The organism is Pseudomonas sp. StFLB209 (assembly GCF_000829415.1).
Classification (GTDB): Bacteria; Pseudomonadota; Gammaproteobacteria; order Pseudomonadales; family Pseudomonadaceae; genus Aquipseudomonas.
Map to the genome: position 1 here is coordinate 3055001 of NZ_AP014637.1, position 115343 is coordinate 3170343.

Genomic DNA, 115343 nt, shown 5'->3' on the forward strand with positions numbered 1-115343 from the left:
ATGTCGGCTCATCACATCCTGGGGCTGAAGCCGGTCCCAAGGGTATGGCTGTTCGCCATTTAAAGTGGTACGCGAGCTGGGTTTAGAACGTCGTGAGACAGTTCGGTCCCTATCTGCCGTGGACGTTTGAGATTTGAGAGGGGCTGCTCCTAGTACGAGAGGACCGGAGTGGACGAACCTCTGGTGTTCCGGTTGTCACGCCAGTGGCATTGCCGGGTAGCTATGTTCGGAAAAGATAACCGCTGAAAGCATCTAAGCGGGAAACTTGCCTCAAGATGAGATCTCACTGGGATCTTGAATCCCCTAAAGGGCCGTCGAAGACTACGACGTTGATAGGTGGGGTGTGTAAGCGCTGTGAGGCGTTGAGCTAACCCATACTAATTGCCCGTGAGGCTTGACCATATAACACCCAAGCCATCTGCACAGCAGTGGCGGTGTGTGAAGACGATACAGCCGAAAGCTGATCAACAAACGCCGAAAAATGTTCACATAACCGAATTTGCCAGCGTGTGAAAACGCACTGGCTACCGAATTTCTTGACGACCATAGAGTGTTGGAACCACCTGATCCCATCCCGAACTCAGTAGTGAAACGATACATCGCCGATGGTAGTGTGGGGCTTCCCCATGTGAGAGTAGGTCATCGTCAAGATTCAAACACAGAACCCCTGATCGCTCTGCGATCGGGGGTTTTGCTTTTGCGCGCAGAAAAGTGCTGCGACAGCCCCAGGAGTAGATCAAAACATCCAGGTACAGGCACCGATCTGTAATTCACCGAGTCAAAATCGGCTAGGCAATCAGGATACAGTTTTCGACACGACTGACACCCGGCACTCCCCACGCCGCCTGCTCACAAGCGCTGCGCTCTCGCCAATGGCGAACATGCCCTTCAAGCTTCACCGCTTTACCATCAACGACAACGCGAATCTTGTTCGTATCCAGTTCTGCATTACGCGCCAAGGCCGCTTCGATACGACTCTTCACATCGTCGGCGGTGATCTTGGGTGTTACCACCAACAGGTTATTGATCCCAACGACCCCTGCCAACTTCTGGACGGCATCCTCAGCCGCTTGCCTCTGGTATTGCCAGTCGACTTCACCCTCAAGGGTGACCCACCCTTGCTGAACTTCAATCTGTATCCGGTCGGCAGCCGTGGCCGTATTCCAGCGGACCACATCCACGCAGCGCGAAGCGATACTTTCATCGCTTAGATCCAGGTCGCCGGGAACGCGTACCTCAATCTCTTGGGCAACCGCCTTCACGCCCTTGACGCTTTTCACGGCTCGCTCGGCCGCGATTTTCTCCGCATAGGTTTTGACATGCCCTGTCAGTCTGACAACGCCATTTTCTTCTATGGCAACGCCAATAGCGCCCGCGTCGATATGAGGCTGAAACTCAAGCTCATCGAGAATGGCGCGTCGCAGTGCAAAGTTGTTCATAATCACCCCCGATTATCAGGCTTATGACCCTGGTATGGGGATCCAGGGAAGGCCGTTATTGAAAGCCTGTACCTGGAGAAAAACGTTGAGTTTTGTCACGGCCTTGCGAAGGCGGCTGCACCTGCAGCTGGCTCTGGCCGGACTCCATGACGCAGTAAACAAGGATGCACTGTCGCTGTGCATAGGCATTGAACCCCGTTATCGAAGATCCAGAGTTTGATAAAGCTCCTCTTCCAGGGAAAAGTGCAGCGCCAGCAACGTATCCAGGCGGATGAGCAGTATCTGGATTTCCTTCAGGTCGACGTTCGAAGGCTGAGTTGCCAATTGCTGGTTCATGTGCCGAAGCAGGCCGATCATCCGGAAGAGTTCCCGGTGTGTATGGCTCAAGGCTCCCAGTGGGTCGTCGCCTTTCAGGTAATCGACAAGGCTGGGGTAAAGCTGCTCTTCGTCATCATGCTCATGGGGCAACAGCTCATTGTCGAATTGCTCCAGAAGGCTGCTCAATTCTTTTGTGGCTTGCTCGGCAGGCAGGCTTGAAAAGTTGTAGGCCATGCTGCTGAGCTGCTGAAGTATGTGTTTCATGTTCAGGTGCTCGGCGGCCAGCCGGTCCAGACGCTCATCGGGCAGCCCCCTGGCCCCCTGTCCGCGAGCGGCACCCGGTGCCCGCTGAGCTGGTTTAATGGCTCCGGACACCTCAATAGGGGAAACTGCACCTACTGAGGAGTCTCCATGAGCAAGAAGAACAGAAGCTTTGATCAGCTTTAAGCTGGAAGTCGCCAAGATGGTCAAGGATCAGGGCATGAGTGTCAGCCAGGTCTGTCGTGATCTGAACATCGGCGATACCGCTGTGCGTCGCTGGGTTCAGCAGTACGAATCAGAGCAGTTGGGCAATGCCGGGATTGGCAAGCCGTTGACCGCCGAGCAGCAACGTATCCGTGAGCTTGAGCGGCAAGTGCGCGACCTGAAACTGGACAATGACATCCTAAAAAAGGCTACGGCCTTCTTTGCCCGCGAGTTGAAGTGATCCACAAGGCGGTTCACCAATTACAAGGTAAGGCCTACCCGGTAGCACGTGTGTGCCGGTTATTGCGGATCAGCCGTTCCGGTTACTACGAGGCGGTTCAACGTGGGTTGGAAAAGGTGGTTGCCGACCCGAATGAAATCAAGCTCAAAGCGTTGTTTTACCGTAATGAACGCTGCTTTGGCAGTCGACGGCTAATCAAGGCGTTGCAGGCTGAAGGTGTTCAGATGGGGCTCTTCAAAGTCCGCAGGCTCATGAAGAAACTGGCACTGGTGGCGACTTGGAAACGCAAGTTCACGCATACCACCAACAGCAGACATGACCTGCCAGTCGCACCTAACCTGCTTGATCGGCAGTTCAATCCATCAAGCAGCAACACGGCTTGGGTGGCGGACATCACCTACATACGAACCCGCAGCGGCTGGCTCTACCTGGCCGTGGTCATGGACTTGTACTCACGCAAGATCGTGGGCTGGGCGATGGCGCCTCATATGCGCGCAGAGCTGGTGTGCAGCGCGATGCAACTGGCCATTGCACAACGACAACATGAGCCGGGACTGATTGCTCACTCTGACAGGGGCAGCCAGTACGCGGGCTCTGACTACCAGGCGCTGTTGGCACGTCATGGGATGAAATGCAGCATGAGCCGTAAAGGCAACTGTTGGGACAATGCGGTGATGGAGCGCTTCTTCCTGAACCTGAAAATGGAGCGCGTCTGGCGTAAGGATTACGCCAACCATGGCGAAGCGATAAAGGACATCACCGATTACATCGTACGGTTTTACAACGAAGGCCGACTGCACTCGACACTGGGCTATGTCTCTCCGAACCAGTACGAGCGACAGGCGGCCTGAAATCACCTACTGATGTGTCCGGAAAGATTTGACCAGCACATGATTAATAGTGGGAGTATCGGTTTGTAATTTTGGCTGGAATACCGATTGGAATACTGCGAGAAGTATTCCTGGTCTGCCGATGACCGGCTCGGGCGCCCAGCGTCGGGCGACCCAGGTCCAAGTGCGGTCACTGAGCTAAACAACCACGGGATAACATGCATCACCCCACAATGTGTCCGGGTTATCCAGCATCAGCAGAATGATGACCGGAACCAGCTTGCCGAGCAGGTTGGCGCAGTCACGCAGTTGATCTCGGTTGGCGCTGCTGTTCCAAGTGGCACCGCCATGCATGATCTGGTTGCGCAGGGTGTAGATCCGGTTGAACAGCACCCCTAGCACGGCCGCGGTGTTGCGATTGGCCAGTGCTTGCTGCGCGGTTTTACGACCGTTGGCAAAGCGTTCGGTCCACAGTGGCTCGCTGATCTTGCCGTTCTGGTAATCCCAGAAACTCTGAAACACATAAGGGTTGTCAAGCAAGACGCGAATACTGCCAGAGAACTCGGACCACACCAGATTTTCGATCAGGCTGCTCTTGTCCAAGGCACAGAGTTTTTCGAGAAATGCCTTAAAGGTGGCCTGTTCGGACAGGCGGAACTCTTCATCAATGTCCGTCGCGTATGCCGAGTTGAAGGCGATCCACAGAAAGATAAAGCGTCCATCAATATCATCCGTTTGCTCGGCGCGGTTCAGCCAGCTCAGTGCTCGATGAACACGCAAGGTGAGGTTGGGGTGATGGCCCTCACGTTCTTGGCGGTGTCGGGTCTTGAGTGCTTGATGGTCCATGAGGTGATGATCCTTGAGGGGGCGCGCGGTCCGTAAAGAGGTGATGTGTGTCTGAAAACTTTACAGTTAAATGAGCGACTCGCAGCTGGCGCTGGAAACTATCTGGCCAGGGCCCTCGAACCTGCTCCAATTGTTTACCTGTATGAACAGACAACGTGGACGCAGCCTGTCATTTTGCTTAGGGTATGGCCATTCGACACTAATTGAAAAGCGGCTGGCATGAAGCGTGATGAGTTCCTGGCACAACCCGAAGTCGAGGCTTTCATTGAATGGCTGGCAGCCAACTTGCCGGTACTCACCTTCAAGCTGCGATTCAAGTCCAGCAAGTTTGTGCCCGGCGGTTTAACGGTCGATGTACAGGGGATTGAGCAGGTCCTTGAGCATTACCGCTGGAAGGCAAGCTGGCGCGACAGCCACCAGAGCGCGGTCGACTCTGAAACCTGGATGTAGACACAGGGCTCGCTTAGGCAATTGCGTGAGTGGCTGTCTGCTGGAGTCCGCGCCGGTGATGAGCAACAAGCGCTTCAGGCCTGTTTGCAGATTCTGCGCTGGGGCGGCGTGCGGGGCGCCATTCCATTCTTGCATCGGCTGGCGGTCAGCGGCGAGTTGTCGAGCTACCTGAAGAAGATGGCTGGGCTCATGGCGCTCGATGCCGACAATGACCTGGGTGACCTCAGCAGTGTCGAGCGTTTCGATTCGGGCCTGACCAAGATTCACGCCCTGCTCGACTTGTCCGGTTCGCCGATCTATGACAGCCGTGTGGGCGCCGCGATTGCCATGTTGTATGCGCTGTTCCGCCAGCAGTGGGCAGGGCGTGGCAAACCTCTGCTGAGGTTCCCGTCCGGCGGCGCGCGTGGCGACCAAATCCGCAACCCCGGAGCGTTTGCCAATTGTTTGGCAGCGCCGCAGTTCTCGGCGATCGAGTACGCTGAGTGGGCGCGCTGGCAGGTCCGCTTGGGCTGGATTGTCCGCGCGTTGCTCGGGCGCACAGGCTGGTTTGCCGACCAAGGGGCAATGCCCGCGCGATGCCATGCATTCGAGGCGAGCCTTTTCATGCTCGGCTATGACCTTCGCTGCTTTGGCCTGACACCAGTACTTGAGGCCCAAGCTGTTGGCGAGCAGGGCGAAGTATCGCTGCGCGAGTCTGGCAATAGCGGCTGGGTGCCCACGGGTCATCCTTTTGGCCAGGTGCTTAGTGACTACTTGGCCTTCCGTCACAGCGGTGCGCCATACAATAAAGACGCGTTCGTTGACTGGCTGGTGGCTGAGCCGCGCAATGGAAAAACGCTCTCACGCGCTACTGCACAGAGCTATTGCTTCCCGTTTTCCATTGACGAGTTTGACGTGTTCGGCCGCTCGCTTGCTGCCCTTGAACGCATAGTTGAAGGTGGTGAGGACGGACTGCGGGCAGCCTTGTCTGGCGAAACGCTCGAGCCGTTCACGGTGGGGGACGAGCGCGTCAGTGTCTGCCTAATTGATGTATTGATCACTGGTATTGCCTATGCCCGCGCAGAGAGCGACAAGGAACGTGTCGACTACGTCGTAAACGCTGGCTATGCCGGTACCGAGAACTCCGCAAGAACACTCATGGCCGTAGGGCGCGGCGTAGGCAAGCACTTCGGCCTGCTCGATGTGCAGCACTTGCCAACGCCCTTGTTCGAGCAGTTCTACCAAGGTTGCTCGCTCGACGCCTGAGCCACGCCGGAGGCAATACAACCATGCAAACTCGAAATGGGACTCGGCTGTATTCCGCCTCGGACATCTGCGGCTTCCTGGAATGCCAGCATCTGACAGCGCTGGACCTGCAACACCTGGTCGCGCCGATGGAGAAAGCCCCGGCAAGCGAGCAGAACCGCTTGATCCAGGACAAAGGGCTGGCCCACGAAGCAGCATTTCTTGAACGGCTCAAAAGCAACCATGCCCATATAGTCGACATCGATGAGGGTAATCCGAGCTTCCCTCGGCGGGTGGAGCTGACCATCGAAGCCATGCAGGCTGGTGCGGACATCATCTTTCAGGCCTCGCTTCAGGAAGGCGCCTTTATCGGGCATGCCGACTTCCTGCGCAAAGTGCCTCGGCCGTCGGCGTTGGGTGGCCACAGCTATGAAGTGATCGACACCAAGTTGGCCAAGAGTGCAAAGGCCAAGTTTCTGGTGCAGGTTGCGCTTTATTCGCGGATGCTGATTGCGATTCAGGGCGTACAGCCGCAGTTCATGTACATCGTGCTGGGTGATGTTGCGCGTACCGAGCAGGCCTATCGGGTTGCTGACTACGCGGATTACCTAGAGCAGGTGCTGCAGCGTTTCACTGCGTTCGTGACCATTGACGGACCTCGGGTCACCTACCCGGACCCGTGTGGGCATTGTGGTTTTTGTGAGTGGCGTGATCGTTGCACTGAACAACGTCTGCAGGATGATCATCTTTCGGCAGTCGCTGGTATCAGCCGCTCGCAAATCAAGAAATTGCAGGTTGGCGGTGTGACCACCTTGCAACAGTTGGCGGCCAGTGGCGATGACTTGCGTATCCCCAAGCTGCAAGTGGAGTCACTGAACAAGTTACGCCATCAGGCGCGCCTGCAGTTTCAGGGGCGCTCCAGCGATACCCCGTTGTACGAGCTGTTGCCGGTCATGGGGCAGCGGCGTGGCTTTGGCCGTATGCCTTCTGCAGTCGAGGGTGATCTGTTCTTCGATATGGAAGGTAATCCTCTGGAGGAGGGTGGCCTGGAGTACCTCTTCGGCCTGTATTTAGACGAAGGCGGTGAACAAACCTTCAAAGCTTTTTGGGCGCACAGCCGGGACGAAGAAAAGATCGCGTTCGAGCAGTTCATCGACTGGGTCATCGCGCACCTTGAGCGTTACCCGAATGCGCATGTCTACCACTATGCCAGCTATGAAGAAACTGCCATCAAGCGCCTGATGAGCCAGCACGGTACGCGAGAGGCGCAAGTGGACTGGCTGCTGCGCAGTGGCAAATTGATTGACCTTTACAAGGTGGTGCGTGAAGCGATCCGGGTGTCGGAACCCAGCTACTCGATCAAGAACATCGAACACTTCTACATGGCAAAGCGCGACGGTGATGTTACCAATGCCGGTGCGAGCATCGTGTTCTATGAGCGCTGGAAAGAGACTGGTGAGCCAGCATTGCTCGAGCAGATCGAGCGGTACAACGAAGACGATGTGCTTTCTACGTATCTGTTACGCAACTGGCTTGCAAACATAAGTCCGTTGGGCGTCGAGGCTCTTCGTACCGCATGCTGAGGGCGAGAAAGCCGTAGCAGAGCAGAAGGAGATCGAGGTTCTGCTGGCAAATTATCGTGATCGACTGCTTGCTGGCTTGCCGTCCGAGAAATGCGCACTGAGCGACGAGGATCAGGTCAGGGTACTGACCTTCCAACTGCTCGACTTCTACCGTAGGGCAGAAAAGCCGGTGTGGTGGCAGTTGTTCAGCCGCCAGGACATGACGACCGAAGAGTTGCTGGAGGATATCGAGAGCCTCGCCGGTTTGCAGCGTACAAAAACACCGCCGGAACCGATCAATAATTCGTTCCTGTTCGAATACAGTTTCGAGCCGCAGGAAAGCAAAATGCGTTCGGGATCCCAAGGTGTCATCCCAGAATCGTTGGCCAGTGTGCAACTGGTCAGTCTGGACCATGACGCGTGCCTGGCGACATTCAAGGCCACCGCAAAAAAGGCGCCACCGGACGCCTTTGACATGATTCCCGGCAGGCCAATACCGTCCACGCCGCTGCGCAAGGCACTGTTTCGTTATGCCGATAGCGTCTTGGCTGGTGAGCAACGCTTCCAGGTGGTGGCGGATTTCCTTCATCGACGCGCACCACGGGTTAAAGGCATCGAGCCGGGTGCGCCTCTGCTTGATCCGGACCTGGCAACGACCGATGCCATCAAGCAGGTGGTACGCAACCTCGAGGACAGTGTGCTGTTCATTCAGGGGCCGCCAGGTGCCGGGAAGACCTACACCGGCTCGCATGTGATCGTTGACCTGCTCAAAGCCGGCAAGCGCATCGGGGTAACCTCCAATTCGCACTATGCCATCAACAATCTCTTAGCGGCTGTTGAAGCGCGTGCACAAGTAGAGGGCGTCACATTCAAGGGACTGAAAAAGTCATCGGAAGGCGAGGGCACGGATTTCACTGGCCGTTGCATCCGCTCCATCGAGGACAAAAAGGAGTTCCTCGACAACTGGGGCCCGGCTATCGACCTGAGCGCCGGGACTGCTTGGTTGTTTGCCGATGCGAGCTTCACCGAACAGTTGGATTATCTATTCATTGATGAAGCAGGGCAGCTGAGCGTGGCGAATCTGGTCACCATGGGCATGGCGGCACGTAACATCGTGCTGATGGGTGACCAGATGCAGCTATCGCAACCTGTGCAAGGCGTGCATCCGGGCCGTTCCGGTGACTCTACCCTCGACTACCTGCTGGACGGCACGCCTGCCATCGCGCCCGACCGAGGGGTGTTCCTGGCGCAGACTTGGCGGATGCATCCTCAGGTTTGCTCCTTCATTTCCCTGGCAGTATACGAAGGCCAGCTCACATCGGCGCCGGGTACCGAGCGGCAGTTGTTGCTGCTCGACGGAGAGCGACCAGAAGTACCGGACAGCGGGCTGATGTTCTGCCCTGTGGAACATGATGGCAATGGCCAGAGTTCCGAGGAGGAGGCTGCCTATGTCAAAGCGCTGTACGAGTACTTCTTGCGTCAGCGATATGTGGACAAGAACGGTGATGAATACGTGGTTACCAGTGAAAACATTCTGGTCGTGGCGCCTTACAACCTGCAGGTTCAGCTGTTGAGGCAGGTTCTGCCTGCCGGCGCGCGTGTTGGAACCGTGGACAAATTTCAGGGGCAAGAGGCGGAAATTGTCATCGTATCTATGGCGACGTCGAATGAAGACTACCTGCCAAGGGACATTGGCTTCCTGTACTCGAAAAACCGTTTGAATGTGGCGGTCAGCCGCGCCAAAACGCTGGCTTGCATCGTTGCCAGCCCGGACCTGACGGCCATTCGCTGCCAGACGCCGCAAGACATGAATCTGGTCAACGGCTTGTGTATGGCGACCCGCTATGGAGGGGAGGAAAAGCAGTCGTCCCGGAGTGAAGTGTTTCTATCTATTCGGGAAAACGTGTCATGACTTATCCGCCCGCTTTGCTTGCCGTGATGGAAAAGACTCTCAAGACGACGCGCTTCGGCATCGACGACCTGTTGGCGCTAGAAATAGGAGTCTGGCATGCCGCCGTGCTTTTCGACGACACCGAGCACTTGCGGCTATTTGCTCCTGCAGCGATGAACGAGCGCGACCGCGCCGAAAACACGCCACTGGACATCGCCTACCGGCTCAACCGCTCGATATGGATCGACAGGTTGGAGGCGTTCGGGGCCGAGGGAGACAAGGCGCTTCTGGACTGGAAAGGCCTCAGCAGCTTTCTGACCCCTGTCAACCATGATCGTTTGCCCAGCAAACGCGGCATCATCAAGGCGCTCGCCAATCGATACCGGCAGGGCCGCAGTCTGAATGACCGTGATGCGGCAGGTAATACTCCACTCCATTGGCTGGCCGCGCATGGCCACAGCAAGGCTGCGAACTACTTCGCCAACCACTACCGGACCTTCTGCCTGGACCTGAGCGCGAGGAACAGCGAGGGCCACACCGCCCGAGACGTTGCCAGGCTGGCGGGCCATCACGACATAGCGGCGCAGCTGTTAATCCGGGAAATCGACAACTACCTGGGCGCGGCATATATCTGGCAGCAGATGTGTGCAGACCGCAGCAGTTACAGCCGTAGCTGAACCTCTGTGAGCGGAACATCGACCAAGGGCATTGAGCCCCTCGTCTGAGAGACTCGCGATTTCAATCATGCAATAACCACGGCTTCAGCTCTTTGAGGTTGCTCACTACAATCTGCTGGGCCTCGGGGCTCATGGCCAGGCTGCGCCGGTCAATCTGATAGCGCTGCAGCACATACTTCACCAGCGCCCTGCGGCTGGGCACAATTAACTGCCCCTGGGTCATACCGAAGTCTGTTTCGATGATTGCCTTCTGCGCTTCGTTCAAGCGTCCATCGGGCTCGATGATCACCGGAATCTCGGTGTTCCAGTCTTCATCCAGCTCGCGCGTGTTCGGTGAGGCGTCGAGCAAATCCGGCTGCCCGCGCAAGCGGCTCAGCACGAAGTCGCGGTATTGGCCATTCTTTTCGCAGTAAGCCCGCACATGCCAGCGCATGCCGGTGTAGACCAGCGTGTGAGGGGCGATCAGGCGAACCTCGACGTTGGGGGTGTTGAACGACACGTACTCGGTTTCCAGGCGCAGGCCCTCACGGCAGGCCTTGAGCAAAGGGCGCAGGACCTCCGGGCGGATGGGTCGATCCGGCACCTCCAGCACCTTGGTGTGCGCATAGGCCAGTGCGAGGCCGTCGATGTGCGGGGCCCGCTCATTGTTCTGGTAGAGCAGATGAAGATAGGCGCTGGCGCTGTCGTCGATGAACAGCGGCTTGAACTGCTTGCTCGGTACATACCCTTTGAGCTGCTTGTCATATGTCAAGTTTTTGGGCGCATGCTCGGTGATGTAGGTGTTGATGTCCTTGGACGCCTGCTGACGGCTGATGCCAAAGCTCTGCATCAGGTGCCCCGTGGTCAGCCGGCCTTCCCACCAGGCAACGGTCTCGATCAAACGATAGCGAAGTGCCAGGTCCCAGCGTACCTGCTCAATGGATTGCTTGCGTTTCATACCCTCTCCATGTGCGCGATTAGTTTACCTGTACAAGTCTACATTCTAGACGTGTAGTTTTTCATTACATATCTTCGATTTGTCTTCGGAATACATCGGGGGCAGCAAAGGATATGAGCATGACTATGCCGGAAGTGGTTGCAACAGGGGCCTTGGTGGCGATGGGGATCATCCTGCTGGTGCTGATTCAGCAGGCTTTGAAGCTCGGTGAGCTTGGGAAAAAGGTCGAGCACTGCCAGAGGGACCTGCGCTGGCTACAGATTTGGGAAATGGAAAACCGCGAGCTGCGGTCGGCGTTGCGCGCGGAGCGGGAGTATGTTGCGCAGTTGCAGCGCAAGCTGGTGATTTTGCAGGACCTAGCTTCTGGTGAAGGGTGTTAATGGACGATATGAACAGAATTGAACGGATCAGCGGCTGCCTGCTGGGGGGAGCCGTCGGAGATGCGCTGGGCTCTCCCGCGGAGTTGCTTGAGTGGCCTGTGATCGAGGCCAGGTTCGGGCCGCAGGGCGCCAGTGATTTTGCCCCGGCGTTTGGCATCACCGGTGCGATCAGCGATGCTACCCAGATGATGCTATTCACCGCAGAAGGCTTGCTGAGGGCTTGTGTGCTAGGGAGTTCGCGGCAGGTATGTCATGTCCCCAGCATTATTCATCATGCGCTGCTGCGTTGGCTGACGACCCAGGATTACCCCTCGGTGATACCGGTCGCCACAGATGGCTGGCTGATCAGGCAAATGGAGCTCTGGTCGCGTCGTTCGCCAGACATCACCTGCATGAGTGCGCTCAAGCTCAGTGGATGGTTGGGTATGGTGGCCAAAAACAACAGCAAGGGCTGCGGTGCCTTGGTTCGTGTTGCACCCTGCGCATTCTTCGCCAATGCATTTGACTATGCATCGCAGTCCGGGCGACTGACGCACGGGCACCCGACGGCCTACTTGGCGGCAGGGCTGTTCGCCGACCAGCTTCAGCGTGTTGTAGATCGGCAAGCCAGCCTGGAGCACGCTGTGACGCAAACTTTGGCCCGGTACGGGAAGTACCTGGGATGGAAGATATCTGTGGCCTTGTCGAGCGTGTGCTGTTCTTCTTTTACGAGGGCTATGCACCGACCCCGCATCGCATTGGTAATTTTGTCGATGGCTGGGCTGCCGAGCAGGTGCTGGCGATTGGGCTGTGGTGCGCGCTGACGGCGCCCTCGTTCGAAGAAGGGGTGATCACGGCGGTGAATCACAGTGGTGACAGTGCCAGCACGGGGCTTGTAGTCGGGCACTTGCTGGGGGCGCTGCATGGTGCTGGCGGCATTCCGGCCCGCTGGCTCGAACGCCTGGAACTGCGCCAGGTGATTGCGCAGGTTGCCGAAGACATTGAGCGCGTTCCGCTTGACTACTGTGGGATTGGCGGCGCGTTCGATCAGCAGATCGAGCTGGCTTATCCCGGTAGTTGAATGTGGTTAATGCAACGAGTTTGTACTGGGATCAAGGAGTTTGAGCATGCCCATCAAACCCAGGCCCTTCACTTTTGAATGTGAAGGTTGCGGTTGGACGAAAACAGTGGCGCCGCGCAGTGATGCGTTGGTGCCTGGTGATTGGGTTGATCAGTGCCCGAAATGTGGGGGTGGGGTGCTGAAGATGCGCCCTGCGGGGTGGCTCGAGGGAGCGCTGGCAAAGCTGTTGGCGCGGGAGCGGTTTTGAGCGTTTGGTGTGTGAGGGGGGGCGAGATAGGACCATGTGAGAAGCGCGAGCGACATATGCATGAAAATTTTACACGTAATAGTTGTTAGCAGTTTATGTCGAAGCGTGTGGTGTGTCCGATGATCCGAAATCCGCTGTATTTGTTTACCTGTGTTAATGCACAGCTTGGACGGGATGGTGGCTTTTTGCTTAGGGTACTAGCAGACATCGATCAACTAGGAGTGACCAGCCATGAAGAATATCTTTGCCGTTGTCGGTTTTATCGTGGTCGCCACCAAGGGCTATGAGCTGTACCGCGAGTACAGCGAGATGAAGCGCGAGAAAAAGGCGCGGGAGGCGGCGGCCGGTTCAGTGTGATGCGTGTCGAGTCATGGCAGAAAGCTATCTTTCGGGGTAGGCTGGGAGTGGCTTAGCGCCCGCCGATCACACAAGGAAACGGATCTTGGCTACACAAACCATCGAGCAGTTCTTCACCGGAAAGACCCTCGAAATTCCCGCCTACCAGCGCGACTACGCCTGGACGACCAGCAATATCGATGACCTTTTCGAGGATATCGAAGAGGCCATGGAACTGGATGGAGGCCATTACCTGGGCACATTCATCCTCTCCCAGACGGGCAAGACGGCGCCGGTCAAGGTTGTGGACGGCCAGCAACGCCTGACGACGTTGACTCTGCTGCTCGAGGCGCTGGTAGATGCGGTGGAGGAACCGGCGATCAAGGAGCATTACCGAGGCACTTATATCAAGCATCCGGTGCACGGCCCGAAATTCACGGTACTTGGCGTCAACCAAGCGTTTTTCTCAGCGCTGCTCAACGATCAGCACCCCCAACCGGGGTCCGACGGGCAGCAGCGTCTGCTGGTAGCCCATCAGTGGATTCGTCAGCGGGTGGCAGATATCAGGACCCGCCAGGGGCAGGAAGCCATCAAAAATTGGCTGCTGGCGATCAGCCGCCTTGAGGTGCTGGATTTCACTGAGGTCAACGAAGGAAAGGCCATCCGCATGTTCCAGTCGGTGAATGATCGTGGCGTGCCGCTGGCCAAGATGGATATCGCTAAAAGCCTGTTGATCTACTACTCCAACCGCTTTCTGGACGGCCAGTTGGATGCCTTGGTTTCCGAACGTTTTGGCGAGGCGTTCCGCTGCTTCAGCCGCTTGAAGAAGCTGGCTGCAGAGACGGGTTACCAGATACGTGTGATTAATCGCGACCCTTTCCGTGAAGATGATGTACTGCGCTATCACTACTTCGCCTTTGATGGCGAAAAGCATGACGTGCAAGCGGGTGCGGATCATGGAGCTACTTCGGAGACGGTGCTGGAATCGTTCCTCAAGCCTGCACTAAAAGGCATGCGCAACGACCCTGAGCGCCTGGTGGCTTTCATCGAAGATTACGTATGCGACCTGGAGCGGTTCTTCAAAGGCCTGCTGGCACTGGCTGAGTCTACCCGCAGCAATCGTGAACTGTACTTGCTGCTGGTCGTGCAGGACCTTGCTGCGACTCTCTACCCGCTGCTGGTGCGCTTGCACAATGAACAGATGCTTGATGTTCGCGTGCCGGAGCATCTGGATTACACCTTGCTGCAACTGGTCGAGCTGGCGGATTTGCGCGTATTCAAGTTGCAGGGCACCAACCCGCAGGCGGACATGGCCGCACTGATGCGCGATTTCGGTCGTTTGAGCCCGCTGCAGATTGCCGAGCGCCTGGTGTATTTCTGCCAGCGCTTCATGCCCAGTGCCCGCTTCGAGGCCAAATTGGCCAATGACGACATGTTCAGAAACCCGGGCCTGCCGCGCATTCTTCTCGAGGCCGAAGGTACGGCGAGACGTGCTATGGGCCAGCTTGATCTGGATATCGCCGACCTGGTGCTGATCAACACTGAGGGTCTGACGATCGAGCACATCCTGCCTCAAGAAACCACGTTCGGAGTGCGCATGTATGGCTTCCACAGTACGGAGTCGTACTACGAGCATCTCCACCTGATCGGTAACCTAGCGCCGTTGGAAAAGCGTATCAACAGTGCATGCAGCAATTGTTCTGCTGAGAAGAAGATGAGCGAACCCAAGCTCTACAGGAATTCGCAGTTCAACTTGATCAAGGCATTGGCCGCCGGTGGTGCCAACGCTAGCCCCGCTTACTCGAAGAACGCCGTAGTGGAGCGGAGCCAGGCGCTGGCCAGTTTTGCGGTGAAACGCTGGCCGCTGACGTCGGCTGATCTGGTCGAGGTGTAAACCGCTACGACTGACGAGCACGAACCGTCGCTCCGATTCTGGGCCTTGGCCAATTTGGCATTAGGGGCGGGCGGCGGTCAGGCTGCTCAATGGATCGCTTGTGTGCCTTGGAATGGATGGCAGGTGAACTATGGAGGGGAAAGACAATGCCGATTCGTCCGATGCCTTATAGGTTTGAATGTTCAAAATGTAGCTGGAGCAAGAGGGTTGCCCCCGCCAGCGACGCCTTGCTACCAGGGCAGTGGTACGAATGCTGCCCAAGCTGTGGCGGGCCTCTCTGCAGAAAAGTCTTGAGCGGGCCGATACAGCAGTTGCTCGCCCAATGGTGGGTGTCGATGCGACCCAAGTGAACTTGACAGCCGTGATGGCAAAATGCAACTTTCCGGGCGAATTGGATCCGGCCGAGGACGATTAGGGAACGATATGAGTAAGGCTCAAGATTTCTCCAAGCTTTACGCTCGAGTAGCGAGCGACATTGCCACTGCCCTTGACGATGTCTCCAGACTGGATGTCAGCAATGACAATGGAAATGCGCACCTTGCAAGCGTCAAGGAAAAGCTAGGTGATATGAAGTCGCGCTTTGACGGCGAAATCTCCTACCTGGAAAAACACGCCGAATGGGAAAACTTCACCATTGCGTTCTTCGGTGAAACCAACGCAGGCAAGAGCACCATCATCGAGAGCCTGCGCATCCTTTTCGAAGAGAAGAAGCGCCAGGCCCTGATTGAGCGCAACCAGGCGACCGCCAGCGATATCCAGGCGGTGTTCTCGAGCAAAAGCGACGAACTTATCGAAGAGCTCAGCACCCGCTATGTCAGCTTCTGTGAAGACATTGCCACGCTGGGCGACGACATCGGCGCGCTGGTCAATCAGACCCAGCGTGACCTGCAGAGCACGCGTCAGCAGCTTGAACACACCCAGCAGGATTACGCTTACTGCAAAGAGCGCCTGAACGTTGCGACAAACGATCTGGACAGCACCCGGCAAGCGCTGCAGGGCACTGAAACGCGTCTGGCGGATAACCAGAAAGAACTGGCCCGGAATCAGGGTGAACTGCAGCAAGTTGAACAACAGTTGCAAGGTGTACGTGCAGACTTCCAGCGCAGTCAGCAGCAACTTACGGAGCAAGGGGCTCAGTTGCAGGCCGTTCAGGCGCAATTGGGCGAGTGCCTGAGCCAGAGCGAAGCTGTCCGCACTTCGTTGGAACAGCAGGCAAAATTGAAGCTGGTGATCGGATTGGTAGGTGGTGTGGTGATCGGTGTCATCGCCGGTGCCTTGGGCTACGCGCAGTTGCTGTAAGCCTGGGCATAGATGGCTCTGTAGTTACCTCCCTACCTTAGAATCCGGACCCAACCCATGCGCGAACAACATTCCTTGAGCGAGTTGGTCAGCGACAGGCTGCCAACCCTGCTGAAACAACAGCAACAACTCGAACGCCTGCAGCGTACTGCTGGCCAGGTCGATGGCGAAATTGTCGGCACCGGCCAGGCAGACTTCACCCAGGACAACGTGATCTATCAGTTCCGCCATCAGGGCAAGAGCTTTCAACTGATCGACGTGCCGGGCATCGAGGGTAACGAGTCGAAGTATGAAGCGATGGTTCAAGCCGCCATCGCCAAGGCCCACTTGGTGTTTTATGTGAACGGCACCAACAAGAAACCCGAGGTTGAGACTGCCAAGAAGATCAAGCATTACCTCAATCGTGATGCCAAGGTTTACGCGATCTGTAACCTGCGCGGCAAGGCCGACTCCTATGAGTTCGACCGTGACCGTGAAGCGCTGGAGCGTACTCACAAAGATGCTGTCGAAACCCGTGAGCAAACGCGCGAAGTGCTCGAAGGCATTCTTGGTGCGGAACTCGTCACTGGATGCCAGAGCCTGCAAGGTCTGCTCGGTTTTACTGGTGTGGCGTTCGATGAGCGTGGCCTGAGCAGCATTCATCCGAGCCGTACCGATCTGATCAAATCGCAACGTGCCTACAAGCAGGACTTTGCCAGCCAGCAGGCGATGCGCAACTTCAGCCAGCTGGATCAGTTGCACAAGGTCATTGGTGATGGCTGCGCCAACTTTGAAGTCGATATTGTTGAAAGTAACAAGCGCAAGGTGCTGCGTTTGCTGCAGGACACCGTGAACGACCTGCAGAAGCAGCGGGATGAGCACCAGGTGTTTTGCCTGAAAATCGGCAAGGAAGTCATGGAGTGCCAGGATGTCATTCGCAAAAGCTTCCAAGCCCTCAAGAGCAGCTTCAGCTCACAGCGCAGCAGTGCACTGGATCGTTTTTTCAGTGAGCTGACTTCGGCAGCGCGCACCGCAGTCGAAGAAAACTTCAGCGACAAGGATGATGTGGAACGCGTTATTGAGCGGCACGTCAAGGATGGCCAGCAGCGACTAACTGACAAGTTGCAGGCGACCCAGGAGAAGTTGCTCAGCGACCTGTCCGAGGCTATTGAAAAGGCAGCCAAGCGCTTGCAGGAGAATGCTCAAAGGGTGAGCTTCCAGCAGCGTTTGAGTGAGGCGGCAAATAATTCGCTGTCACTGAGCAACGCCATGGACGCCATCAGCTTCAACTTTTCTGATGTGGGTAGCTTCCTGTTGAGTGTGGGGGGCTATGCCTTGAGTGGATTTGGTATCGGTACGGTATTCCCAGGGATTGGCAACATCGTCGGAGCGATTGTCGGCGGCCTGTTTGGGCTGCTGGCTGCCGGCTTGAGCTACTTCTTCGGGGGCCGTGACAAGAAGATTGCCGAGGCGCAGAAGCAGGTTGCCGAGGCCATTGATACCGAGCGTAAAAAGGTCAAGAAGACCTTCGATAACGATACAGACGAGATGCTGACCAAGGTTGAACAGCAAATTGAGTGTTCGGTCTTGCAGCCGCTGACGGATGAGCGGCGCAAGATGGCCGATGTCACCGCCTTGTTCGATGAAAAGATCACCTCTATTCAGGCACTGAAAAACCAAGTGGAAGCCAAACCCTATGGAACAATTTAAGCAGTTCAACGCCAGCAAGACCGAGGTCATCAAGTCGCTCGACAACCTCCAGAAACTGGTAGGCGCGCTTGAAGCCCTAGGGCTGGACGTCTCCCAAGACATCGAGAAGATCAGGAAGGCCATTGGTGATGTGCAGTCCGATGCGTTGCGCATCGCTTTGCTGGGTGCGTTTTCCGACGGCAAGACCAGCGTAGTCGCGGGCTGGCTTGGCCAGGTCATGAGGGACATGAAGATCGATACCAATGAGTCCTCGGACGCGCTGGCCATCTACCGTCCAGACAACCTTCAGGACCGCTGCGAAATCGTCGACACCCCTGGGCTGTTCGGTGACAAGGAAAAGGCTGCAGATAACGGCGCTTTGGTTCAGTACGGTGATATCACCAAGAATTACATTTCCGAAGCTCATCTGATCTTCTACGTGGTCGACGCCACCAACCCGCTCAAAGAGAGCCACCAGGACATCGTTCGCTGGGTGCTCCGCGATCTGAACAAATTGAGCTCAACCATCTTCGTCATCAACAAGATGGATGAGGTGGCTGATTTGCGCGATGCCGAAGAGTTTGAGCAGCAGAGCGTGATCAAGAAGAACAACCTCCTGGATAAGCTGCAGCGTTTCGTTGATCTCACCGCCGCTGAGCGTGAGGCGATCAACGTAGTGTGCGTTGCCTCGAACCCGAACAGCCGTGGCCTGGAGTTCTGGCTCGAGCAAAAAGACCTGTATGACCAGCGTTCGCGGATCGGCGAACTCAAGCAGGTCACTCAGCAGGTGTTGGACGGCAGCGGCCGTGAAACCTTGATCAAGAAGACCGGCATTGATGTAGTGCGTGATGTATTGAGCAAGAAAATTGCCGGAGCGCAAGACGAGCTCATCAGGCTGAAACTGTTGGCTGATAACCAGCGTCTGGACGCCGTGCGAATTCAGGAAGACATCGCTGAGGGCAAGAAGAATATTCTTACGACTGTCGGCAATTTGTACGAGTCGTTGAACAACCTCGAGACCGATTTGCTAAACAGCATCCGCACACTGCCACGTGACGAGGTGCATGCCTTCCTTGAGACACACATTGGTTTCTCGAACAACGATATTGGCGAAAAATTGCGTTTCCGCATCGATCATCTGTTCAGCACTGCATTCAATCAGTCCTCGAACATCATGAGCGGCATCAGCGCGAAAATCGAACACCAACTGGATAGCTCCTCGGATTTTGCTGACAGTATCACTGCATCGGCACTGACAGCTTCAAGCCGGGCGCTGTCAGCGGTATCGAGGATTCCCGTTGAAAGCATCAAGAGCGGGGTGTTCCTGGCACGCGAGACCCTGAAAAACCTCACTGGCTATGTTTACAAGTTCAAGCCTTGGGAGGCGACCAAGCTGGCCGCCAACATCAGTCGTTGGGCGGGGCCGATCGGTGCCGGCATTCAGGTGCTGACCGATGTCATCAGTGTTGTCCAGCAGCAGCGTGCCGAGGCCGAGCTCAAGCAGTTGCAGAACGATCTGGCCGAAGTGGTGAAAAGCCACTTTGCCGAACCGATGAAATTGCTCCAGGATCGCGACAAGGTGATGGAAATCTTCGCACCGCAGATCAAGGTGTTCGAGACGATTCTGGTTGAGCAGCAAGCCAGCCTCGACACCCTGGGGAACCGTCAGGCCCAACTGGCAGAGCTTGAGACCCACCTCAGTCAGGCGTTCGGCTCGCAGTCTGTGATCGAAGGCGAGTATCGAGTAGTCTGATCCGCCGAGCTTGGCCAGCCACAAGGCTGGCCAAGTTTCTTCAAAGCGTCAGAGCAACCCTTCGTTATCGAGCTTGAAGCGGGCGTAGAAGATAATCGCAACGGCCGGAATCAAAGCCGAGTAACCCGGTTGTACCGCGCTTTTCAAGTTGGTCACCGCAGCCTTGATGCGCTGGGTCGGAATCAGATCAGCCAGCGTCGACATTGCAGATGCGGAAATCAGCGTCAGTTCTTTGCTGGCTTTTGCAGGGGCAGCCTTGCGGTATTCGGGCTTGGGCGCCTCAGGAGTCGAAAAGTAGGAAGTCATAGTAAGGCTTGCCGCCAACGCATCGACTTGCTCGAAATAACCCTTCTCGGACATGGCATCCATCTGCGCCACGATGTCCTTCCTTGCCGCTAGCACATGACCCTCGCCGAATGAAGAGCGGAAGCACTTGCTGATGAGCAGCGCCTCCATTTCGATCACCTGCGCGCAGTCGTGCAGCTCGCTCACCAGGTCGTAGTGCTCGGCCAGCATAAGCAGAACTTGCACATACTTGAGGCCACGTCCTCGTGCCAGGTTGACCAGGCAGTGGCCGCCCAGCAGTTGGAACTCCCTGGCCAGCGGATAAACCGAGTTGTCGATCTCAAGGCTCGCCCAACTGCTGCTGCGTACGTGCTTGACGACCTGATCGCGGATCCGGCCACTGGTCAGTTCGAGCAGGTCATAAAGCAAGTGGTCGGTGACGACAGGGTCGGGCTTCTCGATCGTTGGCTGGGGCTGGTTCAGAGCGGGTATCCCGCCTTTGTAGCCCTGGAAACCTGAAGCGCGCAGAACCTTTTCCAGACCGGGCCAATAGTCGGTATGACCGAAGCCGGGCATTAGCACATCCTCGCAGTGTTCGACTTTTTGCCGGCCCGCGCTGCTTTCCCCCAAGTTTAACAGCAATACGTAGTCATCGCTTGAGCGGGCATTGTAGAGCTTGCCCTTGATGCGCTTGCCGATGGCGAACGCTTCATCCCCCGACAGTTCGGTGGCGGCCGCCATCAACAGCACGTCGCCAATCTCCAGGTTGCCGTCGGTAGGCTTTTTCATCGAGTCGAGCAGGGCACTTACTACCACTCGACCGCCCAGAGAGTGGCCGATCAGATTCACCCGCGATATGTAAGGGTGGTGTTGGAAGAGATAGCGCTCAAGTTGCTGAAGCAGTGTCTTGCCCATCTCCGTGGCACGGTTGCGGCTGGTGTTGAAGTGCACCGCCCGATCCGCCACCGCGGCGACAGTGCCGGCGAGCACGTTGAACCGGGCAAGCGCCGACACACCGCCACTGGTCATTGTGTCGAACTGGCTCCAGTGCCCCGACGGCCAGAAGGCGAAGATGTTGCTGCAGTTGTGCAGGGAGGACGGAATGCACTTGCGCAATGCACAACGGTCTTCCATGTCGTGGCCGGCGGAGTAACCGTGAATGAAGACGTTGGCAACTTCACCGGAGCGCTGGGGGAGGGTATGGAACTTGAATTGAGGGTTCACGACATGAGATTCAAGGCTAGGTGGGAGCCGGATGATGGCAGTTGGCCTTTTTCTTGTAAACGGGTGGGTAGCCGTTGATTTTCCGCGTTTGAATAACTTGTTTTCCGAAGAAAAGTCAGGCGATCTTAGGAACAGTTGAGAGACTTGGTAGCCAGACAGGCCCCCCAAGTGTCTCGCCAGGAGCTCGATGCTGCGCTTGTGAAGCTTCAGTTCTCCGGCGCACTGCGTCAGTTGCAAAGTGAAAAGGGGGGCCTCTGGGCGATGGGGCCAGCAGAAGAGGAGCTTTTCGAAAACATCAATCCTGATGTGCTTGAGCAGATCCTCAATCCCGGAGAGTTCGTGGAAGTGGATGTGGATCAGCTACTGGCTGAGCTGGAGGCCATGATCGTCCGGGCACGGAAGTAAACTGAGCAAGTCCGGCTAGGGACTCTCCGATCAAGTTGCCCATCAGCCGGAAATGGACGGCTTGGGCATGCCGAAAAGCCCGATTTTCAGCCGCTGATTATTGGATAACCAAGGCACAGCCTTGGTTTTCTGCCTCCACGGGCGCACCTCTCCCGCAGCAGGCAATAATTGCCGGCGCACCATCCACAGATTCGACAGAGCAAACAGTGTGGTCAGTTGCGCCGTGTTCTTGGCCAAGCCACGGAAGCGGGTTTTCACATAGCCGAATTGGCGCTTGATCACACGGAATGGATGTTCGACCTTCGCTCGTGCCTGCGCTTTGACATTCTCGATCTTGCGTCTGGCTTTGTAGAGCACGCTGCGTTTACTCAAGTGCTTGTAGGTGCTACGACGAGCCGCAATCTGCCAGATCACCGGCCTTCCTTCATGCTCCGACCGCTTCTCCACGCCGGTATAACCCGCGTCGGCACAGATAACACTTTCTTCGCCATGCAACAGGTGAGCGACCTCCGTTACATCAGCCACATTCGTCGCTGTGCCGTGGACGTGGTGCACCAGCCCCGACTCAGCATCGGCACCGATATGCGCCTTCATGCCGAAGAAATACTGATTACCTTTCTTCGTCTGATGCATTTCAGGATCGCGTTTGCCTTCCTTCTTCTTGGTCGAACTGGGTGCGTGGATGATGGTGGCGTCGACGATGCTGCCTTGACGCAACGACAGGCCCTTGTCTCGCATGTAATTGTTGATGGTTTCCAGAATGCCCGCCGCCAACTGATGCTTCTCCAGCAGGTGCCGGAAATTCATGATCGTCGTGTCTTCGGGTATCGGAGCGCTGAGCGTCAGACGAGCAAACTGGCGCATCGAAGTAATCTCGTACAGCGCCTCTTCCATGGCTGGATCGCTCAACGAGAACCAGTTCTGCAGCAGGTGAATGCGCAGCATGGTTTCCAGTGGATACGGCTTGCGGCCACCGCCAGCCTTTGGGTAGTGAGGCTCGATCAACGCCACTAACCCACTCCACGGAACCACCTGCTCCATCTCGGCCAGGAAACGCTTGCGACGGGTTTGCTTGCGCTTACCGGCGTACTCGAAATCGGAAAAGCTCATTTGACTCATGGGATGGCGGGCTTGTAGAGGGCAATTGGACAGAGTGCTATTTCAGCACAGGTCAGATGAGCTGTGCTGACTTGATCGGAGAATCCCTAGGCACGCTGCCTCCGGATTGGGTGATTCTGTCGTCGACCGCATAACCAGGAGCTTCCGCCCGGTGCCCGATAATCCGACTGCCTACGCCAAATGCTTCGATGCCGTGCTTGCTTACATCGAAGGCCACCTTGAAGGTGACCTCTCGGTCAACACGCTGAGCGAGGTTGCGCATTTCTCGGTTTATCACTTCCACCGGCAATTCACCGCCTATGTGGGCGTGCCGGTTTATGTGCAACTGATGCGCCTGCGGCGGGTGGCGTCCAGTGCGCACTACTCGATGCTGGACGCCTCGCTTGACGCCAGTTTCGACAGCAGCCGAACTGGCAGACCTGGCATGAGGTTTTCGCTGTTCCCCACTTTTCCAGGAGCATAACCATGCTGGTACGTATCGTTGATTTCGCCGAAGTCCGGGTCGCTGCCCTCGAACACCGCGGCTCTCCCGCACAGCTTGACGAAAGCGTGCGCCAATTCATCCAGTGGCGGATGGGAAGCGGGCAGTCGCCGGTATGCGCGAGCCGCACCTTCGGCATTCCATATGGCGATCCTGACACGACGCCAGCGGAAGATTACCGCTTCGACATTTGTGGCGAAATCGAAGAGGCGGTGGCGCCGAACGACTATCGAGGGCGCGAGTTGATTATCCCCGGCGGCCGTTGTGTGGTCGTTAGCCATATCGGCTCGCCCGATCACATTGGTGAGAGCATCAATCCGATCTATCGCGACTGGCTGCCCGACAGTATCGAAGAACTCCGTGATCATCCGTTGTTCTTCCACTACCTGAGCGTCTTTCCTGAAACGCCGCTGGACGAGTGGCACACGGATATCTATATCCCGTTGCAGTAGGGACGGAGTCAGACTCCTTGATCGGTGGTTTTTATACTCAGCGATATGTCAATTATGTGTACAGGTTGATCATCGCGGCGCATGCAATTGCGGGCGCGTTAGCCAGCTGAGATGTGACTAGCGCACTATCGCCAGTTGGGTATGCCTGAATCGTTTACCTGTGGGCACGTCCAGTCTTGGCGCTGGCATCTCACCGACTTATTGTGCGCGGAAATCTGCATCTTCGGTCGCATATGCTAAAGCAGCTATGGGATCGATGATGCCGAAAAGCTATCTGCACCGGTATCATGTAGCTATCTTCGCCCGGGCCCCTGCGGTCGGGTTTTCATTTTTTAATGCGCAATTCATCTGCGTCGAATGTAGGGATATAGTCCATGCCGGAACAAAAGGGTACCGAACAGGCCGCCAGCGTTCTCGCTGAACAGGCACTCAAGCAGGCCCGCACCCGCTTGGCGCCGAGCGAAACAGGGGCAGATCCAGAATCGGAGCCGGCGAAAAAGAAGCGCGGGCGAAAGGCCGCTGCCAGCGCCACCAGCAGCACCCTGCAGGATCTGGAAAAGACCCTGTGGGCCACCGCCGACAAGCTGCGCGCCAACATGGACGCCGCCGAGTACAAGCACATCGTGCTCGGTCTGATCTTCCTCAAGTACATCTCTGACAGCTTCGCCGGCCGCCGTGCAGAGCTGGAGCGCCGCTTTGCCGACCCCACGGATGAGTACTGCCTGAATAGTGACGATCCCGAATACCTGGCTGAGGAACTGGAAGAGCGTGATTACTACAAGGAAGTCAACGTGTTCTGGGTGCCGGAAGCTGCTCGTTGGGAATCGCTCCGGGCCGCCGCCAAGCAGGTCGATATCGGCAAGCGCATCGACGAGGCACTGGCCGCCATCGAAGTGGAAAACCCGTCGCTGAAGAACATCCTCGACAAGCGCTATGCCCGTGTCCAACTGCCGGATGGCAAGCTCGGCGAGTTGGTCGACCTGATCTCGACCATTGGTTTCGGCGGAGATGCCAGTGTCGCCCGTGACCTGCTCGGCCAGGTCTACGAATACTTTCTTGGCCAGTTTGCCAGTGCCGAAGGCAAAAAGGGCGGACAGTTCTACACCCCGGCCAGCATTGTCAAAACCTTGGTGGCCGTGCTCAACCCACATCACGGCAAGGTCTACGACCCGTGCTGTGGCTCCGGCGGAATGTTCGTGCAGTCGGAGAAATTCATCGAGGCTCACGGTGGCAAGCTGGGCGACGTGTCGATCTACGGCCAGGAGTCCAACCCGACCACCTGGCGTCTGGCGGCAATGAACCTGGCTATCCGCGGCATCGATTTCAACCTCGGCAAGGAGCCGGGTGACACCTTTGTGCGCAACCAGCACAGCGACCTACGCGCCGATTTCGTCCTGGCCAACCCACCGTTCAACGTCAGCGACTGGTGGCATAAGAGCCTCGACGGCGATCCGCGCTGGGTCTACGGCACGCCGCCGCAGGGCAATGCCAACTACGCCTGGCTGCAGCACATGCTGTTCCACCTCAAATCCAGTGGTCGAGCCGGCATCGTCCTGGCCAATGGCTCAATGAGCTCCAGCCAGAACACTGAGGGTGACATCCGCCGGGCCATGGTCGAGGCCGATGTAGTCGAAGTCATGGTCGCGCTGCCGGGCCAACTGTTCTTCAACACGCAGATCCCGGCCTGCCTTTGGTTCTTGGCCAAGCTGAAAACCAAACGCCCTGGAGAGGTGTTGTTTATCGACGCACGGAAGCTCGGTACCAACATCAGCAGGGTGCAAATCGAGCTGCTAGACAGCGACATCGAACGTATCGCCCAGACCGTAGCCGACTGGCGTGGCGAGCCGCTGGATATCGGCGGTGAGATTGCGGAGTACACCGACATCCCCGGCTTCTGCCGCAGTGTGACGCTTGCCGAAATAGCCGAGCATGGCTATGTGCTAACCCCTGGGCGCTATGTCGGGGTTGAGGCTGTCGAAGATGATGACGAGGCCTTTGCCGAGAAAATGCAGAACCTTACCGCCTTGCTGGGCGAGCAGTTAGCCAAGGGGGCAGAGCTCGATCAACTAATACGCCATAAGTTGGGGGGGCTAGGCTATGAGTTCTGAGTGGAATCGCCTCACACTTAAAGAAGCGGGCGTCGTTTTGATCGACTGTGATCATCGAACGCCGAAATCAGTGGATGAAGGCTATCCGTATATCGCGATACCGCAACTCAAAAATGGCCATATTGTGCTTGATGGCGTTCGCAGGATCTCCCATGCGGATTACATCGATTGGACAAAAAAACTCAAACCCCAAGCTAACGATGTGATTGTCGTGCGTCGATGCAGCTCTGGTGATAGTGCTCACATCCCTGTTGGGCTGGACTGCGCGATAGGGCAAAACCTTGTCGTACTTAGAGCTAGCGGCGAGAGAGTGCTTCCTCGTTTCTTGCGTTGGTTACTAAAAGGCCCGGAATGGTGGAATGAGGTATCCAAATTCATAAACGTAGGCGCTGTATTCGACAGTCTTCGCTGTCGGGATATTCCCAATTTTGAGTTGACTATTCCGCCCCTAGAGCAGCAGGCTGAGATTGCAAGTGTTTTATGCTCAATAGACGACCGCATCACCTTGCTCCGAGAAACCAATACCACCCTAGAAGCCATCGCCCAGGCGCTATTCAAATCTTGGTTTGTCGATTTCGACCCGGTGTGCGCCAAGGCGGAAGGGCTTGAGCCCGAAGGCATGGATGCGGCAACCACGGCGCTTTTTCCGGATAGCTTCGAAGAGTCAGAGCTAGGGTTGGTGCCGAGGGGATGGAAGGTTCGCAGCTTGGATTCGATTGCCAACTACTTAAATGGGTTGGCACTGCAGAGGTTCCCGCCAACGGACGATGGCTGGCTTCCAGTCATCAAAATTGCCCAGCTACGTAAAGGCGATACGGTTGGTGCGGATAGAGCGGGCAGGAACATAAACCCCGAATACATAATTCAGAACGGTGATGTCCTGTTCTCATGGTCGGGCAGCCTTGAGGTTGTGATTTGGTGTGGTGGCGAAGGCGCCTTGAACCAGCATCTTTTCAAAGTGACGTCTAATGACTTTCCAAAATGGTTCTACTACCTCTGGACGCGTCAGCACTTGACTGACTTCCAACATACAGCTGCCAGCAAGGCGACCACGATGGGGCACATTCAGAGAAAGCACCTAACAGAGGCTAAGGTTGTTGTCCCACCCGCCGAGGTGCTTCGCAATGCAGGGGTATTGATTGAACCACTCTTAGAACGCTGGCTGGTGAATGCGGAGAAAGCCCGTACCCTCACTCAGCTTCGCGATACCTTGCTCCCTCGCCTGATCTCCGGCCAACTGCGCCTGCCGGAAATGAAGGCCTCCGTCGAAGCCATGTTGTCGGAGGCTGTCTGATATGTCGCTTAATTTACGTCAACGTGTCGTTGAACGCCTGCAGAGTCTGCCGGATACCCATCAGACCGCCCGCGAGCTGGCGCAATGGATATTCGAGCAGTTTCCGGCTGAGTGTGCGGTCAAGAAGGCTGGCAGTGCCAGCTACATTCAGACTGACAATGATCTGGTACAACAACTGGTGGCGGAGATCTCTGGTTCACGCCCGCGCTGGCAGCAGATGCACCCGCAACTAAAAACGACCGAAGGACGGCCACGTCACTATTACTGGTCGGAGATGGATGCCAACGCTGAGGTGGCGGCGGCTGAAGGGGGTACCCTCGTAGAGTCAGACCTGCCTGAGCCCTCGCCGTTGCGCGAGTATGCGCTCTATCCGATGTTGGCGAAGTACCTGTTGACGGATGAGCAGTGCGTGTACGCCATGCGGATCAACGAAAAACGTTCGTCCAACCGTGCGGGTATCGGGGGAAACGAATGGTTGCATCCGGATCTGGTCGGCCTTGAAGACCTGACGGCCGACTGGACGTCAGGTTTGCGTGACTGCGTCCGTGTGTTGGGCGAGCGTCGTGCTCGACTGTGGTCATTTGAGGTCAAGCTGCTGCTCAACCGCTCCAATGCGCGCAAGACTTTCTTCCAGGCCGTGTCCAACTCATCTTGGGCGCATTTTGGCTATTTGGTAGCCGCCACGGTCGAGGGCGACGGCACACTCAAAGAGTTGCGCATGCTCGCCGCTGCGCATGGCATTGGGGTGATTCAGCTTGACGTTCAGAGTCCCACGGAAAGCCAGATTCTGATTCCGGCCCGCGAACGCAGTGAAGTCGACTGGGATATGTGCAACCGCCTGGCGGCAGAAAATGCTGACTTCGCCGAGTTTCTGGGGCGGGTAAGGCGCTTCCATCAGACTGGCGAAATAGCGGCCAGGGAGTGGGAGGCTAACGAGTGAAGCCACTAGCGTTATTGCTAGGCGGGTGGTGGCCGAATATGCGCCAGCTGGTATCTACACACCCGGCGATGCCGCCCAATACCAACTCTTACACGATTTGCCCGAAACCTTAGGCCGCAACCTGCCGAGCAATGTCGAGATCGGGGCGGAGCTGGCAGGGGAACGAGACACAGGAAGTGAAGTGGAATGACCGAAGATCAATTGGAACAGGAAACACTCGGCTGGCTGGCAGAGGTGGGCTACCGCCATGTGTACGGCCCGACTATCGCCTATGACGGTGAGACCCCGGAGCGTGACAACTACCGCCAGGTGCTCCTGATTGAGCGCTTGCGCAGCGCGATTGCCAAGCTCAACCCCACGGTGCCGCTGGCCGCACGGGAGGATGCCCTCAAGCAGGTGCAGGAGCTGGGCCTACCGGTTCAGCTGTCGGCCAACCGCTTGTTCCACCGCCTGTTGGTCAGTGGCGTGCCGGTGCAGTATCAGAAAGACGGTGAAACCCGTGGCGACTTCGTGCGCCTGATCGACTGGGTCGAGGTGAAGGCCAACGATTGGCTGGCCGTCAACCAGTTTAGCATCCAGGGGGCGAAACATACCCGGCGTCCGGACATCATCCTGTTCGTCAACGGCCTGCCATTGGTGCTGCTGGAACTTAAGAATCCGGCGGATGTGAAGGCCGACCTGGGCAAAGCCTTCGATCAGATCCAGACCTACAAAGAGCAGATCCCGGATCTGTTCCAGTACAACGAAATCCTAGTGATTTCTGACGGTAGCGAAGCGCGGATGGGCTCGCTGTCCGCCAATGTCGAGCGTTTCATGAACTGGCGCACCATTGACGGTCAGGCTCTTGATCCGTTGGGTCAGTTCAACGAACTGGAGACCCTGGTGCGCGGTGCCTTGGCCCCGCCGATGCTGCTTGATTACCTGCGCTACTTCGTGCTGTTCGAGGATGACGGCCGGCTGGTGAAGAAGATTGCCGGCTACCACCAGTTCCATGCGGTGCGCGCCGCCATTGGGCAGGTGGTCAGTGCCTCGCGCCCCGGCGGCAGCCACAAGGGCGGGGTGGTCTGGCACACCCAGGGTTCAGGCAAGAGCATCACCATGACCTGCTTCGCCGCCCGGGTGATGCAGGAAGCAGCAATGGAAAACCCAACCATCGTGGTGATTACCGACCGCAACGACCTGGACGGCCAGTTGTTCGGAGTGTTCTCGCTGTCTCAGGATCTACTGCGCGAACAGCCCGTCCAAGTGGAGTCACGCGGTGACTTGCGCCGCAAACTGAACAATCGGCCGAGCGGCGGCATTGTCTTCGCCACCATCCAGAAATTCATGCCAGGTGCGGATGAAGACACCTTCCCGGTGCTGTCCGATCGCCCGAATATCGTGGTCATTGCCGACGAAGCACATCGCACCCAGTACGGATTTGGCGCCGAGCTGAAAACCTCGGAGGTACTGCAGGCCGCCGAAAGTCGAACCCGTTACCAGGTGGGCTATGCCCAGCACCTGCGCGATGCGCTGCCGAACGCCACTTTCGTGGCCTTTACTGGCACTCCGGTATCCAGCGAAGACCGTGACACCCGCTCGGTTTTCGGTGAATACATACACGTCTACGACATGCAGCAGGCCACTGAAGACGGTGCGACCGTTGCCATCTATTACGAGTCGCGTCTGGCCAAGCTGTCTTTGAAAGAGAGTGAGCTGCCAGCGATTGACGAGCAGGTCGATGAACTGGCCGAAGATGAGGAGGACGAACAGCAGGCCAGGCTGAGAAGCCGTTGGGCCGCGCTGGAGCGAGTGGTTGGTGCAGAACCACGTGTACATAGCGTGGCCGCTGACCTAGTCAAGCATTTCGAGGAACGTAACCATGGCATGGTGAGTGTGGGGCAGATGCCCGGCAAAGCAATGGTGGTTGCCATGAGCCGCGATATCTGTGTGCACCTGTACAATGAGATTGTCGCCTTGCGGCCGGAGTGGCACGACGAAGATCCTGAGAAAGGTGCGATCAAAATCATTATGACTGGCAGCGCCTCGGATAAGGCTTTGCTACGGCCGCACATCTATTCCGGCCAAGTCAAAAAGCGCTTGGAAAAACGCTTCAAGGACCCACTCGACCCGCTCAAGTTGGTGATCGTTCGTGACATGTGGCTGACCGGCTTCGATGCGCCGTGCGTTCACACCCTTTACGTGGACAAACCGATGAAGGGTCACAACCTGATGCAGGCTATAGCCCGGGTAAACCGGGTATTCAAGGACAAGCAGGGCGGCTTGGTGGTGGATTACATCGGCATCGCCAATGAACTGAAAGCTGCACTCAAGGAGTACACCGGTAGCAAGGGTAAGGGCCGACCTACCGTGGATGCCCATGAGGCCTACTCGGTGCTGGAAGAAAAGATGGACGTCCTGCGTAGCCTGCTGCATGGCTTCGACTACAGCGAGTTCCTCACCGGCGGGCACAAGCTGCTGGCTGGCGCCGCTAACCATGTGTTGGGCCTAGAAGATGGCAAGAAGCGTTTTGCCGACAACGCACTGGCCATGAGCAAGGCTTTTACCCTGTGCTGCACACTGGATGAAGCTAAGGCCGTCCGCGAGGAAGTGGCGTTCTTCCAGGCAATCAAGGTGATCCTGATCAAGCGTGAAGTCAGTCAGCAGAAAAAGACTGACGAAGAACGTGAGTTGGCCATCCGCCAGATCATCGGCAATGCAGTGGTCTCCGGTGAGGTGGTGGACATCTTTGACGCTGTAGGCTTGGACAAGCCTAATATCGGCCTGCTCGATGATGCGTTTCTCGCCGAGGTGCGCAACCTGCCGGAGAAGAACCTTGCGGTTGAGCTATTGGAGCGCTTGCTCGAAGATGAGATCAAAAGCCGTTACAGCACCAATCTGGCGCAGGAGAAGAAATTCTCTGAGTTACTGGCCAATGTGATCAAGCGCTACCAGAACCGCTCAATCGAAACCGCTCAGGTCATTGAAGAATTAATCGAAATGGCCAAGAAGTTCGCCGCCGCTAGTCAGCGTGGCGATGCCTTGGGACTCAACGATGACGAACTGGCGTTCTACGATGCCTTGGCCAACAATGAGGCCTCTGTACGCGAGCTGGGTGATGACATCCTAGCCAAAATTGCCCACGAGCTGACCGCCAGCCTGCGGGCAAACGTCAGCGTTGATTGGAGCAGCCGCGAAAGCGTTCGGGCCAAACTACGCATTTTGGTGCGGCGGATCCTGCGTAAGTACAAATATCCGCCTGATCAGGCGGAGGAGGCTACGCAACTGATCTTGAATCAAGCTGAAACGCTTTGTGAGACATGGTTGTAGTTGGGGGGCCACCAATGCCATGCGATCACCTTATTGCCCATTCTCTGATTCTCGCCCCACGTCATCCCGCCAAGAATGCTGAGTGTTATCAGGGATCAAGGCCCCTGCGACCTGTGGGGTTGTCCTCTAACGCGGGACTGGCGGCTCCTTACGACCAGGAGCAAGGGCATCTCATGATCTGGCCTCTGAACACCGTTACCGGTGGACGGGTGGAGGCAGCACTGGCTGACGAGACCAGCGCCTGAAGATCCTGAGCCATGTGCAAGCAGCAATGCGATGACCGGGGCATGCCTGACTGTCAGTCAGGTGCAGTCCATTCCTTGCTCTGCGGCACCATCATCTACATGGCTGTTGCTGGTGACATCGGCGTTTGTCACGCCGATTGTCACGAGGGAGAATGCCGCAAAGCCTTGTGCGATCAGGGCTGCAGCAGTGGTAGAAGTGCCCGTCTCTTTCCACTGAAAGAGACGGGCACAGGTTGGCGCAATCTTCGGCCAAGCGGATAGGTTGCTGCAGGGCAGCGAGGTACGGAGTATCTGGCGCACGAGCGCTAGATGTGTAAGAGCATCCATCACATGGGTAGTGACCGGGCGAGCTGCCGGATGCGAATCGCCCTTGGGGAGAACCACCGCGAGAGCGGCATGACCTTGAAGGTTCGGGTCACCTGGGGGGCTGTCATCGACAGCCTTCGCACGGCCAGTTCTACGCCTGTGGATAAACCCGGTCAAGGGCCGAAACTCAGCGCTCTTGGGGATGTGAAAAGCGGTTATCCATTGGTGGAGTTCCGTGGTCAATCCCGGACAACGTCGTGTCTTTTAGCTCTTTAAAGTGAGGTCCATCCAAACAGGGCGGCTTTGCAGCCCTGTTTGGATGGACCCGTGCTGACAAGCGGAAAAACGAGGCTGCTTTCCCTGAATCTTGAGCGCTCAGTTGCTGTCGCCGCCGTTATTGCGCCTGTACAGCGCTAGCGGATCGGCACCACGTTCTTGTCTCTGACTTGGCCATATGCTGAGGCAAGCAGACTACCGGTCGCGGCTTTCTGGATGTACTCACTCCACTAAGCCATCATCGGACGCCTGCGTTCGATGTAGTCGGCGCGATTGTAGGCGCTGCGCACCTCATCCTTGTCGACATGCGCCAGTGCGACCTCAATGAGCTCCGGGTCCCACCCATGTTCATTCAAGATGGTGCTCGCCATCGAACGCATGCCGTGGCTGACCAACCGATCCTGGAAGCCCATACGTTTTAACGCCATGTTGGCGGTCTGGCTATTGGCGTGGGTGCGTGGATTTCGGTCGGCCGGGAAGACGTACTCGCGATGACCGCTGTGAGTCTTCAGTGACTCCAGTAGTGCGACGGCGTGATCACTCAACGGGATGCTGTGTGGGCGGCGCTTCTTCATCCGCACTGGTGGGATAGTCCAGACACGCCTTTCAAAGTCGATGTCTGCCCAGCGAGTGGTCGCCGCTTCGGCGGGGCGAGTCATGGTATGCAACTGCCATTCGATCAGGCAGCGGGTGGTGCGTTTGATGCTGGCGTTCGCGATCTCCAGCATGAGCTCGGGGAGTTCTTCGGGCGGAAGCGCAGCCATGTTCTCTTTCTTGGGCTTCTTGAATACTGCCCTGATGCCGCTGAGCGGGTTGGCGAAGATCAGGCCGGAATTTACGCCGTAGGTCATGATCTCGTTTAGCCGCTGGCTAAGACGTTTGACTGTTTCCAAGCTGCCTTTCGCTTCGATTGGACGAAGCAATGCGATCACCATCGGCGCCGTGATCTTCGCGAGTGGTGTCGTCTTCAAATCGGGGAACACGTGCAGCGTGAGCGACCGCCAGATGTCCTCGGCGTAGGCTGGGGTGACCGAGTCTTTCTTAAGCTCGAACCAGGCGGTGGCCACGTTCTCGAAGGTGTGTTCCGTTTCTGCGCGCTTGGCCTCATTCAGCGTATCGCGCTGCACCTTCGGATCGATGCCTTGGGCGAGCAGTTCGCGTGCTTCGACCGCGATCTTTCGGGCGTTCGCCAGCGAGAGCTCTGGGTAGGTGCCCAAGCCCATGTTGATGCGGTTCTTGGTCACCGGTTCACGGTAATTGAAATTCCACAGCAGAGAGCCGTTGCTGCGTACACGGAGTTGCAAACCGTCACCGTCCGTGAGGACATAATCCTTGGGCGCCGGTTTGACTCCCTTGAGCTGTCGATCGGAGAGGCGGAGGTTTTGAGCAGGCATGAGATTGTCCTCAGGCACTGATTCGGTATTCCAAAGATTAGCACCGGGTGAGCTGGAATACCGTCTGGAATACCCGAATGGCTGGAACTCAAAAACTCTCAAAAGACCGCAAAAGCGCTGGAGGCCGCGTATTTACTGGATCGCAGGCACAAAAAAAGACGTCCGTGGACGTCTTTGTTTGATCATTTGGTGGAGCCGGGGGGATTTGAACCCCCGTCCGCCAGTACTCCGCTGTCGGTCCTACATGCTTAGCCGTGTCTATTAAGTTAACCCTCAGCGACCCGACGGGCAGGGTGCATTGGGCGAGTTGTGTAAGTTTTAGCCACGTCGTCCACAACGTACTAGGCGGCGATCCTGTTCTGTATGACAATCATTTCGGGTTTACAGGCATCCCCTGATGATTGCTGGAGCCGAAGCTACCAGAAGAGCTAGTCGCGCCGCTTACGCAGCGAGAGCGTAGCCCTCGTAGTTTTCGTCATTGGCAACTATAGAAAGTTGCAACAGTGGATTTACGACTTCTGTTACCAAGTCGGCATGCACCTAAAGTTTCATCACCGGCGTCGAATCCTAATCGGCCCCGTGACTACGTTCAGGTAGTCAGTGGGGCGCAGTGTACGCCTAAAGGCGCTTCACGTCGACCCGCTGTGCGGGCTACCTGGCAATTATTTGGCGCCCTCGCTGCCGGAGCCGATTTTCTTCAGGTCGGTCATGGCTTTGTCAGTCAGTTCGATGCATTTTTTCTCATCGTTCGCGGCCTTGGCGGCCCGAGCATCGGCTTCAGTCTTCTCCAGCGATGCCTTGACTTCAGGGCTCAGGTTGGAGTTGGTAGACACCTGCGCATCCTTGATGCTTTGCAGGTTCACGTCGCAGAGGTTTTCGGCGGCGAAGACTGGGGAAGCCAACAGTGCAGCGCTGAGGAACAGTCCTGTAAATGCGGTACGTTTCATGTGTCTCTCCTTTAGCCTGTGGACTCGGTATGGCCGGGGTCGTGAGGGCCGCTGCCCGAGGTTGCGAAAAGCCATCCTGTAACGGGGGCTTAAAGGATTGACTGTGAGGTTTGGCAGGGGTTCTATTTATTTTTCTCGGCGAACAGAAAGTCGAAAACAGGGTGAAATGCACTAAAAAGAGGCGATAGGTCGCTAACCTCGCGGGACATCACGCAAACGTGGTTCAGTGATGTCCCAGCTATTTATTGAGGTCAGCGGAGTCATCGCGTCCGTGGCTGTGTCACCCGATCCACCAGGTAAACTAGGCTGTGATAATCAATCCCTGAGTGATGCGACAGCCCAATCTCACAGGTGCGGCTGGTGGAGATGCCTTCGCTGCAATACTGCACAGCGTTCTTCAACGGGCGTAGCGAGTGAGCATTGAGTTGCGGATGGGTGAAGCCTTTGTCGCCGGCAAAGCCGCAGCAGTGAATGCCCTCCGGAATCACTACGTTGACGCTGCACAACCGGGCCAGGTCGATCAGCGCCTGGCTTTCGCCCAGATGCTGGGTGCTGCAGGTGACATGCACTGCCACCGGTTCCTGCTGCGGGGTAAAGGTCAGTTTGTCCAGCAGGTGGGTACGGATGAAGCGCACCGGGTCATAGAGGTCCAGGCGGCTGTCCTTCAGGCTTTCGATCAGGCGCAGGGTACAGGGGCTGGTGTCACAGTAGATCGGGTCAAGCCCGCCGCGACTGGTCTTGAGCAGTGTCTTGATCAGCTCATCGCGCTTTTCGTCAGCCTTGGCCGTATAGCCTTTGGAAGCGAACGGCTGGCCGCAGCACAGGCTGTCTGCATCTTCCGGGAACACCACCTGATAGCCAGCCTTTTCCAGCAGCCTGCGCGTTTTGTCCAGTAGCGAGGTCTGTTCCCGATCGCTGGCGGCCGGGCCCATTACTCGCGAGACGCATGCGGCCAGGTACACCACTCGCGGCCGTTGATCGTCGATCGGCGGTGTGAAGCGAATGGCCTGTGCTGGCTGCGGCATGGCGGCTGTCCACTGTGGCACGCGGCCGGCGGAGGCTGTGTGCAGCGCTGCCGAGATTTTTGCCATACGCGGCGCACCGAGCAGTTTGCGGGCTCCGTCGGCCACTCGTAGGGTAAAGCGTGCGCCCTGCAAGGCGGTCTTGAAGTGCTGCGCTATCCAGTCAGCGGTTTTGTCATGGCTGGCCTGTTTGGCGCGCAGTTTTTTGACCAGCTCACCGGTATTGATGCCTACCGGGCAGCGCTGGGCGCACAGTCCGGTGGCGGCGCAGGTATCGATGCCCTGGTACTGGTAACCCTGCTCCAGCGCGCGGGTATCTTCGCCGCGGCGTTTTCTCGCTTGAATGTCACGCCAGATGACGATGCGCTGGCGAGGGCTGAGGGTCAGTCCTTTGGACGGGCACACCGGTTCGCAGAAGCCGCATTCAATGCACTTATCGACAATTTCGTCGGCTGCCGGCATGGGTTTGAGGTGCTTGAGGTGAATGTGCGGATCGTTGCTCAGCACCACGTCCGGGTTGAGGATGCCGTTGGGGTCGAGCAGGTGCTTGAGTTGCCACATCAGTTGATAGGCGTCGCTGCCCCATTCTTTCTCGACGAATGGCGCCATGTTGCGGCCTGTGCCGTGTTCTGCCTTGAGTGAGCCGCCGAACTCGACAGCGACCAGCTCGGCGACGTCATCCATGAACGCCTGATAGCGTGCGACTTCTTCATGGCTGTTAAAGCCCTGAGTGAAGACAAAGTGCAGATTGCCCTCCAGGGCATGACCAAACAGGATGGCCTCATCGTAATGATGCTTTTCAAACAGGGCGATGAGTCGACGTACGCCAGCGGCCAGTTGTTCCACTGGAAAGGTAACGTCCTCGATGATGACCGTGGTACCGGTCTGGCGCACGGCACCGACAGCAGGGAAGGTGTCTTTGCGAATTGCCCATAGCCGGGCGTTGTCCTGTGGGTCTTCGCTGAAGTCGACTTGTTGCTCCACTGCAAACGGCGCCAGCGACGCCATGATCTGCGCCAGCTGTTCATGCAGCAGGCTCTGGCTGGCCGCGCGGGCCTCGATCAGCAGGGCGCAGGCGTTTTCCGACAGCTCGCGCACGAAGGCCGGCATACCCGGTTTGTCCTGGACCGAGCGCATGCTGCGCCGATCGAGCAGTTCCACGGCGGCCACTGGCTGCTGTTTGAGGACGCTGACGGCGTTGCAGCAGGTCTCCACGTCCGGGAACACGATCAGCGCCGAAGCTTTATTTGGGTGGTCGGGCACGGTGTTATAAGTCACCGCACTGATAAAACCCAGAGTGCCTTCGCTACCCACCAAAAGATGGCTGAGGATATCCAGTGGCTCATCGAAATCCACCAAGGCGTTGAGAGACAGCCCGGTGGTGTTTTTCAGACGGTATTTATGACGGATTCTGGCCGCCAGTTCGCTGTTGTTGCGGGTCTTGCGTGCGAGGCTGGCCAGTTGCTCCAGCAACTGCGCGTGGCTGTTGCGAAAGGTGGCGACGCTGGCAGGGTCTTCGGTGTCCAGGCGAGTGCCGTCGGCCAGCACCAGGCGGATGCCGGCCAGTGTGTGATAAGTGTTCTGGGCGGTGCCGCAGCACATGCCGCTGGCGTTATTGGCGACGATACCACCGATCTTGCAGGCATTGATCGACGCCGGGTCCGGGCCGATCTTGCGGCCAAAGGGGGCCAGCCAGGCATTGGCTTGAGCACCAATCACGCCGGGTTGCAGGCGGATCTGGCTGCCCTGTTGACGAATCTCGCGGCCGTTCCAGTTATCGCCCAGCACCAGCAGCACGCAATCGCTGATTGCCTGACCAGACAGACTGGTGCCCGCCGCACGGAAGGTCACCGCAACCTTATGGGCCTGAGCCAGCTGGAGCAGCGCCACGACTTCGTCTTCGGATTCAACCCGGATCACCAGTTTGGGGATCAACCGATAAAAACTGGCGTCAGTACCGAAAGCCAGGGTCGAGAGCGGATCATCGAAGCGGCGCTGTTCGGGAATCAACAATTGCGCCTGGCGCAAAAAGTTGGCGGGCAGGGTCATGCGTCCTCCAGGATCAGCACCACCAGGTCCTTGGGACCATGGGCGCCGTAGGCCAGCACTTGTTCGATATCGGCGGTTTTGGACGGGCCGGAGATCAGCAGCGCATTGGTCGGCATGTCGTTCGCCCATTGCTGTTGCTGCTGCGCCTGGTACAGGTTGTCGTGGATCTGACTGGCTTTGAGCAGAGCAAAGTGCACCGGCGGCACCAGGCTCATCAGTCGCGGCTCTTCGCGGCTAGGCCAAAGGATCAGGCTGCCGGTCGCGGCGATCGCGCCCAGTGTGCCGGTCACGCTGGCGGCCGTATCGTCGAACAGCTCTTTTTTCCAGGTTTCTATCGGTTTGTCATAGGCCTTGAGCGGCGCCAGGCCGGGCTGTTGCGCCCAGTGTTCGCGAATCCGTTGCCCGTGCAGTGTCCCCGGAGCGATCAACAGGTTGGGCAGTTGCCGCTCGCTGACCAGTTGCGCCAGGCGTTGTGGCCAATCGTGCTCGCGGCACAGATGGATTTCGGTATGTACCGCTTCCATCAATTGGCGCAGGCGGGCGAGCCGGGTCTGTGCGGTATAGCTCCATGGCCCGGTCACTGTTGCTTCATTGAAATGATCGGCAATCGGTTGAGTGCCTTCCAGGCTACGCCGCAGCTTGGCGAGAATAGTGTTTCTGGCGTTCATCAGGTGTCTCTCTTCTGCCGGGCCTGGTGCTCGCGGGCCAACTCATGCAGTGACCGGGCCGCGGGTTTCGGAGCGCTATGATGCTGCGTCCACGGGCCGAGGTTAGCGGGCATCAAGGCGCGCAGGCGGGTGGCGAGAAAGCGGAAGGCCCGGTACAGCGCTGGCGAGCGGTTGAGCACCGACCAGGCGTTCCAGATCAGCCGCTCTTTACGTGAGTACTTGCGGCCCTGGTCGCGCATCACCGGGTTGGGTGCATCCGGCGCTTTGACGTTCTCTTCGCGCAACCGGCGCAACAGTGCCGGAATCGGAATCTTCACAGGGCAGACCTCACCGCAGGCTCCGCACAACGACGACGCGCTGGGGTGGTCCGGTACTTTATTCAGGCCGGCCATGTGTGGGGTGATGATCTTGCCGATCGGGCCAGGGTAGACCTCGCCATAGGTGTGCCCGCCGACCCGGGTATACACCGGGCAATGGTTCATGCACGCGCCGCAGCGGATGCAGTTGAGGGTCTGGCGCAGCTCGCTGTCGGCAAAGGCCTGGCTGCGGCCGTTATCCAGCAGTACCAGGTGGACTTGCTGCGGGCCATCGAGCTCATGAGCCTTGCGCGGGCCAGAGATCATGTTCACGTAGGTGGTGATCGGGATGCCCAGTGATGAGCGAGTCAGTAGCGACAGCAGTGGCACGGTGTCGCGCAGGTTCTCCACCACCTTCTCTATGCCGGTGACCGCGATATGCACGGGCGGCACGCTGGTGACCATGCGGCCATTGCCTTCGTTTTCGACCAGCAGCAGGGTGCCGGTCTCAGCCACAGCGAAGTTGACGCCAGACACGCCGATGTCGGCTTCGAAGAACTTCTGGCGCAGCACCTTGCGGCCAATCTGAATCAACTGGTCGACATCGCTGGTGTAGTCGACGCCGAGCTTCTCATGGAACAGCGTGCCAACCTGGCCGGCATTCTTGTGGATGGCCGGCATGATGATGTGCGAGGGCTTCTCGTGAGCCATCTGTACGATGTATTCGCCCATGTCGGCTTCCAGGCATTCGATGCCTCGCTCAGCGAGGAAATGGTTCATTTCCATTTCTTCGCTGACCATCGATTTGCCTTTGATCAGTTGCCGGGCTTCATGCGCTTCGACGATAGACAGCACGATGGCATTGGCTTGCTCGATGGTTTCGGCCCAGTGCACCTGAACGCCGTTGCGGATCAGGTTGTGTTCCAGTTGCTCCAGCAGATCAGGCAGTTTCGACAGCGCGCGGGCCCGGATGGCATTGCCAAGCTCGCGCAGCTCTTCGCGTTCGTCAGCGTCGCTGAACGCCGCGGCGCGCTTGGTCATCAATGAATCCATGGCGCGGCGGAAATTGCCGCGCAGTTGACTGTCGCCAAGTGCCTGACGGGCGCGGTTGGGGAAGTCGGGGTTGAGCTCTACGGCCGCAATACGATTGTGCGCGGTCATGAGCGGCCTCCGGTGCGCTGCCAGAGAAAACTGGCCAGATGCATGCCGTGCAGCGATGCTCGCTGCTTCTCCAGTGCCCCGTTGATATTCATCAAGCAGCCGCAGTCGGCCGTGATGACCTGGTCGGCGCCTGAGTCTTTCAGTGCCTGGGTTTTGTCGGCCACCATGGCCCCGGAAATGTCTGGCATACGCACGCTGAACGTGCCGCCAAAGCCGCAGCATTCGCTTTCATGCGAGTGTTCGACACGCTCGACGTTGCCCAGTTGGCCAAGCAGTTCGCGGGCATGCAGGTGGGTGTTCATCTCCCGGCGTGCCGAGCAGGATGTATGCAAGGCGATCCTGATCGGCTGGCCTTGGTCATCGAAGCGCACCTTGCAGACATGCAGCAGGAATTCGGTCAGTTCATAAGTGCGCGCGGCAAGATTGCGCACTTTTTCCAGCATCGGCGGCTCGTCCTTGAACAGCTCTGGATAATGCTCACGGAACATGCCCGCGCACGAGCCAGACGGCACGACCACCGGGTCGCTGCCTTCGAACAACTGCACCTGAGCGCGGGCGACTTGCCGGGCCTGCTCAGTGTAGCCACTGGTGTAGGCCGGCTGGCCGCAGCAACTCTGACCCTGTGGGTAGTTCACCTGGATACCTTCGCGCTCAAGCAGGTGAATGGTGTCCATGCCCGCTTGCGCAAAAAACAGGTCGACCACGCAGGTGCCGAACAGGTACACCCGTTGTGGTTTCTGTGCAGGGTACTGCCGTGCTGGATGGCGCGGCGCCAGTCGCGTGGCATTGGGGGAGGCGTTATAGAACAGTTCGTTCATCAGGTGCTTCTCCGGGTGGGCCCGGTTATCGAAAGCTGGCGCCGGCCATCACGGCGGCGCCAGGGTTTACGGATTGACCGCGACTCAGTGCACCAGCATGCCGGTGAGCCAATACGCTTGTGCATAGGTGATGATCCCCACCAGGGTGGCGAAGAACAGGCTGTGCTTGAGGGTGAAGCGGAACAGGTCCGACTCCTTGCCGACCAGGCCGGTCGCTGCGCAGGCCACGGCAATGGACTGTGGCGAAATCATCTTGCCGGTGACGCCGCCGCTGGAGTTGGCGGCGACCATCAGCACATCGCTGACGCCGGTCTGGTGCGCTGTAGTGGCTTGCAGGGAGCCAAACAGGGCGTTGGCAGAAGTATCCGAACCGGTCAGGAATACCCCCAGCCAGCCCAGAAATGGCGAGAAGAACGGAAAGGCCGCACCGGTGCCGGCCAGTACCAGCGCCAGTGTCGAAGACATCCCCGAGTAGTTCATGACGAAGGCGAACGCCAGCACCATGCCAATCGATACGATTGCCCAACGCAGTTCAATCACGGTCTCTTTGAAGGTGGTCAGACCAATCCTGGCGCTGATGCGCAGCACGATCATCGAGATGATGGCCGAGAGCAGGATGGCGGTGCCGGAAGCGGCAATCAGGTCCAGCTTGTACACCGCCGGCATGGCGGTTGCCTTGGCCACGATTGGCGTGCCCTTGATCACCAACTGATCGAGAAACGGTACGGCGGTGTTGATGGTCCAGGCCTGCAGCGGGCCGCCGGCAGCGAACAGCGCCTTGAAGGGTTTGAGCGTCCATACAGTGACCATCGCGGTGAGAATCAGAAATGGCGACCAGGCTTTGAAAATCTGCCCCAGGGTGTAGGGCGACGGCGTACGTGACGGGGCCGGGATATGACCTCCACCGCCCAGTACGGCGGTGCCGCCACCGCTGCTGATCACTGCGTCAGTGGCGCGCTGCGGCTGCCAGACCTTGAGGAACAGGGTCAGGGAAATGATGCTGACCAGCGCCGAGGTGATGTCTGGCAGTTCCGGGCCGATGAAGTTCGAGGTCAGGTATTGGGTGACGGCAAAGCTGAAGCCCGCCACGAACGCGGCCGGCCAGGTTTCCTTGACGCCGCGCACGCCGTCCATGATGAACATCAGCCAGAACGGCACGAAGATAGACAGGAACGGCAGCTGGCGACCGGTCATTGCGCCGATCTTGAAAGCGTCGATGCCCGAGACCTGGCCGGCAACGATGATCGGGATGCCGAGCGCCCCGAACGCCACCGGCGCGGTGTTGGCAATCAGGCACAGGCCGGCGGCGTATAGCGGGTTCAGGCCCAGGCCAACCAGCAAGGCGGCAGTGATTGCCACAGGCGCACCGAACCCTGCCGCGCCTTCAAGAAAGGCGCCGAAGCAGAAGCCGATCAGCAGCACCTGCAGGCGCTGGTCGTCGGTGATGGTCAGTACCGAGCTGCGGATGATCTCGAACTGGCCGCTCTTGACGGTCAGCTTGTAGAGAAATACCGCTGCGACGATGATCCAGGCGATCGGCCACAGACCGTAGGCAAAACCGTAGCCGGCCGCAGCCAGCGCCATGTCGACCGGCATCTGGAAGGCGAAGATCGCCACCAGCACCGACAAGCCCAGCGTGATGCTGCCAGCAATGTGGCCTTTGAGACGGAACACCGCCAGGGCGAGAAAAAAGAAAATGATCGGGATCAGCGCAGCGGCGGCGGATAAGCCCAGGCTGCCCAAGGGGGTATAGAGTTGTTGCCAGGTTTGCATTGGGTTGGCCCCTAGTTGTTTTTGGTTAGGCCCGGTGTCCGGTGGCGTACGTGCCTGATTCAGGCGGGTGGTCGTAGCGTCCCGTGCACCAGCTCAGGCCTTTCCGGTCGGGAAAGGTCCAGCGATATACGTGCAGTTGGTTACTCATATAGCTCTTGGTTAATTGGTAAGACCAATTTACAAGGTCTGGTTGCTAGGGTAGAAGCCTTATCGGGGATGTGTCAATTTGCTCTTTTTGCGACTTTGGTCTGAATCAGCCCGGCAGCAGTACAGCAATGGTTCAGTGACAGCCATGCGGCAGATGCCTAAGGTGCTCGGATCGGCCAGAATAGACGGGCCCGATAACGAGGTCGGGAAGGTGGAGTGAGGGTTATGGGCTTTGGTCAAGTGCGGCAACGCCGTTTGTCGGACGATATTGTCGAGCAGCTGGAAAAAATGATTCTGGAAGGCACGCTCAAGGCCGGCGGTCGTTTGCCTGCCGAGCGCGTGCTGGCTGAGCAGTTTGGTGTTTCACGCCCATCCCTGCGTGAGGCCATTCAGAAACTGACAGCCAAAGGGCTGTTGATCAGTCGTCAGGGCGGCGGTAATTACGTGGCGGAAAATCTGGGCTCGACCTTCAGTGATCCGTTGCTGCAACTGCTGGAAAGCAGCCCGGACGCGCAGCGCGACCTGCTGGAGTTTCGGCATACTCTGGAAGCCTCGTGCGCCTACTACGCAGCGTTGCGGGCTACCGATCTGGATCGCGAGCGGCTGCGCCAGGCATTTGATGCTCTGCAGGATTGTTACGCCAGGGCTGAACAGGAGGGCGGTGTCGAAGAGGCCGCTGCCGATGCCAATTTCCATCTGGCGATTGCCGAGGCCAGCCATAACGCGGTGTTGCTGCACACCATTCGTGGGCTGTTCGACCTGGTGCGGCGTAACGTCGTGATCAATATCGGGGGCATGTATCAGCAGCGCAGCGAGACCCGCGACATGCTTATCGCGCAGCATCGTGAGCTGTATGAGGCGATTATCGAAGGGCGCGCCGAGGATGCACGAAGTGTTTCAAGTCGCCACCTGATGTATGTTCAGGAGGTGCTTGAGGAGGTGCGTCAGCAGGGAGAGCGGGCGGCGCGAGCCGAGCGGCGGCATAACCTGTAGGTTACGCCGAATGCCCGCGATAGCCTGTCGCGGGCTGCGCGGGGTCAGTCTTCCTTGCCCTTGTTGCGCACGGCACGTTGCAGTTCGCGGTTGGAATCGCGTTCGCGCTCGGTGTCGCGCTTGTCGTATTCCTTTTTGCCTTTGCCCAGTGCGATTTCGCACTTGATCATGTGCTGTTTCCAGTACAGCGACAAGGCAACGCAGGTATAGCCCTTTTGCTGTACAGCGGCGAACAGCCTGTCGAGTTCGCGGCGGTTGAGCAGCAGCTTGCGAGTGCGCGTCGGGTCCGCGATGACATGCGTGCTGGCTGTCTTGAGGGGGGTGATATGACTGCCCATCAGCCAGGCTTCGTCGTCCTTGAGCAGCACATAGCTGTCAACCAACTGTACCTTGCTGGCACGCAGGCTTTTTACTTCCCAACCGGACAGGACCAGACCGGCTTCGAACTTGTGTTCGATGAAGTAATCGTGACGCGCTTTTTTATTCTGCGCGATGGTCCCTGTAGGGTGCTTTTTGAGTTTGGCCATAGGGGCCGCATTATAGGCAGTTGCTGCGTTGTCGGCTATGGGCAAGGCGTGTGCTTGAGCGCGATGATCGAATCCCGGACAATGCGCGCTCTTTTTACACCTTGTAACGTGGCGTATCGCATCTGAGCGGCCCACGACTCAGGCGAAAAGGTGATGAGGCGCTGGCGTCCGATCCTGTTACCCTGACTTTCATTCTTGAGGCACCAGAGGGTGCCGTTCGGCATTTATATGCCGCTCAGTTTTGGAAAAGATGCTGACATGACTACGCATATTCAACGTTCGGCACTGTTGCCGTATCCAGCCCGGTTTCTTTATGACCTGGTCAACGATGTGGCTCGCTATCCCGAATTCTTGCCTTGGTGTGCCGCGGCGCTGGTGCACGAGTCCAGCGACACCGAGATGCGTGCCAGTCTTGAAATCGCCAAAGGCGGACTGAGCCAGAAGTTCGTGACCCGCAATACCCTGATACCAGGTGAGTCGATTGTCATGGACCTGGTCGAAGGGCCCTTCAGTCAATTGCATGGTGTCTGGACTTTCAAGTCGCTGGGCGAAAAGGCCTGCAAGATCAATCTGGACCTGTCGTTCGACTATGCCGGGCCACTGGTGCGTGCCACCCTCGGGCCACTGTTCAATCAGGCAGCCAATACCTTGGTCGATGCATTCTGCCAGCGGGCGAAACAGCTGCATGTCTGAAACCCCGATTGAGATCGAGGTGGTGCATGCAAGTCTTGAGCGTCAGGTCATGTTGCGCGTCAAGGTGGCTGCTGGCACCACGGTTCGCCAGGCATTGCAGTCAAGCGGCATCGGAGCGGTTTTTCCGGAGCTTGAGCTGGAGTCTTGTGCGGTGGGGGTCTTTGGCAAACTGATCAGCGATCCTGACTATCGCGTCATGGAGTCGGGTGAGCGTATCGAGATCTATCGACCGCTATTGGCTGATCCGAAGGAAGTGCGGCGGCTGCGTGCTGCCAAGGCTGAAAAAGCGCGACCGAAGAAGGGGCGGGCCTGACTTCAGTTCAGGGCCGAGAAAATATCTGGATAAAAAAATGCCCGGCTAGCCGGGCATTTTTGCTTAACGCGCTGGTGCTTCCAGCGGTTCCTGTTCAGGGACTGGCGTTGTCTCGACGCTGTCGACCTCTTTCTGAATCTGGTCAAGCATCGAGCCTGGGCGCGCGGGCTGTTCAGGTGGCGTCTGCGGCTGGCTCTGCACCGGCGTCACGCTGGTGTCACTGCCTTGGCCAAGGATGGCCTCGTCACGGCTGACACCCGGCATGAAGTCGCCAGACAGGCTGACCAGTTGGTCATTGCCGTTGAAAATCAGGCTGATGCGTTCCTGTTGGCGTTCACCGCCGCCGGGTTGCAGGCTATACAGATAATCCCAGCGATCGGTGTGGAATGTATCGACCAGCAACGGGTTGCCCATGATAAACCGTACTTGCCGCCGGGTCATTCCGGGGCGCAACTGGTCTATCATATCCTGCGTGACGACATTTCCCTGCTGGATGTCGATTTTATAAACCCCGGGGAACGAGCAACCGGCGAGTGCGAGCAGTCCCACAAGTGTGAAACTGGTTAGCAAGAGCTTGGTGTTTTGCATCGGTGGGCGACTTCCACTATCTTGGCTGGGTCAACAAACCCCGATCATACCTGCATTAAGAGAAGCTGCGAAGCAGCGTCTGCGAGAAAGCTGACCATGGTTGAAAATAGCGAACTACGTAAAGCAGGACTCAAGGTGACCCTTCCGCGGGTCAAGATCCTTCAAATGCTCGATTCTGCCGAGCAGCGCCACATGAGTGCCGAGGATGTCTACAAGGCTCTGATGGACGCCAGTGAAGATGTCGGTCTGGCCACGGTTTACCGTGTTCTGACCCAATTCGAAGCGGCAGGTCTGGTGGTGCGCCACAACTTCGACGGCGGTCATGCGGTCTTCGAACTGGCAGACGGCGGCCACCACGACCATATGGTCAATGTGGACTCCGGTGAGGTCATCGAATTCTTCGACGAAGAAATCGAAGCCTTGCAAAAGGCCATCGTTGAGCGTCACGGCTTTGATCTGGTCGATCACAATCTGGTGCTCTACGTGCGCAAGAAAGCCTAAACCTTTCTTCGTACAGCAAAAAAGGCCCCTTGCCGATTCGTTCGGCAAGGGGCCTTTTGGTTTTTTGGGGCGTTCAGTTTTTCTGGCTGAGTATCATTTTCTTCGCATGGGCCAATGACTCCTTGGTCAGGTCAATACCGCCCAGCATCCGCGCCACCTCTTCGATGCGCTCGTGCTTGCCGAGCTTTGATACCGCAGTGCGCGTCGCATTGCTGTCACGGGCCTTGTGCACGAACAGGTGCTGATGGCCCTGCGCTGCCACCTGGGGCAGGTGGGTGACGGTGATGACCTGGCCGCGCTCGCCCAGGCGGCGCAGCAATTGACCAACAATTTCTGCCGTCGGGCCACCAATGCCCACGTCGACTTCATCGAATACCAGGGTAGGAATCCGCGAGGTCTGAGCGGTGATGACCTGAATGGCCAGGCTGATCCGTGACAGTTCACCGCCGGAAGCGACTTTTGATAAAGGCTTGAGTGGCTGACCCGGGTTGGCGCTGACCAGCAGTTCGACCTGTTCAAGGCCGTAAGGCAGCAGGTCAGCCCCGGTATTGGCCTTGAGCTCGATGTTGAAGCGGCCGCCGGGCATGCCCAGGCGGTGGATCTCCTGTTCCACTGCATGGGCCAGTTCGCTCGACGAGTGGCGCCGCAGGTCGCTCAGTTGCCGGGCTTTTTCCTGATAATGCCGGGCGTAGGCCGTCAGCTCGTTCTGCAGCCGCTCGATCGACTCGTCGCTGGCGTTGAGCGTTTCAATCTCATCGAGCAGCTTCTGATGCAGGGTAGCGACTTCATGGGGCTGGATACGATGTTTGCGTGCCAGGCTGTAGATGGCGTCCAGGCGCTCTTCGATCTGTTGAAGGCGGCCCGGATCGGCATCGAAGTGGTCGAGAAAACGATTGAGTTCGCCCACGGCCTCTTCAACCTGGATCTGGGCGCTGGACAGCAGGTCGGTGGCCTCATTGAGTGGTGTCGAATTGCCGCTCACGCTGGACAGGCGATTGAGGCTGTTGGTCAGGGCGTGCAGGACGTTGCCCGAGTCACTTTCGCTGCATTGTTCGATAACCTGACGGCAGATGCTCAGCAGGCTCTCGGCGTTGGTCAGGGTCTTTTGATCCTGCTCGAGCTGCTCGAGCTCGTTTTCACCAAGGCTGAGATTCTCCAGCTCTTCGAGTTGATAGCTGAGCAACTGGTGGCGCGCGCGTTGTTCATCACCTGAACTGGACAGGCGCTCCAGCTCGGCGCGTGTCTGGCGCCAGCGCTGCGAGGCCAGTTGTACCTGGCGGGCCAGATCGGTTGCGCCCGCATATTCGTCGAGCAGGCGCCGGTGAGTATCGCTTTTGAGCAGCGACTGGTGTTCATGCTGGCTGTGGATGTCGATCAACAGCTCGCCCAAGGCTTTCAAGTCGCCCTGTGGGCATGGCGTGCCGTTGATGTAGGCGCGTGAACGACCTTCAGCAGTGATGACCCGGCGCAGAATGCACAGTGCCTCGCCCTCCAGGTCTCGCTCCTTGAGCCAGGTCTGCGCCTCAGGGATCTTGCTCAGGTCGAACGTGGCCAAAATATCGGCCTTGTCGGCGCCAGGGCGAACCACGCCGCTGTCGGCGCGGTCACCGAGGGTGAGGCCCAGGGCGTCGAGCATGATCGACTTGCCGGCGCCGGTTTCACCCGTGATGACGCTCATGCCGCGATCAAGCTCCAGATCGAGGTGTTCGACGATGGCGTAGTTGTGTACCGAAAGATGAACCAGCATGCAGCGGCTCCAGAACGATTCTTCTGGTTATTTATACAGTGTTTTGTTTCGGCCTGACAATGCCCGTCTCCAATTCGTAATGACTGGTCGTCGGACAGGCCTGCAATTGCCTGATGCGCAAGGTGGATTGGCGGGCTGGCGGTTTTTGCTTTTTACCCTGCACTTCGTGGTGTGCTCCCCTTGAAGCTGGAAATTCCGCTCCCATATAAGGGGCAGAAGCGCGAGTTGGGATCGCGGACGTTTTGGAGAGGAGAGAAGTATGGCTGACGAACAGAATCTGGATACGCACGCTCAGGGGCAGGCCGCACAGGCTGAAGCCGGGGATGATCTGGCGACCCGCGTGCAAGTGCTCGAAGAGCAACTCGCCACCGCGCAGGACCAGTCCCTGCGAGCCGTTGCGGATCTGCAGAATGTCCGCCGCCGTGCCGAGCAGGACGTTGAAAAGGCGCACAAGTTTGCGCTGGAAAAATTCTCCGCCGACCTGTTGCCGATCATCGATAGCCTTGAGCGTGGCCTGGAGCTGTCCAACCCGGACGACCAGAGCATCCGTCCGATGCGTGAAGGCATCGAACTGACCCTCAAGATGTTTCAGGACACGCTCAAGCGCTATCAGCTGGAAGCCGTTGATCCGCATGGCCAGCCGTTCAATGCTGAACAGCACCAGGCGATGGCAATGGAAGAGAACGCCAACGTCGAGCCCAACACCGTACTCAAGGTCTTCCAGAAGGGCTATCAGCTCAATGGCCGCCTGCTGCGCCCGGCCATGGTCGTGGTCAGCAAGGCGCCTTCGCCGGCCACGCCCTCAATTAACGAGCAGGCTTGAAATCGTCCGGGCAGCCCCCATTTAAAGGTCAAGCGTTTAAGTGCTACCGCAATCTGTGAACCCGGTTGCGGCAACCAATCAAAAGTTTCGGGAGAGTCAAGATGGGCAAAATTATCGGTATCGACCTGGGGACCACCAACTCCTGCGTCTCGATTCTGGAAGGCGGCAACGTCAAGGTCATTGAAAACGCCGAAGGTGCGCGTACTACCCCTTCGATCATCGCCTACGCCAACGATGGCGAAATCCTGGTCGGTCAGTCGGCCAAGCGTCAGGCGGTCACCAACCCGCACAACACGCTGTACGCAGTAAAGCGTCTGATCGGCCGTCGTTTCGACGAGGGTGTCGTACAGAAAGACATCCAGATGGTCCCTTACAAGATCACCAAGGCTGACAACGGCGACGCGTGGGTTGAAGTCAATGGCCAGAAAATGGCTCCGCCACAGATCTCGGCTGAAATTCTCAAGAAGATGAAGAAAACCGCCGAAGACTACCTCGGCGAGACCGTGACTGAGGCGGTGATCACCGTTCCGGCCTACTTCAACGACAGCCAGCGTCAGGCGACCAAGGACGCCGGCCGTATTGCGGGTCTTGACGTCAAGCGGATCATCAACGAACCGACCGCAGCCGCGCTGGCATACGGTATGGACAAGGCCAAAGGCGACCACACGGTGATCGTTTATGACCTCGGTGGTGGTACCTTCGACGTATCGGTCATCGAGATCGCTGAAGTCGACGGCGAGCACCAGTTCGAAGTATTGGCCACCAACGGTGACACGTTCCTCGGTGGTGAGGACTTCGATATCCGTCTGATCGACTACCTCGTCGACGAATTCAAGAAAGAAAGCGGCATCAACCTCAAAGGTGATCCGCTGGCCATGCAGCGCCTGAAAGAAGCCGCTGAAAAAGCCAAGATCGAGCTGTCTTCCAGCACCCAGACCGACGTCAACCTGCCGTACATCACTGCAGACGCCACCGGTCCAAAGCACTTGAACGTGAAAATCTCGCGTTCCAAGCTGGAGTCGCTGGTTGAAGACCTGGTGCAGCGCACCATCGAGCCTTGCCGTACTGCTCTGAAAGATGCCGGTATCGACATCGGTGCGATCAACGACGTGATTCTGGTCGGTGGCCAGACCCGTATGCCGCTGGTGCAGAAGCTGGTTGCCGAGTTCTTCGGCAAGGAAGCTCGCAAGGACGTCAACCCGGACGAAGCTGTTGCCATGGGCGCCGCCATTCAGGGCGCGGTTCTGGCCGGTGACGTCAAAGACGTGCTGCTGCTGGACGTCAGCCCGCTGACCCTGGGTATCGAAACCATGGGTGGCGTGATGACTGCGCTGATCGAGAAGAACACCACCATCCCGACCAAGAAGTCGCAAGTGTTCTCTACCGCTGACGACAACCAGAACGCCGTGACCATTCACGTGCTGCAAGGTGAGCGCAAGCAGGCGACCCAGAACAAATCGCTGGGCAAGTTCGACCTGGCCGAGATTCCGCCGGCGCCACGTGGCGTTCCGCAAATCGAGGTGACCTTCGACATCGACGCCAACGGCATCCTGCACGTCGGCGCGAAAGACAAGGCTACCGGCAAGCAGCAGTCGATCGTGATCAAGGCCAACTCCGGTCTGTCCGAGGAAGAAATCCAGCAGATGGTGCGTGATGCCGAGGCTAATGCCGAGGAAGACCGCAAGTTCGAAGAGCTGGCCTCGGCCCGTAACCAGGGTGATGCGCTGGTGCATTCGACCCGCAAAATGATTGCCGACGCCGGTGACAAGGTCACTGCTGAAGAGAAAACTGCGGTAGAAGCGGCTGTCGCTGCGCTGGAAGTGGCAGTGAAGGGCGACGACAAGTCGGTCATCGATGCCAAGGTTGAAGAGCTGTCCAAGGTCTCTGCGCCAATCGCGCAGAAGATGTATGCCGAACAGGCTGAAGCTCCGGAAGCCGCTGCCAAGCCGGCTGAAGGCGCGGCCAAGGCTGATGACGTTGTCGACGCCGAGTTCGAAGAAGTCAAAGACCACAAGTAAGCGCAGGCTCACTTGCAACCCGGTTGACCGCTGTATCGCGGTCGCTGGTAGGATGTCGCCGCGCGGGAGCTTGCTCCCGCGTTGGCGTGTCTGGGATAGACGATTTTTTTATGGCTTGTGCGCTGTGCTGCGCAAGTCCTGTGGCAAGGCCGCGGTGCTCCTGCAGTGCGGCTTGTTCTGCCGCTTTTCGCGGCCCTTTGCGGCCGTTGAACGAAGACCAGGATCGTTGAATTGACGTGAGTTGGGTCCGGGCCTGTATTGGGCTCAACGAGTCTGGCCAGGCTCAGGAGGGTTTGGCCGGGCGTCCTCAAGAGTGCGGAAGAATTATGGCGAAGCGTGATTATTACGAAGTATTGGGGGTCGAGCGCGGCGCCAGCGAGGCCGAGCTGAAAAAAGCTTATCGCCGCCTGGCGATGAAGCATCACCCTGACCGTAACCCTGATGACAAAGCATCGGAAGAGCTTTTCAAAGAGGCCAACGAGGCCTACGAAGTGCTGTCCGATACCAGCAAGCGTGCGGCCTACGACCAGTACGGCCACGCCGGTGTCGACCCGAGCATGGGTGGCGGCGGTGGCGGCTTTGGTGCCGGTGGCGCGAACTTCTCGGATATTTTCGGTGATGTGTTCAGCGACTTCTTCGGTGGTGGCGGTCGTGGTGGCGCGCGTGGCGGTCCACAGCGCGGCAGCGACCTGCGCTACACCCTTGAGCTGAATCTGGAAGAAGCGGTTCGCGGTACAACCGTGAATATTCGTGTGCCGACGCTGGTCAATTGCAAGCCGTGCGACGGCAGCGGTGCCAAGAAAGGCTCCTCGCCTGTCACGTGTCCGACCTGTGGCGGCATTGGTCAGGTGCGCATGCAGCAAGGCTTCTTCTCGGTGCAGCAGACCTGCCCGCGCTGCCATGGCCAGGGCAAGATCATTTCTGATCCGTGCGATTCCTGCAATGGCGAAGGCCGGGTCGAAGAGTACAAGACCTTGTCGGTCAAAGTGCCTTCGGGGGTCGATACCGGCGATCGCATTCGCCTGTCTGGCGAAGGTGAGGCGGGGCCGCAAGGTGGTCCGAATGGCGATCTGTACGTTGTCATCAATGTTCGCGAGCACCCGATTTTCCAGCGCGATGGCAAGCATCTGTTCTGCGAAGTGCCAATCAGCTTCACTGATGCAGCCTTGGGCGGCGAGCTTGAAGTGCCGACTCTTGAAGGGCGGGTCAAGCTGAAGATTCCTGAGGGCACCCAGACCGGCAAGCAGTTCCGTCTGCGTGGCAAGGGTGTGGCTCCAGTGCGTGGCGGTGGTCCGGGTGACCTGATGTGTCGGGTCGCCGTCGAGACGCCGGTCAACCTCAGCAAGCGCCAGCGTGAATTGCTGGAAGAGTTCCGCGAGTCGCTGCAAAGCGACGAATCACATTCGCCCAAGGCCAGTGGCTGGTTCGAAGGTGTGAAGCGGTTCTTTGGCGACTTGTAAGGCCACCAACCAGAAGCCCTCGTGAGAGCGTCGCTTTCCCGAGGGCTGGCAGGAGCAGAATATGCGACGTATAGCTATTACCGGTGCCGCTGGGCGCATGGGCAAGATTCTTATCGAGGCGGTTGGTCAGGCGCAGGGTGCCGGGCTTACCGCAGCAGTTGATCGTCCTGACAGCACGCTGGTTGGTGCTGATGCCGGCGAGCTGGCTGGGCAGGGGCGCATTGGTGTGCCGCTGTCGGGCGACCTGGCTCGTGTGGCGGAAGAGTTTGATGTGCTGATCGACTTCACTCACCCATCGGTAACCCTGAAGAACCTGGCGTTTTGCCGCAAGGCTGGCAAGGCCATGGTCATCGGCACCACGGGTTTCAGCGCCGAAGAAAAGCAGCGTATCGAAGAGGCGGCCAAGGACATTCCGATTGTCTTTGCGGCCAACTACAGTGTCGGTGTCAACCTGTGCCTGAAGTTGCTGGATACCGCCGCGCGGGTGCTGGGGGATGAGGTCGATATCGAGATCAGCGAGGCGCACCATCGGCACAAGGTCGACGCACCGTCGGGTACCGCGCTGCGTATGGGTGAGGTGGTTGCCGCTGCGCTGGGCCGCGATCTCGATAAGGTGGCGGTGTATGGTCGTGAAGGCCAGACAGGCGCTCGTGATCGGCAGACCATTGGTTTTGCGACCACCCGTGCCGGTGACATTGTCGGTGATCATACCGTGCTGTTTGCCGCTGATGGCGAGCGTGTGGAGATTACCCACAAGGCTTCCAGCCGGATGACCTTTGCCCGTGGTGCGGTGCGTGCTGCGCTGTGGCTGGACGGCAAGATACCCGGCCTGTATGACATGCAGGACGTGCTCGAACTGCGTTGAACCGCTGTCACTTTTCGTGAAAAAAACAGGCCGTTCTTGATTCTTTGCTCAGTGATGGCCTTGTTTAACCAGTCTTGGGCCGATTGGTGGTAGACCAAAACAGCCCTTTTCTGTAAGCTACAGCTTTAGTGTGTCCACTAAAAGCGCGCAGATGAATCTATCCAAGAAAGCGGGGTGACGTATCGAAACGTCACTCCGCTTTTTTGCAACCTGCGAACGCCCTTTCAGGCTTTAACTACGGGAGGTCTTCTTGACTAAGCCAGCCATACTCGCCCTTGCTGATGGCAGCATTTTTCGCGGCGAAGCCATTGGAGCCGACGGCCAGACCGTTGGAGAGGTGGTGTTCAACACCGCAATGACCGGCTATCAGGAAATCCTTACCGATCCTTCCTATGCCCAACAAATCGTTACCCTGACCTACCCGCATGTCGGCAACACGGGCACCACGCCTGAAGACGCTGAGTCTGATCGTGTATGGTCGGCTGGCCTGGTCATTCGTGACCTGCCGCTGGTGGCCAGCAACTGGCGTAACAAGCTGTCGCTGCAAGACTATCTCAAGGCCAACAACGTGGTGGCCATTGCCGGGATCGACACTCGCCGCCTGACCCGCATCCTGCGTGAGAAGGGCGCTCAGAACGGCTGCATCCTGGCCGGCGACAACATCAGCGAAGAAGCGGCGATTGCTGCTGCGCGTGGTTTCCCTGGCCTCAAAGGCATGGACCTGGCCAAGGTTGTCAGCACCAAAGAGCGTTACGAGTGGCGCTCCAGTGTCTGGGAACTGAAAACCGACAGCCATCCGGAAATTCCGGCGGCCGATCTGCCTTACCATGTCGTGGCGTTCGACTATGGCGTCAAGGTCAATATCCTGCGCATGCTGGTGGCTCGCGGCTGCCGCGTCACCGTGGTGCCTGCCCAGACCCCGGCCAGTGAAGTGCTGGCGCTTAATCCTGACGGCGTGTTCCTGTCCAACGGCCCTGGCGATCCAGAGCCTTGTGACTACGCCATCGCTGCCATCAAGCAAGTGCTGGAAACCGAAATTCCGGTGTTCGGTATCTGCCTGGGTCACCAGTTGCTGGCCCTGGCTTCGGGCGCCAAGACCGTCAAAATGGGGCATGGCCACCACGGCGCCAACCACCCGGTCCAGGATCTGGACACTGGTGTGGTCATGATCACCAGCCAGAACCACGGTTTTGCGGTAGACGAAGCGACCCTGCCGGGCAACGTTCGCGCCATCCACAAATCGCTGTTCGACGGTACCCTGCAGGGTATCGAGCGCACCGACAAGAGCGCGTTCAGCTTCCAGGGTCACCCTGAAGCCAGCCCTGGCCCGACTGACGTGGCGCCACTGTTCGACCGCTTTATCGATGCGATGGCCAAGCGTCGCTGACCGGTTGCCTTGAGAATGAAGTAATCAGGTGTCAGGGTGGCCCCGGCAATCTCTGTAGCAGGAGTTGCGCCAGGCGCTGCCACCCGGTACCGCAATGAATTGATCAAGACGGCTTGCCGACTGACCTGCGGATTTGAGTGACAACCCATGCCAAAACGTACAGACATTAAAAGTATCCTGATTCTCGGCGCCGGCCCCATCGTGATCGGCCAGGCCTGTGAATTCGACTACTCCGGCGCCCAGGCCTGTAAAGCCCTGCGCGAAGAGGGTTACCGGGTTATCCTGGTGAACTCCAACCCGGCCACCATCATGACCGACCCGGCCATGGCGGACGCGACCTACATCGAGCCGATCAAGTGGCAGAGTGTTGCCAAGATCATCGAGAAAGAGCGTCCAGATGCCGTATTGCCGACCATGGGCGGCCAGACTGCACTGAACTGCGCTTTGGACCTGGAGCGCGAAGGCGTTCTGGAAAAGTTCGGCGTGGAAATGATCGGTGCCAATGCTGACACCATCGACAAGGCCGAAGACCGTTCGCGTTTCGACAAGGCCATGAAGGCCATTGGCCTGGCCTGTCCGCGTTCCGGTATCGCCCATTCCATGGAAGAAGCCAACGCGGTACTGGAGACGCTGGGTTTCCCTTGCATCATCCGCCCGTCCTTCACCATGGGTGGCACCGGTGGCGGTATCGCTTACAACCGTGAAGAGTTCGAAGAAATCTGCGCCCGTGGTCTGGATCTGTCGCCAACCAAGGAACTGCTGATCGACGAATCGCTGATCGGCTGGAAAGAGTACGAGATGGAAGTTGTCCGTGACAAAAAGGACAACTGCATCATCGTCTGCTCCATCGAAAACTTTGACCCGATGGGCGTGCACACCGGTGACTCGATCACTGTGGCACCTGCACAGACCCTGACCGACAAGGAATACCAGATCCTGCGTAACGCCTCGCTGGCGGTGCTGCGCGAGATCGGCGTTGAGACCGGTGGCTCCAACGTTCAGTTCGGTATTTGCCCGAACACCGGCCGTATGGTCGTGATCGAGATGAACCCGCGTGTTTCGCGTTCCTCGGCGCTGGCTTCCAAGGCAACCGGTTTCCCGATCGCCAAGATCGCGGCCAAGCTGGCTGTGGGTTACACCCTCGACGAGCTGCAGAACGACATCACTGGCGGCAAGACCCCGGCGTCTTTCGAACCGTCGATCGACTACGTCGTGACCAAGCTGCCGCGCTTTGCGTTCGAGAAGTTCTCCAATGCCGACGCTCGCCTGACCACTCAGATGAAGTCGGTGGGTGAGGTCATGGCCATTGGTCGTACCTTCCAGGAGTCCCTGCAGAAAGCCCTGCGCGGTCTGGAAGTCGGTGTCAGCGGTCTGGATCCGAAACTGGACCTGAGCCACCCGGAAAGCATGAGCACGCTCAAGCGTGAACTGACCGTTCCAGGTGCTGAGCGTATCTGGTACGTCGCCGATGCGTTCCGTGCCGGTTTCAGCGTTGAAGACATCTTTGGCATGAACATGATCGACCCTTGGTTCCTGGTGCAGATCGAAGATCTGATCAAGGATGAAGAGAAGATCAAGACCCAGGGTCTGTCGGCCATCGACCGTGACCTGATGTTGCGCCTCAAGCGCAAAGGCTTCTCCGATGCCCGTCTGGCCAAGCTGCTGGGCGTGACCGAGAAGAACCTGCGCACTCACCGCCAGAAACTGGAAGTGTTCCCGGTTTACAAGCGCGTTGACACCTGTGCGGCCGAGTTCGCCACCGACACTGCGTACATGTACTCCACGTACGAAGAAGAGTGCGAAGCCAATCCTTCGACGCGCGACAAGATCATGATCCTCGGTGGCGGTCCGAACCGTATCGGCCAAGGTATCGAGTTCGACTACTGCTGTGTACACGCGGCCCTCGCGCTGCGTGACGATGGCTATGAAACGATCATGGTCAACTGCAACCCGGAAACCGTCTCCACCGACTACGACACCTCTGATCGCCTGTACTTCGAGCCAGTGACCCTGGAAGACGTGCTGGAAATCGTCCGTGTCGAGAAGCCAAAAGGTGTGATTGTCCAGTACGGCGGCCAGACGCCGCTGAAACTGGCGCGTGCCCTTGAAGCAGCCGGCGTGCCGATCATCGGCACCAGCCCTGATGCCATCGACCGTGCTGAAGACCGTGAGCGCTTCCAGCAGATGGTTGAGCGCCTGAACCTGCGCCAGCCACCAAACGCCACCGTGCGCAGCGAAGACGAAGCGATTCGTGCAGCGGCCAAGATCGGTTACCCGCTGGTGGTGCGTCCATCCTATGTATTGGGTGGCCGTGCGATGGAAATCGTCTATCAGGAAGAAGAGCTCAAGCGCTACCTGCGCGAGGCCGTTCAGGTCTCCAACGACAGCCCGGTGCTGCTCGATCACTTCCTCAACTGCGCAATCGAGATGGACGTCGATGCTGTCAGCGACGGCACCGATGTGGTGATCGGTGCGATCATGCAGCACATCGAGCAAGCCGGTGTTCACTCCGGTGACTCGGCCTGTTCGCTGCCGCCGTACTCGTTGCCGGCCCATATCCAGGACGAGATGCGCGACCAGGTCAAGAAGATGGCCCTTGAGCTGGGTGTCGTCGGTCTGATGAACGTGCAGTTGGCGTTGCAGGGCGAGGACATCTACGTCATTGAAGTGAACCCGCGTGCTTCGCGTACCGTGCCGTTCGTTTCCAAGTGCATCGGTGTATCCCTGGCAATGATCGCAGCCCGTGTCATGGCCGGCAAAACCCTGAAAGAGCTGGGCTTCACCAAGGAAATCATTCCTGACTTCTACAGCGTCAAGGAAGCGGTGTTCCCATTTGCCAAGTTCCCGGGTGTTGACCCGATCCTCGGCCCGGAGATGAAATCCACCGGTGAAGTGATGGGCGTGGGCGACACCTTCGGCGAGGCATTTGCCAAAGCCCAGATGGGTGCCAGCGAAGTGCTGCCAACGGGTGGTACTGCGTTCATCAGCGTGCGTGACGACGACAAGCCGCTCGTGGCGGGTGTCGCCCGTGACCTGATCAACCTTGGTTTCGAGGTAGTCGCTACCGCTGGTACTGCCAAGCTGATCGAAGCTGCGGGCCTGAAGGTGCGCCGGGTCAACAAGGTGACCGAAGGTCGCCCGCACGTTGTCGACATGATCAAGAACGACGAAGTGACTTTGATCATCAATACCACCGAAGGCCGTCAGTCGATCGCTGACTCCTACTCCATTCGTCGCAATGCGCTGCAGCATAAGATCTACTGCACAACCACCATTGCGGCTGGCGAAGCGGTCTGTGAAGCGCTCAAGTTCGGTCCGGAAAAGACCGTGCGTCGCTTGCAGGACCTCCATGCAGGAATGAAAGGATGAGTACCAAGTACCCAATGACCGTCGAGGGCGCTCGTGCGCTCGAAGAGGAACTGGCCCACCTGACCAAGGTGGTCCGGCCAAAACTCAGTCAGGACATCGGCGAAGCACGCGAGCTGGGTGACCTGAAGGAAAACGCCGAATACCATGCCGCCCGTGAGCAGCAGGGCATGGTTGAAGCGCGCATCCGTGACATCGAAGGCCGCATGCAGAACGCTGTGATCATCGATGTCACGACCATCCCGCATACCGGTAAGGTGGTGTTCGGCACTACCGTGGAAATCGCTAACGTCGAAACCGACGAAAGCGTGATCTACAAGCTTGTAGGTGAGGATGAGGCAGATGCCAAGCAGGGCAAGATTTCTGTCACTTCGCCAATTGCACGCGCGTTGATCGCCAAGCAAGAAGGTGACACCGTGGTGGTGAAGGCCCCCGGTGGTGATGTTGAGTACGAAATCATCGAGGTTCGTCACATCTGACACCTCGGGCCAGTACCGATGTAACAGGCAGGCTGTTCATCCTCAGGGGTGAGCGGCCTGTTTCATCTATCCAGTCCCGATTTTCAGGCAGCTTGCTGCGCAGTGTCCTCGGACCCTGTAAGGTAGCTGAATGAAGGTTTTGCCAAGTGGGTGAAGCAGGCCGACCGTTGGTCGAAGGGTAGCAGGGCGCGCGATTGCGGCCCTGACGATGCGCGAATCAGCCGGCGCGATGAACGTTGGAAAGGTTCTTGTTCGGCTTGGGATTCTTGCGGTAGATCAGTGCCATCTTGCCGATGACCTGAACCAGCTCTGCCGAGCCGCTCTTGCACAGCTCTGCGATGCTCTGCAGTCGGCTTTCGCGATCCAGGATGTTGAGCTTGATCTTGATCAGCTCGTGGTCGTTCAGAGCGCGTTCAAGCTCGGCGAGCACACCTTCGGTCAAACCATTGTCAGCCACGATCAGAACCGGCTTGAGGTGGTGGCCAATGGATTTGTACTGTTTCTTCTGCTCTTGAGTGAGCGGCATAATCTGACCCCTGCGTCTGGTCTGGTGAAAAACGGCGGCTAGTTTACCCGAGCAAGTCCGAGACCGCCCATATAATCGCGACCCGTTTAAAATTGAGGTGCCCTGTGGCCCGTTCCAAATCAAGCCAAGGCTGGCTTAAAGAACATTTCGACGATAAATACGTGAAGATGGCGCAAAAAGACGGCTATCGTTCGCGCGCCAGTTACAAGCTTCTGGAGATCCAGGAGAAGGACAGAATCATTCGTCCAGGCATGACCGTGATCGACCTGGGAGCGGCCCCGGGCGGCTGGTCTCAGGTCACCAGTCGGCTGATTGGTGGTCAGGGCAAGCTGATCGCTTCGGACATTCTGGAAATGGACAGCATTCCGGATGTCACTTTCATTTGCGGCGACTTTACCCAGGACGCCGTGCTGGCGCAGATCCTCGAGGCGGTAGGTAATACGCAAGTAGACCTTGTTATTTCCGATATGGCCCCCAATATGAGTGGATTGAGCGCTGTGGATATGCCTCGTGCCATGTTCCTCTGTGAGCTGGCGCTGGACCTGGCGGGGCGTGTGTTGCGTCCAGGTGGCGATTTCCTCATCAAGATTTTCCAGGGTGAGGGCTTCGATACCTACCACAAGGACATCCGTCGGCTGTTCGACAAGGTGCAGATGCGCAAGCCGTTGTCATCGCGCGACCGGTCTCGCGAGCAATACCTTCTGGCCCGTGGCTTCCGTGGTCTGGAGGGTTCGGCCAGCGAAGAGCGTCTTTGATCCTGTGCCGGGCGCTTTTGGTATGGTGCGATAGTTTTTTTCAAATGGCGTGCAGATGTCGCCTGAATGAACATCTTGTAGCTAATGTTTCACAAAGGGTTACAGACGGCGCCTGCCACATTGGGGGGTTCTGTAGTAAGTTAGGGCGGTGATTATCATGCGAGGCACGCTTGCTGCGTGGAGCTTGCTTCAGAGGGTAGCTAATTGAACGATATGGCAAAGAATTTGATCCTGTGGTTGATCATCGCGGCTGTCCTGGTGACGGTGATGAACAACTTCTCCAGCCCGAACGAGCCGCAGACCCTCAACTACTCCGAATTCATCCAGCAGGTGAAGAGCGGCAAGGTCGAGAAAGTCTCTGTGGACGGCTATGTCATCACAGGCAAGCGCAGTGACGGCGATACCTTCAAGACCATCCGCCCTGCCATCCAGGATAACGGCCTGATCGGTGATCTGGTCGACAACAACGTGGTCGTCGAAGGTAAACAGCCTGAGCAGCAGAGTATCTGGACCCAGTTGCTGGTGGCCAGCTTCCCGATCCTGGTGATCATTGCTGTCTTCATGTTCTTCATGCGGCAGATGCAGGGCGGCGCCGGCGGTAAGGGCGGGCCGATGAGTTTCGGCAAGAGCAAGGCGCGCCTGCTCTCGGAAGATCAGGTCAAGACGACCCTGGCCGACGTTGCAGGTTGTGACGAAGCCAAGGAAGAAGTCGGCGAGCTGGTCGAGTTCCTGCGTGATCCGGGCAAGTTCCAGCGCCTGGGCGGTCGGATCCCGCGCGGCGTACTGATGGTCGGTCCTCCGGGCACCGGTAAGACCTTGCTCGCCAAGGCCATTGCTGGTGAAGCCAAGGTGCCGTTCTTCACGATTTCCGGTTCAGACTTCGTCGAGATGTTCGTCGGTGTTGGTGCCAGCCGGGTCCGTGACATGTTCGAGCAGGCCAAGAAGCATGCGCCATGCATCATCTTCATCGACGAAATCGATGCGGTCGGTCGTCATCGCGGTGCCGGTATGGGCGGTGGTCACGATGAGCGCGAGCAGACCCTCAACCAGTTGCTGGTAGAGATGGACGGCTTCGAAATGAATGACGGCATTATCGTCATTGCAGCGACCAACCGTCCCGACGTTCTTGACCCGGCGCTGCTGCGTCCAGGCCGCTTCGACCGTCAGGTGGTCGTCGGTCTGCCGGATATCCGTGGTCGCGAGCAGATTCTCAAGGTCCACATGCGCAAAGTGCCGATGGGCGAGAACGTCAATCCGGCAGTGATCGCACGCGGTACGCCTGGCTTCTCTGGTGCCGACCTGGCCAACCTGGTCAACGAAGCGTCACTGTTTGCTGCGCGCAGCGGCAAGCGCCTGGTCGAAATGAAAGAGTTCGAGCTGGCCAAAGACAAGATCATGATGGGCGCCGAGCGCAAAAGCATGGTCATGTCCGAGAAAGAGAAACAGAACACCGCTTATCACGAAGCAGGCCACGCGATCGTTGGTCGTCTGGTGCCGGAACATGACCCGGTCTACAAGGTTTCGATCATCCCGCGTGGTCGTGCCCTCGGTGTCACCATGTTCCTGCCTGAAGAGGATCGCTACAGCCTCTCCAAGCGTGCGCTGATCAGCCAGATCTGCTCGCTGTATGGCGGCCGTATCGCTGAGGAAATGACCCTGGGCTTCGATGGGGTTACCACCGGCGCCTCCAATGACATCATGCGCGCCAGCCAGATTGCCCGGAACATGGTGACCAAGTGGGGTCTGTCCGAGAAGCTTGGCCCGCTGATGTACACGGAGGACGAGGACTCAGGTTACCTGGGGCGCGGTTCGAGCCAGAACACCAGTTTCTCCGGTGATACGGCCAAGCTGATCGACTCTGAAGTGCGCAGCATCATCGATCTTTGTTATGGCACGGCCAAGCAATTGCTGACCGATAACCGTGACAAGCTCGATGCCATGGCTGATGCGCTGATGAAGTACGAGACCATCGACAGCGACCAGATCGACGACATCATGGCCGGTCGCACGCCGCGTGAGCCTCGTGATTGGGAAGGTGGTTCCGGTACCAACGGTACGCCAATTCCCGAGCCCCGTCCTGAAGCGCCTATCGGCGGCCCTGCTGCCGATCATTAAGGTCTGACATGACTTCAACGCTGTATCCGACCCGGTTGCCTTGCGGCAACCGGGTTCTTGATTTGGCCCGGACGCATGTCATGGGCATTCTGAATGCGACTCCCGACTCTTTCTCCGATGGCGGCCGCTACAGCCAGCTTGATGCTGCGCTGCGCCATGCCGAAGCGATGGTGCTGGCTGGTGCGACTCTGATCGATATTGGTGGTGAGTCCACTCGCCCCGGTGCGCCACCGGTCTCTGTGCCCGAAGAGCTGGAGCGGGTTGCGCCGTTGGTCGAGCGGGTCGCTCAAGAGCTGGATGTGGTGATTTCCGTCGATACCTCAACCCCTGAGGTGATGCTGGAAACCGCACGTCTGGGGGCGGGTCTGATCAACGACGTCCGCTCGCTGCGCCGTCCTGGTGCTCTGGAGGCGGCTGCGCAGACCGGTTTGCCGGTTTGTCTGATGCACATGCTGGGCGAGCCTGGCGATATGCAGGATAATCCGCACTATCGCGACCTGGTTCAGGAAGTCAGTGATTTTCTGGTCGAGCGTATGAAGCAGTGCGCAGCCGTCGGTATTGGCGCTGAGCGCATTATTCTCGACCCCGGGTTTGGCTTCGCCAAGACACTGGATCACAATCTCAGCCTGTTCAAGCACATGGAAGTTCTGCAAGCGTTGGGGCGCCCACTCTTGGTGGGTGTCTCGCGCAAGAGCATGATTGGCGGTGTGCTGGGGCGTGCGGTGGATGAGCGCCTGTATGGCGGTCTGGCCCTGGCGGCTCTGGCGATGAGCAAGGGCGCGCGGATCCTGCGTGTGCACGATGTTGCCGAGACGGTCGATGTCGTACGCATGATTACAGCTGTCGAGTCAGCTGAATAAGAACACTGTGGAGCACCCATGACTACCAAAAAATATTTCGGCACCGACGGCATTCGCGGTCGTGTTGGCCAGTACCCGATTACCCCTGATTTCATGCTTAAGCTGGGCTGGGCAGCGGGCATGGCGTTTCGCCGTATGGGCGCCTGCCGAATTCTGGTGGGTAAGGACACTCGTATTTCGGGCTACATGTTCGAATCCGCCCTGGAGGCCGGTCTTTCGGCTGCCGGGGCCGATGTCATGTTGCTCGGTCCGATGCCTACGCCGGCGATCGCCTACCTGACGCGCACCTTTCACGCAGAAGCCGGTATCGTGATCAGCGCATCGCACAATCCGCATTACGATAACGGCATCAAGTTTTTCTCGGGGCAGGGCACCAAGCTGCCTGACGAGATCGAAATGATGATCGAAGAGTTGCTGGATGCGCCGATGACCGTCGTGGACTCGGAGAATCTGGGCAAGGTGTCGCGGATCAACGACGCAGCCGGTCGTTATATCGAGTTCTGCAAGAGCAGCGTGCCGACGGGCACCAGCTTTGCCGGGCTGAAACTGGTGGTCGATTGTGCTCATGGGGCTACCTACAAGATCGCGCCCAGCGTGTTTCGCGAGCTGGGTGCGCAGGTCAGTGTTCTGGCTGCGCAGCCCAACGGCCTGAATATCAACGAAAACTGCGGTTCCACGCACCTTGAGTCATTGCAGGCCGCCGTGCTGGCCGAGAAGGCCGACCTGGGCATCGCCTTTGACGGCGATGGTGACCGGGTGCTGATGGTCGACCAGACCGGTGCGATAGTCGATGGCGATGAGTTGATGTACATCATTGCCCGCGACATGCATCAGCGTGATCGCCTCAATGGCGGTGTCGTCGGTACATTGATGAGCAATCTGGGGCTTGAGCTTGGGCTGGCCGAGCTCGGCATTCCATTTGTTCGGGCCAATGTCGGTGACCGCTACGTGATTGCCGAACTGCTGGAGCGCAACTGGCTGCTCGGCGGTGAGAACTCCGGGCATGTGGTATGTATGCAGCACACCACGACCGGGGATGCCGTTATCGCCGCGCTGCAGGTGTTGATGGCCCTGCGCCGTGCAGGTGAAAGCCTGGCTCAGGCGCGCCAGAAACTGCGCAAGTGCCCTCAGGTGTTGATCAATGTGCGCTTCGCTGGCGGCCTGGATCCGGTCGCTCATCCGTCCGTGCAGCAGGCTTGTGCCCGGGTAACCGACGAAATGGCCGGGCGTGGTCGGGTGTTGTTGCGCAAGTCCGGGACCGAGCCGCTGGTGCGTGTCATGGTCGAAGGTGAGGACGAAGTGCGGGTCCGGGCCTATGCCGAAGAACTGGCCAGGCTGGTCGATGAAGTTTGTTCCTGAAAACGGCTTGCCAGCTTTGAAATGGTTGGGTAAGATCTGCGCCCACTTTGACCGACGAGGTAAAGCATGCGTCGCCCTATGGTAGCTGGTAACTGGAAGATGCACGGTACCCGCGCCAGCGTCGCTGAGCTGGTCGAGGGACTCGCAGCGCAGGACCTGCCTGGCAGTGTTGATGTTGCAGTGATTCCTTCGAGTCTGCATATCGGTCAAGTGGTCGACGCGCTCCAAGGTACGTCGATCGTCGTGGGAGCCCAGGATGCAGCCGTTCAGGCTGAACAGGGCGCCCTGACAGGCGAGACGGCATCGGTTCAGTTGGTCGATGCAGGTTGTAAGCTGGTTCTGGTTGGTCACTCCGAGCGACGCCTTTTGTTGGGCGAGTCTGACGAAGTGCTCAATCGCAAGTTTGCGGCCATTCAGGCAAGTGGTCTGGTGCCGGTGTTGTGTGTTGGGGAAACTCTTGCACAGCGCGAGGCGGGTCAAACTCTTGAGGTGGTCGGGCAGCAGCTTGACAGTGTCATCAAGGCGTTTGGTATCCAGGCGCTGGTTAACGCCGTTGTTGCCTACGAGCCTGTATGGGCCATTGGCACCGGGTTGACGGCAACGCCTGAGCAGGCGCAGGAGGTGCACGCAGCAATACGTGCGCAACTGGCCGAAAATGATTCTGGGGTTGCACAAGGTGTGCGACTTCTCTACGGCGGCAGTGTAAAGGCGGCCAATGCGGCTGAGCTTTTCAGTATGCCGGATATCGATGGGGGGCTTGTTGGTGGAGCTTCCCTGAATGCAGATGAGTTCGGTGCGATCTGTCGCGCCGCGGGAAACTGACAATATGCTGGAAACAGTCGTAATCGTTTTTCATCTGCTGGGTGCCCTGGGTGTTGTAGCCCTGGTTCTGATGCAGCAGGGTAAGGGTGCTGAAGCAGGTGCTTCATTTGGTGCGGGTGCATCAAATACTGTCTTCGGAAGCCAAGGAAGTGCTACCTTTCTTAGTAAGTTTACTGCTATACTTGCAGCATGTTTTTTCTTGAGTAGCCTGGGTTTAGGTTACTTTGCTAAAGAAAAAGCTCAAGAGCTGAATCAGGTAGGTTTGCCAGATCCAGCGGTAATGGAAATCAAGCAAAAGCCGGCATCCGACGATGTTCCTATGCTTGACGGCCAGAAGCCCGCAGCTACTGTCCCAGCCGATGTTCCTCAGGCTCCGGAAAAGTAAGCAAGAATTCGACGATGCAGTTGATATCGTCAAAGTGTTGTAATGCCGAGGTGGTGGAATTGGTAGACACGCAACCTTGAGGTGGTTGTGCCCATAGGGTGTAGGGGTTCGAGTCCCCTTCTCGGTACCATATAAAACAAGATGGCCCGCATTAGCGGGCTTTCTTGTAGGTGGATGTTCGATTGACCTGTCAAGTAATCGATCGTATAATCCGCCCCCAGCTTTGTCGCGGGGTGGAGCAGTCTGGTAGCTCGTCGGGCTCATAACCCGAAGGTCGTTGGTTCAAATCCAGCCCCCGCAACCAGTTTTAGCGGAGCCCCTATCAAGGGGCTTTTTGTTAGCTGGACAGAACGGATCTCTCTAAAGATGCGATTTTTAGAGGTTTCCGAACATGACGTCGGTGTTCAGCGGCGTTTTCACTGATGGGCTTGTGCCCATTTTTTTATTTTCAAAGCATGCACGAGGGGGTTCAGATGTCGAGCAAGCTGGAACAGTTGCAGGCCATGCTGGCCCCAGTGGTCGAAGCACTTGGCTACACATGCTGGGGGATCGAGTTCGTTTCCCAGGGCCGGCATTCAATGCTGCGCATTTTTATCGATAAGGAAGGCGGCGTCCTGGTGGAAGACTGCGAAATCGTCAGTCGTCAGGTCAGTGGCATATTGGATGTAGAAGATCCAATCAGCTCTGAGTACACGCTGGAAGTGTCGTCTCCCGGCATGGATCGCCCACTGTTCACACTTGAACAGTTTGCTTTGCACACTGGGAACCAAGTGAAAATTAAGCTGCGTTCGCCATATGAAGGACGTCGCAACTTTCAGGGCCTTCTCCGCGGGGTGGAGGAGCAGGATGTCGTGGTGCAGGTTGATGACCATGAGTACCTGTTGCCGATCGACATGATCGACAAGGCCAACATCATTCCCACGTTTGACTGAAGACGTGCCAGATACTGCGGATCCCGCGGATCCAATGGCTTGCGAAAGGCGAGGCGTACGATGAGCAAAGAAGTACTGCTGGTTGTTGAGTCGGTGTCCAATGAAAAGGGCGTACCGGCGGGTGTTATTTTTGAAGCGCTGGAGCTGGCACTGGCTACCGCGACAAAAAAACGCTATGAAGATGAAGTCGATGTGCGTGTTGAAATCAACCGTCACACCGGCAATTACGAGACATACCGTCGCTGGACTGTGGTCGAGGACGAAGACCTTGATGATCCGGCACACCAGTACGCGGTAGATCAGGCCCAGGCGCACAAACCGGGCGCTGTGGCTGGCGAAGTCATCGAGGAGAAGATCGAGTCCATCGAGTTCGGTCGTATCGCCGCGCAGACCGCCAAGCAAGTCATTGTCCAGAAGGTTCGTGAAGCCGAGCGCGCCCAGGTGGTTGACGCTTACCGTGAGCGTCTGGGTGAAATTATTTCCGGCACCGTCAAGAAGGTCACGCGTGACAGCGTCATCGTCGACCTGGGCAACAATGCCGAAGCACTGCTGGCACGTGAAGACATCATCTCCCGTGAGACTTTCCGGGTTGGTGTCCGCCTGCGAGCGCTGCTAAAAGAAATCCGCACTGAGAACCGTGGCCCGCAGCTGATTCTGTCGCGTACTGCGCCAGAAATGCTGATCGAGCTGTTCCGTATTGAAGTCCCGGAGATCGCCGAAGGGTTGATCGAAGTGATGGCTGCTTCCCGTGATCCGGGGTCGCGAGCCAAGATTGCTGTTCGCTCCAAGGACAAGCGTATTGATCCGCAAGGTGCCTGTATTGGCATGCGCGGTTCGCGTGTCCAGGCTGTTTCGGGCGAATTGGGCGGTGAACGTGTGGATATCGTGCTGTGGGACGACAACCCGGCACAATTCGTGATCAATGCAATGTCCCCTGCTGAAGTGGCGGCAATCATCGTTGATGAAGACGCTCATGCAATGGACATCGCGGTTGGCGCGGACAACCTGGCTCAGGCCATCGGTCGTGGTGGACAGAACGTACGTCTGGCCAGTCAATTGACCGGCTGGACTCTGAATGTAATGACCGAGTCGGACATTCAGGCCAAGCAACAGGCGGAGACCGGAGACATCCTGCGCAATTTCATCGACGACCTTGAAGTCGACGAAGAGCTGGCTCAGGTTCTGGTCGACGAAGGCTTTACCAGCCTCGAAGAAATCGCCTACGTACCGCTGGAAGAAATGCTCAACATCGACGGCTTTGACGAGGACATCGTCAATGAGCTTCGTGCTCGCGCCAAGGATCGCCTGTTGACCAAAGCCATCGCTACTGAGGAAAAACTGGCAGACGCCCAACCAGCCGAAGACCTGCTCTCTCTTGAGGGTATGGACAAGGACCTGGCGATGGAACTGGCGGTGCGCGGCGTCCTGACCCGCGAAGACCTGGCCGAGCAGTCGATTGACGACCTGCTCGACATCGACGGCATCGACGACGATCGTGCCGGCAAGTTGATCATGGCCGCCCGTGCCCATTGGTTCGAGTAACAAGGCGCGGCCTGAGGAGAGAAGTGCATGACGCAAGTCACGGTGAAAGAACTGGCCAAGACGGTTGACACACCGGTAGAGCGCCTGCTGCAGCAGATGCGTGAGGCAGGTCTGCCGCACACCGCCGCCGAGCAAGTAGTGACCGATAACGAAAAACAGGCGCTGTTGGCGCATCTGAAAAGCGGTCACAAGAGCAAGGCGGAAGAACCGCGCAAGATTACCTTGCAGCGTAAGACCACCAGCACTCTGCGTGTGGCCGGTAGCAAGAGCATCAGCGTAGAAGTTCGCAAGAAGAAAGTTTTCGTACAACGCAGCGCTGAAGAAATTGAAGCCGAGCGCAAGCGCGAGCTCGATGAGCGCCGTGCAGCCGAAGCGGCTGTTCGTCAGAAAGCTGAAGCAGAAGAAGCCAAGCGTCGCAGCGAAGAAGATGCACGTCGCCCTGCGAACGTTGAAGCCAAGCCGCAGCCGGTGGCCGACAAGCCTAAGCCGGTCGAGGCAGCGGTCGAGCGTGCTGCTGCGCCTGAGCCTGTGCGTGAAGCACCGGTTGCAGCACCCGCCAACAACACCCCGGCGACCACGACCATTGAAGTGCGCAAGCGCGAAGAGCGTCGTCCCGAGAAGACCCATCGCAGCGAGGACCGTCCGGCCCGTGGCAATGGCGACGGCGAGCGCAAAGGCGCCGCCCACCGCCCTGCTGCCAAGGACAAGGCGCCAAATGCGCGCGTTGCACCGCGTACCTCCGATGAAGAAAGCGATGGCTTCCGTCGCGGTCGTGGTGGCAAGTCCAAGCTCAAGAAGCGTAATGCTCACGGCTTCCAGGCACCGACCGGTCCAGTCATCCGTGACGTGGCCATTGGTGAAACCATTACTGTCGGCGAACTGGCGGTGAAGATGTCGGTCAAGGCGGCCGAGGTCATCAAGTTCATGTTCAAGATGGGCACCCCGGTGACCATCAACCAGGTACTGGACCAGGAAACCGCGCACCTGATCGCTGAAGAACTGGGCCACAAGGTCACTCTGGTCAGCGACAACGCGCTGGAAGAGTCCCTGGCCGAGTCCCTGAAGTTCGAAGGTGAGACCTTCTCGCGTGCTCCGGTCGTTACCGTCATGGGTCACGTTGACCATGGTAAGACCTCGCTGCTCGACTACATCCGTCGTGCCAAAGTAGCGGCTGGCGAAGCCGGCGGCATTACCCAGCACATCGGTGCGTACCACGTTGAAACCGAGCGTGGCATGGTTACCTTCCTCGACACCCCTGGTCACGCGGCGTTTACTGCCATGCGTGCTCGCGGTGCCAAGGCGACTGACATCGTGATCCTGGTGGTTGCAGCCGACGACGGCGTGATGCCGCAAACCATCGAAGCGGTTCAGCACGCAGTAGCGGCTGGCGTTCCGCTGGTGGTTGCAGTGAACAAGATCGACAAGCCAGGCGCTGATCTGGACCGTATCCGCAGTGAGCTGTCGGTTCACGGCGTGACGTCTGAAGAGTGGGGCGGTGATACGCCGTTCGTTCCGGTTTCCGCGAAAATGGGTACCGGTGTTGACGAACTGCTCGAAGCCGTACTGCTGCAGGCCGAGGTTCTGGAACTCAAGGCTACGCCATCGGCCCCGGGTCGTGGTGTGGTGGTCGAGTCGCGTCTGGACAAGGGCCGTGGCCCGGTGGCCACCGTTCTGGTTCAGGACGGTACCCTGCGTCAGGGCGACATGGCTCTGGTGGGCTCCAACTATGGCCGTATCCGCGCCATGCTCGACGAGAACGGCAAGCCTGTGAAGGAAGCCGGTCCGTCGATCCCGGTCGAGATTCTCGGTCTGGATGGCACCCCGGAAGCCGGTGACGAGATGACTGTACTGGCTGACGAGAAGAAGGCCCGTGAAGTTGCGCTGTTCCGTCAAGGCAAGTTCCGCGAAGTCAAACTGGCTCGCGCCCATGCCGGCAAGCTGGAAAACATCTTCGAAAACATGGGCCAGGAAGAGAAGAAGACGCTCAACATCGTCCTCAAATCCGACGTCCGTGGTTCGCTCGAGGCGCTGCAAGGTGCTCTGGGCGGTCTGGGTAACGATGAAGTGCAGGTCCGGGTCATCGGTGGCGGTGTCGGTGGTATCACCGAGAGCGACGCCAACCTGGCACTGGCCTCCAACGCTGTCCTGTTCGGCTTCAACGTGCGTGCCGATGCCGGTGCGCGCAAGATCGTCGAGCAGGAAGGTCTGGACATGCGTTACTACAACGTGATCTATGACATCATCGAAGACGTCAAGAAGGCCCTGACCGGCATGCTTGGCAGCGATGTTCGCGAGAACATCCTCGGTGTTGCCGAAGTCCGTGACGTGTTCCGTTCGCCGAAGTTTGGTGCGATCGCCGGCTGTATGGTTATCGAGGGTACTGTCCACCGTAACCGTCCGATCCGCGTTCTGCGCGAAGACATCGTTATCTTCGAAGGCGAGCTGGAGTCGCTGCGTCGCTTCAAGGATGACGCCTCTGAAGTGCGTAACGGCATGGAATGTGGTATCGGCGTCAAGAGCTACAACGACGTCAAGGTCGGCGACAAGATCGAAGTCTTCGAGAAAGTCCAGGTGGCCCGCAGCCTCTAAGTCGCGGGTTTCGGGCACGGCGTTGTTACCGTGCCTTGAGCTGAACGCAACGCCCGGTCTGACCTACGTCAGGCCGGGCGTTTGCCGCTTTCAGACCTTCAGGGTTTCGCCCAGGGTCAGTAACAGGTATCAAAAATGGCCAAAGAATATAGCCGCACCCAACGTATTGGCGATCAGATGCAGCGCGAGCTGGCGCAACTGATCCGTCGTGAAGTCAAAGACCCGCGCCTGGGGCTGGTCACCATCACTGCTGTAGATGTCAGCCGTGACCTGAGCCATGCTCAGGTGTATGTCACGGTCATGGGGCAGGACGGCAATGATGAAGTTGCCCAGAGCATCAAGGTGCTCAACACGGCGGCCGGCTTTCTGCGCATGCAGATCGGTCGTGAAATGAAGCTGCGTACCGTACCGCAGTTGCATTTCCGTTATGACGAGAGCGTGTCGCGTGGTGCGCACCTCTCGGCCCTGATCGAGCGCGCCGTGGCTGAGGACAGCCAGCACCAGCCTGGCTCCGCCTCAGACGATTCCAAGGAGTGACGGGTGGCTCAGGTCAAACGTATCCGCCGTAACGTCAGCGGTATCATCCTGCTCGACAAGCCGCTGGGCTTCACGTCCAATGCGGCCCTGCAGAAGGTGCGCTGGTTGCTCAATGCCGAGAAAGCCGGCCATACCGGTAGCCTCGACCCCTTGGCCACTGGCGTCTTGCCGCTGTGCTTTGGTGAAGCCACCAAGTTTTCGCAGTACCTGCTCGATTCCGACAAGTCTTACGAGACGCTGGCGCAGTTGGGCAAGACTACGACCACCGCAGACTCCGAAGGCGAGGTTTTGCAAACCCGTCCGGTGACCGTTGGTCGCCAGGATATCGAAGCGATCCTGCCGGATTTTACCGGTCAGATCAGCCAGATACCGCCGATGTACTCGGCTCTCAAGCGTGATGGGCAGCCGTTGTATAAACTGGCGCGTGCAGGGGAAGTAGTGGAGCGCGAGGCGCGTTCTGTTACTATTGCGCGCCTGGAGTTGCTGGCGTGCGAAGGCGAGACTGCACGACTGGCCGTGGATTGCAGCAAAGGCACCTATATCCGTACCCTGGTGGAAGATATTGGTGAGCGTCTTGGCTGCGGTGCCTACGTCGCCGAGTTGCGCCGCACCCAGGCCGGCCCTTTCAGTCTGGCCCAGACGGTCACGCTGGAAGAGCTTGAGCAAGCCCATGCCGAAGGCGGCAACGAAGCCATTGATCGCTTCCTGATGCCCTCAGACAGCGGGTTGCTCGACTGGCCATTGCTGAAGTTCTCGGAGCACAGCGCTTTCTACTGGCTGCATGGTCAGCCAGTCAGGGCGCCGGACGCACCGAAGTTCGGCATGGTCCGGGTACAGGATCACCAGGGCCGCTTCATCGGTATCGGTGAAGTGAGCGAAGACGGGCGTATTGCGCCGCGTCGACTGATTCGGTCAGAGTGACCGAAATCCGCATGGCTGGTGTCAGGCATGCGGGCGAGGGTGGCTGTCAACAGGCACGGTCACATCTCTTTTTTAAATACGAGGCTTTGGCCTTGGCCTGTTGGAATCGTCCCGCAAGGACGGCTCCTTGACTTGAAGGATTGCCCAAATGGCACTCAGCGTTGAAGAAAAAGCTCAGATCGTAACCGACTACCAGCAAGCTGCCGGTGATACTGGTTCGCCAGAAGTGCAAGTTGCACTGCTGACCGCCAACATCAACAAGCTGCAAGGCCACTTCAAGGCCAACGGTAAAGACCACCACTCCCGTCGTGGTCTGATCCGCATGGTAAACCAGCGCCGCAAGCTGCTGGACTACCTGAAAGGCAAAGACGTGAGCCGTTACAGTGCTCTGATCGGCCGTCTGGGTCTGCGTCGCTAATCACGGCGTGGTGACTCTCTTTCCGCCAAGCCTGGTTGCGTCAGTCACTGACGGGCCAGGCGTCTGGCCGGAAAGAAATATGAGGTTGGTAGCCTGTCTGGGCATATCGGTCAAACCGATGTGTCTGGCAGGCTTCCAGCCTCAAGTTTTATCTGGACTGCCATCGGGGCCGATTCCCCGTGCTGCCCAAGAATTCGCAAGAAGACATTTTCCCCAGAGCCACAAATGAAAGGTAGGAAACCGTGAACCCGGTAATCAAGAAGTTTCAGTTCGGTCAATCGACCGTAACCCTGGAGACAGGCCGCATTGCCCGTCAGGCCTCAGGCGCAGTACTGGTCAGCGTTGACGACGACGTCAGCGTTCTGGTGACCGTAGTGGGTGCCAAGCACGCCGACCCAAGCAAGGGCTTTTTCCCGCTGTCGGTGCACTATCAGGAAAAAACCTACGCGGCCGGCAAGATCCCGGGTGGCTTCTTCAAGCGTGAAGGCCGTCCTTCCGAAAAAGAAACCCTGACCTCGCGTCTGATCGACCGTCCGATCCGTCCTCTGTTCCCGGAAGGCTTCCTGAACGAAGTGCAGGTCGTCTGCACCGTGGTTTCCACCAGCAAGAAGACTGATCCGGACATCGCGGCGATGATCGGTACTTCTGCGGCCCTGGCCATCTCCGGCATCCCGTTTGACGGCCCGGTAGGCGCTGCCCGTGTGGCCTACCACCCGGAAACCGGCTACCTGCTCAACCCGACTTACGAGCAGCAGACTGCTTCGAGCCTCGACATGGTCGTGGCGGGTACTGCAGAGGCAGTACTGATGGTTGAATCGGAAGCCAAAGAGCTGACCGAAGACCAGATGCTGGGTGCCGTGCTGTTCGCCCACGACGAATTCCAGGCCGTGATCAACGCCGTCAAGGAATTCGCTGCCGAAGCCGCCAAGCCAACCTGGAACTGGCAGCCAGAAGCCGAGAACACTGTCCTGCTCAATGCCATTCGCAGTGAGTTCGGCGAAGCCATTTCCCAGGCTTACACCATCACCGTCAAGGCCGACCGCTATGCTCGCCTGGGCGAGTTGCGTGACCAGGTTGTTGCCCGTCTGGCCGTTGAAGAGAATGGCCCGTCGGCTGGCGAAGTCAAAGCTGCTTTCGGTGAAATCGAATACCGCACCGTGCGCGAGAACATCGTCAACGGCAAGCCGCGTATCGATGGCCGTGACACCCGCACCGTTCGCCCGCTGAACATCGAAGTCGGCGTTCTGCCAAAGACTCACGGTTCGGCGCTGTTCACCCGTGGCGAAACCCAGGCGCTGGTGGTTGCAACCCTGGGTACTGCCCGTGATGCACAACTGCTCGACACTCTGGAAGGCGAGAAAAAAGACAGCTTCATGCTGCACTACAACTTCCCTCCATTCTCGGTGGGCGAGTGTGGCCGCATGGGCGGTGCTGGCCGTCGCGAGATCGGTCACGGCCGTCTGGCACGTCGCAGCGTACAGGCCATGCTGCCTAGCGCTGACCAGTTTCCGTACACCATCCGCGTCGTATCGGAAATCACCGAATCCAACGGTTCCAGCTCCATGGCTTCGGTCTGCGGCGCTTCGCTGGCGCTGATGGACGCCGGTGTGCCGGTCAAGGCGCCGGTTGCCGGTATCGCCATGGGCCTGGTCAAGGAAGGCGAGAAGTTCGCAGTCCTGACCGACATCCTCGGTGACGAAGACCACCTGGGTGACATGGACTTCAAGGTTGCCGGTACCGCCAACGGTGTTACTGCACTGCAGATGGACATCAAGATCAAGGGCATCACCGAAGAGATCATGGAGATCGCCCTGGGCCAGGCCCTGGAAGCGCGCCTGAACATCCTCGGTCAGATGAACCAGATCATCGGTCAATCGCGCAGCGAGCTGTCGGCCAACGCACCGACCATGCTGGCGATGAAGATCGATACCGACAAGATCCGCGACGTGATCGGCAAAGGTGGTGCGACCATCCGTGCCATCTGCGAAGAAACCAAGGCTTCGATCGACATCGAAGACGACGGCTCGATCAAGATCTTCGGTGAAACCAAAGAAGCCGCTGAAGCAGCCCGTCAGCGCGTACTGGGTATCACCGCAGAGGCCGAGATCGGCAAGATCTACGTCGGCAAGGTCGAGCGTATCGTTGACTTCGGTGCGTTCGTCAACATCCTGCCTGGCAAGGACGGTCTGGTTCACATCTCGATGCTCAGCGATGCTCGCGTAGAGAAAGTGACCGACATCCTCAAGGAAGGTCAGGAAGTCGAAGTGCTGGTACTGGACGTGGACAACCGCGGCCGTATCAAACTGTCGATCAAAGACGTGGCGGCTGCCAAAGCTTCCGGCGTCTGATTCAGGTGTGAATCGGGCTGTCTTGGGCAGCCCGGTTGCCTGCGAAAATCCGCGCTCAGCAATGAGCGCGGATTTTTTTCGCCTGCAGATTTTGCTGCAATCAGCCTGAGAGGTTGTACGACGATTGCTGGCACCGGGCCGGACTGTATAAACTGAGATGCATTCTCATCAGTAAAGCTTACTCATTCCATGCTCACACCTGCAGACTATGCGCCTGTCCAACGCCTCTACACCGCTCATCATGCGTGGCTGACCGGTTGGTTGAGCCGTCGTGTGTATGACCGCAGTGATGCCGCAGACCTGAGCCAGGATACTTTTCTGCGCGTACTGAGTGTCCCGCATCAGGCTGAAGATCTGCGTGAGCCGCGCGCCTATCTGGCGACCATTGCCAAGCGTCTGCTGGCCAATCTGTATCGCCGTCGTTCTCTGGAAGATGCCTGGCGCGATGCGCTGGCCAGCTTGCCGGACGAACAGGCGCCCAGCGCTGAGTCTCAGGCTGCCATTCTCGAAGCCCTCAATGAGGTCGATCAGGTGCTTTCCAGGCTCTCGGCCAAGGCCCGTCAGGCGTTCTTGATGTCGCAGATCGAGGGCTATAGCCAGGAAGAAATTGCCCTGACCTTGAATATCAGCGTGCGTACCGTGCAGCGTTATCTGTTACAAGGTTTCGAGGAATGTATCGTCCTGGCTTCGAGTGAATGGCTTTGAGTGCAAAGACTGTCCCGATTGACCGTGAGATTGCTCGCCAGGCGGCGGCATGGATCCTGCGGCTGCAGGCTGCGGACGTAACCGAGCAGGATCACCAGAATTGCGCCCACTGGCGACGCCAGCACGCCGAGCACGAGCGTGCCTGGCAACTGGCCAACCGCTTCAGCGAACAACTGCAGAGTATTCCTCCGGCAGTCGGGCGCTCGACCCTGTATCGCAGTGCCAACCTTAAACGGCGCCTGGCACTCAAGAGCTTGACCACCATGATCGTCGTCGGCTCGCTGGGCTTTGCCGCATCGCGCAGCCCGGCGGTGGTTTCGCTGGTGGCGGATATCAGTACCGGCGTAGGCGAGCGCCGCACCGTCAGCCTGTCTGACGGCACCCTGGTGCAACTCAATACCGACAGTGCCATCGACGTTCGCTACACGCCGGCTGAGCGCATGCTGGTGCTGCGCAAAGGCGAGATTTTCGTCACCACCGGCCGAGCCGATGGCCGACCGTTTTCGGTGGAGTCCGGGCTTGGCAATTACCGGCCGATCGGCACGAAGTTCTCGGTTCGCCAGTTGGCTGACCACGACCTGCTGCAAGTGCTGGAGGGGCAGGTGGCCGTCGTGCCGCACCAGGCGCCTGGCGTGCGTCTGGACGTCGCTGCCGGCCAGCAGGCGCGTGTCACGACCCGCACGGTCCAGGCGTTGCCTGAGCCGGTGCGGGGCATTGACTGGCTGGACGGCGTGCTGCGGGTCGAACGCATGCCGCTGGCTGACTTTGTCGCCGAGCTGGGGCGCTACCGGCGTGGCTGGACCCGCTGTGAGCCGCAAGTGGCCGGGCTGTTGATTTCCGGTGCCTTCCAGCTACAGGACACTGACAGCGTCCTGGCGGCAGTGGCGTTGACCCTGCCGGTGAAGGTCAGTTATGTGACGCGGTATTGGGTCACGCTGGGGCCGCTGCAAAAAAGTTGATAAACCCTGTCGTGTTTTTTGCCGGTGGCGTGTCCTCCCTCCTGAAAACGCACTTACACGCCATCAGGAACCCCCTTCATGCCCGCATCATCGCTGTTTCGTGTCGCTTTGCTCGCCAGGGCCATCGGCGCTCCGGCGCTGGCCTTGAGCTGCATCGCCGTGGCGCCGCAGAGCCATGCCCAGCAAGGTACGCAGTACTATGATGTTCCCGCCGGCCCGCTGAGCGAAAGCCTCGCCGCCTTCGCTGCCAAAGCCGGGGTGACTCTACCGATTGACCCGGTCGTGACCCAGAACCTGCGCAGTGACGCACTCAAAGGCGAGTGGACGATCAGTCAGGGATTCGGGCAACTGCTGCGTGGCAGCGGCCTTGAGGCCGTGCCACAGGCTGGCAACACCTACACATTGCGTGCGTTGCCGGCCAACGGTTCGGCACTGCAGCTCGATGCCACCAACATTTCCGGGCAGCATTCAGGCAGCCAGGCGATTGGCACGGTCGAAGGTTATAGTGCGGCGCGCAGCGCTACCGGAACCAAAACCGACACACCGTTGCGCGATATCCCCCAGTCGATTCAGGTGGTCACCCGCCAGGTGATCGAGGATCAACAGATCACCAGCCTGGGCGATGCCTTGAGTAACGTCAGCAGTATTCAGCGCGGCAACACTCACGGCGGCACTACCGAGAGCTTCTTCATTCGCGGTTTTCAGAACACCACTTATGCGGTGGACGGGATGATGACCAACTCGCTGGTGGTCCGCCCGGAAATCCTCAGCGACCTGAGCAACATCGAGCGCGTTGAAGTGCTCAAGGGGCCGGCCTCGGTGTTGTACGGGCGCGGCAACCCCGGCGGTTTAATCAACCTGGTGACCCGCAAGCCGACCTATACGCCGCAAGGCCAGCTCAAGGCGCAGGTCGGTTCCTGGGACATGCGCCGCTTGCAGGCCTACCTCAGCGGTCCACTGGACAGCCAGCATGCTCTGGCCGGCGGGCTGGCCATTGCGACGCAGACCGAGGGCAGCTTCCGCGACCTGTACCGCGACAGCCACCGGCGCTTCATCGCGCCGACGTTGCTCTGGGAACCAAATGAGCTCACTCGGGTAGAGATGGGCCTGGAGTACACCGAAACCGACGCCCAGTACGACCGCGGCCTGCTGGCGCTCAATGGCAAGGTCGACTCGCGGCATAAACTGTTTCTTGAAGAACCCTGGTCCAGAGCTGAAAGCGACAAGACTGCTGCCTGGGTACGCATCGAGCATCAAGCCAACGACTGGCTGACCCTGCGTCAGGTCACTCGCTGGGATGAATCGAGCAAGCACATGCTCAACGTGTCTCAGCAATCGCTGCAAAGCGATGGCCGCACGAGCAATCGGCGAGCTACGGATTTCGACGAGTCGGCCCGTTCGCTGAGTGCCCAGTTCGAAGCCATTGCCGATTTATCGCTGTGGGGGCTGCAACATCAAGTGCTGGGTGGCTTCGAGACGGTCAATGGCAGGCGCCAAGTGCGGATGCTGCGCGCCAATCTGGCAGCGCTGGACATCTTCAACCCTGTGCATGGCGCACAGCCTGGCCCGTTCAGCTTTGGTGAAGACACTCGGGTGCGGCAGAACAGCTACGGGCTGTATCTGCAGGACCAGATTGACCTCAGTGAGCAATGGAAACTGCTGCTTGGTGTGCGCTGGGACAAGGTCGAGCAGCGCAACCGCAACTACACGGCAACCGGCAGCTACAGCGATATCAATATCGAGCCGTCGGACACTTCGCCGCGGGCCGGCATCGTCTATCAGCCGACTGACCGGCTGGCCTTGTATGCCAGCTACAGCACGTCCTTTGCGCCGCAAAACCGGCTGACCCGCGATGGCAGCGTGCTGGACCCGGAAACCGGCGAACAATACGAGATCGGCGCCAGGTACGAGCTGACTCCCGAGCGCATGAGTGCCACCCTTTCGGCATTTGAGATCCGTCGCGAGAACCTGTCCACCACAGACCCTGCCGATAGCAACTATTCGATCCAGACCGGTCAGCAGCGGGTGCGCGGCCTCGAACTGGATGTAAGCGGCGAGATCAGCGATGGCTGGAACCTGATCGGCAACGTGGCCGTGCTCGATGCCAAGCTGATCAAGGACACCCAACTTGAAGAAGGCAATCGCCTGGAAGGTATTCCGGTGCTCAGTGGCTCGCTATGGTCCAGCTACCAGTTGCAGAACGGCCCACTGCGAGGCCTGGGTATGGGCGCTGGGGTGATTTATGCCGGCAAGCGTTATGGCAACCTGGCCAACAACTACAGTGCCAGCGGTTATACGCGCATCGACATGAGCCTGTTCTACGACATCAATGAACAGTTGCGGGTATCGCTCAATGCCCGCAACGTGACCGACCGCGATTACATCGAGACGGTCGCCAGTGCCGGTAACTATGCCGGCGAACCGGCCTCCGTGACCGCTACTCTGAGCATGGGCTTCTAGATCTGATTCGCCAGCCGCTGAGCTGCTCAAGGATTAACCTGTCAGCTGGGTGTAACACTTGCAACTTGCAAGCGTCCTGAGCGGCCGAGCGGGCAATCTGCACGATGCGCAAATTATAATTAATTTTTAACTTGTTGATTAATAACGAAATTATAAGGGTTAAAAAGTTGGCACAGCGCTTGCGATATACCTGTTAACCCTCGCTAGACATTGGCGCGGTTTTTCAGAAAAACAGGAGTTCATCGTATGAAGAAGTTCGCTATCGCTGCTGCTGCCGCTGCTCTGACTCTGTCCATGACCGGTGGCGCATTCGCCCAGACCACTACTCAGGCTCCGCTGATGCTGGCTGCCAACACGACTGTTGAAAACGCCAAGCAAGAAGGCAGCGACACCTGGATCACCACCAAGGTGAAAGCCGACCTGCTGACCGAAAAAGGCATTCCGGGCTCTGACATCAAAGTAGAAACCGCTAACGGCGTGGTTGCCCTCTCTTCGGACGTCAAAGTGACCGAGACTCAGAAGAAAACTGCCGTGAACATCGCCAAGAACATCAAAGGCGTGAAGTCGGTGACTGCTGAAGCGCTGAAAGCTGAATAATTCGGTTCGACTATGAGCATCTGACGCGGGTTCTGGCCAGGGAGGCCGGAACCTGGTGTAGAAAGTTCATGCGATCGGCCATATGGATGTGGCCATTACAGGCCCCGGCTCTTGAGTCGGGGCCTGTTCTATTTCGAGTCTTGAAAAGTCACTGGCGCTATTGGCCGCGCTTGCTGTCAATGCGTATCAATCGTCCGCCTTCAAAGCGCAGGTAACGATACATGCCGTGATCAGGGCCGTAGATCCACTCCTCGATTCGTACCTGTTCCGAATACCGATAGTTGCCGCTAAAGCTCTCCTTCGAGCCGATCACCGCCTGGCTGACTGGCGTGCCGCACTTTCTTTCGACCTCGAAGGCATGGTCACCGACGCTGATCAACTGGCTGCCGCAGCGCATGGTTGAGGCCTGTGCCGGGCTTGTCAACAGTACGGTCAGGGTCAGGATGGCGCAGGTCAAAGAGCGGCTCATGGGTTATTCGCTGTCCAGATGCAGGGGGGTGATGACCTGGCCATCGGCCTGGGCCTTGCCGAGTTGCGCGTCGATGAAGTACACCCGATCATCTTCCAGTCCTGCTTTGCCCACCAGATAATCCTTGATGCTGCTCGCCCGGTCCTGACCGAGCTCGCGTAACAGCACTTCATTGCTGCTCCAGAACTGCAGCATGGCATTGCGTAGCTGATTGGTGCGGGCTTCCTGATCAAGCTGTTCCCACTGTGCCGGTGGTTGCTGCTTGAGCCGGGCGCGATAAATGCCTTCGAGCATCGGCGCCTTTTCGTCTTCCGGCACCTGCAACAGGCTGGCGTTGGCCGGGACCTTGTCACCGCGGCGCTGCATGATCTTGTAGTAGGTCAATTGATACTCACGCTCCAGACGCTGGCGTGCGATCAAAGGGCCGTCACTGCTTTGGGCACTGGTGCCCTCGATTTCCAGACGCAGTGTCGGACGCTCCTTGAGGGCCGCGGCGAGTTTGTCGAGCGCCTGTTGCGCTGTACCTGACAAGCTGCTGGCGCCAGGCGCAAACTGGATACTGCCCAGATCCTGCGAGCCACCACCGGCCACCAGCCCACCGATAAATTTGAACGGCGACTGGGCGGCGCGTACCACCAGATTGCGCAGGGTCTGCCAGACAATCGGCATGACACTGAACTGCGGGTTATTCAGGTCACCCTCCACCGGCAGCTCCAGAGAAATCCGCCCTTGGGGATCTTTGAGCAGTGCCACCGCCAGCCGAATCGGCAGGTCCAGGGCATCCGGGCTGTCGACCCTCTCGCCCAACTGCAACTGTTCGACCAGCACCGTATTCTCGGCCTTGAGCCGGCCTTCGCTGATTTGATAATGCAGGTCGAGGTTCAGCCGGCCCTTGCGGATGCGAAAGCCTGCGAACTTGCCCGAGTAAGGGGTCAGCGTGGTCAGTTCGACGCGTCTGAAACTGGTCGCGATGTCCAGGCTGGACATCGGGTTGAACGGATTGAGGCTGCCGTGGATGACCACCGGGGCGTAGCGGTCGACCTTGCCCTGGATGTTGACGGGGGCCGGCTTGTTGTGGCTGTTATCGATCGGGCCGATCCGGCCGTTGAGTTGTTGCACGGCGGTAGCGAAGTTCGGCGTCAGGGTGAAGTCAGCGAAGTACGCCGAGCCATCATTGATGTTCACTTCCCCGACCCGGATACCCAGCGGCTTTTGCGCGCTGGCGCTGGCGCTGCTTTTGCTGCGGGTAGCGGTTTTTGGCTCGGCCGGCTGTGGGATCAACAAGTCATCGACGTTGGTGGTGCGGTCTTCGTTGATCATGAAGCGCGCATAGGGTTGCTGCAGATCGACCCGGTCGATGGACAGGCTTTGCCCATGCTGATAGTTCAGGCCGCCCAGCAGCAGTTGCTGCCATTTGACGAAGTCACGCTGCTTGAGCGTGTCGAGGGCGTGCAACTGATTGACCTGCGCCTTGCCGGTGACGCTCAGGGCCAGCGGCTCGGTGCTCTTGAGATCCACTGCCAGGTCGCTACCGAGCATGCCGCTGCGCAGTTCCAGACGGATGAACGGGCTGATATAGGCTTGAGCGATGCGCAGGTCGAGGTCTTCACTGGTGACATTGAGCCTGGCGCTGACCGGGGCCAGATTCACTTCGCCGGCGGCGGTCAGCTTGCCTTGCTTACCCAGGCCGGTATCGAGCCTGACCTTGAAGGGCGACTTGTTCAGGCTGTCGAAATTTTGCAGGTCGAGATTCAGCGGGCCCAGTTCCAGAGCAACGGGGTCGCTTGGCACCCGGTCGGCGAGATGGACCTGATAGTTGCGCAGTTGTACATCGCGCACCAGCACCTGCCAGGGCCGCGAAGCTTCAGCGGGTTTGCCCGGTGCGACTGGCGCCGCAGGCTCGGCTGCTTTGTCGTCAGCGGCGGGTTTGGCGGCGGCGGGCTTTTTGGGGGCAGGCTGGCCGGCGAACAGTTTCTGCCAGTCCAGTTGCCCGTCTGCTTCACGGGCCGCCCAGGTTTCCAGTTTCTGGCTGCGCACTTTACCGACTACTACCTGCTGCTTGACCAGATCCAGGCTTGTGTCACTGACCTCCAGGTTTTGCAAACGCACCAGTGAACGGCCATCTGGGGCGTTGAGTGCCAGGGCCGTCACGTTTGCCCGGATGTTGCTCAGTTGCAGCTCAGTGTTCTTGGCCAGATTCAATTTGTAGCCGGTTTCCAGGCTCAGTCGGCCATCCTGCAATGCCAGCGGCACGGCGTCACGTACATAGGGCCACCAGAGTTTCATCTTGCTGTCGGTGACCTTGAGGGTGCCTTCGGAGGCAATCGGCGCCAGGCTGAAGCGGCCCTGCCAGTCGATCTGCCCGCCATCAGGGCCGGCCGCCACCAGGGTGGCATCAGTATTGTCTTCAGGCAGGGTGCTGAGATTTTTCAGTTCCAGGTTCAACTGGTCGTAGAGAAACTCGATCGGCTCGCCGGGACGCAGGTCACGAAAGTGCAGGTAGCCATCGACCAGCCTGATGCGGTCAATGCGCAGGGCAAAGGGCTTGCCAGCAGGTTCGGCTGCAGGCGATGGCTCAGTGGCAGGCAGCTTGAACAACTGCGTGAGGTTCAATTGGCCGCTCTTGTCGAACAGCAGTTCGGTCTTCGGCTTTACCAGCTCGACGTCAAGCAAATGCAGGGCACCGCTCCACAGGCTGTCGATCTGCAGGTTGGCGTAGAGCTTTTCCAGGGCTACCTGCTCCTGGCCCGGTGTGCCGATATTCAGCCCCCAGAGCTTGAGTTCCAGGCTGTAGGGGTTGAACTCCAGGCGCTCGATGCGGGCCGGTACGCTGGCGTACTCGGCCAGTTGCTGATTGGCAATGCGCAGGGCGATGCCCGGCAGGATAAAAAAGCCCAGCAGGCTGTACAGCACGAAGACCGCCACCAGGGCGCCAATAATACGTTTAAGACCTTTGGGCATTGGTGCAGCGCTCTCTCTGGCAGGAGGTGCTTGGAGTATGGCATGCGCTTTCGGTTCACAAGCCAGTGCCGACCAGCTTTGTAGGAAAATTCCCTATATTTGCCTGCCTTCAGAACTGCAGAACCAGGGTTTTGAGCGGTGGCTGATTATCCAGTGACGGAAAATCATCGGCCGGTCGGATGACTTGCCACTCGCGCACGGGGCGTCCGGCCTTTTCCGCGCAACGCAGCACCTGTTCTTGCCATTCATCTATCGGCACCTTGGCAAGGTTGTTACAGCAGATCAGCACGCCATCTTCGGCAGTCGCCAGCAGTGCCGGTTTGAGCAGACTTTGATAATCACGCCACAGATCGACCGTACCAAAGGCGCTCTTGGCCCAGGCGGGCGGGTCGAGTAGAACCAGGTCATATTGGCGTGGCAAAAGACGCGGATAGGCTGGCAGCTTCTGCCCGCGCCGGGCGGTGACCGGCAGGCCCGCCAACTGACGGATCGCCGGAAAGTAATCGGACTGGATGAACTGCATCGGTGGCAGTTGCGGATTGAGCGTGCCGTTCTCACGACCGACGGCCAGGTTGCCCTCGGCGAAATCCAGGTTGCACACCTCGCGGGCGCCGCCGGCTGCTGCGCTGAGGCCGACCCCGCAGGTATAGGCGAACAAATTCAATACACTCTTGCCGGCGCTGTGTTGGCGCACCCAGCTGCGGGCATTGCGCAGGTCGAGAAACAGCAGCGGGTCCTGGCCTGCGTGCCGGGCACGGACCCGGTACTTCAAGCCGCCTTCATGGCCGACGCCATCCTGCAAGGCCGCTTCGCTGGCCTGAAATACACTGTCTTGGCGATCAATCCTGGAGTTGCCGCCCGAGCGGTCGTTGTACACCGGCAGCAGTTCAAGCCCAAGATGGCGCTGGACGGTATCGATCAACCCCGGTACGACATCGCTCGCCAGGCTTTCATGGAAGCTCTGAATCAGCAGTTGGGGGCCGTAGCGGTCGATGGTCAGACCCGCGGCACCTTCCTGGCTGCCATGGAACAACCGGTAGCAATCGGTGCCTTGCGCATGCAGTTCAGCCAGCAGCGCTTGACGACGGTCGAGGGCGACGCTGAGCGCCTGGTTCAGGAAGGACATGCAAAGCGCCTCGGGCAGGAACAGGAATGAGGCGCGGGAGTTTATCAGTTACGCAGCCGGCACGGAGGGCTCTGCGTGCCGGCATGCAGGAGCGGTCAGCTGCGAACCACGCCATCGACACGTGGCTTGCGCACCCGGCGGCGGATGAAGAGGGCGCTGAACAGCACGATCAGGATCAGCACCGTGAAGAACACGGTGTTGAACACCGGGAAGGGCTCGTCACGGCTGCTGGTCGACTCAACGGCGGTGATGTTGGGGAACATCGACAGGATCTGGATACGCCAGCCGTAATGACGGATCAGGACCAGTTGCTGTGCGTCACGCGAGTAGCCCTGGGCCTTGGCCTGCAGGTCGGCCGAGTCGAACTTGAAGTACCACGGGAAGCTCCAGCCGGTGTCTTCGTTGCGGTAAACCACGACTTTCTTGGTTTGCGGGTCTTCGGTGTTAATGAAGTAAACGTCACGGGTCGGGCCGTCTGCCGGATTCTCGGCGTTGATCACGCCGTCAGCGTCCATGCGTTTGACTTCAACGCCGGTGACCAGCACCACATCATGCCGTGGCAGCAGGTAATGCAGGCTCAGTGCGCCCACGCCCACAACCAGAAAAACCACCAGCCAGATCGACCGTCTGAGCCACTTCATGTCATTGTCCTCTTTGAAGAATTGCTTGAGTGTCAGGAATCTGCGGCTTTCTACTAGAAATCGCGCGACTTTGCTTGAATTCCAGTATTTTGCAGCAAATCAGTTATTACAAAATTCGACAAGGCCATCACGGATGGCTGCAAACGACGGAGAGTTGCATGATCTGGTTCCTGGAAGGGCAGTCCAGCCAACGTGAAATCATCATGGGCGCACGCGAAGCCTTGCCAGCGTCGGTACGTATCGTTGCCTCGCATCGCCAGGAGCGTCCGGAGATCACCAGCCAGGCTGACATCGCCCTGCGCGAACCCCATAACAGCGCCGAGCGGGTCGACTGGGTGATCAGCACGGCCCGGCAACTGGGGGTAAAGGTCGTGGTGGCCGGACGCATTGGCAGTGTTTATGAAAACCATCGTCAGCGTTTCGCTGAAGCCGACCTCGATCTGGTCACCGGCGGCCTGTCGCCGCAAACCTTCCACAGCGTAGACGACAAGAGCTGTTTTACCGCCGCCGCCGAGCAGGCCGGGCTGGCCTGTATACCGGGCATCACGGTAACCAATGCCGAGCAATTGCAAGAGGCCTACGCCGCGTTGAGTGTTTACGGTGAGGTATGCATCAAGCCAACGGTCGGCATCTTTGGTCATGGCTTCTGGCGCTTCAAGGACGGCGTTGACGCGTTCCGCTGTTTTGCCAACCCTGATGCGCGTGAGACCACCTTCGACGCTTATCTGCAGGCCTACCGGCAACCTGGCGAGCGCCCTGCGATGTTGGTCATGCCGTACATGGCGGGCAGTGAGTGTTCGGTGGACCTGATCTGTGAAGGCGGCAAGGTGATTACCGGGGTCGGCCGGCGCAAGCAGGGCCTGCATCAGAGTTTTGAACGCGATACGCCAGCGGTGCAGCTGGCGATGCAGGCAGCCGAGCACTTCGGCTGCGACGGCCTGGTCAATGTCCAGACCCGCGATGACGCGCAGGGCAAACCGCACCTGCTGGAAATCAACCCGCGTTACTCCGGCGGTATCGGTTATACCCGTGAAACAGGCGTCAACTTGCCCGGTATTTTTGCGTGTCGACGTCTCGGCCTGAAAGAACCGGAAACAAATTGGTTGCCAAATATGCGCGTGAAGGCCATTACGGTGGCTGTACGGGCTCTCGCGTGATCGTAAATAATAGATTTTTACTATTAGTCAGTCTTTCAGCCCATCAAGGAGGACCGGTATGAAAGTGCTGGCACCTGGCGCAAACATCGCTCTTGCCAATGCCCGCTGCTCCTGGAATCTGGAGAGCGGCAAGGCTTCGGTTTTCGGCGACTTTGCCGCCGTTGCGCTGCTGCCTGTCAACGAGAAGCGCCAGCCTACCGGCGACGCCGCGTTGCTGCATGATGAGCAGCGCTGGATGGAATGGAGCGGCGGCCCGGAAAACGTCGGCTGCACCTTGACCCTCAACAGCCTTCCGGGCGGCAGCGACCGGGTGCTGTTGATGGTTTATGTCTATGCAGCGGCCGGCCCGGTCAGTGAAGTCAACAGCCTGGCCCTGCAGATCGACAACGACATCGAGTATCGCCTTGACCTGCGCGACAACGGCGAAGCCTCGATCATCATCGGTGAGTTCTATCGCCGCAATGAGCAATGGAAATTTCGTGCCCTGAGCGAAGGCTCGGCCTATGGCCTGGCAGCATTCGGGCGCAACATCGGCCTGACGGTCAGCGATTACCACCCGCGGCGCGGTGCCAATAGCGGTGGCCAGAACGAACCGCGACATCAGTCAGCGACCGGCACGGCATTCGTGGTGGGGCCGGCGCACTTGATGACCTGCGCGCATGTCATCGAAGACATGAGCGTACTGCATATCAGCTCTCTGGAAGGCCGCTACAAGGTCGAACCGGTGGTGGTTGACCGACGCAATGACATTGCCTTGCTGCGCGTGCAGGGGGCTTCGCCGCTCCACTCATTGCCGTTTCGCGAAGGGCCGGGCTGCGAGGCGGGTGACAATGTCGTTGCACTGGGCTATCCGCTGGCGTCGATTTCCGGTGGCAGCCTGCAGGTCACCCAAGGCGGTATTTCCAGCCTGTTCGGCCTGCACAGCGATGCCAGCCTGTTGCAATTCACCGCACCGATCCAGCCTGGCTCCAGTGGCAGTCCACTGTTTGACAGCGGCGGCGCGGTGGTCGGCATGGTCACCTCCAGCGTGCCGGACGCACAGAATATGAACTTTGCAGTCAAATCCGCGCTGCTGGTGGCGTTTCTACAAGCCTGTCGGGTACCAACGACGTTGCTGCGCCCGGAAAGAACCTACAGCACAACTGAAATATCCCGTACCGCACAGTCGGCGTTATGGCTGGTCGAAGCCTCCCGTAGCTGACTCCGATTGGTCGGTACACCCCGATACACTTGCTTCTCCAACCAGGATTTGATCGATGAACAGCCGTCAGGCGCTTCCCCAACCGACCATGCTGCATGCCCAATTGATGCGTGGACGCCTCGATGTGACGGTGGATGCCTCCTCCATTGCCCCTGATTCGCTGTTCGGTTTTGCCGAGCGGCGTAACCCCAAGCGTGCCTTTCTGTTCGTCTCGCGAGTACTGGGCCGGCACATTCCTGTGCGCCCGGCGGTCATGCAGCAGAGTTTCGAAGACCTTGCAGCGCGGATTCCTGCGGACCTGCCGGGGCCGGTCCTGATCATCGGCATGGCAGAGACTGCCGTCGGCCTTGGTGCCGGGGTGCACCGCGCCTACAGCCAGGCCCGCGACGATGTGCTGTACATGGTCAGCACCCGGCATCCAACTGGTACTGAGTTGTTCGCCCGTTTCGAAGAAGAGCACAGCCATGCCAGTGCTCACCTGATTCACCAGCCTGTCGACCCGGACCTGCGTGAAATGATGCTTGCCGCGCTTTCGCTGGTGCTGGTCGATGACGAAGCCTCGACCGGCAAGACCTTCATCAATCTACATCACGCGCTGGTCGAGGCCGGCCTGACGCGTATCGAGCGATTGGTGACCTGTGTGCTGACCGACTGGTCGGCAGGGGCGGTCAGCCGCAGCGCGAACGTGCAGACCGAGCAGGTTTCGCTGCTGCAGGGTAACTATCACTTTGCCGAAGACCCTGAGGCGCCATTGCCTGAAATGCCTCAGGTAGGCACCGTGGCGGCGGGTGACTGGTCATTGTCGGCAGATAATGACTGGGGCCGCCTGGGCGTGCGTTCGGTCAACGACAGCCTGGCGCCGGACCTGCAAGTCAAGGCCGGGGAGAAAATCCTTGTTGTAGGCACCAGTGAGTTTGTCTGGCGGCCGTTCCTGCTGGCTGAGCGGCTGGAGCGGGCCGGTGCCGATGTGCATTTCAGCTCCACCAGCCGGTCGCCGATTGCTTTGGGCCATGCCATCGGGCATGCCTTGTCGTTCGCTGACAACTACGGGCTGGGGATTCCCAATTTTCTCTACAACGTCCGCCCCGGGCACTACGACCGGGTACTGATCTGCACCGAAACACCGGCTCAGGCCGTCGCGGCCGAACTGGTCGAAGCACTCAATGCCGAGGTCATCTGTGATGAGTAATCCACGCCCTCTGATTCTCGTCGACCTTGACGACACGCTGTTTCAGACCGCGCGCAAGACCGCGCCGGGTATCGAAAAGCACCCTGCGACCGTGGATATCAGCGGTAACCCCAACGGCTACATGACCAACGTGCAGCAATCGTTCGTCAACTGGATGCTGGCCAATGCCGACGTGGTGCCGGTGACCGCCCGCAGTGTCGAGGCCTACAGCCGGGTAAAGCTGCCATTCACGCAGGGCGCCATCTGCTCGCATGGCGGGGTGATGCTCGATGCCGGCGGCCGAGTGGATCAGGACTGGAACGAGCAGATGAAGCAAACCCTGGCGGGCTATCAGATGCGTTTGCACGAGCTGTGCGCCGCGACCCTGGCGATTGGTCAGGAACTGGGTTTTTCGTTGCGCGGCTGGGTGGTGGAGGAGGCGCGCCTGTTCCATTACGTCGTCACCAAGCACAACGAAAGCGACGACCGGATCCTTGAGCGGGTGCTGGCTGAAGTTCAGACCCGTGGCCTGCTCGACGGCATGCATGTGCATGGCAATGGCAACAACCTGGCATTCCTGCCCGATGGTCTGGCCAAGCGCTATGCCGTGCAGGAATGGTTGCGCCGCGACCGGGCGGTGCATGGCGAGCGCCCGGTATTGGGCTTTGGCGACAGCATCACTGACCTGGACTTCATGAACGAATGTCACTGGTGGGCAACCCCGGCCCGCAGTCAGTTGGCCCGGGTGTTTCTGGAGGCGACCGGTGAGTAACCCGCGGCACGGCCCGGTGCGCGGTCCGATTCAGGGCATGCCCACCGTCGGCAGCGGCAGCTACCGTGAGGACGACGTGCAGTTTCTGCTGCGCAGTGTCGACATCGAAGTCACCGGCGTCGAAGAAAAAGAGCGGTTGATCCAGACCCGGCAAAAGCACTATTCGGAAATGATCAGCCAGGAACAGGCGCCGACGCCTGAGCACCAGCAGCTATACGAGCGCGCCCTGGCGTACAACGGTCAGCGTATGGCCGAAGATGTCCAGGCACTTGCCCAAGCCCTTGACCGGGAGTGCCACGGGCCGCAGATCGTGCTGGTGTCGTTCGTGCGTGCCGGCCTGCCGTTGGGCGTGCTGCTGGGCCGCGCCCTGCGCGACCTGGGGCGCCAGACCTGTCATTACGGCATCAGTATCATCCGCGACCGGGGCATCGATCAGCTTGCCCTGAAGACGATCATCGAGGCTCATGGCGCGCAGTCGATCGTGTTCGTCGACGGCTGGACCGGCAAAGGCGCAATCAGTGCTGAGGTACAACGTAGCCTGGCGCAAGACCCGCGTTTCAGCGGGCCGCCCCGGCTGGTGGTGCTCGCCGATCCCTGCGGCCGCGCCTGGCTGGCGGCCTCCGCCGAAGACTGGGTCATTCCTTCCGGGATTCTCGGTGCTACCGTTTCCGGGCTGGTCTCGCGCTCCATCTGGCCGTCTGAGGCCGGTTTGCATGGTTGCGTGGTCTACGATCATTTGCAGGCCCACGACGTGACCCGGCCGTTTGTCGACCGGATTGACGGTCTGCGTCGGCAATTGCCTGCCGTAACCACGGCGCAGCCATGGTCGGCAGACCAGGCTGGGCAGTTGCAGGCAGCGGCGGGGCAGGCCATTGATGGTCTGGCGGCGCGGTTTGCAGTGAGCAACTTCAACCGGATCAAACCGGGTATTGCGGAAGCGACGCGGGCAGTCATGCGCCGGGTACCTGATCATGTACTGGTGCGCGACAAGCGTGACAGTGACGTGCAGCTACTGTTGCATCTGACCGAACGGGCGGGCGTCCCGGTCGAGCAGGTTGGCGCTGCGCTGGGGCCCTATCGGGCGGCAACCATTATTCGGAGTCTCAGCTGATGGCCCTTTTTTCGCCTTATGCGCTGGGCGCGACCCTCTACATGCCGGCCACCCGGGAAGATATCCTCGAGGTGGTATTTGGCCGCAAGATTCCCGAACTCCGCTCGTTGGTGGTGTGTCTGGAAGATGCCGTGGCGCCGGTTGATGTGGCCACGGCGCTGGATAACCTGCGTGAAGTGCTGCTGCGTATCGAGACTGTCGGCGGGCGTCCCGAAAATGGCCCGTTGCTGTTCGTGCGGCCTCGTGATGCGCAGATGGCGGCGGTGCTCAACGACTGGCCGCTGATGCGCCATGTGGACGGTTTCGTGGTGCCCAAGCTATCGCTGGGCAACCTGCACAGTTGGGAGCAGGCAGTGACCAATCCGGCGCTGGGGCTGATGCCGACCCTGGAAACCCCTGAGGTATTCAATCCGCTGGCCATGGCTGACCTGGGCCAGGCGCTCAAGGGCAGTCTCGATCAGCGCATCATTGCCCTGCGCATTGGCGGCAATGACCTGATGGGGTGCCTGGGGTTGCGACGCAATCCGGCCATGACGCTGTATGGCACGCCGATGGGCTATGTGATTCCAATGCTGGCGGGGGTCATGGGGTCGCTGGGTTTTGCCCTGACCGCGCCGGTCTTCGAACAACTGGCAACCCCGGAAATTCTTGAGCAGGAGCTTGCACTGGACATCTCCCATGGCCTGGTGGGCAAGACCGCGATTCATCCTTCGCAGATCACCACCATCCAGAACGCCTTGCGGGTCAGCCTGGAAGATATGAATTCTGCACGGATGATATTGAACTCTGCGGCGGCTGCGGTGTTCAAGTACAACGACGCGATGTGTGAGCCGGCCACCCATTACAAGTGGGCAACCCGCATCATGGAGCGCGCCAAGTGGCATGGCGTGTTGCCGGCGCCGGCTGCAATCGTGGATGCCAGCATTCGACTCGCTGAGGCGGTTAGCTAAATGACAGAGCCAGTGATAGAACCCGATCTGGAAGTTGAGGTGCAGGAGCGCCTGTTGGCGGTGTTCGATTTTGACGGAACCCTGACCCGGCATGACAGCTTCGTACCTTTTCTGAAGTTCGCCTTCGGTCAGCGGACATTTTCCTCGCGCATGGCGCGCATGGTGCTGCCCGGTCTCGGTTATCTGGCGCGGCGCGTGACCCGCGACGAGTTGAAAGCGCGATTGATCAAAGCTTTCCTCAGCGGCGTCGAAGCCCAGTGGGTCGAGGAAAAGGCCCAAGCCTTCTGCGACGCGTGGTGGGATCGCCTGATGCGCCCGACCGCCTTGGTTTCCGTGGCAGCCGAGCTTGAAAAGGGCGCCATTGTGACGCTCTGCTCGGCATCGCCGGAAATCGTTCTGCGCCCGTTTGCTGATCGCCTCAAGGTCGAGCTGATCGGCACCAGCCTTGAGATTGTCGATGGCAAGCTGACCGGGCTGATCGAAGGTAGCAATTGCCGACGTGATTCCAAGGTCAGCCGTCTTGAAGGTGTTTACGGCCCGCTGAGCCAGTTCCGGGTGCGCGCCTGGGGCGACACCAGTGGTGACCACGAATTGCTCGCCGCCGCCCAGGATGCCCACTGGCGACATTTCCATCCGGCGTGGCAGCGGGGGCGCTACAAGGCCCTGCCCAAGACCCCGTCCAAGGCGGCCATTAACGCCAAGTTACACAATCGAGATGGCTTTGATGAGCCATCGCGGTAACGCTGTCACGCTTTTAATCCGACTACCGTAGTTCAAGGGAGCGAAAAATGGCACTCACGTTGGCAAAAAACCAGACAATCTCGCTGGAAAAGACCGCCGGCACGGGCCTTAAAAAGGTCAGCATGGGCCTGGGCTGGGATCCCGAGAAAGCCAGCGGGTTCTTCGGCAAACTGCTCGGCGGCGGTGGCGAGATCGACCTTGATGCCTCGTGCATCATGCTCGACGCCGACAAAAAGCCGCTGGACCTGGTCTGGTTCCGTCAGTTGCAATCGCGCGACGGCGCCATCCAGCACTCCGGCGACAACCGTACCGGCGAAGGCGCCGGTGACGACGAAACGATCAGCGTCGACCTGGAGCGTCTGCCGGGCACCGTCAAGTACCTGGTGTTCACCGTCAACTCGTTCACCGGGCAGACCTTCGAGAAGGTCGCCAACGCCTATTGCCGTATCGTCGACAATGGCTCGCGCAACGAGCTGGGTCGCTTCGACCTGTCCGAGAAAGGCCATCACACCGGTGTGGTCATGTCCTACCTGACCCGTACCGCAAGCGGCTGGGACTTCACCGCAGTCGGTCAGGTGACCAACGGCCGTACCGCTGACGATCTGGTCGATCTGGCCATTGGAGCGATTCGCGCATGACCCAACTTGTCCCAGGCGCCAACGCGCCAGTAGCGGCCGGCCCATTGACGGTCGACGTCGAGTACTCGCCTCTGGCAGGCGCGGAAATCGACATCTCTGCATTTTTGCTGACCAATACCGGCAAGGTGCGTGGCGACCAGGACATGTGTTTCTACGGCCAGACCAGCGTCAACGGCGGCGCTGTGCAACTGACCGACAGCGCTACCGGCAAGGTGCGCTTCAATCTGGACCTGGCGCGACTGGACCCGGCGATCGAGAAGGTTGCACTGACCGCAACCATCCACGAGAACAAGGCCAGTTTCGATAAGGTCTCGCGTTTGCAGGTGAGCATCAGCGGCGGTCTTGAGGCGGCTATTTCCACCTCTGGCATGCAGGAAACCGCACTGATTCTCGGTGAGTTCTATCTGCGTCAGGGCGCCTGGAAATTCCGCTGCGTTGCTCAGGGCTTTGCTGGCGGCCTGGAGCCACTGGCGAAGAACTTCGGGGTTGAAGTGGCGGCTCCCGAGGTGCAGCCTCCAGCTCCAGCTCCAGCTCCAGCTCCAGCTCCAGCTCCAGCTCCAGCTCCAGCTCCGGCACCTGCGGCCAAGCCCACGGTCAGCCTGAGCAAGATCACGCTGGACAAGACGCGCGCCTCGATCAGCCTGGAAAAGACCAGTGCCGGTTTTGGCGAGATTCGCGTCAACCTGAACTGGAACCGCCGCAGCGAAGGTTCGGGCGGTTTTTTCTCGCGGCTCAAAAGCAATGCCATCGATCTCGATGTCGGCTGCCTGTTCGAGCTGCAGGACGGTTACAAGGGCGCGGTGCAGGCGCTGGGCAATGCCTTCGGTTCGCTGCAGGAAGAGCCGTACATCAAGCTGATGGGCGACGACCGTACCGGTTCTGTCAGTGAGGGCGAGTGGTTGCATATCAATGGCAGCCACTGGAGCAAGATTCGCCGGATCCTGATCTACGCCTTCATTTACGAGGGCGCGCCGAACTGGAAGGAAACCGACGGGGTGATCACGATCCACGTGCCAGGCCAGCCACCGATCGAGGTGCGTCTGAACGAGGAGGGCGGTCGCCAGGGCATGTGTGCGATCGCCCTGCTGGAAAACGACAACGGCGCGGTCAAGGTGACTCGCCGGGTTGATTTCCATAACGGCCACAGCAATATGGACAAGGCTTACAACTGGGGTATGCGCTGGGCGGCTGGCTCGAAGTGAATGTCGTTGATGTCAGTGCGTGCCTCTAAAAACGTAGGCGAGGCAGCCAGCGCCAGGCGAAATCAGGCTAAAAAGCGGAGCTTACGGGTTGTAAGTGAGCACTTTTAGCCTGATTTCAACAACGCGATGGCCACGCAGGTAGTTTTTAGAGGTGCCCACGTGGATTCCGTAATTAAGAGTGTTGGGGCGGCCGTGCCGCTCCAAAGGGGGATAGAATGCTGGACTGGTTGAAAAGCAATGCAACAGCGGCGCGTGACAAACTCGCCTCTGAGGTCTCGAAGTACAAGAACCGCGAATTCCTTGATGCGGTTGTGTCGGGATGTGCGCTGGTCGCGGCTGCTGATGGTGATATCAGCTCCGCCGAGAAGCAGAAGATGGCGGGTTTCATCCAGAACTCCCAGGAACTCAAAGCCTTTGACATGAAAGATGTCATCAAGGCCTTCCAGGATGCTTGCTCCAAGTTCGAATTCGATGTCGAGATCGGTCGTGCCGAAGCACTCAAGACCATTGGCAAGATCAAGAACAAGGAAGATGCTGCGCGTCTGTTGATTCGCGTCTGCTGCGCCATTGGTGGTGCCGACGGCAGTTTCGAAGAAAGCGAGCGCCAGGTGTGCCGGATCATTTGTCGCGAACTGGGCCTGAACCCGGCCGACTTCGATCTGTAATCTATATCCCTCGAGGTACTCTGTTAAATGGAAAGCAGCACTGCTATCGGCTTCCCGCCCCTGACAATGACCGTATTTATCGGTCTTGCCGTTGGCGCGATGATCATCGACCTCTTTTCGCACCGCGGCAACAAGCCGATCACCCTGACCCAGGCCTCCCTGTGGTCGATCTTCTGGGTCGCCATCTCGGTGGCGTTCGGCGTGTTCCTGTACTTCCAGCACGGCTCAGAAGTTTCGACCCTGTTCTTTACCGGCTATGCGCTGGAAAAAGTCCTCAGTGTCGACAACCTGTTTGTGTTCATGGCCCTGTTCGCCTGGTTCAAGATTCCCGATGGCCTGCGTCATCGTGTTCTGTACTGGGGCATCATGGGCGCCATTGTGTTCCGCGGCATCTTCGTGGCCATCGGTACCGGCCTGCTGGCCCTGGGCCCATGGGTCGAAGTGGTGTTTGCGATCATCGTTGCCTGGACCGCAATCATGATGTTGCGTGCCGGCGATGACGACGACGAAGAGATCGACTACTCGCAGCACATGGCTTACCGCTTCGCCAAGAAACTGTTCCCGGTCTGGCCAAAGCTGCACGGCCACAACTTCTTCGTGCGCCGTTCGGTACTCGAAGAAGAGATCAAGAAGCCTGAAAACGCCGGTATCACTCTGGCGGCCAAAGGTGCTCTGTTTGCAACCCCACTGTTTCTGTGTGTGGTTGTGGCCGAGATCTCCGACGTGCTGTTCGCTTTCGACTCGGTACCGGCGATCATCGCTGTCAGCCGTGAGCCGCTGATCGTCTACTCGGCGATGCTGTTCGCAATCCTGGGCCTGCGTACCCTGTACTTCGTCCTCGAAGCACTCAAGCGCTACCTGGTGCACCTGGAAAAAGCAGTTATTGCGTTGCTGTTCTTCATCGCCTTCAAACTGGGTCTGAACGCAACCGATCACATCTTCGGCCACGGCTACGGCATCAGCCCGAACACCAGCCTGATCGTCGTCATGGTTGTACTGGCCATCGGTATTCTGGCCAGCGTACTGTTCCCGGCCAAAGACGAAGAACCGGCTGCAAAAGCGTAAATACTGGAAAAAGGAGATTACCCAATCATGGCTTTGACTCTGCAAAAAGGTGGCAACCTTTCGCTGTCCAAGACTGACCCGAGCCTGACCAATGTGTTGATCGGCCTGGGCTGGGATCCACGCGCCACCGACGGTCAGGAGTTCGATCTGGACGCCAGTGCTTTTCTGATCGGCGCCAGTGGCAAGGTCCGCAGTGAAGCGGATTTCATTTTCTACAACCAGCTCAAGAGCGCTGATGGCTCCGTCGAGCACACCGGTGACAACCGTACCGGTGCCGGTGACGGCGACGACGAAGTGATCAAGGTCGACCTGAGCCGCGTACCGGCCGACGTCGAGAAAGTCGTGTTCGTGGTCACCATCCATGACGCCGATTCGCGCAAGCAGAACTTCGGTCAGGTGGGTGGTTCGTTCATTCGCGTGGTCAACGAGAAAAGCGGCAGCGAGATCGTACGTTACGACCTGGCTGAAGATGCCTCGACCGAAACCGCCATGCTGTTCGCCGAACTGTACCGCAACAATGGCGAGTGGAAATTCCGCGCTGTCGGCCAGGGTTATGCCGGTGGCCTGCGCGCTGTTGCCAACAATCTCGGCCTGAATTTCTGATTCAGGCTTTATCTGTATTCACTGGAGGAACACGCAAATGGCTGTAAGTCTGAGCAAAGGCGGCAACGTCTCTCTGTCCAAAGAAGCTCCTGGTCTGTCGGAAATCACTGTTGGCCTGGGCTGGGACCCTCGCGTGACTGACGGTACCGAGTTCGACCTCGACGCTTCGATCTTCGTCGTTGGTGAAAATGGCAAGGTGCTGAACGACAGCGGCTTCATTTTCTACAACAACAAGAAGTCGGCTGATGGCTCGGTCGAGCACTTGGGCGACAACCGCTCCGGCGCTGGCGAAGGCGACGACGAGTCGGTACTGGTCAAGCTGACCGGCCTGGCTGCCGACGTGAAGAAGCTGGTGTTCGCTGTGACCATCCACGACGCCGATGCACGCAAGCAGAGCTTCGGTCAGGTTTCCAACGCCTACATCCGCGTTGTGAACAAGGCTGACGGCAAGGAAATCGCCCGTTACGACCTGTCGGAAGATGCTTCCACCGAAACCGCGATGATCTTCGGTGAGCTGTATCGTCACAACGACGAGTTCAAGTTCAAGGCCATCGGCCAGGGCTTCGCCGGCGGCCTCAAGCCACTGGCTGAAGCTCATGGTGTATCGATCGGCTGATCCTGATCGGTAAACAAAAACCGCCATCTTCGATGGCGGTTTTTTTATTAGAGAATTCCTGCGCTTTTGGCCGCCTTCAGCCAGTCAGGAAACTCCTCCATCAGCAGGTCATAGAGTTTCTCTTCAGCAATCTCGTCCAGTCGGTCGAGGGCGAAGAAATTGCAGTTATCCACCACTCGGCCTTCCATGTCGTCGAGCTTCTCCAGAACCCCGTAACCATGCCCGCCCAGGCCGACAAACTGCCAGAAGATCGGTAGCCTGGCGGCTTCGCTCATCAGTTTGATGATCTCGCGGTTCTGCGATACGCCGCCATCGCTGATGAACAGGATATACACCGGGGTACGGTCGCCAGACTGCTTGTAGAAGTCGATCACCTGACGCATGACCTTGGGTTCGTTATTGACCCGTGAACCCAGTTCCCAGTCGCGCCAGCCGCCATGGTCGGTCTTGATGAAATCGCGGAAGTTGCTCAAGGTGACCGGCGTCAAGCGCATTGGCTTTGCGGCAAAGGCCCAGCAATCCAGCGCGCCGTCATCGTCAAAATGCACTGCCAGCGGCAACAGACGGTCAACGACTTCCTGGACATGGCCTCTGGAGTACTGGCCGTTCATGGAGCCGGAAGCATCCAGCACCAGCCCGACCCGGGCGCGGGTATCGGTCAACTGCGCCTTTTCCAGACTGACCTGGGCTTTCTTGGCCAGGCTGACCAGTTGTGGAGCCGCCTCGGCCACTTTCTTTTCCAGAGAAATTTTCGCGGCCGCCACGACAGGTGCCGGCGCCGGAGCAGGCTCATCGGCGACCTCGCCGCCAAAATGCACCACCAGGGCATCGAGCCCTGCGTTGTAGCCCTGCAGGTTGGAAGCCAGCCGCCACTCACCGTTCTTGCGATACAGGTCAATGACCATGATCGCTTTTTCGGCGTTGAAGCTGCTGCCGGAGAACTCGCCGCGGGCAACCTCGCGACCCGCCTGGCCGATACTGAAGTGGCTGGCGCGGATCTGCTGCATGGTGCCTGCACCATCGATCGAGGCGGTGAACACCAGCCGATCAATGCTGGCCGGCAGGCTGCTCAGGTTCAGGCGAAACTCATTGCCTTGCTGCTGGATGCTATTGCACGGGCTGGCCGGCTGATTGAAGAAGATCATGTAGCGATCATCTGACAGCTTGCCGTTGGCGTCGACGCCGAAGCACACATAGTCAATGACATGTGGCGAGTCGATGGCGAGGGTCAGGGTCAATGTCTGGCCCGAGATCAGGTTCGACAGCGGGACACGTTGTCCTTGGGAAATCAGCATGGCGCCTCCTGGAGTTTGACGTGGACGTTTGACTGCAGCGATCAGCGTTCGCTGCGGCCCACACTGCCAGCCGGCAGGGCCGCCAGCATGCGTCCGGCCAGGCGCGAGAAGGGCAGGCTCTGCAGCCAGACGGTGCCGGGACCGGTCAGGCGGGCGAAAAACACGCCTTCGCCACCGAACAGCATCGACTTGATACCGCCGACCATGCGGATGTCGTAATCGACGTTCTGGGTCATGGCTGCCAGGCAACCGGTGTCGACATCCAGCGATTCCCCAGGTGCCAGCTCGATACGCCTTACCGTACCGCCGGTATGCACGAACACCCAGCCGTCACCTTCGAGTTTCTGCAGGATGAAGCCTTCACCGCCGAACAGCCCGGTGAGGATCTTTTTCTGGAACTGGATGCCGATGGACACGCCCTTGGCCCCGGCCAGAAAGCTGTCTTTCTGGCACACCAGCTTGCCGCCGAAATCGCGCAGGTTGAGCGGCAGAATGGTGCCGGGGTAGGGTGCCGCGAAGGCCACCCGGCCTTTGCCTGCGCCCTGTTGCGAGAACACCGTGGTGAACAGGCTTTCGCCGGTGAGCATGCGCTTGCCGGCACCGAACAATGAACCGAGTAGCCCGGAGGACTGACTGCTGCCGTCGCCGAAGATGGTTTCCATCTGTACGTCGCAGGTCTTGTACATCATCGCCCCGGCTTCGGCCACGGCGCTTTCACCACGGTCCAGTTCAAGCTCGACGAACTGCGTCTCGCTGCCGTACAGCTTGAAGTCAACGCCCTCGGTCACTGCCAGGGCGCCATAACCACTGGAGGCGCCAGACGCCGGGCTGGCTGCCGCTGGAACCGGTTGGGCGGAGGGCTGTGCGGGCGGTGCACTGTGCGGCGGCACTGCAGTGGGCCGAGGCTGCAGCATGTCAGCAGTCGGGTCGGGGAAAGGCGTGATGCCGTCCTTTTTCACGGCACGCACCTGTGGCACCTGATAAATCGGCTGCCAATCGGCCATGCCTGCGGTCCAGCACCAGGCGCCTGGTGCTTCCCGGGCAATCAGTCGAGCCGCTGCGTCATCCATCGGGCCCAACTGCTTGCCCGCATTCACTACGAACCACTGTTGCATGGTGCTGACTCCTGCTATAGATGCGATGGCTGCCTTACAGGCTCAGACGCATGGACAGGTCCACCGCCTTGACATCCTTGGTCATCGAGCCGATAGAGATATAGTCCACCCCCGTTTCTGCAATCACCCGCAAGGTCTGCTCGCTGATGCCGCCGCTGGCTTCGAGCTTGGCGCGGCCATTGTTCAGGCGCACCGCTTCGCGCATGTCATCCAGGCTCAGCTCGTCGAGCATGATGATATCGGCGCCGGCGTCCAGCGCTTCGCGCAGCTCATCAAGGCTCTCGACTTCCACCTCGACCGGTTTGCCTGGCGCGATCTTGTGTGCGGCCGCAACGGCCTGAGGGATGCCGCCGCAGGCGGCGATGTGGTTTTCCTTGATCAGGAATGCATCGTAAAGGCCGATGCGGTGGTTATGGCAGCCACCGCAGGTAACTGCATATTTTTGTGCCAGACGCAGGCCCGGCAGGGTCTTGCGGGTGTCGAGCAATTGCACTTGGGTGCCGTTTACCAGGTCGGCGAAGAACCGCGCGCGGGTGGCGACACCGGACAACAGCTGCAGGAAGTTCAGCGCACTGCGTTCACCGGTGAGCAATGAACGGGCCGGCCCCTCAAGATGAAACAGAATCTGGTCAGCGTTGACCCGGTCACCGTCGGCAACTTGCCAGTGCACTGCAACCCGTGGATCAAGCTGGCGGAACACGGTATCGACCCAGGCCGTGCCGGATATCACCGCATTATCGCGAGAAATGATCGTGGCCTTGGCCAGACGGCTCTCCGGGATCAACTGGGCAGTGATGTCGCCGCTGCCGACATCCTCAAGCAACGCACGACGGACGTTGGCTTCGATTTCAGCGGTCAGGGCAGCAAGTCGTACATTCGGCATAGCGGGCTCCACTCACAAAGTCGGCCGAGTATAAGGCACGCCACTGCCGCTACCCACCCATGGCAGGCCTTGACCGGCGATTTTTTGCCGGGGCGGCGCATGACAGTTGGTCGGTTTCAGGGCGCTGTTTGCGACAGATCAGCAAATTTGTGGTCTACGGGGGGAGGCAGGGATTCCCCTATGGAATTGCGAACGGATCTTGCAAGATAATCACGACTTGTAATTGACGTCATGAGATTGACATTGGTTGTGGGTTTGAGCTGCCAAGGCCGAGCGCAGTCGTTTCACACAGCCTCTGCGGGTGTAACGCCAGCAGTTTCCAGGTGCACCCGAGAGCCAATTCCTGTCAGGAGATACAATGCAAAGCGACGAAAAGGTTGTGCCACTGAGCAAAGCGGTGCCGTTGCAGGCGACCCAGACGCCATTGGCTCGCTTGCCTGTCGTGTTGTTGCAGGTGCGCGACAAGGCTGCGCAGCAGCTCAAGGACGCCTTGCAGAGGCTGTTTGACAATGCTGACGACACCCTCTTCGAGATGGCTGATCGGGCGCGTAACAACAGCGAGCAGAACCACTTCTTCGAGGCCATGCGTGATCTGCGCCTCAAGCGCAAGAGCATCGAGCGAACCTTCGTCGACAAGTTCTACGAAGCGTTTCTGGTTCTGGGCCAGTACCAGGTCGCCGAGCCTGTGCTGCCGGGGCCAGTGGTCTTCGACAAGCTGGAACTGGTCAATAATGACGATCTGGAGCGCACCGTGGCGGTTGATGCCATGGTGACCAAGGTCATGAGCCGCGACAGCCTGGCCCTTGGTCAGTTGACCGCGCGCCTGAACCAGTTGGTCCCCCAGCCCATCACCGACCAGAGCAATCCGCTGGGGCCTATGCTGCTGTGCGATTTCTTTCTGCAATCGGCGCGCAGCTTCGGGGTGGAAATTCGGGTCAAGCTGATCATCCTCAAGCTGTTCGAGAGATACGTTCTGGCCGATGCCGATCAGCTGTACGCAGAAGCCAACCAGTTGTTGATCGCCACGGGCATCCTGCCTGACATGAAAGCCCTGCCGGCGCGGCGCATGACCGATCGCGGGCAGCGCGAGCAGCGTACTGCGCGGCTGGAAGATCCGGCGCTGGTTCAGGCTACCGAGAAGCTCGACAAAGGCGTTCAGGAAGTCTTCGAGGCAATGCAGGAACTGCTGGCGCATCTGCGTGGCAGCCTGGCACCTCGGCATGATTCCAATGCCGAAATCCGGCCGATTTCCAGTCAGGACCTGCTGCGCCTGTTGTCGCACCTGCAGCAGTACGTACCGTCTGGCGAGGAGGTCGAAGACTTCGACCTGCGTCAGCAGCTTGAACAACTGCTGACCCGCGTCAGTGTGCGCAGCGGCAAGTCACGGATCGTCGGTGGCGGCGATGAAGACGTTATCAACCTGATCTCGATGCTGTTCGAATTCATCCTGGACGACCGTAATCTGCCGTCTTCGCTGCGTGCGCTGATCGGCCGGTTACAGATCCCGATGCTCAAGGTCGCGGTGCTCGACAAAAGCTTTTTCAGCCGTGGCAGCCATCCGGCGCGTCGTCTGCTCAACGAGATCGCGTCTGCCGCGCTGGGCTGGGGCGGGCGTGATGACTATCAGCGTGATTCGCTGTACCTGCGGGTCGAGCATATCGTCCAGCGGCTGCTCAATGACTTTGTCGACGACACGGCGATCTTCTCCGAGCTGTTGGCGGATTTCCTCGCCTTTACCAGTGATGAGCGGCGCCGCAGCGAGTTGCTTGAACAACGCACCCGCGATGCCGAAGAAGGCCGTTCGCGAGCTGAGTTGGCCCGTCAGCGTGTGCAGCAGGAGCTGAACCTTCGGCTGCTGGGCCGAACCCTGCCGCAGGTTGTTGTGCGCCTGCTTCAGGAAGCCTGGAGCAAGGTGCTGCTGCTGACCTGCCTCAAGCACGGTGAGGTCTCCCAGGAATGGCAGGCCGGCCTTGATGCCGTGGACGATCTGATCTGGAGCGTCGAGCCGCACGAGGAACCCGAGGCCCGCCAGCGTTTGCTTGAGCAGGTCCCGGGGCTGCTCAAGGTGTTGCGCGAAGGGCTGGCCAGTGCGGCCTTCGACCCTTTTGCCACCAGCGAATTTTTCAGCCAGCTGGAAGTGCTGCACATGCAGGCACTGCAGCGTCTGTCGCGGCATCAGCAGGGGGCGACCGAAGCGCCGCTGGCCACTGATGACGCTGCGCCGATGATCAATGTGGTCGAGGAAATCGTCCTCATTGCGCCGGAAGAACACCTGTTCAGCGAGCCGCTGCAGTCATTGCCCGTCGATGACGCCGGTCTGCTGCAGGTCAACCGGCTTAATGTCGGGATGTGGGTCGAGATTCAGGAGGATGAAGAGCACAAGTTGCGTTGCAAGCTGGCCGCCATCGTCGAGCCGGGTGGCCGCTATGTGTTCGTCAACCGCACTGGCATGAAGGTCCTGGAAAAGACCCGTATGGGCCTGGCGGTGGAGTTCCGCCGCGGCTCGGTGCGGGTGCTGGACGATTCCTTGTTGTTTGACCGTGCGCTGGCCTCGGTCATGGGCAACCTGCGCAGGGGCAAGGGCGCCTGAACACAAGTGGAGGGCGTTCTGCAACTGTCGCAAAACGCCTTGGCAAGGGCATACTGGCGGCTGTCCAAACGTCCATCAAGGAGTGTTCATGCAACTGGACTCCGCAAGCGGTTGGTGTCGCGGGATCAACCACTGCCCGTCGCCCAACTTCAATGCGCGGCCCGCAGGCGAAATCTCGCTGCTGGTAATCCACAATATCAGCCTGCCGCCCGCCTGTTTCAAGACCGGCCATGTCCAGGCCTTGTTCCAGAACCGTCTGGACCCAGGCGCGCATCCGTATTTCGAAGGCATTGCCGAACTGCGTGTTTCAGCGCACTTTCTCATCGAGCGTGATGGTGAAGTCAGCCAGTTCGTGTCTTGTCTGGAGCGTGCCTGGCACGCCGGAGTGTCAAGCTTCGAGGGGCGTGAGGGCTGTAATGACTTTTCCATCGGCATCGAGCTGGAAGGCACCGACGATCAGCCTTTCACCGATCTGCAATATACGGCGCTGGTCGAGCTGACCCGGCAACTGCGCCAGGCCTGGCCGGGCATCACCGTCGAGCGTATCTGCGGGCATAGTGATATCGCCCCGCAGCGCAAGACCGATCCGGGGCCGTGCTTCGACTGGGAGCGTTTTCGACAGGCTGTGCAGCAGGTGTGTGGGGGTAACGAATGAGTTTTCTGGTGTTGTTGCTGGCAATTGTGATCGAAAAATTTTCTGCTCTGCGCCGACAGGTCCAGCGTGACGATGCCTGGCTCAAGCAATTGGCACGGCTCGAAGCGGCGCCGCGTACCGCGCGGCAGCCCTGGCTGGTACTGGCGCTGGTCGTATTGCTGCCGGTGCTGGTGTTGCACCTGGCCATGCTGATCATTGGTTCGGTTGCCTACGGCTGGATGCTGTTGCCGGTGCACCTGCTGGTGTTGATCTACAGCCTGGGCCGCGGTGATGTGCTCGCCGCATTGGGGCCGTTTCGTGATGCATGCCGACGCGGTGATGTGCAGGCGGCGGTGCATGTCGCCGAACGGGATCTGCACGTCCAGGCCGACAATGAACAGCAACTGATCTTCGGTGTGCAGGCGCAACTGCTGTGGCAGGCCTACCAAGGCTTTTTCGCGGTAATTTTCTGGTATGCCCTGCTCGGTCCCGTGGCTGCGCTGGCGTATCGCTTGCTGGCGCTGAGCGCCGAGAAGGCCAGCAGCAAGCCAGTGGCTGAGCGTGCCGGGCAATTGTGCCATGCCTTCGACTGGATCCCGGTACGCCTGCTGGCGGCCAGCTTCGCGCTGGTCGGCAACTTTGCCGCCGTCAGCCGGGAACTGTTGCAGGAACTGCTGAACTGGAACATCAGCGCGGCGCGTCTGGTCGCCCGCATCGGCTGTGTGGCCAGTGAAGTACCGGCGCCGACTGTCGGGATCAGTGCGGTCAACAGCCTGGATCTGATCTGGGAGTTGCTGGTGCGCTCGGCCGTTGTCTGGTACGCAGGTTTTGCCCTGTGGACGCTGCTGTTCTGAGTCACTGCCGCGGTGTTTGAACCTGGCTGGCCCAGCCCAGTATCTGCATGGCATTGGCGGTGCTGGCCTGGGCCAGTTGCTCGGCGCTGATGCCTATCAGCTCTGCCAGCGCCCGGCAGATATCGGGCAGGTATTGCGGGCTGTTACGCTGATGCGCATGCATGGCCGGCGCCATGTCCGGTGCGTCGGTCTCCAGCACCAGGCTGTCGAGCGGTAGCTGCGGCAGCACCCGATGCATGCGCAGCGCCTGCGGCCAGGTGGCGGCGCCGCCCAGGCCCAGCTTGTAACCCAGCCTGATGTACTCCCGGGCTTGTTCGATACTGCCGGCGAAGGCGTGCACGATACCGCTGCGTTTGAGTTTGTAGCGCTTGAGGGTGGCGATTACTTCGGCATGGCTGCGGCGCACGTGCAGCAGCACCGGCAGATCAACATCCGCAGCCAGGCCCAGTTGCGCTTCGAATAGCGCTTGCTGACGCTGACGATCAAGCTCGGGCAAAAAGAAGTCCAGGCCGATTTCACCCACCGCGCACAACTGCCCATGGCCTTTGAGGCGCGTCAGCCAGTCGCCCAGCTCGTTGAGGTGTTGCGGCCGGTGTTCGTCGAGATACACCGGATGCAGGCCAAAGGCCGCGTACAGCGCCGGATTGGCTAGGCACAGTTCCCACAGCCGCTGCCAATTGCGTTGATAGACCCCAAGCACCACCATGCGCTGCACGCCTAGACTCAGGCTGTGGCGCAGCACCGCCGCGCGGTCGGCGTCAAACTCTGGAAAGTCCAGATGGGTGTGGGTATCGATCAACTGCACGCTCAGACCTCGCCAATCCGCTGCTTGAACGTGCGCGGTATGGCGTGTACGCCGGGCTGGTAGTGTTCCTGCTCGATGGCGCTCAGGGCCAGTTCCAGCGCCTTGTCGGCGATCAACTGGTGTTGCTGAGCCATGGCGTTGACCGGCAGCGGCAGGAAATCCAGCAACTGGGTGTCGCCAAAGGTGCCCAGATGCGGTGTCGCATGGCGCGGCAGGGCATCAAATACCCCTTGCAACAGCACGTAGGAGGTGGTCACCAGCGCGTCAGGCAGGTGTCCGAGGCGTTGCAGCAGTTCCTCGGTCAGGCGTTGTCCGCAGGCGCGGCTAAACGCATCACCCTGTTCAATGATGACCTGGCCGCTGAAGCCTTCCAGCGCCTGACTGAAACCGGCCGCCCGTTCGCGGCTGACGCTCAGTTCCGGGCGTGCGCCGATCAGGGCGATGTGCTGCGGGCGGGTCTTGAGCAGGCTTTGGGTCAGTTGCTGGCTGGCTTGCTGGTCATCGCTGACCACTGAGCAGAACAGCTCACGGTCCATCTCGCGGTCGATGGCAATGATCGGTATGCCCTGGCTTTGCAACTGGCGGTAGCTATCATCACTGGCCGGCAAGCCGCTGGCGACCAGCAGCGCGTCGCAGCGGCGGGCGCGGAACAATTGCAGCAATTGCAGCTCACTGAGCGGGTCATCGTCGGAGCTGGCGACCAGTAACTGGTAGCCACGGGCGCGGGCACCTTGTTCCAGCAGCTTGGCAATGCGTGCGTAGCTGGGGTTTTCCAGGTCCGGAAGGATGAAGCCCAGGGTGCGACTGTGCCGGCTGCGCAAGCCTGCCGCCTGGGGGTTGGGGCGAAAGTCGTGTTGTTCGACCACCGCCCGCACTCGCTCCACAGTGGCCGGGCTGATGCGTTGTTGCTCAGCCTTGCCGTTGATCACATAGCTGGCGGTCGTGACTGAAACCCCTGCCAGACGCGCGATATCACTAAGTTTCACCGAAGATTCCTTTGTCTTGGTTGCCTCATGGCCGCAGGGATTCTCTCCCAAGCGGCGTGATCTTTACAGCAGACCATGGGTGACGACGAATGCTCGAACTATTTGACGAGCGTCGCAGCGAATCGGCCCGGTGGGCTTCAACCTGTGCAAAGAATCGAGTAATGTGCCGCATAAGTTTAGATTAAACGTTTCAGCAGGCAAGTTTTTACGTTAATCACTTATCGCTGAAACTGTCAGGCGGACGGTGAATCTGTTCTCTACGCTGTCGGTATTTGTGCAACAGAATTTCTAAAACAAGAATCAAGCGGCGTATTGGCGCCAAACAGGAGTCAGGCATGCTCGAACTCGCTCTGGAGCAGATTTCCATGGCCCAGGTGGCAGCGGACAAATCCGCAGCCCTGCAACTGTTGGCCGATCATCTGGTGGCTGACGGTCTGGTTGCCCCTGGGTATCTTCAAGGCTTGCAAGATCGCGAGCAACAGGGCTCGACCTTTCTGGGGCAGGGTATTGCCATCCCTCACGGCACCCCGCAGACCCGTGATCAGGTGCACACCACCGGGGTGCGTCTGATGCAGTTTCCCGAGGGGGTGGACTGGGGCGATGGGCAGATCGTCTATCTGGCGATCGGTATCGCGGCCACCTCCGATGAGCACCTGCGCCTGCTGCAATTATTGACCCGGGCGCTGGGCGAAGATGATCTGGGACCGTCATTGTGTGCCGCCAGAACGCCAGAGGATCTGCTCAAGCTATTGCAAGGCGCCCCGCAGGAACTGGCCCTGGATGCGCAGATGATCAGCCTGGGCCTGTCGGTGGAGGATTTCGAAGAGCTGGTCTGGCGGGGCGCGCGGTTATTGCGCAAGGCCGATTGTGTCAATAACGGTTTTGCCGCAATCCTGCAGCAGGTCGAAGCCCTGCCACTGGGTGACGGCCTGTGGTGGTTGCACAGTGAGCAGACCGTCAAGCGTCCGGGGCTGGCGTTTGTAACCCCGGACAAGCCTCTGCGCTACCTGGGCCAGCCGTTGACTGGCTTGTTCTGTCTGGCCAGCCTGGGCGAGGCGCACCAGGCGCTGCTTGAGCGTCTATGTGCCTTGCTGATTGAGGGCCGTGGCCAGGAACTGGGCCAGGCCACCAATAGCCGCACGGTGTTGCAGGCGCTGGGGGGGCAGGTGCCGCCCGAGTGGCCTGCTGCACAGATCGTTCTGGCCAACGCCCACGGTCTGCATGCCCGGCCAGCCAAAGCGTTGGCGCAACTGGCCAAGGGCTTTGATGGCGAGATTCGCGTGCGGGTACTGGAAAGTGCCGAAACCGCGGTGTCGGCGAAGAGCCTCAGCAAGCTGCTGAGCCTGGGGGCCCGCCGTGGCCAGACCCTGGAGTTCGTGGCTGAGCCGAGTATTGCCAGCGATGCCTTACCGGCGTTGCTGGCGGCTGTGGAGCAGGGCTTGGGCGAGCAGGTCGAGCCGCTGGCTGCCGTACCTGCAGCTGCGCCCGTGTTGCAGGCGGCTACGCCTCTTAGCGTAGCGGCGCCGTCGGCCGGTGCCGTGATCGCTGCGGTGGCGGCGTCACCGGGCATTGCCTTGGGGCCGGCCCATGTGCAGGTAACGCCGACCTTCGACTACCCGCAGCAAGGCCAATCGCCGGCTGCCGAGCGCGAGCGTCTGCACAACGCCCTGGCTCAGGTGCGCGACGAGCTCGGCCAACTGATTCAGCGCAGCCAGGCCAAGGCGATCAGCGAGATTTTTGTTACCCATCAGGAAATGCTCGACGACCCGGAACTGAGCGCCGAGGTATTGCGATGCCTGGACAGCGGTGCCAGCGCCGCCGCCGCCTGGGATGGCGTTATCGAGTCGGCGGCCTCGCGCCAGGAAGCACTCAATGACGCCCTGCTCGCCGAGCGGGCTGCTGACCTGCGCGACGTCGGTCGGCGGGTGCTTGGCCATCTGTGCGGTGTGCGGCAGGTCGCCGAACCGCAGCAACCTTATGTGCTGGTGATTGATGAGGTTGGCCCGTCCGATGTGGCGCGCCTCGACCCGCAACGGGTAGCCGGCATTCTTACCGCACGCGGTGGCGCCACGGCGCATAGCGCGATTGTCGCTCGTGCGCTGGGCATTACCGCGCTGGTGGGCGCCGGTGAGCAGGTGCTGTTGATCGAGCCGGGCACGCCGTTGCTGCTCGATGCGCAACGTGGCCGCCTGACCGTGGCACCGGATCAGGCTGTGGTGCAGCGCGCCCTTGATGAGCGTGACGCCCGCGAGCAGCGCCTCAAGGCTGCCTTCGCTGCACGCTTTGAGCCGGCCCAGACCCGCGACGGTCATCGGGTTGAGGTCTGTGCGAACATCGGCGACAGCAGCGGCACACCGGCAGCCGTGGAGCAGGGTGCTGAGGGTATTGGCCTGTTGCGTACCGAGCTGTTGTTCATGGCTCATGACCAGGCGCCGGACGAAGCGACCCAAGAACTCGAATACCGGCGGGTGCTGGATGATCTGGGCGGCCGTGCGCTGGTGGTGCGCACGCTGGATGTTGGCGGCGACAAACCGCTGCCGTACTGGCCCATCGACAAGGAAGAGAACCCGTTCCTCGGCGTGCGCGGCATCCGTTTGACCTTGCAGCGCCCGCAGATCATGGAGGCGCAATTGCGTGCCCTGCTGCGCGCTGCCGATAACCGTGCGCTGCGGATCATGTTCCCGATGGTCGGCAGTGTCGAAGAATGGCGTCAGGGCCGCGACATGGTTGAGCGCCTGCGCCGCGAGATTCCGGTCAGCGATCTGCAAGTGGGCATCATGGTCGAGGTGCCATCTGCCGCCCTGCTGGCCCCGGTACTGGCCCAGGAGGTGGACTTCTTCAGCGTAGGCACTAATGACCTGACCCAGTACGCGCTGGCCATCGACCGGGGTCACCCGACGTTGTCAGCCCAGGCCGACGGCCTGCACCCGGCGGTCCTGCAATTGATCGACATGACCGTCAAGGCGGCGCATGCCCAAGGCAAGTGGGTCGGCGTGTGTGGCGAGCTGGCCGCCGATCCGCTGGCCGTGCCGGTGCTGGTCGGTCTTGGGGTGGATGAGCTGAGCGTTGCGGCGCGCAGCATTGCCGAGGTCAAGGCCTGCGTGCGCGAACTCAGCCTGTCGAGCGCTCAGGCACTGGCCCGGGAGGCGCTGAAAGCCAGCAGCGCCACACACGTGCGTACACTGGTGGAGGCTCTCTGAATGGCGCGGATTCTGACCGTTACTCTCAATCCGGCACTGGACCTGACCGTCCAGCTGGGGCAACTGCGTATCGGCGAGGTCAATCGCAGCGAGGCGATGCACACCCATGCGGCGGGCAAAGGGCTCAACGTCGCCCAGGTGTTGGCTGATCTGGGCCATCAGCTGACCGTGTCGGGGTTTCTTGGCCTGGATAACCCTCAGGCGTTTGATCGATTGTTCGAGCAACGCGGCTTTGTCGATGCGTTTGTCCGGGTGCCGGGCGAGACGCGCAGCAATCTCAAGCTGGCCGAAGCCGATGGGCGAATCACCGATATCAACGGGCCGGGTCTTGAGGTCGGTAGCGAGGCGCAGCATGCGCTGTTTGAGCGTATCGAGCGGATCGCCAGACAGTTCGACGCGGTGGTGGTGGCCGGCAGCCTGCCGCGCGGCGTAACGCCACAGTGGTTGCAACGCTTGCTGGGCATGCTCAACAAGCAGGGTGTCAAAGTGGCCCTCGACACCAGTGGCGAGGCGCTGCGCGCCGGTCTGCAAGCTGCGCCGTGGCTGATCAAGCCCAACACCGAAGAGCTGGCCCAGGTGCTTGCTGTGCCGCTTGACTCCGTTGCCGCGCAGACGGCGGCGGCCCGCGAGCTGCAGCGCCACGGTATCGAGCATGTGGTGATTTCCCAGGGTGGCGAGGGGCTGTGCTGGTTCCGCGCTGGCGCAGCGCTGCATGCGCGACCGCCCAAGGTTCGTGTGGCCAGTACGGTGGGGGCCGGTGACTCATTGCTGGCGGGGCTGTTACACGGCCTGCTAAATGGCCATGAGCCGCAACAGGCGCTGCGCACCGCCACGGCAGTCGCGGCGTTGGCGGTGACCCAGATCGGGTTCGGCATCAGCGATGCCGCACAACTTGAATCGTTGGCGAGCGGCGTGACCGTGCGCAGCCTGAGCGAAGAATAACAAGAGGAAAGGGTAATGAAATTAGCCATAGTCACGGCCTGCCCCAACGGCAAGATCAGCAGCGTACTCAGCGCCCGCTTGCTGGACGCGGCAGCCCAGCGCCTGGGTTGGTCGACCTGCGTCGAGGTGGTCGACCCGCACAAGCCGCAGCGTTGTCTGTCGGCGCAAGACATCGAGCAGGCCGATCTGGTGGTTGCCGTGTACACCGGCCCTCTGGATCTGAGCCGGTTTGCCGGCAAACGCTTATACCAGGCTGCGCCCGCTCAGGCGTTGCAGGATGCCGAAGGGTTTCTCAAGGGCGCCGCCGCGCAGGCACAACCTTTCCAGCCGGCGAGCAGCCCGGCGGCGGCCGTGCAGTCAGCCGCGCAGGGCGCGCGTATTGTGGCCATCACCGCCTGCCCGACCGGCGTGGCGCACACCTTCATGGCCGCCGAGGCCTTGCAACAGGCTGCCAAACGCCTGAACCACGAGCTGCAAGTGGAAACCCAGGGGTCGGTCGGTGCCCGTACCCCATTGAGCGCCGAGGCCATTGAGCAGGCCGATGTGGTGCTGCTGGCCACCGATATTGAAGTGGCCACCGAGCGCTTCGCCGGCAAGCGGATCTACCGCTGCGGTACCGGTATCGCCCTGAAGCAACCTGAAGCGATCCTCGGCAAAGCATTGAGCGAGGCAGTGGTCGAAACCCACGGTAAAGCCAGCGCGGCAGCGACCAAGAGCGAGGGCAATGGCGTCTATAAACACCTGCTGACGGGTGTGTCGTTCATGCTGCCGATGGTGGTGGCCGGCGGCTTGTTGATTGCCTTGTCGTTTGTGTTCGGCATCGAAGCGTTCAAGGAGCAGGGCACTCTGGCGGCGGCCCTGATGCAGATTGGCGGTGAGGCGGCGTTCAAACTGATGGTGCCGCTGCTGGCCGGTTACATCGCCTGGTCCATCGCCGACCGGCCGGGGCTGGCGCCGGGGATGATCGGCGGCTTGCTGGCCAGTACCCTCGGTGCGGGCTTCATTGGCGGGATCGTCGCCGGTTTTCTGGCCGGCTACAGCGCGCAGCTGATCAACCGTTATGCGCGTTTGCCGGCCAGCGTCGAAGCACTCAAACCGATTCTGATCATTCCGCTGCTGGCCAGCCTGTTTACCGGGCTGATGATGATCTACGTGGTGGGGCGGCCGGTGGCAGGGATGCTCAGTGCCTTGACCCAGTTTCTGGAAACCATGGGCACCGCCAACGCCATTTTGCTCGGTGTGGTGCTTGGCGCGATGATGTGCGTCGATCTGGGCGGGCCGATCAACAAGGCGTCTTATGCGTTCTCGGTCGGCTTGCTGGCATCGCAGAGCTACGCGCCCATGGCGGCGGCGATGGCGGCCGGTATGGTACCGCCGATCGGCATGGGCATCGCCAGCCTGCTTGCGCGGCGCAAGTTTGCCCAGAGTGAACGAGAGGCCGGCAAGGCGTCTTTCGTGCTGGGCCTGTGTTTCATTTCCGAGGGCGCGATCCCGTTTGCCGCCAAAGACCCGTTGCGGGTCATTCCGGCAAGCATCGCCGGGGGCGCACTGACCGGCGCCCTGTCGATGTATTTTGGCTGCAAGCTGATGGCGCCGCATGGCGGCCTGTTCGTGATGCTGATCCCCAACGCGATCAACCATGCCTTGCTGTACCTGCTGGCCATCGTTGCCGGCAGCCTGCTGACCGGTGTGCTCTACGCCATGCTTAAACGCCCGGATGTGGTCGAGTTGCGAGTGGCGCCGCAGAGCTGAGTTGCCGTGGCAATACAGGCGTCAGTCGTGTCGCAGGCTGGCGCCTGCTTCTGTAAAACCCTGTCACATATGATGTCGTACTTGGCTTATCATTAGTCACCTAACGACGGGACGGGGTGTGGGGCATGCTGGCAATTTTTCTTGAAACACTCAATGTCACCGCCCCGGTGTTTGCGATGCTGTTCATGGGCGTGTTTCTCAAGCGTATCGGCGCCATTAATGACGGCTTCATCGTTACCGCTTCGTCGCTGGTGTTCAATGTCACCATGCCGGCGTTGCTGTTCATGGGCATTGTCCATGCTGATCTGAGCACCGCCCTGCAGCCTGACCTGCTGATCTTTTTCACGCTCTCGACCCTGTTGAGCTTCGCCCTGCTGTGGGGCTGGGCGATCTGGCGCATTCCGTTCGAAGACCGCGGCGTCTACGTGCAAGGCGCATTCCGTGGCAATAACGGCGTGGTCGGCCTGGCGCTGGCGGCGAGCATGTACGGTAGCCATGGCATCTCGGTCGGGGCGATCCTCGCGGCGATGGTCATCCTCTATTACAACGCGCTGTCGACCATGATCCTGGCGGTGTATAGCCCGGTGATCAAATCCGACCCGTGGAGCGTGATCAAGAGCGTGTTGTCCAACCCGCTGATCATCAGCGTAATCGTCGCTTCGCCGTTCGCCTACTACGGTGTGCGCCTGCCGACCTGGTTCGAAACCTCGGCCAACTATCTGGCGCAGATGACCCTGCCGCTGGCGCTGATCTGTATCGGTGGCACCCTGTCGCTGGCCTCGCTGCGCAAGAGCGGCAAAATGGCGGTTGGCGCGAGCCTGATGAAAATGGTCTGGCTGCCGCTGATCTGTACCCTGGCGGCCTGGGCTTATGGTTTCCGGGGCGCAGAGCTGGGCATTCTGTTCCTGTACTTCGCCAGCCCGACCGCAGCGTCGAGCTACATCATGGCCCGCTCGGCCAATGGCAACTACGAGTTGGCGGCAGCGATCATTGTGCTGACCACCCTGGCGGCCGCAGTGACCACCAACATCGGAATCTTCCTGTTGCAGTGGGGTGGCTGGATCTAGGCAGTTGCAGGCGGGGAGCGCCTGCGCTGCTATCGGTGTTGGCGCCACCAACTGCGCAGCATGCCGAGCAAGACCAGAGCGGTCAGTGTCGGCAGCACGAAGCGTAGCATCAGGCTTTCCAGGCGTTCGGCCTGCAGCGAGCCGGTGCTGAAGCCGATGATGTCCAGCCCGTACAGCGCGTAGAGCGCCAGCAGCAGCAGGCCTTTGAGGCGGTCTATACGCAGCCCGGAATGCAACAGCGGCAGGCACAGTACCGTCACACCGAGCATGATCGGCAGGTCGTAGACCAGTGAGTTGGGCGAGACTGACAGCGGCTGTGGAGCGACCAGCGTGGTCAGGCCCAATACGCCGAGCAGGTTGAACAGGCTGCTGCCGATCACGTTGCCTACGGCGATGTCGCGTTCGCCGCGCAGGGCTGCGATCAACGAGGTGAGCAGCGCCGGGATCGAGGTGGCGACCGCCATCAGGGTCAAACCGATGATGCGCTCTGACAGGCCCAGGTGAATGGCGATCACCACGGTCGCCTCGACCAGCATATGGCCACCGCTGACCAGCGCCGTCAGGCCGGCGGCCAGCATCAGCAAGTGCTTGGCTGCCTGTGGCCGACGGCTCAACTGTTCGGTGCTCTGGTAATGCCCGTGTCGTGCGCCGTGGCTGGCCTGACGCAGGATGATCAACAGGCAGGCGGCAAGGCCCAGCAGCAGTATCACGCCGTCCAGCGTACTGATTTCACCGTTGCGTGCCAGTACGAACAGCAGCACGCAGGCGCCAATCAGCAAGGGTATATCGATACGCACCACCTGCAATGGCACACGCAAGGGGATGATCAGTGCACACAATCCCAGCGTGACCAGCATATTGAAGATATGCCCGCCGACCACGCTGCCCACCGCGATATCCGGGCTTGCCGTCAAGGCCGCCTGCAAGCCCACCGACAGCTGTGGTGCGCTGCTGCCCAGGGCCACGACGGTCAGGCCGATGATCAGCGCACGCACCTGTAACAGGGCGGCCAGGCCGACAGCGGCGCGTACCGACAAACCGGCACCGATCAATAGCAACAGCAGGCCGCTGGCCAATTGCAGCAGCAGTTGGGGGGGCAGAGCAATCAGATAGCTAATGGCAAGGCCCTCATTCCAGGCTCTGGATACGGACTTTGGCGGTTCCGCTGCGCAGCATGCCCAGTTGCTCGGCGGCTTCGCGGGACACATCGATCAGCCGGCCGCGGGTGTGCGGGCCACGGTCATTGATCCGCAGCACGACACTGCGTTCGTTGTTGAGGTTGGTGACTTTGACCCGGGTGCCGAAGGGTAACTGGCGATGCGCGGCGGTCAGGGCATGCTGGTCGAACGGCTCGCCGCTGGCGGTGCGCTTGCCATGGTGGGCGTTGCCGTAATAGGACGCGGTACCGATCTGGTCGTAACCGTGCGGGTCAATGGTGTGGCTGGCGCAGCCAGCCAGCAGGGAAAGCAGGGAACAGGCAATGAGCAATCGGCGCATGGAGATTATCCTTCTCGGGTTATTACGCCAGGCATGAGCCTGTATGGGCTGCAACAGATCACCCGTCTTGCAGGAGCGGCCGGGCGGCGATCCGCTTTAGCTGCGAAACCTTCGCGGCTAAATCCTTCGCGGCTAAAGCCGCTCCTACAGGGGGCGACCTTGAATCAGCCTTCCAGTTTGGTCTTAAGCAGTTCGTTGACCTGTTGCGGGTTGGCTTTGCCTTTGGAGACTTTCATCGCCTGGCCAACGAAGAAGCCGAACATCTTGCCGCGCTTGGCCTCGTCGGCGGCGCGGTACTGCTCGACCTGTTCGGCGTTAGCGGCAAGCATCTCGTCGAGCATCGCCTCGATCGCGCCGCTGTCGGTTACCTGCTTCAGGCCGCGCTTGTCGATGACTTCATCGGCGCTGCCTTCACCATTGGCCATCGCTTCGAAGACCATCTTGGCGATCTTGCCGGAAATGGTGTTGTCGCGAATGCGCAGCAGCATGCCACCCAGTTGCTCGGCACTGACCGGCGACGCTTCGATTTCCAGGCCTTGCTTGTTGAGCAGGCTGCCCAGCTCGACCATGACCCAGTTGGCCGCCAGCTTGGCGTCACCGCTGATGCTGACCACCTGCTCGAAGTAATCGGCCTGCTCGCGGCTGCTGGCCAGTACGCTGGCATCGTAGCTGGACAGGCCGAACTGGCTCTGGAAGCGCTCGCGCTTTTGTTGCGGCAGCTCGGGCAGGGTGGCGCGGGTGGCTTCGATGAACGAGTCTTCGATAATCACCGGCAGCAGGTCCGGGTCGGGGAAGTAACGGTAGTCGTTGGCTTCCTCCTTGCTGCGCATGGCACGGGTTTCGTCCTTGTTCGGATCGTACAGGCGAGTTTGCTGCACGACCTTGCCGCCGTCTTCGATCAGGTCGATCTGGCGCTGGATCTCGCTGTTGATGGCCTTTTCGATGAAGCGGAACGAGTTGACGTTCTTGATCTCGCAGCGGGTGCCGAACTCGACCTGGCCCTTTGGCCGGATCGAGACGTTGCAGTCGCAGCGCAGCGAGCCTTCGGCCATGTTGCCGTCGCAGATGCCCAGGTAGCGCACCAGCGCATGAATGGCGCGCACATAGGCGACCGCTTCCTTGGCGCTGCGCATGTCAGGCTCGGAAACGATTTCCAACAGGGGCGTGCCGGCGCGGTTCAGGTCGATGCCGCTCATGCCGCTGAAATCTTCGTGCAGGCTCTTGCCAGCGTCTTCTTCCAGGTGCGCCCGGGTAATGCCGACGCGCTTGACCGTGCCGTCTTCCAGAGTGATGTCCAGGTGGCCCTTGCCGACCACCGGCAGTTCCATCTGGCTGATCTGGTAGCCCTTGGGCAGGTCAGGGTAGAAGTAGTTCTTGCGCGCGAACACGTTGTGCTGGCCGATCTCGGCATCGACCGCCAGGCCGAACTTCACCGCCATGCGCACGGCTTCTTTATTGAGCACCGGCAGCACGCCCGGCATGCCCAGATCAACCAGGCTGGCCTGGGTGTTGGGCTCGGAGCCGAACGTGGTGGCACTGCCGGAGAAAATCTTCGATTGGGTCAAAAGCTGGGTGTGGATTTCCAGCCCGATGACGACTTCCCATTGCATGTGATCTTCTCCTTAGAAGCCTTCAGGGGCGCGGGTGTGCCAGTCAGTGTTTAGCTGATACTGGTGCGCGATGTTCAGCAGGCGACCTTCCTGGAAGTAAGGAGCGAGCAATTGCACGCCGACCGGCAGGCCGTCGACGAACCCGGCCGGCATCGACAGGCCTGGCAGGCCGGCGAGGTTGGCGGTGATGGTGTACACGTC

The 115343-nt window shown here is 59.2% G+C and carries 93 protein-coding genes, 2 tRNA genes, 2 rRNA genes, 1 other RNA gene and 5 pseudogenes (2 of these 103 running past the window's edge); 72 read left to right on the plus strand and 31 right to left on the minus strand.

What is annotated here, in order from left to right; genetic code table 11:
- A 23S ribosomal RNA gene (locus PSCI_RS13605) occupies positions 1–402 on the plus strand (it extends 2490 nt beyond the left edge of the window).
- Positions 403–535: 133 nt separating this feature from the next.
- Positions 536–651 (plus strand): 5S ribosomal RNA (rrf, locus tag PSCI_RS13610).
- A gap of 137 nt (positions 652–788) precedes the next feature.
- Here rrf and PSCI_RS13615 read toward each other — a convergent pair.
- Both PSCI_RS13615 and PSCI_RS29785 read right to left on the minus strand, forming a co-directional pair.
- The gene (locus tag PSCI_RS13615; RefSeq protein WP_045494292.1) at positions 789–1439 is read right to left on the minus strand and encodes a BON domain-containing protein; all 651 of its coding nucleotides are present in this window, start codon (positions 1437–1439) and stop codon (positions 789–791) included.
- 198 nt (positions 1440–1637) lie between these two features.
- Positions 1638–2132 carry a hemerythrin domain-containing protein gene (locus PSCI_RS29785; RefSeq protein ID WP_045487607.1) on the minus strand — a complete coding sequence of 165 codons (495 nt, stop codon included), beginning with the start codon at positions 2130–2132 and terminating at the stop codon, positions 1638–1640.
- A gap of 36 nt (positions 2133–2168) precedes the next feature.
- On the opposite strand from PSCI_RS29785, the pseudogene PSCI_RS13630 reads away from it, so the two are divergent.
- Positions 2169–3314 (plus strand): annotated as a pseudogene (locus PSCI_RS13630) (IS3 family transposase).
- 177 nt (positions 3315–3491) lie between these two features.
- On the opposite strand, the gene PSCI_RS13635 reads toward PSCI_RS13630, so the two are convergent.
- Complete coding sequence (locus PSCI_RS13635; protein ID WP_045487611.1) at positions 3492–4139, minus strand: HEPN domain-containing protein; 648 nt, start codon at positions 4137–4139, stop codon at positions 3492–3494.
- 219 nt (positions 4140–4358) lie between these two features.
- Between PSCI_RS13635 and PSCI_RS29790 the strand changes: the two genes are divergently transcribed.
- The 5 genes from PSCI_RS29790 (at position 4359) to PSCI_RS13655 (ending at position 9943) form a co-directional block, all read left to right on the plus strand.
- Positions 4359–4589 (plus strand): hypothetical protein, encoded by a 231-nt coding sequence (locus PSCI_RS29790; RefSeq protein ID WP_231906413.1) that lies wholly within the window; start codon positions 4359–4361, stop codon positions 4587–4589.
- Positions 4590–4610: 21 nt separating this feature from the next.
- Positions 4611–5834, plus strand: coding sequence for a hypothetical protein (locus tag PSCI_RS13640; protein WP_231906415.1), 1224 nt, complete (start codon positions 4611–4613; stop codon positions 5832–5834).
- A gap of 23 nt (positions 5835–5857) precedes the next feature.
- Positions 5858–7396: a TM0106 family RecB-like putative nuclease gene (locus tag PSCI_RS29625; protein WP_045487613.1), complete on the plus strand. Its 1539-nt coding sequence runs from the start codon at positions 5858–5860 to the stop codon at positions 7394–7396.
- Positions 7397–7472: 76 nt separating this feature from the next.
- Entirely contained in the window at positions 7473–9287 is a 1815-nt protein-coding gene (locus PSCI_RS29630; protein WP_197540949.1) for a DEAD/DEAH box helicase, read from the plus strand.
- Positions 9284–9943 carry an ankyrin repeat domain-containing protein gene (locus PSCI_RS13655; RefSeq protein WP_045487615.1) on the plus strand — a complete coding sequence of 220 codons (660 nt, stop codon included), beginning with the start codon at positions 9284–9286 and terminating at the stop codon, positions 9941–9943. The genes PSCI_RS29630 and PSCI_RS13655 overlap by 4 nt, the downstream gene beginning before the upstream one ends.
- Before the next feature lie 61 nt (positions 9944–10004).
- On the opposite strand, the gene PSCI_RS13660 is transcribed toward PSCI_RS13655, so the two are convergent.
- Entirely contained in the window at positions 10005–10880 is an 876-nt protein-coding gene (locus PSCI_RS13660; RefSeq protein ID WP_045487618.1) for a WYL domain-containing protein, read from the minus strand.
- A 119-nt stretch (positions 10881–10999) separates the two neighbouring features.
- On the opposite strand from PSCI_RS13660, the gene PSCI_RS13665 reads away from it, so the two are divergent.
- The 8 genes and pseudogenes from PSCI_RS13665 (at position 11000) to PSCI_RS13695 (ending at position 19517) form a co-directional block, all read left to right on the plus strand.
- Complete coding sequence (locus PSCI_RS13665) at positions 11000–11260, plus strand: hypothetical protein (RefSeq protein ID WP_045487621.1); 261 nt, start codon at positions 11000–11002, stop codon at positions 11258–11260.
- A gap of 8 nt (positions 11261–11268) precedes the next feature.
- Positions 11269–11835 (plus strand): annotated as a pseudogene (locus tag PSCI_RS29975) (ADP-ribosylglycohydrolase family protein); the annotation flags it as partial.
- Between the two features lie 86 nt (positions 11836–11921).
- Positions 11922–12320, plus strand: coding sequence for an ADP-ribosylglycohydrolase family protein (locus PSCI_RS29980; protein WP_269451207.1), 399 nt, complete (start codon positions 11922–11924; stop codon positions 12318–12320).
- Positions 12321–12798: 478 nt separating this feature from the next.
- Positions 12799–12924 carry a hypothetical protein gene (locus tag PSCI_RS29985; protein ID WP_269451208.1) on the plus strand — a complete coding sequence of 42 codons (126 nt, stop codon included), beginning with the start codon at positions 12799–12801 and terminating at the stop codon, positions 12922–12924.
- 85 nt (positions 12925–13009) lie between these two features.
- Complete coding sequence (locus PSCI_RS13680; RefSeq protein ID WP_045487625.1) at positions 13010–14797, plus strand: DUF262 domain-containing protein; 1788 nt, start codon at positions 13010–13012, stop codon at positions 14795–14797.
- Positions 14798–15364: 567 nt separating this feature from the next.
- The gene (locus PSCI_RS13685) at positions 15365–16096 is read left to right on the plus strand and encodes an AAA family ATPase (protein ID WP_231906417.1); all 732 of its coding nucleotides are present in this window, start codon (positions 15365–15367) and stop codon (positions 16094–16096) included.
- A 57-nt stretch (positions 16097–16153) separates the two neighbouring features.
- The gene (locus PSCI_RS13690; protein ID WP_045487631.1) at positions 16154–17785 is read left to right on the plus strand and encodes a GTPase; all 1632 of its coding nucleotides are present in this window, start codon (positions 16154–16156) and stop codon (positions 17783–17785) included.
- Positions 17772–19517 (plus strand): LeoA/HP0731 family dynamin-like GTPase, encoded by a 1746-nt coding sequence (locus tag PSCI_RS13695; RefSeq protein ID WP_045487634.1) that lies wholly within the window; start codon positions 17772–17774, stop codon positions 19515–19517. The genes PSCI_RS13690 and PSCI_RS13695 overlap by 14 nt, the downstream gene beginning before the upstream one ends.
- Positions 19518–19565: 48 nt before the next feature.
- On the opposite strand, the gene PSCI_RS13700 is transcribed toward PSCI_RS13695, so the two are convergent.
- Positions 19566–21194, minus strand: a complete 1629-nt coding sequence (locus PSCI_RS13700; RefSeq protein WP_231906418.1) for a DUF726 domain-containing protein — start codon at positions 21192–21194, stop codon at positions 19566–19568.
- Between PSCI_RS13700 and PSCI_RS13705 the strand changes: the two genes are divergently transcribed.
- Positions 21195–21431 carry a hypothetical protein gene (locus PSCI_RS13705; RefSeq protein WP_144403246.1) on the plus strand — a complete coding sequence of 79 codons (237 nt, stop codon included), beginning with the start codon at positions 21195–21197 and terminating at the stop codon, positions 21429–21431. It abuts the gene before it with no gap.
- A gap of 141 nt (positions 21432–21572) precedes the next feature.
- Here PSCI_RS13705 and PSCI_RS13710 read toward each other — a convergent pair.
- Positions 21573–22550, minus strand: a pseudogene (locus tag PSCI_RS13710) (IS5 family transposase); the annotation flags it as partial.
- 151 nt (positions 22551–22701) lie between these two features.
- Between PSCI_RS13710 and PSCI_RS13715 the strand changes: the two are divergent.
- From PSCI_RS13715 to PSCI_RS13735, 5 genes and pseudogenes are all read left to right on the plus strand, one after another.
- Positions 22702–23483: pseudogene (locus PSCI_RS13715) on the plus strand (AraC family transcriptional regulator).
- A gap of 374 nt (positions 23484–23857) precedes the next feature.
- On the plus strand, positions 23858–25591 hold the full coding sequence (locus PSCI_RS13720; RefSeq protein WP_045487644.1) for a class I SAM-dependent DNA methyltransferase: 1734 nt from the start codon (positions 23858–23860) through the stop codon (positions 25589–25591).
- Complete coding sequence (locus PSCI_RS13725; protein WP_045487647.1) at positions 25581–26885, plus strand: restriction endonuclease subunit S; 1305 nt, start codon at positions 25581–25583, stop codon at positions 26883–26885. The genes PSCI_RS13720 and PSCI_RS13725 overlap by 11 nt, the downstream gene beginning before the upstream one ends.
- Position 26886: 1 nt before the next feature.
- The gene (locus tag PSCI_RS13730) at positions 26887–27825 is read left to right on the plus strand and encodes a COG2958 family protein (protein WP_045487649.1); all 939 of its coding nucleotides are present in this window, start codon (positions 26887–26889) and stop codon (positions 27823–27825) included.
- A gap of 186 nt (positions 27826–28011) precedes the next feature.
- On the plus strand, positions 28012–31134 hold the full coding sequence (locus PSCI_RS13735) for a type I restriction endonuclease subunit R (RefSeq protein WP_045487652.1): 3123 nt from the start codon (positions 28012–28014) through the stop codon (positions 31132–31134).
- A gap of 964 nt (positions 31135–32098) precedes the next feature.
- Here the strand turns inward: PSCI_RS13735 and PSCI_RS13745 are convergent.
- The 8 genes and pseudogenes from PSCI_RS13745 to PSCI_RS13775 form a co-directional block, all read right to left on the minus strand.
- Positions 32099–33355: pseudogene (locus tag PSCI_RS13745) on the minus strand (integrase domain-containing protein).
- 187 nt (positions 33356–33542) lie between these two features.
- Positions 33543–33934: a transfer-messenger RNA gene (gene ssrA, locus PSCI_RS28640) on the minus strand.
- 83 nt (positions 33935–34017) lie between these two features.
- Positions 34018–34302: a hypothetical protein gene (locus tag PSCI_RS13750; RefSeq protein WP_045487655.1), complete on the minus strand. Its 285-nt coding sequence runs from the start codon at positions 34300–34302 to the stop codon at positions 34018–34020.
- 260 nt (positions 34303–34562) lie between these two features.
- Positions 34563–37373: an FAD-binding and (Fe-S)-binding domain-containing protein gene (locus PSCI_RS13755; protein ID WP_045487659.1), complete on the minus strand. Its 2811-nt coding sequence runs from the start codon at positions 37371–37373 to the stop codon at positions 34563–34565.
- Positions 37370–38041 carry a LutC/YkgG family protein gene (locus PSCI_RS13760; RefSeq protein ID WP_045487662.1) on the minus strand — a complete coding sequence of 224 codons (672 nt, stop codon included), beginning with the start codon at positions 38039–38041 and terminating at the stop codon, positions 37370–37372. The genes PSCI_RS13755 and PSCI_RS13760 overlap by 4 nt, the downstream gene beginning before the upstream one ends.
- A complete protein-coding gene (locus PSCI_RS13765) occupies positions 38041–39498 on the minus strand; it encodes a LutB/LldF family L-lactate oxidation iron-sulfur protein (RefSeq protein WP_045487665.1) in 1458 nt (485 codons plus the stop codon). The genes PSCI_RS13760 and PSCI_RS13765 overlap by 1 nt, the downstream gene beginning before the upstream one ends.
- Positions 39495–40316: a (Fe-S)-binding protein gene (locus PSCI_RS13770; protein ID WP_045487668.1), complete on the minus strand. Its 822-nt coding sequence runs from the start codon at positions 40314–40316 to the stop codon at positions 39495–39497. Before PSCI_RS13770 ends, PSCI_RS13765 begins: the two co-directional genes overlap by 4 nt.
- Before the next feature lie 84 nt (positions 40317–40400).
- Positions 40401–42089 carry a lactate permease LctP family transporter gene (locus PSCI_RS13775; protein WP_045487671.1) on the minus strand — a complete coding sequence of 563 codons (1689 nt, stop codon included), beginning with the start codon at positions 42087–42089 and terminating at the stop codon, positions 40401–40403.
- 372 nt (positions 42090–42461) lie between these two features.
- On the opposite strand from PSCI_RS13775, the gene PSCI_RS13780 reads away from it, so the two are divergent.
- On the plus strand, positions 42462–43229 hold the full coding sequence (locus PSCI_RS13780; RefSeq protein WP_045487674.1) for an FCD domain-containing protein: 768 nt from the start codon (positions 42462–42464) through the stop codon (positions 43227–43229).
- Positions 43230–43273: 44 nt separating this feature from the next.
- On the opposite strand, the gene smpB is transcribed toward PSCI_RS13780, so the two are convergent.
- A complete protein-coding gene (smpB, locus tag PSCI_RS13785) occupies positions 43274–43756 on the minus strand; it encodes an SsrA-binding protein SmpB (protein ID WP_045487678.1) in 483 nt (160 codons plus the stop codon).
- A gap of 258 nt (positions 43757–44014) precedes the next feature.
- On the opposite strand from smpB, the gene PSCI_RS13790 reads away from it, so the two are divergent.
- Positions 44015–44449, plus strand: a complete 435-nt coding sequence (locus tag PSCI_RS13790) for a type II toxin-antitoxin system RatA family toxin (protein ID WP_045494304.1) — start codon at positions 44015–44017, stop codon at positions 44447–44449.
- The gene (locus tag PSCI_RS13795) at positions 44442–44762 is read left to right on the plus strand and encodes an RnfH family protein (RefSeq protein ID WP_045487683.1); all 321 of its coding nucleotides are present in this window, start codon (positions 44442–44444) and stop codon (positions 44760–44762) included. The genes PSCI_RS13790 and PSCI_RS13795 overlap by 8 nt, the downstream gene beginning before the upstream one ends.
- Before the next feature lie 63 nt (positions 44763–44825).
- Here the strand turns inward: PSCI_RS13795 and PSCI_RS13800 are convergent, their stop codons facing one another.
- Positions 44826–45350 carry an outer membrane protein assembly factor BamE gene (locus PSCI_RS13800; RefSeq protein ID WP_045487686.1) on the minus strand — a complete coding sequence of 175 codons (525 nt, stop codon included), beginning with the start codon at positions 45348–45350 and terminating at the stop codon, positions 44826–44828.
- A 96-nt stretch (positions 45351–45446) separates the two neighbouring features.
- On the opposite strand from PSCI_RS13800, the gene fur reads away from it, so the two are divergent.
- Positions 45447–45851, plus strand: coding sequence for a ferric iron uptake transcriptional regulator (gene fur, locus PSCI_RS13805; protein ID WP_045487688.1), 405 nt, complete (start codon positions 45447–45449; stop codon positions 45849–45851).
- Between the two features lie 73 nt (positions 45852–45924).
- On the opposite strand, the gene recN is transcribed toward fur, so the two are convergent.
- Positions 45925–47598, minus strand: a complete 1674-nt coding sequence (gene recN, locus PSCI_RS13810; protein ID WP_045487690.1) for a DNA repair protein RecN — start codon at positions 47596–47598, stop codon at positions 45925–45927.
- Between the two features lie 259 nt (positions 47599–47857).
- On the opposite strand from recN, the gene grpE reads away from it, so the two are divergent.
- The 7 genes from grpE (at position 47858) to greA (ending at position 57996) form a co-directional block, all read left to right on the plus strand.
- Positions 47858–48421 (plus strand): nucleotide exchange factor GrpE, encoded by a 564-nt coding sequence (gene grpE, locus PSCI_RS13815; protein ID WP_045487692.1) that lies wholly within the window; start codon positions 47858–47860, stop codon positions 48419–48421.
- Between the two features lie 101 nt (positions 48422–48522).
- Positions 48523–50439 carry a molecular chaperone DnaK gene (gene dnaK / locus PSCI_RS13820; RefSeq protein ID WP_045487694.1) on the plus strand — a complete coding sequence of 639 codons (1917 nt, stop codon included), beginning with the start codon at positions 48523–48525 and terminating at the stop codon, positions 50437–50439.
- Between the two features lie 326 nt (positions 50440–50765).
- Positions 50766–51899, plus strand: a complete 1134-nt coding sequence (gene dnaJ / locus PSCI_RS13825; RefSeq protein WP_045487697.1) for a molecular chaperone DnaJ — start codon at positions 50766–50768, stop codon at positions 51897–51899.
- A gap of 61 nt (positions 51900–51960) precedes the next feature.
- Positions 51961–52764 carry a 4-hydroxy-tetrahydrodipicolinate reductase gene (gene dapB / locus PSCI_RS13830; protein ID WP_045487699.1) on the plus strand — a complete coding sequence of 268 codons (804 nt, stop codon included), beginning with the start codon at positions 51961–51963 and terminating at the stop codon, positions 52762–52764.
- Between the two features lie 250 nt (positions 52765–53014).
- Positions 53015–54151, plus strand: coding sequence for a glutamine-hydrolyzing carbamoyl-phosphate synthase small subunit (gene carA, locus PSCI_RS13835; RefSeq protein ID WP_045487702.1), 1137 nt, complete (start codon positions 53015–53017; stop codon positions 54149–54151).
- A 147-nt stretch (positions 54152–54298) separates the two neighbouring features.
- Positions 54299–57520 (plus strand): carbamoyl-phosphate synthase large subunit, encoded by a 3222-nt coding sequence (carB, locus tag PSCI_RS13840; protein WP_045487704.1) that lies wholly within the window; start codon positions 54299–54301, stop codon positions 57518–57520.
- The gene (gene greA, locus PSCI_RS13845) at positions 57517–57996 is read left to right on the plus strand and encodes a transcription elongation factor GreA (RefSeq protein ID WP_045487706.1); all 480 of its coding nucleotides are present in this window, start codon (positions 57517–57519) and stop codon (positions 57994–57996) included. The genes carB and greA overlap by 4 nt, the downstream gene beginning before the upstream one ends.
- Positions 57997–58213: 217 nt before the next feature.
- Here the strand turns inward: greA and PSCI_RS13850 are convergent, their stop codons facing one another.
- The gene (locus PSCI_RS13850; RefSeq protein ID WP_045487708.1) at positions 58214–58522 is read right to left on the minus strand and encodes a YhbY family RNA-binding protein; all 309 of its coding nucleotides are present in this window, start codon (positions 58520–58522) and stop codon (positions 58214–58216) included.
- Positions 58523–58626: 104 nt separating this feature from the next.
- Between PSCI_RS13850 and rlmE the strand changes: the two genes are divergently transcribed.
- The 19 genes from rlmE to PSCI_RS13940 all read left to right on the plus strand — a co-directional run bounded on the left by rlmE (position 58627) and on the right by PSCI_RS13940 (position 78826).
- Complete coding sequence (gene rlmE / locus PSCI_RS13855) at positions 58627–59277, plus strand: 23S rRNA (uridine(2552)-2'-O)-methyltransferase RlmE (protein ID WP_045487710.1); 651 nt, start codon at positions 58627–58629, stop codon at positions 59275–59277.
- Positions 59278–59490: 213 nt separating this feature from the next.
- Positions 59491–61392, plus strand: coding sequence for an ATP-dependent zinc metalloprotease FtsH (gene ftsH, locus PSCI_RS13860; protein WP_045487713.1), 1902 nt, complete (start codon positions 59491–59493; stop codon positions 61390–61392).
- A gap of 8 nt (positions 61393–61400) precedes the next feature.
- A complete protein-coding gene (gene folP / locus PSCI_RS13865; RefSeq protein WP_045487716.1) occupies positions 61401–62252 on the plus strand; it encodes a dihydropteroate synthase in 852 nt (283 codons plus the stop codon).
- An 18-nt stretch (positions 62253–62270) separates the two neighbouring features.
- Positions 62271–63611, plus strand: coding sequence for a phosphoglucosamine mutase (glmM, locus tag PSCI_RS13870; RefSeq protein WP_045487719.1), 1341 nt, complete (start codon positions 62271–62273; stop codon positions 63609–63611).
- A 66-nt stretch (positions 63612–63677) separates the two neighbouring features.
- Positions 63678–64433 (plus strand): triose-phosphate isomerase, encoded by a 756-nt coding sequence (tpiA, locus tag PSCI_RS13875; RefSeq protein ID WP_045487722.1) that lies wholly within the window; start codon positions 63678–63680, stop codon positions 64431–64433.
- A gap of 4 nt (positions 64434–64437) precedes the next feature.
- On the plus strand, positions 64438–64818 hold the full coding sequence (secG, locus tag PSCI_RS28645; protein WP_084709964.1) for a preprotein translocase subunit SecG: 381 nt from the start codon (positions 64438–64440) through the stop codon (positions 64816–64818).
- A gap of 44 nt (positions 64819–64862) precedes the next feature.
- Positions 64863–64948: transfer RNA gene (locus PSCI_RS13880), tRNA-Leu, on the plus strand.
- 97 nt (positions 64949–65045) lie between these two features.
- Positions 65046–65122: transfer RNA gene (locus PSCI_RS13885), tRNA-Met, on the plus strand.
- Between the two features lie 169 nt (positions 65123–65291).
- Positions 65292–65750 carry a ribosome maturation factor RimP gene (rimP, locus tag PSCI_RS13890; RefSeq protein WP_045494307.1) on the plus strand — a complete coding sequence of 153 codons (459 nt, stop codon included), beginning with the start codon at positions 65292–65294 and terminating at the stop codon, positions 65748–65750.
- 60 nt (positions 65751–65810) lie between these two features.
- Positions 65811–67292 carry a transcription termination factor NusA gene (gene nusA, locus PSCI_RS13895; RefSeq protein WP_045487725.1) on the plus strand — a complete coding sequence of 494 codons (1482 nt, stop codon included), beginning with the start codon at positions 65811–65813 and terminating at the stop codon, positions 67290–67292.
- A gap of 27 nt (positions 67293–67319) precedes the next feature.
- On the plus strand, positions 67320–69881 hold the full coding sequence (gene infB / locus PSCI_RS13900; RefSeq protein WP_045487729.1) for a translation initiation factor IF-2: 2562 nt from the start codon (positions 67320–67322) through the stop codon (positions 69879–69881).
- Positions 69882–70016: 135 nt separating this feature from the next.
- A complete protein-coding gene (gene rbfA / locus PSCI_RS13905; protein WP_045487731.1) occupies positions 70017–70418 on the plus strand; it encodes a 30S ribosome-binding factor RbfA in 402 nt (133 codons plus the stop codon).
- Between the two features lie 3 nt (positions 70419–70421).
- The gene (gene truB / locus PSCI_RS13910) at positions 70422–71339 is read left to right on the plus strand and encodes a tRNA pseudouridine(55) synthase TruB (protein WP_045487733.1); all 918 of its coding nucleotides are present in this window, start codon (positions 70422–70424) and stop codon (positions 71337–71339) included.
- 148 nt (positions 71340–71487) lie between these two features.
- Positions 71488–71757 carry a 30S ribosomal protein S15 gene (gene rpsO / locus PSCI_RS13915; protein WP_027900329.1) on the plus strand — a complete coding sequence of 90 codons (270 nt, stop codon included), beginning with the start codon at positions 71488–71490 and terminating at the stop codon, positions 71755–71757.
- Between the two features lie 242 nt (positions 71758–71999).
- Complete coding sequence (gene pnp, locus PSCI_RS13920; RefSeq protein ID WP_045487737.1) at positions 72000–74105, plus strand: polyribonucleotide nucleotidyltransferase; 2106 nt, start codon at positions 72000–72002, stop codon at positions 74103–74105.
- Between the two features lie 189 nt (positions 74106–74294).
- Positions 74295–74810 carry a sigma-70 family RNA polymerase sigma factor gene (locus PSCI_RS13925; protein WP_045487741.1) on the plus strand — a complete coding sequence of 172 codons (516 nt, stop codon included), beginning with the start codon at positions 74295–74297 and terminating at the stop codon, positions 74808–74810.
- A complete protein-coding gene (locus PSCI_RS13930) occupies positions 74807–75769 on the plus strand; it encodes a FecR domain-containing protein (RefSeq protein WP_084710235.1) in 963 nt (320 codons plus the stop codon). Before PSCI_RS13925 ends, PSCI_RS13930 begins: the two co-directional genes overlap by 4 nt.
- 78 nt (positions 75770–75847) lie before the next feature.
- Positions 75848–78229 carry a TonB-dependent siderophore receptor gene (locus PSCI_RS13935; protein ID WP_052483402.1) on the plus strand — a complete coding sequence of 794 codons (2382 nt, stop codon included), beginning with the start codon at positions 75848–75850 and terminating at the stop codon, positions 78227–78229.
- A 246-nt stretch (positions 78230–78475) separates the two neighbouring features.
- A complete protein-coding gene (locus tag PSCI_RS13940) occupies positions 78476–78826 on the plus strand; it encodes a BON domain-containing protein (RefSeq protein ID WP_045487746.1) in 351 nt (116 codons plus the stop codon).
- A 157-nt stretch (positions 78827–78983) separates the two neighbouring features.
- On the opposite strand, the gene PSCI_RS13945 is transcribed toward PSCI_RS13940, so the two are convergent.
- The 4 genes from PSCI_RS13945 to PSCI_RS13960 all read right to left on the minus strand — a co-directional run bounded on the left by PSCI_RS13945 (position 78984) and on the right by PSCI_RS13960 (position 84023).
- Positions 78984–79295 (minus strand): DUF2845 domain-containing protein, encoded by a 312-nt coding sequence (locus PSCI_RS13945; RefSeq protein ID WP_045487749.1) that lies wholly within the window; start codon positions 79293–79295, stop codon positions 78984–78986.
- Positions 79296–79298: 3 nt separating this feature from the next.
- A complete protein-coding gene (locus PSCI_RS13950) occupies positions 79299–82256 on the minus strand; it encodes a DUF748 domain-containing protein (RefSeq protein WP_045487752.1) in 2958 nt (985 codons plus the stop codon).
- 109 nt (positions 82257–82365) lie between these two features.
- Positions 82366–83382 (minus strand): class I SAM-dependent rRNA methyltransferase, encoded by a 1017-nt coding sequence (locus PSCI_RS13955; protein WP_045487756.1) that lies wholly within the window; start codon positions 83380–83382, stop codon positions 82366–82368.
- 95 nt (positions 83383–83477) lie between these two features.
- A complete protein-coding gene (locus PSCI_RS13960; RefSeq protein WP_045487759.1) occupies positions 83478–84023 on the minus strand; it encodes a DUF1523 family protein in 546 nt (181 codons plus the stop codon).
- A gap of 158 nt (positions 84024–84181) precedes the next feature.
- Between PSCI_RS13960 and PSCI_RS13965 the strand changes: the two genes are divergently transcribed.
- The 13 genes from PSCI_RS13965 (at position 84182) to PSCI_RS14025 (ending at position 95912) form a co-directional block, all read left to right on the plus strand.
- On the plus strand, positions 84182–85180 hold the full coding sequence (locus tag PSCI_RS13965; RefSeq protein WP_045487762.1) for an ATP-grasp domain-containing protein: 999 nt from the start codon (positions 84182–84184) through the stop codon (positions 85178–85180).
- Positions 85181–85238: 58 nt separating this feature from the next.
- The gene (locus tag PSCI_RS13970; protein WP_045487765.1) at positions 85239–86381 is read left to right on the plus strand and encodes a trypsin-like peptidase domain-containing protein; all 1143 of its coding nucleotides are present in this window, start codon (positions 85239–85241) and stop codon (positions 86379–86381) included.
- A gap of 55 nt (positions 86382–86436) precedes the next feature.
- The gene (locus tag PSCI_RS13975) at positions 86437–87570 is read left to right on the plus strand and encodes a phosphoribosyltransferase domain-containing protein (protein ID WP_045487767.1); all 1134 of its coding nucleotides are present in this window, start codon (positions 86437–86439) and stop codon (positions 87568–87570) included.
- Complete coding sequence (locus PSCI_RS13980) at positions 87563–88321, plus strand: trehalose-phosphatase (RefSeq protein ID WP_045487770.1); 759 nt, start codon at positions 87563–87565, stop codon at positions 88319–88321. Before PSCI_RS13975 ends, PSCI_RS13980 begins: the two co-directional genes overlap by 8 nt.
- 37 nt (positions 88322–88358) lie before the next feature.
- Complete coding sequence (locus tag PSCI_RS13985; RefSeq protein ID WP_045494313.1) at positions 88359–89432, plus strand: cysteine protease StiP family protein; 1074 nt, start codon at positions 88359–88361, stop codon at positions 89430–89432.
- The gene (locus PSCI_RS13990) at positions 89432–90382 is read left to right on the plus strand and encodes an HpcH/HpaI aldolase/citrate lyase family protein (protein WP_045487772.1); all 951 of its coding nucleotides are present in this window, start codon (positions 89432–89434) and stop codon (positions 90380–90382) included. Before PSCI_RS13985 ends, PSCI_RS13990 begins: the two co-directional genes overlap by 1 nt.
- Positions 90383–91123: an HAD-IB family hydrolase gene (locus PSCI_RS13995; RefSeq protein ID WP_045487775.1), complete on the plus strand. Its 741-nt coding sequence runs from the start codon at positions 90383–90385 to the stop codon at positions 91121–91123.
- Positions 91124–91170: 47 nt separating this feature from the next.
- Positions 91171–91761 (plus strand): TerD family protein, encoded by a 591-nt coding sequence (locus PSCI_RS14000; protein WP_045487778.1) that lies wholly within the window; start codon positions 91171–91173, stop codon positions 91759–91761.
- A complete protein-coding gene (locus tag PSCI_RS14005) occupies positions 91758–92963 on the plus strand; it encodes a TerD family protein (protein ID WP_045487781.1) in 1206 nt (401 codons plus the stop codon). Before PSCI_RS14000 ends, PSCI_RS14005 begins: the two co-directional genes overlap by 4 nt.
- Positions 92964–93178: 215 nt before the next feature.
- On the plus strand, positions 93179–93628 hold the full coding sequence (locus tag PSCI_RS14010) for a tellurite resistance TerB family protein (protein ID WP_045487784.1): 450 nt from the start codon (positions 93179–93181) through the stop codon (positions 93626–93628).
- A 27-nt stretch (positions 93629–93655) separates the two neighbouring features.
- Positions 93656–94693 carry a TerC/Alx family metal homeostasis membrane protein gene (locus PSCI_RS14015; RefSeq protein ID WP_045487787.1) on the plus strand — a complete coding sequence of 346 codons (1038 nt, stop codon included), beginning with the start codon at positions 93656–93658 and terminating at the stop codon, positions 94691–94693.
- Between the two features lie 27 nt (positions 94694–94720).
- Complete coding sequence (locus tag PSCI_RS14020) at positions 94721–95296, plus strand: TerD family protein (protein WP_045487790.1); 576 nt, start codon at positions 94721–94723, stop codon at positions 95294–95296.
- A gap of 37 nt (positions 95297–95333) precedes the next feature.
- Entirely contained in the window at positions 95334–95912 is a 579-nt protein-coding gene (locus tag PSCI_RS14025) for a TerD family protein (protein WP_045487792.1), read from the plus strand.
- A gap of 47 nt (positions 95913–95959) precedes the next feature.
- Here PSCI_RS14025 and PSCI_RS14030 read toward each other — a convergent pair whose 3' ends face one another.
- The 3 genes from PSCI_RS14030 to nadC are packed head-to-tail and all read right to left on the minus strand — an operon-like array spanning position 95960 to position 99205.
- Positions 95960–97207, minus strand: coding sequence for a VWA domain-containing protein (locus tag PSCI_RS14030; protein WP_045487795.1), 1248 nt, complete (start codon positions 97205–97207; stop codon positions 95960–95962).
- Positions 97208–97248: 41 nt separating this feature from the next.
- Positions 97249–98322: a TIGR00266 family protein gene (locus PSCI_RS14035; RefSeq protein WP_045487798.1), complete on the minus strand. Its 1074-nt coding sequence runs from the start codon at positions 98320–98322 to the stop codon at positions 97249–97251.
- Positions 98323–98356: 34 nt separating this feature from the next.
- Positions 98357–99205 (minus strand): carboxylating nicotinate-nucleotide diphosphorylase, encoded by an 849-nt coding sequence (nadC, locus tag PSCI_RS14040; RefSeq protein WP_045487801.1) that lies wholly within the window; start codon positions 99203–99205, stop codon positions 98357–98359.
- Between the two features lie 358 nt (positions 99206–99563).
- Here nadC and PSCI_RS14045 point away from each other — a divergent pair, with 358 nt between their 5' ends.
- The 3 genes from PSCI_RS14045 to ampE all read left to right on the plus strand — a co-directional run bounded on the left by PSCI_RS14045 (position 99564) and on the right by ampE (position 103283).
- Positions 99564–101795, plus strand: coding sequence for a DUF1631 domain-containing protein (locus PSCI_RS14045; RefSeq protein ID WP_045487808.1), 2232 nt, complete (start codon positions 99564–99566; stop codon positions 101793–101795).
- Positions 101796–101883: 88 nt separating this feature from the next.
- Positions 101884–102450 (plus strand): 1,6-anhydro-N-acetylmuramyl-L-alanine amidase AmpD, encoded by a 567-nt coding sequence (gene ampD, locus PSCI_RS14050; protein WP_045487811.1) that lies wholly within the window; start codon positions 101884–101886, stop codon positions 102448–102450.
- A complete protein-coding gene (ampE, locus tag PSCI_RS14055; RefSeq protein ID WP_045487813.1) occupies positions 102447–103283 on the plus strand; it encodes a regulatory signaling modulator protein AmpE in 837 nt (278 codons plus the stop codon). Before ampD ends, ampE begins: the two co-directional genes overlap by 4 nt.
- 1 nt (position 103284) lies before the next feature.
- On the opposite strand, the gene PSCI_RS14060 is transcribed toward ampE, so the two are convergent.
- Entirely contained in the window at positions 103285–104094 is an 810-nt protein-coding gene (locus PSCI_RS14060) for a TatD family hydrolase (RefSeq protein ID WP_045487815.1), read from the minus strand.
- Complete coding sequence (cra, locus tag PSCI_RS14065) at positions 104091–105074, minus strand: catabolite repressor/activator (RefSeq protein WP_045487817.1); 984 nt, start codon at positions 105072–105074, stop codon at positions 104091–104093. The genes PSCI_RS14060 and cra overlap by 4 nt, the downstream gene beginning before the upstream one ends.
- A gap of 335 nt (positions 105075–105409) precedes the next feature.
- Between cra and ptsP the strand changes: the two genes are divergently transcribed.
- From ptsP to PSCI_RS14085, 4 genes are all read left to right on the plus strand, one after another.
- Complete coding sequence (gene ptsP / locus PSCI_RS14070; protein ID WP_045487819.1) at positions 105410–108274, plus strand: phosphoenolpyruvate--protein phosphotransferase; 2865 nt, start codon at positions 105410–105412, stop codon at positions 108272–108274.
- Positions 108275–109216, plus strand: coding sequence for a 1-phosphofructokinase (pfkB, locus tag PSCI_RS14075; protein WP_045487822.1), 942 nt, complete (start codon positions 108275–108277; stop codon positions 109214–109216). It abuts the gene before it with no gap.
- A gap of 15 nt (positions 109217–109231) precedes the next feature.
- Positions 109232–110968 (plus strand): PTS fructose-like transporter subunit IIB, encoded by a 1737-nt coding sequence (locus tag PSCI_RS14080; protein ID WP_045487825.1) that lies wholly within the window; start codon positions 109232–109234, stop codon positions 110966–110968.
- Between the two features lie 125 nt (positions 110969–111093).
- Positions 111094–112035 carry an AEC family transporter gene (locus PSCI_RS14085; RefSeq protein WP_045487827.1) on the plus strand — a complete coding sequence of 314 codons (942 nt, stop codon included), beginning with the start codon at positions 111094–111096 and terminating at the stop codon, positions 112033–112035.
- Positions 112036–112064: 29 nt separating this feature from the next.
- On the opposite strand, the gene PSCI_RS14090 is transcribed toward PSCI_RS14085, so the two are convergent.
- The 4 genes from PSCI_RS14090 to gatA all read right to left on the minus strand — a co-directional run.
- Positions 112065–113111 carry a calcium/sodium antiporter gene (locus PSCI_RS14090; protein ID WP_045487830.1) on the minus strand — a complete coding sequence of 349 codons (1047 nt, stop codon included), beginning with the start codon at positions 113109–113111 and terminating at the stop codon, positions 112065–112067.
- 52 nt (positions 113112–113163) lie between these two features.
- Positions 113164–113532, minus strand: coding sequence for a septal ring lytic transglycosylase RlpA family protein (locus PSCI_RS14095; protein WP_045487833.1), 369 nt, complete (start codon positions 113530–113532; stop codon positions 113164–113166).
- A gap of 164 nt (positions 113533–113696) precedes the next feature.
- Positions 113697–115142: an Asp-tRNA(Asn)/Glu-tRNA(Gln) amidotransferase subunit GatB gene (gene gatB, locus PSCI_RS14100; protein WP_045487836.1), complete on the minus strand. Its 1446-nt coding sequence runs from the start codon at positions 115140–115142 to the stop codon at positions 113697–113699.
- Between the two features lie 12 nt (positions 115143–115154).
- On the minus strand, positions 115155–115343 hold the final stretch of the coding sequence (gene gatA / locus PSCI_RS14105) for an Asp-tRNA(Asn)/Glu-tRNA(Gln) amidotransferase subunit GatA (RefSeq protein ID WP_045487839.1). The gene runs 1263 nt beyond the window's last position; the window shows 189 of its 1452 coding nt (coding positions 1264–1452); its start codon lies beyond the right edge, outside the window — the gene reads right to left on this strand; its stop codon occupies positions 115155–115157.

What these genes read in the sequence shown, in the direction of transcription:
- PSCI_RS13615 (WP_045494292.1), bottom strand. Translation starts at nt 1,439, where the DNA reads ATGAACAACTTTGCACTGCGACGCGCCATTCTCGATGAGCTTGAGTTT.
- PSCI_RS13635 (WP_045487611.1), bottom strand. Translation starts at nt 4,139, where the DNA reads ATGGACCATCAAGCACTCAAGACCCGACACCGCCAAGAACGTGAGGGC.
- PSCI_RS29790 (WP_231906413.1), top strand. Translation starts at nt 4,359, where the DNA reads ATGAAGCGTGATGAGTTCCTGGCACAACCCGAAGTCGAGGCTTTCATT.
- PSCI_RS29625 (WP_045487613.1), top strand. Translation starts at nt 5,858, where the DNA reads ATGCAAACTCGAAATGGGACTCGGCTGTATTCCGCCTCGGACATCTGC.
- PSCI_RS13655 (WP_045487615.1), top strand. Translation starts at nt 9,284, where the DNA reads ATGACTTATCCGCCCGCTTTGCTTGCCGTGATGGAAAAGACTCTCAAG.
- PSCI_RS13660 (WP_045487618.1), bottom strand. Translation starts at nt 10,880, where the DNA reads ATGAAACGCAAGCAATCCATTGAGCAGGTACGCTGGGACCTGGCACTT.
- PSCI_RS13665 (WP_045487621.1), top strand. Translation starts at nt 11,000, where the DNA reads ATGACTATGCCGGAAGTGGTTGCAACAGGGGCCTTGGTGGCGATGGGG.
- PSCI_RS29980 (WP_269451207.1), top strand. Translation starts at nt 11,922, where the DNA reads ATGGAAGATATCTGTGGCCTTGTCGAGCGTGTGCTGTTCTTCTTTTAC.
- PSCI_RS29985 (WP_269451208.1), top strand. Translation starts at nt 12,799, where the DNA reads ATGAAGAATATCTTTGCCGTTGTCGGTTTTATCGTGGTCGCCACCAAG.
- PSCI_RS13685 (WP_231906417.1), top strand. Translation starts at nt 15,365, where the DNA reads ATGAAGTCGCGCTTTGACGGCGAAATCTCCTACCTGGAAAAACACGCC.
- PSCI_RS13690 (WP_045487631.1), top strand. Translation starts at nt 16,154, where the DNA reads ATGCGCGAACAACATTCCTTGAGCGAGTTGGTCAGCGACAGGCTGCCA.
- PSCI_RS13695 (WP_045487634.1), top strand. Translation starts at nt 17,772, where the DNA reads ATGGAACAATTTAAGCAGTTCAACGCCAGCAAGACCGAGGTCATCAAG.
- PSCI_RS13720 (WP_045487644.1), top strand. Translation starts at nt 23,858, where the DNA reads ATGCCGGAACAAAAGGGTACCGAACAGGCCGCCAGCGTTCTCGCTGAA.
- PSCI_RS13725 (WP_045487647.1), top strand. Translation starts at nt 25,581, where the DNA reads ATGAGTTCTGAGTGGAATCGCCTCACACTTAAAGAAGCGGGCGTCGTT.
- PSCI_RS13730 (WP_045487649.1), top strand. Translation starts at nt 26,887, where the DNA reads ATGTCGCTTAATTTACGTCAACGTGTCGTTGAACGCCTGCAGAGTCTG.
- PSCI_RS13735 (WP_045487652.1), top strand. Translation starts at nt 28,012, where the DNA reads ATGACCGAAGATCAATTGGAACAGGAAACACTCGGCTGGCTGGCAGAG.
- PSCI_RS13750 (WP_045487655.1), bottom strand. Translation starts at nt 34,302, where the DNA reads ATGAAACGTACCGCATTTACAGGACTGTTCCTCAGCGCTGCACTGTTG.
- PSCI_RS13755 (WP_045487659.1), bottom strand. Translation starts at nt 37,373, where the DNA reads ATGACCCTGCCCGCCAACTTTTTGCGCCAGGCGCAATTGTTGATTCCC.
- PSCI_RS13760 (WP_045487662.1), bottom strand. Translation starts at nt 38,041, where the DNA reads ATGAACGCCAGAAACACTATTCTCGCCAAGCTGCGGCGTAGCCTGGAA.
- PSCI_RS13765 (WP_045487665.1), bottom strand. Translation starts at nt 39,498, where the DNA reads ATGACCGCGCACAATCGTATTGCGGCCGTAGAGCTCAACCCCGACTTC.
- PSCI_RS13770 (WP_045487668.1), bottom strand. Translation starts at nt 40,316, where the DNA reads ATGAACGAACTGTTCTATAACGCCTCCCCCAATGCCACGCGACTGGCG.
- PSCI_RS13775 (WP_045487671.1), bottom strand. Translation starts at nt 42,089, where the DNA reads ATGCAAACCTGGCAACAACTCTATACCCCCTTGGGCAGCCTGGGCTTA.
- PSCI_RS13780 (WP_045487674.1), top strand. Translation starts at nt 42,462, where the DNA reads ATGGGCTTTGGTCAAGTGCGGCAACGCCGTTTGTCGGACGATATTGTC.
- smpB (WP_045487678.1), bottom strand. Translation starts at nt 43,756, where the DNA reads ATGGCCAAACTCAAAAAGCACCCTACAGGGACCATCGCGCAGAATAAA.
- PSCI_RS13790 (WP_045494304.1), top strand. Translation starts at nt 44,015, where the DNA reads ATGACTACGCATATTCAACGTTCGGCACTGTTGCCGTATCCAGCCCGG.
- PSCI_RS13795 (WP_045487683.1), top strand. Translation starts at nt 44,442, where the DNA reads ATGTCTGAAACCCCGATTGAGATCGAGGTGGTGCATGCAAGTCTTGAG.
- PSCI_RS13800 (WP_045487686.1), bottom strand. Translation starts at nt 45,350, where the DNA reads ATGCAAAACACCAAGCTCTTGCTAACCAGTTTCACACTTGTGGGACTG.
- fur (WP_045487688.1), top strand. Translation starts at nt 45,447, where the DNA reads ATGGTTGAAAATAGCGAACTACGTAAAGCAGGACTCAAGGTGACCCTT.
- recN (WP_045487690.1), bottom strand. Translation starts at nt 47,598, where the DNA reads ATGCTGGTTCATCTTTCGGTACACAACTACGCCATCGTCGAACACCTC.
- grpE (WP_045487692.1), top strand. Translation starts at nt 47,858, where the DNA reads ATGGCTGACGAACAGAATCTGGATACGCACGCTCAGGGGCAGGCCGCA.
- dnaK (WP_045487694.1), top strand. Translation starts at nt 48,523, where the DNA reads ATGGGCAAAATTATCGGTATCGACCTGGGGACCACCAACTCCTGCGTC.
- dnaJ (WP_045487697.1), top strand. Translation starts at nt 50,766, where the DNA reads ATGGCGAAGCGTGATTATTACGAAGTATTGGGGGTCGAGCGCGGCGCC.
- dapB (WP_045487699.1), top strand. Translation starts at nt 51,961, where the DNA reads ATGCGACGTATAGCTATTACCGGTGCCGCTGGGCGCATGGGCAAGATT.
- carB (WP_045487704.1), top strand. Translation starts at nt 54,299, where the DNA reads ATGCCAAAACGTACAGACATTAAAAGTATCCTGATTCTCGGCGCCGGC.
- greA (WP_045487706.1), top strand. Translation starts at nt 57,517, where the DNA reads ATGAGTACCAAGTACCCAATGACCGTCGAGGGCGCTCGTGCGCTCGAA.
- PSCI_RS13850 (WP_045487708.1), bottom strand. Translation starts at nt 58,522, where the DNA reads ATGCCGCTCACTCAAGAGCAGAAGAAACAGTACAAATCCATTGGCCAC.
- ftsH (WP_045487713.1), top strand. Translation starts at nt 59,491, where the DNA reads ATGGCAAAGAATTTGATCCTGTGGTTGATCATCGCGGCTGTCCTGGTG.
- folP (WP_045487716.1), top strand. Translation starts at nt 61,401, where the DNA reads ATGACTTCAACGCTGTATCCGACCCGGTTGCCTTGCGGCAACCGGGTT.
- glmM (WP_045487719.1), top strand. Translation starts at nt 62,271, where the DNA reads ATGACTACCAAAAAATATTTCGGCACCGACGGCATTCGCGGTCGTGTT.
- tpiA (WP_045487722.1), top strand. Translation starts at nt 63,678, where the DNA reads ATGCGTCGCCCTATGGTAGCTGGTAACTGGAAGATGCACGGTACCCGC.
- secG (WP_084709964.1), top strand. Translation starts at nt 64,438, where the DNA reads ATGCTGGAAACAGTCGTAATCGTTTTTCATCTGCTGGGTGCCCTGGGT.
- rimP (WP_045494307.1), top strand. Translation starts at nt 65,292, where the DNA reads ATGTCGAGCAAGCTGGAACAGTTGCAGGCCATGCTGGCCCCAGTGGTC.
- nusA (WP_045487725.1), top strand. Translation starts at nt 65,811, where the DNA reads ATGAGCAAAGAAGTACTGCTGGTTGTTGAGTCGGTGTCCAATGAAAAG.
- infB (WP_045487729.1), top strand. Translation starts at nt 67,320, where the DNA reads ATGACGCAAGTCACGGTGAAAGAACTGGCCAAGACGGTTGACACACCG.
- rbfA (WP_045487731.1), top strand. Translation starts at nt 70,017, where the DNA reads ATGGCCAAAGAATATAGCCGCACCCAACGTATTGGCGATCAGATGCAG.
- rpsO (WP_027900329.1), top strand. Translation starts at nt 71,488, where the DNA reads ATGGCACTCAGCGTTGAAGAAAAAGCTCAGATCGTAACCGACTACCAG.
- PSCI_RS13925 (WP_045487741.1), top strand. Translation starts at nt 74,295, where the DNA reads ATGCTCACACCTGCAGACTATGCGCCTGTCCAACGCCTCTACACCGCT.
- PSCI_RS13935 (WP_052483402.1), top strand. Translation starts at nt 75,848, where the DNA reads ATGCCCGCATCATCGCTGTTTCGTGTCGCTTTGCTCGCCAGGGCCATC.
- PSCI_RS13940 (WP_045487746.1), top strand. Translation starts at nt 78,476, where the DNA reads ATGAAGAAGTTCGCTATCGCTGCTGCTGCCGCTGCTCTGACTCTGTCC.
- PSCI_RS13945 (WP_045487749.1), bottom strand. Translation starts at nt 79,295, where the DNA reads ATGAGCCGCTCTTTGACCTGCGCCATCCTGACCCTGACCGTACTGTTG.
- PSCI_RS13950 (WP_045487752.1), bottom strand. Translation starts at nt 82,256, where the DNA reads ATGCCCAAAGGTCTTAAACGTATTATTGGCGCCCTGGTGGCGGTCTTC.
- PSCI_RS13955 (WP_045487756.1), bottom strand. Translation starts at nt 83,382, where the DNA reads ATGTCCTTCCTGAACCAGGCGCTCAGCGTCGCCCTCGACCGTCGTCAA.
- PSCI_RS13960 (WP_045487759.1), bottom strand. Translation starts at nt 84,023, where the DNA reads ATGAAGTGGCTCAGACGGTCGATCTGGCTGGTGGTTTTTCTGGTTGTG.
- PSCI_RS13965 (WP_045487762.1), top strand. Translation starts at nt 84,182, where the DNA reads ATGATCTGGTTCCTGGAAGGGCAGTCCAGCCAACGTGAAATCATCATG.
- PSCI_RS13970 (WP_045487765.1), top strand. Translation starts at nt 85,239, where the DNA reads ATGAAAGTGCTGGCACCTGGCGCAAACATCGCTCTTGCCAATGCCCGC.
- PSCI_RS13975 (WP_045487767.1), top strand. Translation starts at nt 86,437, where the DNA reads ATGAACAGCCGTCAGGCGCTTCCCCAACCGACCATGCTGCATGCCCAA.
- PSCI_RS13980 (WP_045487770.1), top strand. Translation starts at nt 87,563, where the DNA reads ATGAGTAATCCACGCCCTCTGATTCTCGTCGACCTTGACGACACGCTG.
- PSCI_RS13985 (WP_045494313.1), top strand. Translation starts at nt 88,359, where the DNA reads ATGCCCACCGTCGGCAGCGGCAGCTACCGTGAGGACGACGTGCAGTTT.
- PSCI_RS13990 (WP_045487772.1), top strand. Translation starts at nt 89,432, where the DNA reads ATGGCCCTTTTTTCGCCTTATGCGCTGGGCGCGACCCTCTACATGCCG.
- PSCI_RS13995 (WP_045487775.1), top strand. Translation starts at nt 90,383, where the DNA reads ATGACAGAGCCAGTGATAGAACCCGATCTGGAAGTTGAGGTGCAGGAG.
- PSCI_RS14000 (WP_045487778.1), top strand. Translation starts at nt 91,171, where the DNA reads ATGGCACTCACGTTGGCAAAAAACCAGACAATCTCGCTGGAAAAGACC.
- PSCI_RS14005 (WP_045487781.1), top strand. Translation starts at nt 91,758, where the DNA reads ATGACCCAACTTGTCCCAGGCGCCAACGCGCCAGTAGCGGCCGGCCCA.
- PSCI_RS14010 (WP_045487784.1), top strand. Translation starts at nt 93,179, where the DNA reads ATGCTGGACTGGTTGAAAAGCAATGCAACAGCGGCGCGTGACAAACTC.
- PSCI_RS14015 (WP_045487787.1), top strand. Translation starts at nt 93,656, where the DNA reads ATGGAAAGCAGCACTGCTATCGGCTTCCCGCCCCTGACAATGACCGTA.
- PSCI_RS14020 (WP_045487790.1), top strand. Translation starts at nt 94,721, where the DNA reads ATGGCTTTGACTCTGCAAAAAGGTGGCAACCTTTCGCTGTCCAAGACT.
- PSCI_RS14025 (WP_045487792.1), top strand. Translation starts at nt 95,334, where the DNA reads ATGGCTGTAAGTCTGAGCAAAGGCGGCAACGTCTCTCTGTCCAAAGAA.
- PSCI_RS14030 (WP_045487795.1), bottom strand. Translation starts at nt 97,207, where the DNA reads ATGCTGATTTCCCAAGGACAACGTGTCCCGCTGTCGAACCTGATCTCG.
- PSCI_RS14035 (WP_045487798.1), bottom strand. Translation starts at nt 98,322, where the DNA reads ATGCAACAGTGGTTCGTAGTGAATGCGGGCAAGCAGTTGGGCCCGATG.
- nadC (WP_045487801.1), bottom strand. Translation starts at nt 99,205, where the DNA reads ATGCCGAATGTACGACTTGCTGCCCTGACCGCTGAAATCGAAGCCAAC.
- PSCI_RS14045 (WP_045487808.1), top strand. Translation starts at nt 99,564, where the DNA reads ATGCAAAGCGACGAAAAGGTTGTGCCACTGAGCAAAGCGGTGCCGTTG.
- ampD (WP_045487811.1), top strand. Translation starts at nt 101,884, where the DNA reads ATGCAACTGGACTCCGCAAGCGGTTGGTGTCGCGGGATCAACCACTGC.
- ampE (WP_045487813.1), top strand. Translation starts at nt 102,447, where the DNA reads ATGAGTTTTCTGGTGTTGTTGCTGGCAATTGTGATCGAAAAATTTTCT.
- ptsP (WP_045487819.1), top strand. Translation starts at nt 105,410, where the DNA reads ATGCTCGAACTCGCTCTGGAGCAGATTTCCATGGCCCAGGTGGCAGCG.
- pfkB (WP_045487822.1), top strand. Translation starts at nt 108,275, where the DNA reads ATGGCGCGGATTCTGACCGTTACTCTCAATCCGGCACTGGACCTGACC.
- PSCI_RS14080 (WP_045487825.1), top strand. Translation starts at nt 109,232, where the DNA reads ATGAAATTAGCCATAGTCACGGCCTGCCCCAACGGCAAGATCAGCAGC.
- PSCI_RS14085 (WP_045487827.1), top strand. Translation starts at nt 111,094, where the DNA reads ATGCTGGCAATTTTTCTTGAAACACTCAATGTCACCGCCCCGGTGTTT.
- PSCI_RS14095 (WP_045487833.1), bottom strand. Translation starts at nt 113,532, where the DNA reads ATGCGCCGATTGCTCATTGCCTGTTCCCTGCTTTCCCTGCTGGCTGGC.
- gatB (WP_045487836.1), bottom strand. Translation starts at nt 115,142, where the DNA reads ATGCAATGGGAAGTCGTCATCGGGCTGGAAATCCACACCCAGCTTTTG.